The following is a 115,296-nucleotide window of genomic DNA, read 5'->3' as shown; positions in this document are numbered from 1 at the left end:
ACATTCATATGTCTGGTGACTATAGCAAGGAGGTCACACCTGTTCCCATGCCGAACACAGAAGTTAAGCTCCTTAGCGTCGATGGTAGTCGAACTTACGTTCCGCTAGAGTAGAACGTTGCCAGGCAAAAAATGGATGCGATGAGCCGCATTGAGACCGCAAGGTCTCTTTTTTTTTATGTCTAAAACGTCAAAATAAAAAGCAAACACAAAGAAAAATGGCTTGGCGAAGTGAAAACGTTTGAATCTGACGAAACGAGAAAAGAGCGCAACGAGTTTAGTAGAGCTAAATGAGTAAGCGAGAGCCGAAGGAGAGGAAAGAAGCAAGCGATTGTCACAAGTCAAGAAAGGTTCTTAGCGAGGATGGTAGCCAACTTACGTTCCGCTAGAGTAGAACGTTGCCAGGCAAAAAATGGATGCGATGAGCCGCATTGAATTTTAGAAATAATAATTTAATAATGTGCACTTTTGATTGTCTAAGTATGTACAACTTTAATTTTGTGTTTATATAAATTTAAAATGATATCATCGAAAACAAAATATTGTATAAATAGAGAAGAGCAGTAAGACGGTATCTAATTGAAAATGATCTTACTGTTCTTTTATATACTTTATTGAAATACAAAAAGGAAATTAATTATTATACAATAGACAAGCTATTGCATAAGTAACACTAACTTTTATCAAAGAAGTGTTACTTTATAATTAATGATTTTATTAGAGCGTCTACATGCGGTTTTAAAGCATCATCGTCTATACCGCCAAAGCCTAATATAAATTTAGGGGTTTTCTTATAGTCTTGATCATCATCAAAATTATAAACTTGTAATTTTAACTTTACTTTGTTTGCTCTATCAAGACACTCTTGTAATGTTAATCCATTTTTTACTGTAATTGTAAAATGCATACCCGTTTCAGCACCTTGAATATCAAGCTGCTCTTTGTAAGGTTTCAATCTTTTTAAAATATAGGTTAGTTTTCTACGATAAATTCGTCTCATTTTATTTAAATGCCTTTCAAAACCACCGGAAGATATAAACGTTGCAATAAGGTTTTGCATATGAACAGGTACAGTGTTGCCTTCAATGTGATTTTGAGAATGATATTTTTTCATTATAGAATAGGGTAACACCATATATGCAACTCGACAGCTAGGAAAAATAGACTTTGAAAATGTACTGATATAAATCACTTTTTCTCCTCTTGAATATAGACCTTGAATTGCTGGAATGGGTTTGCCGAAATATCTAAACTCGGAATCATAATCATCTTCTATAATAAATCGTTCTTCTTTTTCTTGAGCCCATTGTATTAATTGAGTTCGTTTTTTTAAGTCCATCACATATCCAGTTGGAAATTGATGGGAAGGCGTTATATATACTATATTTTTTTGTGATTTAATAACTTCATCTACGTTTATTCCATTATCTTCAACTTCAATTTGTTCATATTCAACTTGTTTTTTATCTAAAATATTTTTGATTGGTGGATAACTAGGTTTTTCGATAATAAATGTTGAAGTATAAAGTAAATCGACTAATTGATTTACTAATTGTTCGGTAGATGAGCCAATTATAATTTGATTAGGATCACAAATTACGCCACGATTAGTAAATAAATAAAATGCCAGTTGAAACCGCAAATGTAATTCTCCTTGAAAATGTCCTCTACGTAATTGATTTAAATGATTTGTATCATAAAGATCTTTGGAATACTTTCTGAAAAGTTCTATAGGGAAATGTTTCGTATCTATTTCATCCAAATTAAAAGCATAATCATAAGCTTCATCACTCGCTTTTGGTTTATATGAATCATCATCAAAAAGAGAGGGGATAGGTTGATTGTTTAAAATTGTTAAAGATTCAATTTCGGACACAAAATATCCAGAGCGAGGTCTTGAATAAATGTAACCTTCGTCTAATAGAAGTTGATATGCATGCTCTACGGTTGTTTGGCTAATAGATAAATGTTTGCTTAATTGTCTTTTAGAATAAAATTTATCGCCTTCTTTAAATTGACCTTCAATTATTTGTTTTTTTAATTTTTCATAAAGTTGATGGTATAAAGTGTTTTTCAATTTTATAACTGACCTCCTAAATTTATCTTATTTTGTACCTTTTTAAATATCAGTTTATACATTACAATGTATTTAATCAACTTGAAAAGGGGTTTTATGTATAATGAGTAAAATTATTGGATCAGACAGAGTCAAAAGAGGTATGGCTGAAATGCAAAAAGGCGGCGTTATTATGGATGTCGTTAATGCTGAGCAAGCAAGAATTGCAGAAGAAGCTGGCGCGGTAGCAGTTATGGCATTAGAACGAGTACCTTCTGATATTAGAGCTGCTGGTGGTGTTGCACGTATGGCAAACCCTAAAATTGTAGAAGAAGTAATGAATGCTGTTTCTATTCCAGTCATGGCTAAAGCACGTATTGGTCATATCACTGAAGCAAGAGTATTAGAGGCGATGGGTGTTGACTATATTGATGAATCAGAAGTGTTAACACCAGCAGATGAGGAATATCACTTAAGAAAAGATCAATTTACAGTACCATTTGTATGTGGATGTCGTAATTTAGGTGAAGCTGCGCGTAGAATTGGTGAAGGTGCTGCTATGTTACGTACTAAAGGTGAACCAGGTACAGGTAATATTGTTGAAGCTGTAAGACATATGAGACAAGTTAATTCAGAAGTTAGTCGATTGACTGTAATGAATGATGATGAGATTATGACTTTTGCGAAAGATATCGGTGCGCCTTATGAAATTTTAAAACAAATTAAAGACAATGGTCGTTTACCGGTAGTTAACTTTGCAGCTGGTGGCGTTGCGACTCCTCAAGATGCTGCTTTAATGATGGAATTAGGTGCTGACGGTGTATTCGTTGGATCAGGTATTTTTAAATCAGAAGATCCAGAAAAATTTGCTAAAGCAATTGTTCAAGCAACAACACATTACCAAGACTATGAACTAATTGGAAGATTAGCAAGTGAACTTGGCACTGCTATGAAAGGTTTAGATATCAATCAATTATCATTAGAAGAACGTATGCAAGAGCGTGGTTGGTAAGATATGAAAATAGGTGTATTAGCATTACAAGGTGCAGTACGTGAACATATTAGACATATTGAATTAAGTGGTCATGAAGGTATTGCAGTTAAAAAAGTTGAACAATTAGAAGAAATCGAGGGCTTAATATTACCTGGTGGCGAGTCTACAACGTTACGTCGATTAATGAATTTATATGGATTTAAAGAGGCTTTACAAAATTCAACTTTACCTATGTTTGGTACATGCGCAGGATTAATAGTTCTAGCGCAAGATATAGTTGGTGAAGAAGGATACCTTAACAAGTTGAATATTACTGTACAACGAAACTCATTCGGTAGACAAGTTGACAGCTTTGAAACAGAATTAGATATTAAAGGTATCGCTACAGATATTGAAGGTGTCTTTATAAGAGCCCCACATATTGAAAAAGTAGGTCAAGGCGTAGATATCCTATGTAAGGTTAATGAGAAAATTGTAGCTGTTCAGCAAGGTAAATATTTAGGCGTATCATTCCATCCTGAATTAACAGATGACTATAGAGTAACTGATTACTTTATTAATCATATTGTAAAAAAAGCATAGCTTAATGTATGCTAAATCAACGAATTATTGATATTTATAGATTTGTTGAGAAGACAATATCTCCTTCAAACTTAGCTTTGGAGGAGTTGTTTTTTATGTCAAAATTAAAAATGATAAAAAATAAAGATATACATAAGAAAAAACCCCTTCAAAGACACTGAGAATAGTCAAAATTTTGAAGGGGTTAATTCGATGTTGATGTATTTGTTAAATAAAGAATCCAGCGATTGCAGCTGAAATGAAAGATACTAGTGTTGCACCGAATAGTAATTTCAAACCAAAGCGGGCAACTGTATCTCCTTTTTTGTCATTAAGAGATTTAATCGCACCTGAAATAATACCAATAGAGCTAAAGTTAGCAAATGATACTAAGAATACAGATGTAACACCTTTTGCGTGTTCAGATAAATCACTAAGTTTACCAAGTGCTTGCATTGCTACAAATTCGTTAGATAATAGTTTTGTCGCCATAACTGAACCGGCTTGAACTGCATCTTGCCATGGCACACCGACTAAGAATGCAAATGGTGCAAAGACAAAACCAATTAATGTTTGGAAATCCCAAGAAATAGCGCCACCTGAAACTGTACTAAAGATATTGCTTACAATTCCATTTAATAGAGCGATAATGGCAATGTATCCGATTAACATTGCGCCTACAATGACAGCTACTTTAAATCCATCTAAAATATATTCTCCTAGCATTTCGAAGAATGATTGTTGTCTTTCTTCAGTTTCTTCAACTAATAATTTGTCATCTTCTTCATTAACTTTATAAGGGTTAATAATTGAAGCGATGATGAAACCACCAAATAAGTTTAAGACAACAGCCGTTACAACATATTTAGGTTCAATTAAGGTAAAGTATGCACCGATAATTGAAGCAGAAACAGTCGACATTGCTGAAGCTGTTAATGTGTATAAACGTTGCTTAGGTATGTATGGTAATTGTTTTTTAATTGAAATAAATACTTCAGATTGTCCCAAAATTGCTGCAGCAACTGCATTGTATGATTCTAAACGTCCCATACCATTAATTTTAGAAATTAAGAATCCTAAAACATTAATGATTAAAGGTAAAATCTTTGTGTATTGAAGGATACCGATAATCGCTGAAATAAATACGATAGGTAATAATACACTGAAGAAGAATGGTGGTTGCTTAGGATCGATATATTGAATACCACCGAATACAAAGTTAACACCATCTGCTGCTTTTAATAATAAGTAGTTAAAACCGTTTGAAATACCACCAATAACCTTGATTCCCATTGTAGTTTTAAGCAAGATAAATGCAAAGATAAGCTGAATTGCAAGTAAAATTCCTACATATTTCCAGCGAATATTTTTCCTGTCTGAGCTAAATAGAAACGCAAGTGCTAAAAAGAAGATAATTCCGATAATCCCAATTAGAATATGCATATATTTCTCATTCCTTTAGTTTTTTCTACAATCTATCATACAATAAAATGGAAGGGCTAACATCATAAATTTTTGAAAATATAAAAACAAATTAATTGAAAAAGGTCAAAATAGGTCATATAATATAGTCAAAGAAGGTCAAAAAGGGGTGATATACATGCACAATATGTCTGACATCATAGAACAATACATCAAACGTTTATTTGAAGAGTCGAATGAAGATGTCGTTGAAATTCAGAGAGCGAATATCGCACAGCGTTTTGATTGCGTACCATCACAATTAAATTATGTAATCAAAACACGATTCACTAATGAACATGGTTATGAAATCGAAAGTAAACGTGGTGGTGGTGGTTACATCCGAATCACTAAAATTGAAAATAAAGATGCAACGGGTTATATTAATCATTTGCTTCAGCTGATTGGACCTTCTATTTCTCAACAACAAGCTTATTATATTATTGATGGGCTTTTAGATAAAATGTTAATAAATGAACGTGAAGCTAAAATGATTCAAGCAGTTATTGATAGAGAAACGCTATCAATGGATATGGTTTCTAGAGATATTATTAGAGCAAATATTTTAAAACGTTTGTTACCAGTTATAAATTATTACTAAATGAAATGAGGTGTTGAAGTGCTTTGTGAAAATTGTCAACTTAATGAAGCGGAATTAAAAGTTAAAGTTACAAGTAAAAATAAAACAGAAGAAAAAATGGTGTGTCAAACTTGTGCTGAGGGGCACCATCCGTGGAATCAAGCTAATGAACAACCTGAATATCAAGAACATCAAGATAATTTCGAAGAAGCATTTGTTGTTAAGCAAATTTTACAACATTTAGCTACGAAACATGGCATTAATTTTCAAGAAGTAGCGTTTAAAGAAGAAAAACGTTGCCCATCATGTCATATGACTTTGAAAGATATTGCACATGTTGGTAAATTTGGGTGTGCTAATTGTTATGCAACATTTAAAGATGACATCATTGATATCGTCCGCAGAGTTCAAGGTGGACAATTTGAGCACGTTGGAAAGACACCACATTCTTCACATAAAAAGATAGCTTTAAAGCGAAAAATCGAAGAAAAGAATGAATATTTGAAAAAACTTATTGAAATCCAAGATTTTGAGGAAGCAGCCATTGTTAGAGATGAAATTAAAGCACTAAAAGCTGAGAGTGAGGTGCAACATGATGACGCATAATATTCATGATAATATCAGCCAATGGATGAAAAGTAATGAAGAAACACCAATTGTTATGTCTTCTAGAATTCGGTTAGCGCGTAATTTAGAAAATCATGTGCATCCACTAATGTATGCTACTGAAAATGATGGATTTAGAGTTATAAATGAGGTACAAGATGCCTTGCCAAACTTTGAATTAATGCGTCTTGATCAAATGGATCAACAAAGTAAAATGAAAATGGTTGCAAAGCATTTGATTAGTCCTGAACTAATAAAACAACCAGCAGCCGCAGTATTAGTGAATGACGATGAATCTTTAAGTGTCATGATAAATGAAGAGGACCATATTCGTATTCAAGCTATGGGAACTGACACGACATTACAGGCTTTATATAATCAAGCTTCATCAATTGATGATGAATTAGATCGAAGCCTTGATATAAGTTATGATGAACAACTTGGTTATTTAACTACATGTCCTACCAATATAGGTACTGGTATGAGAGCAAGCGTGATGCTACATTTGCCAGGTCTATCTATTATGAAAAGAATGACACGGATTGCTCAAACCATTAATCGTTTTGGATATACAATCAGAGGTATTTACGGTGAAGGTTCGCAAGTTTATGGACATACTTATCAAGTATCCAACCAACTTACACTTGGTAAATCTGAGTTAGAAATCATAGAAACATTAACAGAAGTTGTTAATCAAATCATTCATGAAGAAAAACAAATACGACAAAAGTTAGACACTTATAATCAATTAGAAACACAAGACCGTGTTTTTCGCTCGCTAGGTATTTTACAAAACTGTAGAATGATAACTATGGAAGAGGCTTCTTATAGATTAAGCGAAGTTAAACTTGGTATAGATTTAAATTACATTGAATTACAAAACTTTAAATTTAATGAATTGATGGTAGCTATACAGTCACCATTTTTATTAGATGAAGAAGATGACAAATCTGTAAAAGAAAAACGAGCAGATATACTAAGAGAACATATAAAGTAGGAGGTCATTATTTATGTTATTTGGTAGATTAACTGAGCGTGCACAGCGCGTATTAGCACATGCCCAAGAAGAAGCAATTCGTTTAAATCATTCAAATATAGGAACAGAACACCTATTATTGGGGTTAATGAAAGAACCTGAAGGAATTGCTGCAAAAGTATTAGAAAGTTTTAATATCACTGAAGATAAAGTAATTGAAGAAGTTGAAAAATTAATCGGACATGGTCAAGATCATGTTGGTACATTGCATTATACACCTAGAGCTAAAAAAGTCATTGAATTATCGATGGATGAAGCTAGAAAATTACATCACAATTTTGTTGGAACGGAACATATTTTATTAGGCTTGATTCGTGAAAATGAAGGTGTTGCAGCAAGAGTTTTTGCAAATCTAGATTTAAATATTACTAAAGCACGTGCACAAGTTGTGAAAGCTTTAGGAAACCCTGAAATGAGTAATAAAAATGCACAAGCTAGTAAGTCAAATAATACTCCAACTTTAGATAGTTTAGCTCGTGACTTAACAGTCATTGCCAAAGACGGTACATTAGATCCTGTTATAGGACGTGATAAAGAAATTACACGTGTAATTGAAGTATTAAGTAGACGTACGAAAAACAATCCTGTGCTTATTGGAGAGCCAGGTGTTGGTAAAACTGCTATTGCTGAAGGTTTAGCGCAAGCCATAGTGAATAATGAGGTACCAGAGACATTAAAAGATAAGCGTGTTATGTCTTTAGATATGGGAACAGTAGTTGCAGGTACTAAATATCGTGGTGAATTTGAAGAGCGTCTGAAAAAGGTTATGGAAGAAATCCAACAAGCAGGTAATGTCATCCTATTTATTGATGAGTTGCATACTTTAGTTGGTGCTGGTGGTGCTGAAGGTGCTATCGATGCTTCGAATATTTTGAAACCGGCATTAGCACGTGGTGAATTACAATGTATTGGTGCTACTACATTAGATGAATATCGCAAAAATATTGAAAAAGACGCGGCTTTAGAACGTCGTTTCCAACCTGTACAAGTTGATGAACCTTCAGTAGTAGATACAGTTGCTATTTTAAAAGGATTAAGAGATCGTTACGAAGCACACCATCGTATTAATATTTCAGACGAAGCTATTGAAGCAGCTGTTAAATTAAGTAACAGATACGTTTCAGATCGTTTCTTACCAGATAAAGCAATTGATTTAATTGATGAAGCAAGTTCTAAAGTAAGACTTAAGAGTCATACGACACCTAATAATTTAAAAGAAATTGAACAAGAAATTGAAAAAGTTAAAAATGAAAAAGATGCCGCAGTACATGCTCAAGAGTTTGAAAATGCTGCTAACCTGCGTGATAAACAAACAAAACTTGAAAAGCAATATGAAGAAGCTAAAAATGAATGGAAGAATGCACAAAATGGCATGTCAACTTCATTGTCAGAAGAAGATATTGCTGAAGTTATTGCAGGATGGACAGGTATCCCATTAACTAAAATCAATGAAACAGAATCTGAAAAACTTCTTAGTCTAGAAGATACATTACATGAGAGAGTTATTGGGCAAAAAGATGCTGTTAATTCAATCAGTAAAGCGGTTAGACGTGCCCGTGCAGGGTTAAAAGATCCTAAACGACCAATTGGTAGCTTTATCTTCCTTGGACCAACTGGTGTTGGTAAAACTGAATTAGCTAGAGCTTTAGCTGAATCAATGTTTGGCGATGATGATGCGATGATCCGTGTAGACATGAGTGAATTTATGGAAAAACACGCAGTGAGCCGATTAGTTGGTGCTCCTCCAGGATATGTTGGTCATGATGATGGTGGACAATTAACTGAAAAAGTTAGACGTAAACCATATTCTGTAATTTTATTTGATGAAATTGAAAAAGCTCATCCAGATGTATTTAATATTCTATTACAAGTTTTAGATGATGGACATTTGACAGATACAAAAGGACGTACAGTTGATTTCAGAAATACAATTATCATAATGACATCAAACGTTGGGGCACAAGAATTACAAGATCAACGATTTGCTGGATTCGGTGGTTCAAGTGATGGACAAGATTATGAAACAATTCGAAAAACGATGTTAAAAGAATTAAAAAATTCATTCCGTCCAGAATTTTTAAACCGTGTAGATGATATCATTGTATTCCATAAACTAACAAAAGAAGAATTAAAAGAAATTGTAACAATGATGGTTAATAAATTAACAAATCGATTATCTGAACAAAACATAAATATTATTGTTACTGATAAAGCGAAAGACAAAATCGCAGAAGAAGGATATGATCCAGAATATGGTGCAAGACCATTAATTAGAGCGATACAAAAAACTATCGAAGATAATTTAAGTGAATTAATATTAGATGGTAATCAAATTGAAGGTAAGAAAGTTACAGTAGATCATGATGGTAAAGAGTTTAAATATGACATTGCTGAACAAACTTCAGAAACTAAAACACCATCGCAAGCATAATTATAAAACAGTCCAAAACAAATTAAAGTTTTGGGCTGTTTTTTTAGTAGCATTGAACTATAGAAATTCGTGAAAGTATCCATCAACGAAACAATCTAATAAAATAATCATCAAAGGATAGTTAAGAATTATATGTAACAAGTTAATGAGCATACAGCGATAGCATAAAGGTATGAATTTTTATAAAGGTTTTTTGTTTGAAGATACTAGCAACTTACGTCAAAATAAAATAGGTCTATATAATATTGTGATAAATCTAGAGAAAAGAGTTTACTAAGAAATTATTAAGATTTTATCTTTGAAAGATACCGACTATCAACATGATGTAAGTTTATTTTATAATATTCATAAAAAATAAATCTGGTAAAACAGTTTGCGTTAGTAGTCATGTTAAAATACAAACAAATGTAACTCACATTTAATTTGTCATAATGGGAATGTGCGTTTAAAATAGATTTGTTCAAAGGAAAGTGGAGGTGCAATTTTGGCCAAGAAAAAAGTGATTTTTGAATGTATGGCTTGTGGTTATCAATCTCCTAAATGGATGGGGAAATGTCCTAATTGTGGCGCTTGGAATCAAATGGAGGAAATTATTGAAAAAGCAGCCAATCCTAAACATGGAGTTAAAACCAAGGAATTAGCAGGTAAAGTACAAAAATTAAATAGTATTAAACATGAAACAACGCCGAGAGTGTTAACAGATTCAGCAGAATTCAACCGTGTATTAGGTGGAGGTATTGTGAGCGGATCGTTAGTACTTATTGGTGGGGATCCAGGTATTGGTAAGTCAACGTTACTTTTACAAATTTGTGCATCGTTATCTCAAAAGAAAAAAGTACTATATATTACTGGAGAAGAATCGCTTAGTCAGACTAAATTACGTGCAGAGCGATTAGATGAAGATTCAAGTGAATTGCAAGTATTAGCTGAAACAGATCTTGAAGTTATTTATCAAACAGTAAAAGAAGAACAACCTGATTTATTAGTAGTGGATTCGATTCAAACAATATATCATCCTGAAATCAGCTCTGCGCCAGGTTCTGTTTCACAAGTTCGTGAAAGTACACAAAGTTTAATGAATATTGCTAAACAAATGAACATTGCAACTTTTATAGTGGGTCATGTAACGAAAGAAGGTCAAATTGCTGGCCCAAGATTGCTAGAACACATGGTTGATACTGTGCTTTATTTTGAAGGCGATGAACACCACGCATATCGAATTTTGCGAGCTGTTAAAAACCGTTTTGGTTCAACGAATGAAATGGGAATCTTCGAAATGAAGCAAAGTGGATTAAAAGGTGTAAATAATCCATCTGAAATGTTTTTAGAAGAACGTTCAACAAATGTTCCAGGTTCAACAATTGTTGCAACCATGGAGGGAACCAGACCACTTTTAATAGAAGTTCAAGCGCTGGTAACTCCAACGACTTTTAACAATCCGAGACGAATGGCAACAGGGATTGATCATAATCGATTAAGTTTGTTGATGGCTGTTTTGGAAAAGAAAGAAAATTATCTATTACAACAACAAGATGCTTATATCAAAGTAGCTGGCGGTGTAAAGTTAACGGAGCCAGCAGTTGATTTAAGTGTAATTGTAGCAACTGCATCTAGCTTTAAAGATAAAGCTGTCGACGGATTAGATTGCTATATTGGAGAAGTTGGTTTAACGGGTGAGGTACGTCGTGTATCTCGGATAGAACAACGCGTGCAAGAGGCTGCAAAACTAGGTTTCAAACGTGTAATTATTCCTAAAAATAATATAGGCGGATGGACATATCCTGAAGGTATACAAGTAATAGGTGTAACTACTGTACATGAAGCATTGTCATTTGCTCTTCATTCATAAAACATCAAGAAAGGAGGACATTGTGTGAATATCGTTAAACTAATGGTTATTATTATTTACTTAATTATTGGGAGCGCATTAGGAATAATTATTATTCCTGAAATTGCAAATGATCTTGGATTACAAAACTCCAGCTTTTTAAAAAATCACTATGTAGATGGCATTATCGGTAGTATTTTTATGTTCTTAATTTTTGGTGTATTTATTAGACGAGTTACTAACGCTATAAAAGGTTTAGAACATTTTATTATGCGTAGAAGTGCTGTTGAAATACTATTCGCAACAATAGGTTTAATAATCGGATTACTTATTTCTGTTATGGTGTCGTTTATATTAGAATCAATTGGCAACTCTATTTTTAATCATTTCATTCCTGTCATAATTACGATATTACTATGTTATTTCGGTTTCCAATTTGGCCTTAAAAAACGAGATGAAATGTTAATGTTTTTACCTGAGAATATAGCGCGTTCCATGTCACAACATACTAAAAGTGCTACGCCAAAAATTATCGACACAAGCGCAATTATTGATGGTCGTATTTTAGAAGTCATTCGTTGCGGTTTTATCGATGGCAATATTTTAATTCCACAAGGTGTTATTAATGAATTACAAATTGTTGCAGATTCAAATGACAGTGTTAAACGTGAAAAGGGTAAAAGAGGCTTAGATATTTTAAATGAATTGTATGATTTAGATTATCCTACAAAGGTTATACATCCAACTAAAACACATAGTGATATTGATACAATGCTATTAAAGCTAGCTAAACAATATCATGCAAGTATTATTACGACAGATTTCAACCTAAATAAAGTTTGTCATGTACATGGTATCAAAGCATTAAATGTTAATGATTTATCAGAAGCAATCAAACCTAATGTACATCAAGGTGATCAACTGCATATTTTACTGACAAAAATGGGTAAAGAGCCTGGTCAGGCAGTAGGATATCTAGATGATGGTACGATGGTAGTTGTTGATAATGCTAAAAATCTTATTGGCAGTCATGTCAATTTAGAAGTAGTCAGCTTATTGCAAACATCTTCAGGAAGAATTGTTTTTGCTAAAAAAATCGAAGATACAGTATCATTATAAAAACTGTAGTTGACGAAAACAAAATAGATATTAAAAGGTATATGAAATGGCGAAGTTTGTAATTTGAAGTATAACTATAAATAAATGCAAAACATATTAGTTATCAAAAAATACAAATAGTGCTAATATATCATTGAAACAAGTTCATTAAGTGTTAAATTTTAGATATTAATAAAGTTATTCTTATAGCAATCAAGACATACAAAATTAGAATCAATTTTAACGTATTTGAATAGTTAATTTGAAGTTTAATTTCACAGTACATAATATTCATTTTTAAGTCGTTGAAATGTTTATGTAGTGCAGTCTTGATTCTTAGGGATAGCTTTTTTAAAGTGTTGAAAAAACAACTGCTTTCTATTTAAAATTTAAGCATATTACCCAGGGAATTATGTTATGATTAAACAATGAAATTATTTTAAGGTCATGTTAAAAAGCATTGTTTCGTTTTAACAATAAGACGAGTTAGACATTTGTTATGACGGTCGAAGATAGCAAATGAACAATTTATATGAACTAACTTGAAAATCTGATATTTAATTTAGGAGTGAAAAAAATGAGCGATCGTATAAGAGTAAGATATGCACCAAGTCCAACTGGTTATCTTCATATTGGTAATGCAAGAACAGCATTATTCAATTACTTGTATGCTAAACATTACAACGGAGATTTTGTGATTCGAATTGAAGATACTGATAAAAAACGTAATTTAGAAGATGGAGAAACATCACAATTTGATAATCTTAAATGGTTAGGATTAGATTGGGATGAGTCTGGAGATAAAGACAATGGCTACGGACCATATCGTCAATCTGAACGTCAACATATCTACCAACCATTAATAGATCAGTTACTAGCAGAAGATAAAGCATATAAATGCTATATGACAGAAGAAGAATTAGAAGCTGAACGTGAAGCGCAAATCGCTCGTGGTGAAATGCCTCGCTATGGTGGTCAACATGCGCATTTGACTGAAGAACAACGTCAACAATTTGAAGCAGAAGGACGCCAACCATCAATTCGTTTCCGAGTACCTCAAAACCAAACGTATTCATTTGATGATATGGTAAAAGGAAATATTTCATTTGATTCAAATGGTATTGGTGACTGGGTTATCGTAAAAAAAGATGGCATTCCAACGTACAATTTTGCAGTAGCTATAGATGATCATTACATGCAAATTTCAGATGTAATTCGTGGTGATGATCATATTTCAAACACGCCTAAACAAATTATGATTTATGAATCATTTGGCTGGGAGCCACCTCGTTTTGGTCATATGTCATTAATTGTTAATGAAGAACGTAAAAAGTTAAGTAAACGTGATGGGCAAATTTTACAATTTATTGAGCAATATCGTGACTTAGGTTATTTACCTGAAGCGTTATTTAATTTTATTGCGTTATTAGGTTGGTCTCCTGAAGGTGAAGAAGAAATCTTTTCTAAAGAAGAATTTATCAAAATCTTTGATGAAAAGCGTTTGTCAAAATCACCAGCATTTTTCGATAAGCAAAAATTAGCATGGGTTAATAACCAATATATGAAACAAAAAGATACTGAAACAGTATTCCAATTAGCATTACCTCATTTAATTAAAGCAAATTTGATTCCTGAGGTGCCGTCAGAAGAGGATTTATCTTGGGGACGCAAATTAATTGCGCTTTATCAAAAAGAAATGAGTTATGCCGGTGAAATTGTACCTTTATCAGAAATGTTCTTTAAAGAAATGCCAGCTCTTGGTGAAGAAGAACAACAAGTGATTAATGGAGAGCAAGTACCAGAGTTAATGACGCACTTATTCAGTAAATTAGAAGCACTTGAACCATTTGAAGCGGCTGAAATTAAAAAGACAATTAAAGAAGTTCAAAAAGAAACAGGAATAAAAGGCAAGCAATTATTTATGCCTATTCGTGTTGCTGTAACAGGCCAAATGCATGGTCCTGAATTACCAAATACAATTGAAGTACTTGGTAAAGAAAAAGTGCTAAACCGTTTAAAACAATATAAGTAATGAAATAGACAAGATCAAGGTAGTATATACTTGAATTTTATAACGTAACCACATATGATAAAGTTGTATTAACAAATTACAACAATATGAATAAAGTATTTTATATAAAACGAAGGATTAGTAATTAAATTTATACGATGCAGAGAGTGTACGGTTGCTGTGAGTACAACGTAGAAATTAATGAATGCACCTTCGTAAAATGAATTAAATATATAATGAGAGTGATGAGCATTAAGTTGACTTAGTTTCCTTGATAATTTGGAAGCGCCCGCAATATTATTAATGTTATTCGCTAAATTCAGAGTGGAACCGTGCGGAAGCGCCTCTAACAATACAATTTGTATGTTAGTGGTGCTTTTTTGATATTTAATTTCGCAGGTACTTCAATTATGTATTTACGTAGTTCAATCATTGAGGAGGAAATGATCTTGTTAAAAAGAATGAGAGACGATATAAAAATGGTATTTGAGCAGGATCCAGCGGCACGTTCAACATTAGAAGTCATTACAACGTATGCAGGTTTACATGCAGTTTGGAGTCATTTGATTGCACATAAGTTATACAACCAAAAAAAATATGTTGCAGCACGCGCGATATCTCAAATTTCAAGATTTTTCACAGGTATAGAAATCCATCCAGGTGCTAAAATTGGAAAGCGTCTATTTATAGATCATGGTATGGGCGTTGTAATAGGAGAAACATGTACAATTGGTGATAATGTGACAATCTATCAAGGCGTGACACTTGGTGGGACAGGGAAAGAAAGAGGGAAAAGACACCCAGATATAGGAGACAATGTTTTAATAGCAGCGGGTGCGAAAGTTTTAGGAAATATTAAAATAAATTCAAATGTAAATATTGGTGCAAATTCAGTTGTTTTACAATCAGTTCCAAGCTATTCAACGGTTGTTGGTATACCAGGACATATTGTTAAGCAAGATGGTGTTCGAGTTGGAAAAACATTTGATCATCGCCATCTACCTGATCCAATTTATGAACAAATTAAGCATTTAGAACGACAACTTGAAAAGACTAGGAATGGAGAGATTCAAGATGATTACATTATATAATACGCTTACACGTCAAAAAGAAGTGTTCAAGCCTATAGAACCAGGAAAAGTAAAAATGTATGTATGTGGTCCTACTGTATATAACTACATTCATATTGGTAACGCAAGACCAGCAATTAATTATGACGTAGTGAGACGTTACTTTGAATACCAAGGATATAATGTAGAATATGTATCAAATTTTACAGACGTAGATGATAAATTAATTAAACGTTCTCAAGAATTAAATCAGTCTGTTCCCGAAATTGCAGAAAAATATATCGCTGCTTTTCATGAAGATGTTGGTGCGTTAAATGTTAGAAAAGCGACTTCAAATCCAAGGGTAATGGACCATATGGATGACATTATTCAATTTATTAAAGATTTGGTGGATCAAGGTTATGCATATGAAAGTGGTGGCGATGTTTACTTTAGAACACGTAAATTTGAAGGTTATGGTAAATTAAGTCATCAATCCATAGATGACTTAAAAGTGGGTGCTCGTATAGATGCAGGAGAGCATAAAGAAGATGCACTTGATTTTACATTGTGGAAAAAAGCGAAGCCTGGCGAGATTAGTTGGGATAGCCCATTTGGTGAAGGTAGACCAGGATGGCATATAGAATGTTCTGTAATGGCATTTCATGAGCTAGGACCTACAATTGATATACATGCGGGTGGTTCAGATTTACAATTTCCACATCATGAAAATGAAATAGCACAATCAGAAGCACATAATCATGCGCCATTTGCTAATTATTGGATGCATAATGGTTTCATTAATATTGATAATGAAAAAATGAGTAAATCACTAGGCAACTTTATTTTAGTTCACGATATTATTAAAGAAGTTGATCCAGATGTACTAAGATTCTTTATGATTAGCGTACATTATAGAAGCCCAATTAACTATAATCTAGAATTGGTAGAATCAGCACGTAGTGGACTAGAGCGTATTCGCAATAGTTATCAATTAATTGAAGAGCGCGCACAAATTGCTACTAATATTGAAAATCAACAGACATATATTGATCAAATTGATGCGATTTTAAATCGTTTTGAAACAGTTATGAATGATGATTTTAATACAGCTAATGCAATTACAGCTTGGTATGATTTAGCAAAACTTGCGAATAAATATGTACTAGAGAATACAACATCAACAGAAGTAATTGATAAATTTAAAGCAGTTTATCAAATTTTCAGCGATGTTTTAGGTGTACCGTTAAAATCTAAAAATGCAGATGAATTATTGGATGAAGATGTTGAAAAATTAATCGAAGAGCGTAATGAAGCAAGGAAAAACAAAGATTTTGCACGAGCAGATGAGATTCGAGACATGCTGAAATCACAAAACATTATATTAGAAGACACACCTCAAGGGGTTAGATTTAAACGTGGATAATCAACAAGATAATCACATTAAATTATTGAATCCATTGACCTTAGCATATATGGGAGACGCAGTCTTAGATCAATATGTACGTACCTATATCGTTTTAAAGCTTAAAAGTAAGCCTAATAAACTACATCAAATGTCTAAAAAATATGTATCTGCCAAAAGTCAGGCGCAAACGTTAGAATATTTAATGGAGCAAGAATGGTTTACAGACGAAGAAATGGATATTTTGAAGCGAGGGCGTAACGCGAAAAGTCATACTAAAGCTAAAAACACTGATGTTCAAACATATCGTAAAAGTTCAGCGATAGAAGCAGTGATAGGTTTTCTTTATTTAGAAAAAAGAGAAGAACGATTAGAGGCATTATTAAATAAAATAATAACAATAGTAAACGAAAGGTAGTGACGATGTGGAAGATACGGTTATTGTTGGTAGGCATGCTGTTAGAGAAGCGATTATTACTGGGCATCCGATAAATAAGATATTGATTCAAGAAGGTATTAAAAAGCAACAAATTAATGAAATTTTAAAAAATGCAAAAGATCAAAAAATCATTGTTCAAACTGTACCAAAATCTAAATTAGATTTTTTAGCAAATGCACCACATCAGGGTGTTGCAGCGCTTATTGCACCATATGAATATGCTGACTTCGATCAATTTTTAAAACAGCAAAAAGAAAAAGAAGGTTTATCGACAGTACTTATATTAGACGGCTTAGAAGACCCGCATAACTTGGGATCAATTTTAAGAACAGCCGATGCAACGGGAGTTGATGGTGTTATTATTCCTAAACGTCGTTCAGTTACACTAACGCAAACAGTTGCAAAAGCCTCAACAGGTGCAATTGAACATGTACCAGTTATTCGAGTGACAAATTTAGCTAAAACTATCGATGAACTAAAAGATAATGGCTTTTGGGTAGCTGGCACTGAAGCTAATAATGCAACAGATTATAGAAATCTAGAAGCGGACATGTCATTGGCTATTGTAATTGGTAGCGAAGGACAGGGTATGAGTCGCCTAGTAAGTGATAAATGCGATTTTTATATTAAGATTCCAATGGTTGGACATGTAAACAGTTTGAATGCTTCGGTTGCAGCAAGTTTAATGATGTACGAAGTATTTCGAAAAAGACATGATGTTGGAGAAATATAATGAAAGAACGTTACTTAATCATTGATGGATACAATATGATAGGACAATCACCAACGCTAAGCGCCATTGCAAAAGAGAATTTAGAAGAAGCTAGAATGCAATTAATAGATGCAATTGCAAATTATAATGCAGTTATTTCAGATGAAATTATTTGTGTTTTCGATGCTTATGACCAATCGGGTGTTGAAAGAGAATACATGTATCATGGCGTTAAAACGATTTTTACCAAGGAAAAAGAAACAGCTGATAGTTTCATAGAACGTTATGTTTATGAACTTTATGACAAGCATACTAAGCATATTACAGTTGTAACAAGTGATATGAGTGAGCAACATGCTATCTTTGGATCAGGTGCATATAGAATATCATCTCGCGAAATGTGGAGAGATTTAAAAGAAAATGAAATTGATGTGAGTAAATCATTAGATGATATAAGTGAAAACAAGCCAAGAACTCGAATTCCGTTATCTTCTGAAATCCTTGCAGAATTTGAAAAAATACGAAGAGGACATCATAAGAAATGACATTTCCGTCATCTTGAAATTTTGAATGTAACAATATTAAACTAACCTTAAAATTTAGATAGAAGGGGTTAGTTTAATATTTGAAATACGATTTGACAACTCAAGACAGTACAATCAAACGTAACAATGCAATAAATGATAAAGACTTCGAAAAGTTAGTAATGGATCTACAACCATTAATTATTCGACGCATCAAAACATTTGGATTTAATCATTATGATTTAGAAGACTTATATCAAGAAATACTTATACGGATGTATAGGTCGGTCCAAACATTTGATTTTAGTGGAGAGCAGCCTTTCACAAATTATGTTCAATGTTTAATTACGTCTGTAAAGTATGATTATTTGAGAAAATATTTAGCTACAAATAAAAGAATGGATAATTTGATTAATGAATATAGAGTTACGTATCCATGTGCAATAAAGCGTTTTGATGTTGAAAACAATTATTTGAATAAATTAGCAATTAAAGAGTTGATTTGTCAGTTTAAGTATTTGAGTGCATTTGAAAAAGATGTCATGTATTTAATGTGTGAACAATATAAGCCGAGAGAAATTGCTCAATTGATGCATGTAAAAGAGAAAGTGATTTATAATGCCATACAACGATGTAAAAATAAAATAAAACGTTATTTCAAAATGATTTGAAAAGCGCCTTAGGACGTGAATTGAATTATAACGTGTTACTTACTGATGGTTTGACATTTGTTATAAATTTTATGTATAGTATACTGGTATTATAATGAATAAAGGTGAATTATTGTGAGAAAAATACCTTTAAATTGTGAAGCTTGTGGCAATAGAAATTATAATGTTCCTAAGCAAGAAGGCTCGGCAACAAGATTAACCTTAAAGAAATATTGTCCAAAATGTAACGCGCACACAATTCATAAAGAATCGAAATAAATACATTCGAAATAATACTTTGATAATATGTTCAAAGGATTTGGAGGTTGAGCAGATGGCTAAAAAAGAAAGTTTCTTTAAAGGCGTTAAGTCTGAAATGGAAAAAACAAGTTGGCCGACGAAAGAAGAGCTATTTAAATATACTGTAATTGTAGTTTCTACTGTTATATTCTTCTTAGTCTTTTTCTATGCCTTAGATTTAGGAATTACAGCATTGAAAAATTTATTATTTGGTTAGAGGAGTGAAGACATGTCTGAAGAAGTTGGCGCAAAGCGTTGGTATGCAGTGCATACATATTCTGGATATGAAAATAAAGTTAAAAAGAATTTAGAAAAAAGAGTAGAATCTATGAATATGACTGAACAAATCTTTAGAGTAGTCATACCGGAAGAAGAAGAAACTCAAGTAAAAGATGGCAAAGCTAAAACGACTGTTAAAAAAACATTCCCTGGATATGTTTTAGTGGAATTAATCATGACAGATGAATCATGGTATGTGGTAAGAAATACACCAGGCGTTACTGGTTTTGTAGGTTCTGCAGGTGCAGGGTCTAAGCCAAATCCATTGTTACCAGAAGAAGTTCGCTTCATCTTAAAACAAATGGGTCTTAAAGAAAAGACTATCGATGTTGAACTCGAAGTTGGCGAGCAAGTTCGTATTAAATCAGGTCCATTTGCGAATCAAGTTGGTGAAGTTCAAGAAATTGAAACAGATAAGTTTAAGCTAACAGTATTAGTAGATATGTTTGGCCGAGAAACACCAGTAGAAGTTGAATTCGATCAAATAGAAAAGCTTTAATTAACAATTAAAGTTATTAAACTAACCAAAAGATAAAAAAGAGTATTGATTTTTTAATTAGAAAAGTGTTAAAATTATGTGGTCGCGCTTTTAGAGCGCCCATTTCGTCACGAAATGTTAAGAGTGGGAGGGCAAAACTGAGCCCTGTGACCACATCACGATATCAAGGAGGTGCACATCGTGGCTAAAAAAGTAGATAAAGTTGTTAAATTACAAATTCCTGCAGGTAAAGCGAATCCAGCACCACCAGTTGGTCCAGCATTAGGTCAAGCAGGTGTGAACATCATGGGATTCTGTAAAGAGTTCAATGCACGTACTCAAGATCAAGCAGGTTTAATTATTCCGGTAGAAATCAGTGTTTATGAAGATCGTTCATTTACATTTATTACAAAAACTCCACCGGCTCCAGTATTACTTAAAAAAGCAGCTGGTATTGAAAAAGGTTCAGGCGAACCAAACAAAACTAAAGTTGCTACAGTAACTAAAGATCAAGTACGCGAAATTGCTAACAGCAAAATGCAAGACTTAAACGCTGCTGACGAAGAAGCAGCTATGCGTATTATCGAAGGTACTGCACGTAGTATGGGTATCGTTGTAGAATAATTTTACGAATATTAAATTTGATTACATGATTTAAACGATGAAGCAGATAACAGAGATAATAATGATGAATTATAAATATAATCTGAATGACTAGATTAATGATTGATTTATTCATAAGATTAATTCTTCTGTTGTCTGCTCTTAACTTGCATATAGCAAGTAATGTGGGAGGAAATTCCGCTAAAACCACTAAAGGAGGAACTATAAATGGCTAAAAAAGGTAAAAAGTATCAAGAAGCAGCTAGTAAAGTTGACCGTACTCAGCACTACAGTGTTGAAGAAGCAATTAAATTAGCTAAAGAAACAAGCATTGCTAACTTTGACGCTTCTGTTGAAGTTGCATTCCGTTTAGGAATTGATACACGTAAAAATGACCAACAAATCCGTGGTGCAGTTGTATTACCAAACGGAACTGGTAAATCACAAAGTGTATTAGTATTCGCTAAAGGTGACAAAATTGCTGAAGCTGAAGCAGCAGGTGCTGACTATGTAGGTGAAGCAGAATACGTTCAAAAAATCCAACAAGGTTGGTTCGACTTCGATGTAGTAGTTGCTACACCAGACATGATGGGTGAAGTTGGTAAATTAGGTCGTGTATTAGGACCAAAAGGTTTAATGCCAAACCCTAAAACTGGAACTGTAACAATGGATGTTAAAAAAGCTGTTGAAGAAATCAAAGCTGGTAAAGTAGAATATCGTGCTGAAAAAGCTGGTATCGTACATGCATCAATTGGTAAAGTTTCATTTACTGATGAACAATTAATTGAAAACTTCAATACTTTACAAGATGTATTAGCTAAAGCTAAACCATCATCTGCTAAAGGTACATACTTCAAATCTGTTGCTGTAACTACAACAATGGGTCCTGGAGTTAAAATTGATACTGCAAGTTTCAAATAATAAATGATATAAACAATTACAGGCTGAAAGAAATATCTTTCAGTCTGTAAAAATATATTGACAATAAGTAATTTCCAAGTTATATTACTTATTGTGATTATTTTACCTAAGACAGTAGGAGTTATTTATAACTTAAAATTTATCCTGCCGAGGCTAAAATTGACTTGAACGTGATGATCTATGATCTTTCAAGCACTTTTTGCCGTGGGTAGAAAGTGCTTTTTTTATTAATTTTAAAAAAAGCACCAAAAATTTAAATGGAGGTGTCTGAATGTCTGCTATCATTGAAGCTAAAAAACAACTAGTTGATGAAATTGCTGAGGTACTATCAAATTCAGTTTCAACAGTAATCGTTGACTACCGTGGATTAACAGTAGCTGAAGTTACTGACTTACGTTCACAATTACGTGAAGCTGGTGTTGAGTATAAAGTATACAAAAACACTATGGTACGTCGTGCAGCTGAAAAAGCTGGTATCGAAGGCTTAGATGAATTCTTAACAGGTCCTACTGCTATTGCAACTTCAAGTGAAGATGCTGTAGCTGCAGCGAAAGTAATTTCTGGATTTGCTAAAGATCATGAAGCATTAGAAATTAAATCAGGCGTTATGGAAGGCAATGTTATTACAGCAGAAGAAGTTAAAACTGTTGGTTCATTACCTTCACACGATGGTCTTGTATCTATGCTTTTATCAGTATTACAAGCTCCTGTACGCAACTTCGCTTATGCGGTTAAAGCTATTGGAGAACAAAAAGAAGAAAACGCTGAATAATTTTTAGCGTAAAAAAATTAAAAATAATGGAGGAATTATAAAATGGCTAATCATGAACAAATCATTGAAGCGATTAAAGAAATGTCAGTATTAGAATTAAACGACTTAGTAAAAGCAATTGAAGAAGAATTTGGTGTAACTGCAGCTGCTCCAGTAGCAGTAGCAGGTGCAGCTGGTGGCGCTGACGCTGCAGCAGAAAAAACTGAATTTGACGTTGAGTTAACTTCAGCTGGTTCATCTAAAATCAAAGTTGTTAAAGCTGTTAAAGAAGCAACTGGTTTAGGATTAAAAGATGCTAAAGAATTAGTAGACGGAGCTCCTAAAGTAATCAAAGAAGCTTTACCTAAAGAAGAAGCTGAAAAACTTAAAGAACAATTAGAAGAAGTTGGAGCTACTGTAGAATTAAAATAATTCAAGTATCTTAAACTTAATAATCAAAGTTTTATAGCAAGTATTGCTATAATATAATGATTCTTTGAGAAGTTAAAACCCCGTTATTTTGATAACGGGGTTTTATTCATTTAAAGACTGAGTGAAATGTTATAATTATAATGACGAGTTACAAAGTGAAGATGAGGTGGAATAATGAGTCATTATTACGATGAAGATCCAAGTGTAATTAGCAATGAACAACGTATTCAATATCAATTAAACCATCATAAAATTGATTTAATAACTGATAACGGAGTGTTTTCGAAAGATAAAGTAGATTATGGTTCAGATGTTCTTGTTCAAACTTTTTTAAAAGCGCATCCACCTGGTCCAAGTAAGCGAATTGCCGATGTTGGTTGTGGTTACGGACCAATTGGTTTGATGATTGCTAAAGTATCACCACATCATTCAATTACAATGCTAGATGTTAATCACAGAGCGCTAGCCTTAGTTGAAAAAAACAAAAAATTAAATGGTATTGATAATGTGATCGTAAAGGAAAGTGATGCTTTGTCTGCTGTGGAAGACAAAAGTTTTGATTTTATTTTAACCAATCCACCAATAAGAGCAGGGAAAGAAACCGTGCATCGTATATTCGAGCAAGCATTACATAGATTAGACTCGAACGGTGAACTATTCGTTGTAATTCAGAAGAAGCAAGGTATGCCATCTGCAAAGAAAAGAATGAATGAACTTTTTGGAAATGTAGAAGTGGTAAATAAAGATAAAGGATATTACATTCTGAGAAGTATAAAAGCTTGAAATGAAATGGATATTCTGTTATAGTTATATAATGTAAAAATTTATGTTCAATAAGTGTGTACTTTTACGTTAAATAGATAAGTTAATTAAGAATAAATATAGAATCGAAAATGGTGTCATCATTAGTGTTGCCGTTTTCTTTTTGTCTTTTTATTAATATGCTTATGGTATTTAGCTAAAAGCGGATCACATAATTTTTGAGGGGTGAATCTGTTTGGCAGGTCAAGTTGTCCAATATGGAAGACATCGTAAACGTAGAAACTACGCGAGAATTTCAGAAGTATTAGAATTACCAAACTTAATAGAAATTCAAACTAAATCTTACGAGTGGTTCCTAAGAGAAGGTTTAATCGAAATGTTTAGAGACATTTCTCCAATTGAAGATTTTACTGGTAATTTGTCATTAGAGTTTGTGGATTACCGTTTAGGAGAACCAAAATATGATTTAGAAGAATCTAAAAACCGTGACGCTACTTATGCTGCACCTCTTCGTGTAAAAGTGCGTCTAATCATTAAAGAAACAGGAGAAGTTAAAGAACAAGAAGTCTTTATGGGTGATTTCCCATTAATGACTGATACAGGTACGTTCGTTATCAATGGTGCAGAACGTGTAATCGTATCTCAATTAGTTCGTTCACCATCCGTTTATTTCAATGAAAAAATCGACAAAAATGGTCGTGAAAACTATGATGCAACAATTATTCCAAACCGTGGTGCATGGTTAGAATATGAAACAGATGCTAAAGATGTTGTATACGTACGTATTGATAGAACACGTAAACTACCATTAACAGTATTGTTACGTGCATTAGGTTTCTCAAGCGACCAAGAAATTGTTGACCTTTTAGGTGACAATGAATATTTACGTAATACTTTAGAGAAAGACGGCACTGAAAACACTGAACAAGCGTTATTAGAAATCTATGAACGTTTACGTCCAGGTGAACCACCAACTGTTGAAAATGCTAAAAGTCTATTGTATTCACGTTTCTTTGATCCAAAACGCTATGACTTAGCAAGCGTGGGTCGTTATAAAACAAACAAAAAATTACATTTAAAACATCGTTTATTTAATCAAAAATTAGCTGAGCCAATTGTAAATACTGAAACTGGTGAAATTGTAGTTGAAGAAGGTACAGTGCTTGATCGTCGTAAAATCGACGAAATCATGGATGTACTTGAATCAAATGCAAACAGCGAAGTGTTTGAATTGCATGGTAGCGTTATAGACGAGCCAGTAGAAATTCAATCAATTAAAGTATATGTTCCTAACGATGATGAAGGTCGTACGACAACTGTAATTGGTAATGCTTTCCCTGACTCAGAAGTTAAATGCATTACACCAGCAGATATCATTGCTTCAATGAGTTACTTCTTTAACTTATTAAGCGGTATTGGATATACAGATGATATTGACCATTTAGGTAACCGTCGTTTACGTTCTGTAGGTGAATTACTACAAAACCAATTCCGTATCGGTTTATCAAGAATGGAAAGAGTTGTACGTGAAAGAATGTCAATTCAAGATACTGAGTCTATCACACCTCAACAATTAATTAATATTCGACCTGTTATTGCATCTATTAAAGAATTCTTTGGTAGCTCTCAATTATCACAATTCATGGACCAAGCAAACCCATTAGCTGAGTTAACGCATAAACGTCGTCTATCAGCATTAGGACCTGGTGGTTTAACACGTGAACGTGCTCAAATGGAAGTACGTGACGTTCACTACTCTCACTATGGCCGTATGTGTCCAATTGAAACACCTGAGGGACCAAACATTGGATTGATTAACTCATTATCAAGTTATGCACGTGTAAATGAATTCGGCTTTATTGAAACACCATATCGTAAAGTTGATTTAGATACACATGCTATCACTGATCAAATTGACTATTTAACAGCTGACGAAGAAGATAGCTATGTTGTAGCACAAGCAAACTCTAAATTAGATGAAAATGGTCGTTTCATGGATGATGAAGTTGTATGTCGTTTCCGTGGTAACAATACAGTTATGGCTAAAGAAAAAATGGATTATATGGATGTATCGCCGAAGCAAGTTGTTTCAGCAGCGACAGCATGTATTCCATTCTTAGAAAATGATGACTCAAACCGTGCATTGATGGGTGCGAACATGCAACGTCAAGCAGTGCCTTTGATGAATCCAGAAGCACCATTTGTTGGTACAGGTATGGAACACGTTGCAGCACGTGATTCTGGTGCGGCTATTACAGCTAAGCACAGAGGTCGTGTTGAACATGTTGAATCTAATGAAATTCTTGTTCGTCGTCTAGTTGAAGAGAACGGCGTTGAGCATGAAGGTGAATTAGATCGCTATCCATTAGCTAAATTTAAACGTTCAAACTCAGGTACATGTTACAACCAACGTCCAATCGTTGCAGTTGGAGATGTTGTTGAGTATAACGAGATTTTAGCAGATGGACCATCTATGGAATTAGGAGAAATGGCATTAGGTAGAAACGTAGTAGTTGGTTTCATGACTTGGGACGGTTACAACTATGAGGATGCCGTTATCATGAGTGAAAGACTTGTGAAAGATGACGTGTATACTTCTATTCATATTGAAGAGTATGAATCAGAAGCACGTGATACTAAGTTAGGACCTGAAGAAATCACAAGAGATATTCCTAATGTTTCTGAAAGTGCACTTAAGAACTTAGACGATCGTGGTATCGTTTATATTGGTGCAGAAGTAAAAGATGGAGATATTTTAGTTGGTAAAGTAACGCCTAAAGGTGTAACTGAGTTAACTGCCGAAGAAAGATTGTTACATGCAATCTTTGGTGAAAAAGCACGTGAAGTTAGAGATACTTCATTACGTGTACCTCACGGCGCTGGCGGTATCGTTCTTGATGTAAAAGTATTCAATCGTGAAGAAGGCGACGATACATTATCACCTGGTGTAAACCAATTAGTACGTGTATATATCGTTCAAAAACGTAAAATTCATGTTGGTGATAAGATGTGTGGTCGACATGGTAACAAAGGTGTCATTTCTAAGATTGTTCCTGAAGAAGATATGCCTTACTTACCAGATGGACGTCCGATCGATATCATGTTAAATCCTCTTGGTGTACCATCTCGTATGAACATCGGACAAGTATTAGAGCTACACTTAGGTATGGCTGCTAAAAATCTTGGTATTCACGTTGCATCACCAGTATTTGACGGTGCAAACGATGACGATGTATGGTCAACAATTGAAGAAGCTGGTATGGCTCGTGATGGTAAAACTGTACTTTATGATGGACGTACAGGTGAACCATTCGATAACCGTATTTCAGTAGGTGTAATGTACATGTTGAAACTTGCGCACATGGTTGATGATAAATTACATGCGCGTTCAACAGGACCATATTCACTTGTTACACAACAACCACTTGGCGGTAAAGCGCAATTCGGTGGACAACGTTTTGGTGAGATGGAGGTATGGGCACTTGAAGCATATGGTGCTGCATACACATTACAAGAAATCTTAACTTACAAATCCGATGATACAGTAGGACGTGTGAAAACATACGAGGCTATTGTTAAAGGTGAAAACATCTCTAGACCAAGTGTTCCAGAATCATTCCGAGTATTGATGAAAGAATTACAAAGTTTAGGTTTAGATGTAAAAGTTATGGATGAGCAAGATAATGAAATCGAAATGACAGACGTTGATGACGATGATGTTGTAGAACGCAAAGTAGATTTACAACAAAATGATGCTCCTGAAACACAAAAAGAAGTTACTGATTAATACGCAATTTACAAAACAGGCAAAAAGATACTAAGCTGAATTTTATTGATGATTCAGTTTAGTACTTTAAGCCATTTTAAATAAATGCAAATCAATCAAATAGCACAGCTAATCTAAATTGAAGGAGGTAGGCTCCTTGATTGATGTAAATAATTTCCATTATATGAAAATAGGATTGGCTTCACCTGAAAAAATCCGTTCTTGGTCTTTTGGTGAAGTTAAAAAACCTGAAACAATCAACTACCGTACATTAAAACCTGAAAAAGATGGTCTATTCTGTGAAAGAATTTTCGGACCTACAAAAGACTGGGAATGTAGTTGTGGTAAATACAAACGTGTTCGCTACAAAGGCATGGTCTGTGACAGATGTGGAGTTGAAGTAACTAAATCTAAAGTACGTCGTGAAAGAATGGGTCACATTGAACTTGCTGCTCCAGTTTCTCACATTTGGTATTTCAAAGGTATACCAAGTCGTATGGGATTATTACTTGACATGTCACCAAGAGCATTAGAAGAAGTTATTTACTTTGCTTCTTATGTTGTTGTAGATCCAGGTCCAACTGGTTTAGAAAAGAAAACTTTATTATCTGAAGCTGAATTCAGAGATTATTATGATAAATACCCAGGTCAATTCGTTGCAAAAATGGGTGCAGAAGGTATTAAAGATTTACTTGAAGAGATTGATCTTGACGAAGAACTTAAATTGTTACGCGATGAGTTGGAATCAGCTACTGGTCAAAGACTTACTCGTGCAATTAAACGTTTAGAAGTTGTTGAATCATTCCGTAATTCAGGTAACAAACCTTCATGGATGATTTTAGATGTACTTCCAATCATCCCACCAGAAATTCGTCCAATGGTTCAATTAGATGGTGGACGATTTGCAACAAGTGACTTAAACGACTTATACCGTCGTGTAATTAATCGAAATAATCGTTTGAAACGTTTATTAGATTTAGGTGCACCTGGTATCATCGTTCAAAACGAAAAACGTATGTTACAAGAAGCCGTTGACGCTTTAATTGATAATGGTCGTCGTGGTCGTCCAGTTACTGGCCCAGGTAACCGTCCATTAAAATCTTTATCTCATATGTTAAAAGGTAAACAAGGTCGTTTCCGTCAAAACTTACTTGGTAAACGTGTTGACTATTCAGGACGTTCAGTTATTGCAGTAGGTCCAAGCTTGAAAATGTACCAATGTGGTTTACCAAAAGAAATGGCACTTGAACTATTTAAACCATTCGTAATGAAAGAATTAGTTCAACGTGAAATTGCAACTAACATTAAAAATGCGAAGAGTAAAATCGAACGTATGGATGATGAAGTTTGGGACGTATTGGAAGAAGTAATTAGAGAACATCCTGTATTACTTAACCGTGCACCAACACTTCATAGACTTGGTATTCAAGCATTTGAACCAACTTTAGTTGAAGGTCGTGCGATTCGTCTACATCCACTTGTAACAACAGCTTATAACGCTGACTTTGACGGTGACCAAATGGCGGTTCACGTTCCTTTATCAAAAGAGGCACAAGCTGAAGCAAGAATGTTGATGTTAGCAGCACAAAACATCTTGAACCCTAAAGATGGTAAACCTGTAGTTACACCATCACAAGATATGGTACTTGGTAACTATTACCTTACTTTAGAAAGAAAAGATGCAGTAAATACAGGCGCAATCTTTAATAATACAAATGAAGTATTAAAAGCATATGCAAATGGCTTTGTACATTTACACACTAGAATTGGTGTACATGCAAGTTCGTTCAATAATCCAACATTTACTGAAGAACAAAACAAAAAGATTCTTGCTACGTCAGTAGGTAAAATTATATTCAATGAAATCATTCCAGATTCATTTGCTTATATTAATGAACCTACGCAAGAAAACTTAGAAAGAAAGACACCAAACAGATATTTCATCGATCCTACAACTTTAGGTGAAGGTGGATTAAAAGAATACTTTGAAAATGAAGAATTAATTGAACCTTTCAACAAAAAATTCTTAGGTAATATTATTGCAGAAGTATTCAACAGATTTAGCATCACTGATACATCAATGATGTTAGACCGTATGAAAGACTTAGGATTCAAATTCTCATCTAAAGCTGGTATTACAGTAGGTGTTGCTGATATCGTAGTATTACCTGATAAGCAACAAATACTTGATGAGCATGAAAAATTAGTCGACAGAATTACAAAACAATTCAACCGTGGTTTAATCACTGAAGAAGAAAGATATAATGCAGTTGTTGAAATTTGGACAGATGCAAAAGATCAAATTCAAGGTGAATTGATGCAATCACTTGATAAAACTAACCCAATCTTCATGATGAGTGATTCAGGTGCCCGTGGTAACGCATCTAACTTTACACAGTTAGCAGGTATGCGTGGATTGATGGCCGCACCATCTGGTAAGATTATCGAATTACCAATCACATCTTCATTCCGTGAAGGTTTAACAGTACTTGAATACTTCATCTCAACTCACGGTGCACGTAAAGGTCTTGCCGATACAGCACTTAAAACAGCTGACTCAGGATATCTTACTCGTCGTCTTGTTGACGTGGCACAAGATGTTATTGTTCGTGAAGAAGACTGTGGTACTGATAGAGGTTTATTAGTTTCTGATATTAAAGAAGGTACAGAAATGATTGAACCATTTATCGAACGTATTGAAGGTCGTTATTCTAAAGAAACAATTCGTCATCCTGAAACTGATGAAATAATCATTCGTCCTGATGAATTAATTACACCTGAAATTGCTAAGAAAATTACAGATGCTGGTATTGAACAAATGTATATTCGCTCAGCATTTACTTGTAACGCACGACATGGTGTTTGTGAAAAATGTTACGGTAAAAACCTTGCTACTGGTGAAAAAGTTGAAGTTGGTGAAGCAGTTGGTACAATTGCAGCCCAATCTATCGGTGAACCAGGTACACAGCTTACAATGCGTACATTCCATACAGGTGGGGTAGCAGGTAGCGATATCACACAAGGTCTTCCTCGTATTCAAGAGATTTTCGAAGCACGTAACCCTAAAGGTCAAGCGGTAATTACAGAAATCGAAGGTGTCGTAGAAGATATTAAATTAGCAAAAGATAGACAACAAGAAATTGTTGTTAAAGGTGCTAATGAAACAAGATCATACCTTGCTTCAGGTACTTCAAGAATTATTGTAGAAATCGGTCAACCAGTTCAACGTGGTGAAGTATTAACTGAAGGTTCTATTGAACCTAAGAATTACTTATCTGTTGCTGGATTAAACGCGACTGAAAGCTACTTATTAAAAGAAGTACAAAAAGTTTACCGTATGCAAGGTGTAGAAATCGACGATAAACACGTTGAGGTTATGGTTCGACAAATGTTACGTAAAGTTAGAATTATCGAAGCAGGTGATACGAAGTTATTACCAGGTTCATTAGTTGATATTCATAACTTTACAGATGCAAATAGAGAAGCATTTAAACACCGTAAGCGTCCTGCAACAGCTAAACCAGTATTACTTGGTATTACTAAAGCATCACTTGAAACAGAAAGTTTCTTATCTGCAGCATCATTCCAAGAAACAACAAGAGTTCTTACAGATGCAGCAATTAAAGGTAAGCGTGATGACTTATTAGGTCTTAAAGAAAACGTAATTATTGGTAAGTTAATTCCAGCTGGTACTGGTATGAGACGTTATAGCGACGTAAAATACGAAAAAACAGCTAAACCAGTTGCAGAAGTTGAATCTCAAACTGAAGTAACGGAATAACAAGTATATAACAGAGGCTAATGCTTTAGCCTCTTGTTATTTTTATGTAAATTATTTGATTTAATGTTGACGAATTCTCTTGTTCAATGTTAATATATTAAAGGTTGATGCAAGCAGAACTTTGGAGGATAAATTATTGTCTAAGGAAAAAGTTGCACGCTTTAACAAACAACATTTTGTAGTTGGTCTTAAAGAAACGCTTAAAGCGTTAAAGAAAGATCAAGTTACATCTTTGATTATTGCTGAAGACGTTGAAGTATATTTAATGACTCGCGTGTTAAGCCAAATCAATCAGAAAAATATACCTGTATCTTTTTTCAAAAGCAAACATGCTTTGGGTAAACATGTAGGTATTAACGTCAATGCGACAATAGTAGCATTGATTAAATGAGAATTAGTAAGTGTTTTACTTACTAAATTTTATTTAACCTAAAAATGAACCACCTGGATGTGTGGGATTAAAAAGTGAAGAGAGGAGGACATATCACATGCCAACTATTAACCAATTAGTACGTAAACCAAGACAAAGCAAAATCAAAAAATCAGATTCTCCAGCTTTAAATAAAGGTTTCAACAGTAAAAAGAAAAAATTTACTGACTTAAACTCACCACAAAAACGTGGTGTATGTACTCGTGTAGGTACAATGACACCTAAAAAACCTAACTCAGCGTTACGTAAATATGCACGTGTGCGTTTATCAAACAACATCGAAATTAACGCATACATTCCTGGTATCGGACATAACTTACAAGAACACAGTGTTGTACTTGTACGTGGTGGACGTGTAAAAGACTTACCAGGTGTGCGTTACCATATTGTACGTGGAGCACTTGATACTTCAGGTGTTGACGGACGTAGACAAGGTCGTTCATTATACGGAACTAAGAAACCTAAAAACTAAGAATTTAGTTTTTAATTAAATCTTAAACTTAAAATATTTAATATAAGGAAGGGAGGATTTACATTATGCCTCGTAAAGGATCAGTACCTAAAAGAGACGTATTACCAGATCCAATTCATAACTCTAAGTTAGTAACTAAATTAATTAACAAAATTATGTTAGATGGTAAACGTGGAACAGCACAAAGAATTCTTTATTCAGCATTCGACCTAGTTGAACAACGCAGTGGTCGTGATGCATTAGAAGTATTCGAAGAAGCAATCAACAACATTATGCCAGTATTAGAAGTTAAAGCTCGTCGCGTAGGTGGTTCTAACTATCAAGTACCAGTAGAAGTTCGTCCAGAGCGTCGTACTACTTTAGGTTTACGTTGGTTAGTTAACTATGCACGTCTTCGTGGTGAAAAAACGATGGAAGATCGTTTAGCTAACGAAATTTTAGATGCAGCAAATAATACAGGTGGTGCCGTTAAGAAACGTGAGGACACTCACAAAATGGCTGAAGCAAACAAAGCATTTGCTCACTACCGTTGGTAAGATAAAAGCTTTTACCCTGAGTGTGTTCTATATTAATGAATTTTCATTAAGCGTTCATGCTTAGGGCATCGCCATATCTATCGTATTTATTCAGTAATATAAACTGGAAGGAGAAAAAATACATGGCTAGAGAATTTTCATTAGAAAAAACTCGTAATATCGGTATCATGGCTCACATTGATGCTGGTAAAACGACTACGACTGAACGTATTCTTTATTACACTGGCCGTATCCACAAAATTGGTGAAACACACGAAGGTGCTTCACAAATGGACTGGATGGAGCAAGAACAAGACCGTGGTATTACTATCACATCTGCTGCAACAACAGCAGCTTGGGAAGGTCACCGTGTAAACATTATCGATACACCTGGACACGTAGACTTCACTGTAGAAGTTGAACGTTCATTACGTGTACTTGACGGAGCAGTTACAGTACTTGATGCACAATCAGGTGTTGAACCTCAAACTGAAACAGTTTGGCGTCAGGCTACAACTTATGGTGTTCCACGTATCGTATTTGTAAACAAAATGGACAAATTAGGTGCTAACTTCGAATACTCTGTAAGTACATTACATGATCGTTTACAAGCTAACGCTGCTCCAATCCAATTACCAATTGGTGCGGAAGACGAATTCGAAGCAATCATTGACTTAGTTGAAATGAAATGTTTCAAATATACAAATGATTTAGGTACTGAAATTGAAGAAATTGAAATTCCTGAAGACCACTTAGATAGAGCTGAAGAAGCTCGTGCTAGCTTAATCGAAGCAGTTGCAGAAACTAGCGACGAATTAATGGAAAAATATCTTGGTGACGAAGAAATTTCAGTTTCTGAATTAAAAGAAGCTATCCGCCAAGCTACTACTAACGTAGAATTCTACCCAGTACTTTGTGGTACAGCTTTCAAAAACAAAGGTGTTCAATTAATGCTTGACGCTGTAATTGATTACTTACCTTCACCACTAGACGTTAAACCAATTATTGGTCACCGTGCTAGCAACCCTGAAGAAGAAGTAATCGCGAAAGCAGACGATTCAGCTGAATTCGCTGCATTAGCGTTCAAAGTTATGACTGACCCTTATGTTGGTAAATTAACATTCTTCCGTGTGTATTCAGGTACAATGACATCTGGTTCATACGTTAAGAACTCTACTAAAGGTAAACGTGAACGTGTAGGTCGTTTATTACAAATGCACGCTAACTCACGTCAAGAAATCGATACTGTATACTCTGGAGATATCGCTGCTGCGGTAGGTCTTAAAGATACAGGTACTGGTGATACTTTATGTGGTGAGAAAAATGACATTATCTTGGAATCAATGGAATTCCCAGAGCCAGTTATTCACTTATCAGTAGAGCCAAAATCTAAAGCTGACCAAGATAAAATGACTCAAGCTTTAGTTAAATTACAAGAAGAAGACCCAACATTCCATGCACACACTGACGAAGAAACTGGACAAGTTATCATCGGTGGTATGGGTGAGCTTCACTTAGACATCTTAGTAGACCGTATGAAGAAAGAATTCAACGTTGAATGTAACGTAGGTGCTCCAATGGTTTCATATCGTGAAACATTCAAATCATCTGCACAAGTTCAAGGTAAATTCTCTCGTCAATCTGGTGGTCGTGGTCAATACGGTGATGTTCACATTGAATTCACACCAAACGAAACAGGCGCAGGTTTCGAATTCGAAAACGCTATCGTTGGTGGTGTAGTTCCTCGTGAATACATTCCATCAGTAGAAGCTGGTCTTAAAGATGCTATGGAAAATGGTGTTTTAGCAGGTTATCCTTTAATTGATGTTAAAGCTAAATTATATGATGGTTCATACCATGATGTCGATTCATCTGAAATGGCCTTCAAAATTGCTGCATCATTAGCACTTAAAGAAGCTGCTAAAAAATGTGATCCTGTAATCTTAGAACCAATGATGAAAGTAACTATTGAAATGCCTGAAGAGTACATGGGTGATATCATGGGTGACGTAACATCTCGTCGTGGACGTGTTGATGGTATGGAACCTCGTGGTAATGCACAAGTTGTTAATGCTTATGTACCACTTTCAGAAATGTTCGGTTATGCAACATCATTACGTTCAAACACTCAAGGTCGCGGTACTTACACTATGTACTTCGATCACTATGCTGAAGTTCCAAAATCAATCGCTGAAGATATTATCAAGAAAAATAAAGGTGAATAATATAACTTGTTTTGACTAGCTAGCCTAGGTTAAAATACAAGGTGAGCTTAAATGTAAGCTATCATCTTTATAGTTTGATTTTTTGGGGTGAATGCATTATAAAAGAATTGTAAAATTCTTTTTGCATCGCTATAAATAATTTCTCATGATGGTGAGAAACTATCATGAGAGATAAATTTAAATATTATTTTTAATTAGAATAGGAGAGATTTTATAATGGCAAAAGAAAAATTCGATCGTTCTAAAGAACATGCCAATATCGGTACTATCGGTCACGTTGACCATGGTAAAACAACATTAACAGCAGCAATCGCTACTGTATTAGCAAAAAATGGTGACTCAGTTGCACAATCATATGACATGATTGACAACGCTCCAGAAGAAAAAGAACGTGGTATCACAATCAATACTTCTCACATTGAGTACCAAACTGACAAACGTCACTACGCTCACGTTGACTGCCCAGGACACGCTGACTACGTTAAAAACATGATCACTGGTGCTGCTCAAATGGACGGCGGTATCTTAGTAGTATCTGCTGCTGACGGTCCAATGCCACAAACTCGTGAACACATTCTTTTATCACGTAACGTTGGTGTACCAGCATTAGTAGTATTCTTAAACAAAGTTGACATGGTTGACGATGAAGAATTATTAGAATTAGTAGAAATGGAAGTTCGTGACTTATTAAGCGAATATGACTTCCCAGGTGACGATGTACCTGTAATCGCTGGTTCAGCATTAAAAGCTTTAGAAGGCGATGCTCAATACGAAGAAAAAATCTTAGAATTAATGGAAGCTGTAGATACTTACATTCCAACTCCAGAACGTGATTCTGACAAACCATTCATGATGCCAGTTGAGGACGTATTCTCAATCACTGGTCGTGGTACTGTTGCTACAGGCCGTGTTGAACGTGGTCAAATCAAAGTTGGTGAAGAAGTTGAAATCATCGGTTTACATGACACATCTAAAACAACTGTTACAGGTGTTGAAATGTTCCGTAAATTATTAGACTACGCTGAAGCTGGTGACAACATTGGTGCATTATTACGTGGTGTTGCTCGTGAAGACGTACAACGTGGTCAAGTATTAGCTGCTCCTGGTTCAATTACACCACATACTGAATTCAAAGCAGAAGTATACGTATTATCAAAAGACGAAGGTGGACGTCACACTCCATTCTTCTCAAACTATCGTCCACAATTCTATTTCCGTACTACTGACGTAACTGGTGTTGTTCACTTACCAGAAGGTACTGAAATGGTAATGCCTGGTGATAACGTTGAAATGACAGTAGAATTAATCGCTCCAATCGCGATTGAAGACGGTACTCGTTTCTCAATCCGTGAAGGTGGACGTACTGTAGGATCAGGCGTTGTTACTGAAATCATTAAATAATTTCTAATTTCTTAGATTTTATATAAAAAGAAGATCCCTCAATCGAGGGGTCTTTTTTTAATGTGTAAATTTTGTAATGGCTATTCGATTTAGAAGAACAATAATTGATGAAAGACTGACTAATAAAACTTATAACTGATAATACTGTTTAAATAAAATTGTTGAGTCTTGGACATTGTAAAATGCTCCCTTCAAAGTTTTCATTTTTTCAATGTCTACTTTGAAGGGAGCATTTCATTAGTTTATGTCTCAGATTCATATCTTTCAATTAATTTAAATGCTTAATTTGTTTTAAATACTTGCTCTAATTCAATGATTTTTAAAAATACAGCTACAGCGTATTTTAATGATTTTTCATCAATATCAAATTTGGGATTATGGTGTGGCGCTGTAATACCTTTACTTTCATTACCACAACCAGTCAGAAAGAATGCACCTGGTCGTACTTTCAAATAATGTGAAAAATCTTCTCCAATCATCATTAAATCTGATTCATTAAAGCGAACATGTAAGTCATTTGTTGCTTCTTTAATAACTTGATATGCTTTCTCGTTATTATGGACAGGCAAATACCCTTTAATATAATTCAAATCATAGTTAATATCATTTGCTATTGCTAAACCTTGTAGAAGCTTATCCATTTTGTCCATTACATGATTCTGTATATCTGAATCGAAAGTTCTAACTGTACCTTTACAAAATGCTTGATCAGGAATAACGCTATCTGTGGTGCCTGCTTGAATCATTCCAAATGAAAGTACAGCTTGTTTAACTGGATCGATCGTACGTGAAATTATTTTTTGTGCACTTAAAATGAACTCTGCCATGATTACTATTGGGTCAATGGTTTCATGAGGTTTGGCACCATGACCGCCACGACCTTTAATTGTGACACTAAATTCATCTGGAGAGGCCATGATTGCCCCCGCACGTGAATGAATAGTTCCAGTAGGATAACCACTCCATAAATGTGTACCGTAAATTCTATCTACATTTTCCAGACATCCAGCATCTATCATTTCTTGAGAACCACCTGGCATGATTTCTTCACCGTACTGGAATATTAATACAACATTACCTTCTAATAAATGTTTATGTTCATCTAAAATCTCTGCTACAGTAAGTAAAATTGCTGTATGACCATCATGCCCACACGCATGCATACATCCTGGATTTTTAGACTTATAAGGCACATCGTTTAATTCCTCGACAGGTAACGCATCAAAGTCAGCTCTTAATGCAATGGTAGGTCCTGTGCCCAAGCCTTTAAATGTGGCTTTGATACCATTGCGGCCGATAGGAGTTTCAATATCACAAGATAACTGGCTTAATTGGTTAACAATATAATCATGTGTTTGAAATTCTTCAAAAGATAACTCAGGATATTGGTGTAAATAACGTCTGAGTTGAATTGTTTTATTTTCTTTATTATTTGCTAGTTGGAACCAATCTAACACCCTTATCACTACTTTCTAAAATAATGTTTATAGTATAACATTTTATGAAATTATCGTACTAAATGATTGCTTTGAGATATTTTATCTATGAATGATAAGGCTTTCAAGTTATGTAGAATTACTGTATGATAAAGGTATTACCAAACAATACTTAAGGGGGATTATATACTGTGGTTCAATCATTACATGAGTTTTTAGAGGAAAATATAAATTATCTAAAAGAAAATGGTTTGTATAATGAAATAGATACAATTGAAGGTGCAAACGGACCAGAAATCAAAATCAATGGGAAATCATACATTAACTTATCTTCAAATAATTATTTAGGACTAGCAACAAATGAAGATTTGAAATCAGCTGCAAAAGCAGCTATTGATACACATGGTGTAGGTGCAGGCGCTGTTCGTACAATCAATGGTACATTAGATTTACACGACGAATTAGAAGAAACACTAGCAAAATTTAAAGGAACAGAAGCTGCAATAGCTTATCAATCAGGATTTAATTGTAATATGGCTGCTATTTCAGCTGTCATGAATAAAAATGATGCTATTTTATCAGATGAGCTTAATCATGCATCAATTATTGATGGATGTCGCTTATCTAAAGCTAAAATTATTCGAGTTAACCATTCAGACATGGATGATTTACGTGCGAAAGCAAAAGAAGCAGTTGAATCAGGTCAATACAATAAAGTGATGTATATCACTGATGGCGTTTTTAGTATGGATGGTGATGTGGCTAAATTACCTGAAATTGTAGAAATTGCAGAAGAATTTGGTTTATTAACTTATGTTGACGACGCTCATGGTTCAGGTGTTATGGGTAAAGGCGCTGGTACGGTTAAACATTTTGGTTTACAAGATAAAATCGATTTCCAAATAGGTACGCTTTCTAAAGCAATTGGTGTCGTTGGCGGTTATGTAGCAGGTACAAAAGAGTTAATAGATTGGTTAAAAGCACAATCACGACCATTCTTATTCTCTACATCATTAGCACCTGGGGATACCAAAGCAATAACTGAAGCAGTTAAAAAGTTAATGGATTCAACTGAATTACATGATAAATTATGGAACAATGCACAATATTTAAAAAATGGATTGTCAAAATTAGGATATGATACAGGTGAGTCAGAAACTCCAATTACACCAGTAATTATTGGTGATGAAAAAACAACTCAAGAATTTAGTAAGCGTTTAAAAGACGAAGGTGTCTATGTGAAATCTATCGTTTTCCCAACAGTACCAAGAGGTACAGGACGTGTAAGAAATATGCCTACAGCTGCACATACAAAAGACATGTTAGATGAAGCAATTGCGGCTTATGAAAAAGTAGGAAAAGAAATGAAGTTGATTTAATATTTATTTATTCCCACGGCAAATATTGTCGTGGGCTTTTTTTAATGTTTAGTTTATTAACAGTAAGTTCTTATATCAATGTTTAGTGCTCCCCAAAATTGAAGTTTGAATTTTAAAAGCATCTTGTAGAATTTAGTTGTATTTTTTTCAAAGAAATTCATTTTGATTATTTTTGATAATGAGCATTTTAATAGTAATACATGTTTATAGTGTGTAGTATATGTCTATACTAGTAGTAACTATATAGAGAAAGTAGGAATAAACTATGTCACAAGATGTAAATGAATTAAGTAAGCAACCAACGCCAGATAAAGCAGAAGATAATGCATTTTTCCCATCACCATATTCCCTTAGTCAATATACAGCACCTAAAACAGATTTTGATGGTGTTGAACACAAAGGTGCCTATAAAGATGGTAAATGGAAAGTATTGATGATTGCTGCTGAAGAGAGATATGTATTATTGGAAAATGGAAAAATGTTCTCTACGGGTAATCATCCTGTTGAAATGTTATTACCTTTACATCATTTAATGGAAGCAGGTTTTGACGTTGATGTTGCGACATTATCTGGTTATCCAGTTAAATTAGAATTATGGGCTATGCCAACTGAAGACGAGGCAGTTATAAGTACTTATAATAAATTGAAAGAAAAATTAAAACAGCCAAAAAAATTAGCAGATGTGATTAAAAATGAATTAGGACCTGATTCAGACTATTTATCTGTCTTTATCCCAGGCGGACATGCTGCAGTTGTTGGTATTTCTGAAAGTGAGGACGTTCAACAAACATTAGATTGGGCATTAGACAATGACCGCTTTATAGTTACATTATGTCATGGACCAGCAGCACTACTTTCAGCAGGGCTTAACAGAGAAAAATCTCCATTAGAAGGATACTCTGTTTGTGTCTTCCCTGACTCATTAGATGAAGGTGCAAATATTGAAATAGGTTATTTACCTGGGCGCTTGAAATGGTTAGTTGCTGATTTACTAACTAAACAAGGATTAAAAGTAGTTAACGACGATATGACAGGAAGAACGTTAAAAGATCGTAAATTATTAACAGGTGACAGTCCTTTAGCTTCAAATGAGTTAGGAAAATTAGCAGTTAATGAAATGTTAAATGCAATACAAAATAAATAATTAAATATTAATTAGAGGAGCCTCATATGTAAATGTATGAGGACTCTTTTTTTGGCAAAATTTAAGTGATACTTGTAAAATAGAACCTATTATGAGTATGATTTAAGAAAACGCTTACAAAACTAATAACCGCAACTAGCGATATGGAGGAAACATGATGTCTTATAGCATTGGAATTGATTATGGAACAGCTTCAGGCCGTGTGTTTTTAATTAATACAACTAACGGTCAAGTAGTATCAAAATTTGTGAAACCATATACACATGGTGTCATTGAGAGTGAATTAAATGGTTTGAAAATACCACATACATATGCACTTCAAAATAGTAATGATTATTTAGAAATTATGGAAGAAGGAATATCATATATAGTACGTGAATCAAAAATAGATCCAGACAATATAGTAGGTATTGGTATAGACTTTACTTCATCTACTATTATTTTTACTGACGAAAACCTTAACCCGGTACATAACTTAAAACAATTTAAAAACAATCCACATGCGTATGTGAAACTTTGGAAACATCATGGTGCATATAAAGAGGCAGAGAAATTATATCAAACTGCTATTGAAAATAATAATAAGTGGTTAGGCCATTATGGATATAATGTTAGTAGTGAATGGATGATTCCCAAAATAATGGAAGTCATGAATCGAGCACCAGAAATTATGGAAAAAACGGCTTATATTATGGAAGCGGGCGATTGGATTGTAAATAAATTAACTAATAAAAATGTACGGTCGAATTGTGGATTAGGTTTCAAAGCATTTTGGGAAGAAGAAACAGGGTTTCATTATGATTTATTTGATAAAATAGACCCCAAATTATCAAAAGTAATTCAAGATAAAGTATCTGCACCTGTTGTTAATATTGGTGAAGCAGTAGGGAAACTGGATGATAAAATGGCACAGAAATTAGGATTATCAAAAGAGACTATGGTAAGTCCTTTTATTATTGATGCCCATGCTAGTTTATTAGGTATTGGGTCTGAAAAAGATAAAGAAATGACTATGGTGATGGGAACAAGCACATGCCATCTTATGTTAAATGAAAAGCAACATCAAGTGCCAGGTATATCAGGTTCTGTAAAAGGAGCAATTATTCCAGAATTATTTGCTTATGAAGCGGGACAATCAGCAGTAGGTGATTTGTTTGAGTATGTCGCTAAGCAAGCACCAAAGTCATATGTAGATGAAGCAGCAAATAGAAATATGACTGTATTTGAATTAATGAATGAAAAGATAAAACATCAAATGCCAGGTGAAAGTGGGCTCATTGCTCTTGATTGGCATAATGGAAATCGAAGTGTATTAAGTGATAGCAATTTAACAGGTTGTATCTTTGGATTAACTTTACAAACTAAGCATGAGGATATTTATAGAGCATATTTAGAAGCTACAGCATTTGGTACTAAGATGATTATGCAACAGTATCAAGATTGGCATATGGAAGTAGAAAAGGTATTTGCATGTGGCGGTATACCTAAAAAGAATGCTGTTATGATGGATATCTATGCGAATGTACTGAATAAAAAATTAATTGTTATGGATAGTGAGTATGCACCAGCAATAGGCGCAGCAATATTAGGTGCAGTCAGTGGTGGCGCACATAATTCAATTAATGATGCAGTTGATGCTATGAAAGAGCCAATTTTATACGAAATTAATCCAGAAGCGGAAAAAGTACAAAGGTATGAAACATTATTTAAAGCTTATAAGGCTTTACATGATATCCATGGTTATAAAAAAGCTAATATAATGAAAGATATCCAGAGTTTAAGAGTTGAGGGATAAAAAATTTAATTTGACAGTAATTAGCAATAATAAACGCTATAAATTACTAAAATCAATTAATACAACTAGAATTTCCATTTACAGAAATATCAGCAACATGTACATGTCATATATACAAGAAAGCGCTTTTATATTATAATTATTATGAAAATGAATATTATGTCCGCTTGTGATGGACTATAGCTATATAGAAGAGACAAAGGAGATATTTCTATGAAAAAAATTATGATTACTGGTGCATTAGGACAAATTGGTACAGAATTAGTTGTTAAGTGCAGAGAAATTTATGGGACAGATAATGTTCTTGCTACAGATATTAGGGAACCTGAAGCAGACTCACCTGTACAAAATGGACCATTTGAAATCTTAGACGTAACAGATCGTGACCGTATGTTTGAGTTAGTTAGGGACTTTGAAGCGGATAGTCTAATGCATATGGCAGCATTATTATCAGCAACTGCTGAGAAAAATCCAATTCTAGCTTGGGATTTAAATATGGGTGGATTAATGAATGCATTAGAAGCTGCAAGAACTTATAATTTGCACTTTTTCACACCAAGTTCAATTGGTGCATTTGGAGACTCAACTCCTAAAGTTAATACGCCACAAGTAACGATTCAGCAACCTACGACAATGTATGGTGTAAATAAAGTAGCTGGAGAATTATTGTGTCAATACTATTTCAAACGTTTTGGTGTAGATACAAGAAGTGTTAGATTCCCAGGTTTAATCTCGCATGTTAAAGAGCCAGGTGGCGGTACTACAGACTATGCTGTTGAAATATACTTCAAAGCAGTAAGAGAGGGTCATTATACAAGCTTCATAGATAAAGGCACGTATATGGATATGATGTATATGGATGATGCAATTGAAGCAATTATTAAACTTATGGAAGCAGACGACGCTAAATTAGAAACTAGAAATGGTTATAATTTGAGCGCAATGAGTTTTGATCCAGAGATGGTAAAAGAAGCAATTCAAGAATACTATCCCAATTTTACATTAGATTACGATGTTGATCCTATTAGACAAGGTATCGCTAATAGTTGGCCGGATTCTATTGATACAAGCTGTTCACGTGGCGAATGGGGATTTGATCCTAAATATGATTTAGCGAGCATGACTAAATTAATGTTAGAAGCTATTGAACAAAAAGATACTGTTAAAAATAATAACTAATCATTTCCATTCACTTTAATACACGGAATGATATTTTAAATTACTCTTTATTTTAATAAACTAGTGCATGAATTCTAATATTATTCATTATACTTATTGAATTCGCGAGCTTAGTTCATTTTAAAGTAAAGAGTTTTTTGTATGTAAAGTATATTAGTAAAACACAGATTACTTGTCTCTGTGAAATTAATACGTTTATACTAAAAGATATAGTCTTTCTAGAAAATCTGTTAATTAATTTTGAATTTTTAGAAAATTTATTGAACAGAAAAATATGGATTGTTATAATTTAAGTTAAACAAATTCTTATACAATATTATTAGGAGGCAATCACCATGTCACAAGCAGTTAAAGTTGAACGACGAGAAACATTAAAACAAAAACCAAATACATCTCAACTAGGTTTTGGTAAATATTTTACTGATTATATGTTGAGTTATGATTATGATGCAGATAAAGGATGGCATGATTTGAAGATAGTACCTTATGGTCCTATTGAAATTTCACCTGCTGCACAAGGTGTTCATTATGGTCAATCGGTATTCGAAGGATTAAAAGCATATAAAAGAGATGGGGAAGTTGCACTTTTCCGTCCTGAAGAAAATTTTAAGCGTCTTAATAACTCGTTAGCACGATTAGAAATGCCTCAAGTAGACGAAGCAGAATTGTTAGAGGGGCTAAAACAATTAGTTGATATTGAAAGAGATTGGATTCCTGAAGGGGAAGGTCAATCATTATATATTCGTCCATTTGTTTTTGCAACAGAAGGGGCACTTGGCGTTGGTGCATCACATCAGTATAAATTATTAATTATTTTATCTCCTTCAGGTGCATATTATGGTGGTGAAACTTTAAAACCAACTAAAATCTATGTAGAAGATGAATATGTGCGTGCTGTTCGTGGCGGTGTAGGCTTTGCAAAAGTTGCAGGTAACTATGCGGCAAGTTTATTAGCACAAACTAATGCAAATAAATTAGGTTATGACCAAGTATTATGGCTTGATGGTGTTGAACAGAAATATATCGAAGAAGTTGGTAGCATGAACATTTTCTTCGTTGAAAATGGCAAAGTAATTACACCAGAGTTGAATGGCAGTATTTTACCTGGTATTACACGTAAATCTATTATCGAATTAGCTAAAAACTTAGGATATGAAGTCGAAGAGCGCCGCGTTTCAATCGATGAATTATTCGAATCATATGATAAAGGTGAGTTAACAGAAGTATTTGGTAGTGGTACTGCAGCAGTTATTTCACCTGTGGGTACATTGAGATACGAAGATCGTGAAATCGTTATTAATAATAATGAGACTGGTGAAATTACTCAAAAATTATACGACGTCTATACTGGTATTCAAAATGGTACTTTAGAAGATAAAAATGGTTGGAGAGTCGTTGTACAAAATATTAATAAAAATTGAATATAATCATGAAAACAATATGCAAAAGTTAATCATGACTAAAATCCCTTTCAATAAAGCGAAGCATGGTAATAAATTAAGTTTACAATGTTTATTGTTAAGTATTGAAGGGGATTTCACTTATTATTATATTTAATTCAATATTTAAATAGAACAATACTACGAGTTCATTTTCAGGGGATAACGAATATCATAGAATCAGCATAATACGAAATAAATAAATAGGAGTATTGATATTAATGGAATGGATATTATTTGATAAAGATGGTACGTTAATTGAATTTGATAGAAGTTGGGAAAAAATAGGGGTACGATTTGTACAATCATTGCTTGAGACTTTCCCAGTACATAATAAAGAAGCTGCTTTAAGACAACTCGGTGTCATTAAAGAATCTATTGATCCAAAATCAGTGATGGGTTCAGGATCTTTACAACAAATTATCCAGGCATTTAATGATGTGACGGGACAAGATACAACCGACTGGTCCAAGTCAACAAGTCAAAAGCTGGTAGATGAACGTATTCCTGAAATTAATTGGGTAGAAGGTGTTAAAGAAGCACTTATCGATTTGAAAGCAAAAGGCTATCAACTTGGTATTGTTACGAGTGATACTAAAAAAGGTGTAGAACAATTTTTAGCACATACCAATGCTACCTCGTTGTTCGATTTGATCATTTCTACCGAAGCGGATGCCTATGAGAAGCCAAATCCTAAAGTATTATCGCCTTTATTTGAGCAATATAATGTAGATCCTCAGAAAGTAGCTATAGTAGGAGACACTGCTAATGATATGAAGACAGCAAGTAATGCAAATTTAGGTATGGCAATAGGTGTATTAACAGGTATTGCAACAAAAGAAGAATTACATGAAGCTGATATTATTTTAAATAGTGCGGCAGATATTTTAGAAGCTTTAAATTAAAAAGAAAGACATAGTGTATATGTGAATTAATGTATTCGATAGAATTGATAAAATAATCGATAATATCTATGGAATATACATTGAATATAAACATATACGCTATGTCTTTAGTCTTTTATCGTGTATCTACTTGTCGATATGTTTGAATAATTCGAGCAATTTTGTTTATCATAGGATTTAAAGATTCGGGGTCCTTATGGATATCATATTCATTAATATTGATACGTACAACTGGACATGCATTAAAGCTATTAATCCAATCGTCATAGCGTTTAAATAGCTTTTTCCAGTATTCAGGGTCTGTATTAATTTCCATTTCGCGACCACGTTCAATAATACGATCAATGACCTCATCATAGTTACATTCTAAATAAATCATTACATCAGGTTTAGGAAAATAAGGTGTCATGACCATGGCATTAAATAAGTCTGAATATGTTTTGAAATCTTCTTTACTCATTGTGCCTTCTTCTTCATGCATTTTTGCAAAAATATCAACATCTTCATAAATTGATCGATCTTGGACAAAGCCACCACCATATTCAAACATACGCTTTTGTTCTTTAAAACGTTCAGCTAAGAAGTAAATTTGCAAATGGAAACTCCATCGTTCAAAATCGCTGTAAAATTTATCTAAATATGGATTATGTTCGACATTTTCAAAAGACGTTTTAAAGTTTAATTTATCTGCAAGTGCTTGCGTTAGTGTTGATTTTCCAACACCAACTGTACCTGCAATGGTTATAATGGCATTTTGTGGAATACCGTAATTATTCATTGGTAATATCTCCTATCATAGGTAATATAATATGTAATATATCTTCGTAATCTTGTTCATTTTTAAGAAAATCAATAGAAGTTGTATCGATTAAAACTACATTTGAACCATTACTTTGTAAGGACTCATAATACTCACGATAATCTTTTTTTAACTTTAACAGATATTCATCTTCTATTTGATGCTCAAAACTACGGTTACGTTTAGCAATTCTAGATTTTAACACATCAAGGTCTGCATCTAAAAAGATAATCATATTCGGCATAATCATATCTTCAGTTAAAATATCATAAATTTTACTGAATTTCTGAAATTCAACAGAACTCAAAGTATTTTTAGCAAATATCTTATTTTTATGTATATGATAATCACTAACTACACCTTGATTTAGTTGTGTTACATCTTGAAATTGCTTATATCTATTGCATAAAAAGAACATTTCAGTTTGAAAACTCCATTTAGAGATATCTTCATAAAAGTCTGATAAAAATGGATTTTCTGTGATTATTTCTTTTTCTTCATAAAAATCTAAAGTTTGACTTAATTTGTGTGCAAGTGAAGATTTACCTACGCCAATAGGACCTTCAATTGCTATAAAAGGCTTGTTCATATTCACATCTCCAAATGTTAAAATAGACATTGAGTATTGTACCATAAGTGAGGTATCTGGACATAAATGACAAATGATATATATTTTATGACATTAGCGATTGAAGAAGCTAAAAAAGCAGCTCAACTAGGCGAAGTACCTATAGGTGCTATCATCACTAAAGATGATGAAGTTATCGCTAGAGCACATAATTTAAGAGAAACACTACAACAACCAACGGCGCATGCTGAACATATTGCAATTGAACGTGCAGCCAAAGTGTTAGGTAGTTGGCGTTTAGAAGGTTGCACATTATATGTAACCTTAGAACCATGTGTCATGTGCGCAGGAACAATTGTAATGAGTCGCATTCCAAGAGTCGTCTATGGCGCAGATGATCCTAAAGGTGGTTGTAGTGGCAGTTTAATGAATTTATTGCAACAATCTAATTTTAATCATCGTGCAATTGTTGATAAAGGTGTACTTAAAGAAGCATGTAGCACATTATTAACAACATTTTTTAAAAACTTAAGAGCCAATAAGAAATCCACCAATTAGACGATAGTACATACTAATTAAAATTTGTTAGAATTACATTATATGATAAATTAATGACAATATAAATGTTAATAGAAAAGTATGTGCGCTGAGTATATATTCTTATGTAAGAACAAGATTTTAAATTTACGAAACGAGGTAACATAATGATAAAACTAATAGCCACTGATATGGATGGCACGCTACTTAATGCAGCACATGAAATTTCTCAACCTAATATTGATGCGATTAAATACGCTCAAGAACAAGGGATAACGGTTGTTATCGCGACAGGTCGAGCATTTTATGAAGCACAAGCACCAGTTGCTGACACAGATTTAACAGTACCATATATTTGTTTGAATGGTGCTGAAGTACGTGATGAAACTTTCAATGTAATGAGCACTTCACACCTTAATAAATCGTTAGTACACAAAATTACAAATGTTTTAAAAGATGCAGGTATTTATTATCAAGTATACACGAGTCGTGCGATTTATACTGAAAATCCACAAAGAGATTTAGACATTTACATAGATATTGCTGAGCGTGCAGGTCAACATGCAAACGTTGAGCGTATTAAAAATGGTATTCAAAGACGCATAGATAATGGTACGTTGAAAGTTGTTGATAATTATGATGCTATTGAAAACATACCTGGTGAATTAATTATGAAAATATTAGCATTTGATGGAAATTTAGAAAAAATTGACAAAGCTAGTAAAATTTTAGCTGAATCTCCGAATTTAGCTATATCATCATCTTCGAGAGGAAATATAGAAATAACGCATTCAGATGCACAAAAAGGTATTGCGCTAGAAACAATTGCCGAAAGATTAGGGATTGAAATGAAAGATGTCATGGCAATAGGTGACAATTTAAATGACTTATCAATGTTAGAGAAAGTTGGTTATCCAGTTGCGATGGAAAATGGTGCAGAAGAAGTTAAAAAAATAGCGAAATATGTCACAGATACGAATGAAAATAGTGGTGTTGGAAAAGCTATTATGAAATTATTACGTGAACAACAAGTTTAATAAAAAAGAGGGGTCAAATATGAAAGGATTAATTATTATTGGCAGTGCACAAGTGAATTCACATACAAGTGCACTAGCAAGATACTTAACTGAGCATTTTAAAACACATGATATTGAAGCGGAAATATTCGATTTAGCAGAAAAGCCGTTAAATCAATTAGATTTTTCAGGAACAACACCGTCTATTGATGAAATCAAACAAAATATGAAAGATTTAAAAGAGAAAGCAATGGCGGCGGACTTTTTAATATTAGGAACGCCAAACTATCATGGTTCATATTCTGGAATATTGAAAAATGCATTAGATCATCTAAATATGGATTATTTTAAAATGAAACCTGTAGGCTTAATAGGAAATAGTGGTGGTATTGTTAGTTCAGAGCCATTGTCACATTTAAGAGTAATCGTCAGAAGTTTACTAGGCATTGCTGTACCAACTCAAATTGCAACACATGATTCTGATTTTGCTAAAAATGAAGATGGTTCATATTACTTAAATGATAGTGAATTCCAATTACGAGCAAGATTATTTGTCGATCAAATTGTATCTTTTGTGAATAATAGTCCATATGAACATTTAAAATAATATTAAAAAAATGTAAATATACATTAAAAATAGGTATGTAGCTTAAGGTATTTCATTGAGAATGCTTTTAAGTCACATGCCTATTTTTTGTTCTAATGCACCAATAGTAAGCCTTTGAGATTACTGTTGCGAGCAATGTTATTAATTAAAATAAGATGTAATAGCGAATTGAAAACAAGCTTAGATTAAAAGTGAGTTTTAAAAATATAGATAAATAATTTAAAACAATTAAAGAAAAAAAGTATTAAAAATTGCAATTCTTAAACTGTGATTCATATTAATATTTGTGGCAAATAACATTGTAAAATAAAGAAAAATAATTAAAGTATTGCACTTTATTGAAATTTATATTACGATAGTAATGCAGAAATTTATATATGCAAAATATTATATTTATCAAATTTTGATATTTTAAAGGAGTATTATTAAATGAATAATAAAAAGACAGCAACAAATAGAAAAGGCATGATATCAAATCGATTAAACAAATTTTCGATAAGAAAGTATTCTGTAGGTACTGCTTCAATTTTAGTAGGGACAACATTGATTTTTGGGTTAAGTGGTCATGAAGCTAAAGCGGCAGAACATACGAATGGAGAATTAAATCAATCAAAAAATGAAACGACAGCTCCAAGTGAGAATAAAACAACTGAAAAAGTTGATAGTCGTCAACTAAAAGATAATACGCAAACTGCAACTGCAGATCAGCCTAAAGTGACAATGAGTGATAGTGCAACAGTTAAAGAAACTAGTAGTAACATGCAATCACCACAAAACACTACAGCTAATCAATCTACTACACAAACTAGCAATGTAACAACAAATGATAAATCAGCAACTACATATAGTAACGATACTAGTAAAAGCAATTTAACGCAGGCAAAAGACGTTTCAACTAAGCCTAAAACAACAACTATTAAACCAAGAACATTAAACCGTATGGCAGTGAATACTGTTGCAGCACCACAACAAGGTACAAATGTTAATGATAAAGTACATTTTAAGAATATTGATATTGCGATTGATAAAGGACATGTTAATAAAGATACTGGTAAAACTGAATTTTGGGCAACTTCAAGTGATGTTTTAAAATTAAAAGCAAATTATACAATCGATGATTCTGTTAAAGAGGGCGATACATTTACTTTTAAATATGGTCAATATTTCCGTCCAGGATCAGTAAGATTACCATCGAAAACACAAAATTTATATAATGCTCAAGGTAACATTATTGCTAAAGGTATTTATGATAGTGCAACAAATTCAACAACATATACATTTACAAACTATGTTGATCAATATACAAATATTAGTGGTAGTATTGAACAAGTTTCATTTGCCAAACGTGAAAATGCAACAACTGATAAAACTGCTTATAAAATGGAAGTTACATTAGGAAACGACTCTTATAGTAAAGAAGTTATTGTCGATTATGGTAATAAAAAAGCACAACCGCTTATTTCAAGTACAAATTATATCAACAATGAAGATTTGTCACGAAATATGACTGCATATGTAAATCAACCTAAAAATACATATACTAAACAAACGTTTGTTACTAATTTAACTGGATATAAATTTAATCCAAATGCAAAAAACTTCAAAATATACGAAGTGACTAACCAAAATCAGTTTGTGGATAGTTTCACACCAGATACTTCAAAACTTACAGATGTTACTGATCAATTCGATATTAATTATAGTAATGATAATAAAACAGCTACAGTCGATTTAATGAAAGGCCAAAAAAGTAGTAATAAACAATACATCATTCAACAAGTTGCTTATCCAGATAATAGTTCAACAGATAATGGGAAAATTGATTATACTTTAGACACTGACAAAACTAAATATAGTTGGTCAAATAGTTATTCAAATGTGAATGGCTCATCAACTGCAAATGGCGATCAAAAAAAATACAATCTTGGTGATTATGTTTGGGAAGATACAAATAAAGATGGTAAACAAGATGCTAACGAAAAGGGTATTAAAGGCGTGTATGTCATTCTTAAAGATAGCAATGGTAAAGAATTAGATCGTACGACAACAGATGAAAATGGTAAATATCAGTTCACAGGTTTAAGCAATGGAACATATAGTGTAGAATTTTCAACACCAGCCGGTTATACACCAACAACTGCAAATGCAGGTACAGATGACGCAATAGATTCTGATGGACTAACTACAACAGGTGTCATTAAAGATGCTGACAACATGACATTAGACAGTGGATTCTATAAAACACCAAAATACAGTTTAGGTGATTATGTTTGGTATGACAGTAATAAAGATGGTAAACAAGATTCGACTGAAAAAGGAATTAAAGGTGTTAAAGTTACATTGCAAAATGAAAAAGGCGAAGTAATTGGTACAACTGAAACAGATTCAAATGGTAAATATCGTTTTGATAATTTAGATAGTGGTAAATACAAAGTTATCTTTGAAAAGCCTGCTGGCTTAACTCAAACAGGTACAAATACAACTGAAGATGATAAAGATGCTGATGGTGGCGAAGTTGACGTAACAATTACGGATCATGATGATTTCACACTAGATAATGGCTACTACGAAGAAGAAACATCAGATAGCGACTCAGATTCAGACAGCGATTCAGATTCAGACAGCGATTCAGATTCAGACAGCGACTCAGACTCAGATAGCGATTCGGACTCAGATAGCGATTCAGACTCAGACAGCGATTCAGATTCAGATAGCGATTCAGATTCAGATAGTGACTCAGACTCAGATAGCGACTCAGATTCAGACAGTGATTCAGACTCAGATAGTGACTCAGACTCAGACAGCGACTCAGATTCAGATAGCGACTCAGACTCAGACAGCGACTCAGATTCAGATAGTGACTCAGACTCAGATAGCGACTCAGATTCAGACAGCGATTCAGATTCAGATAGTGACTCAGACTCAGATAGCGATTCAGATTCAGACAGCGACTCAGATTCAGATAGTGACTCAGACTCAGATAGCGATTCAGATTCAGACAGCGACTCAGACTCAGACAGTGATTCAGATTCAGATAGCGATTCAGATTCAGATAGTGACTCAGACTCAGATAGCGACTCAGACTCAGATAGCGACTCAGACTCAGACAGCGATTCAGATTCAGATAGTGACTCAGACTCAGACAGTGACTCAGACTCAGATAGTGATTCCGACTCAGATAGCGACTCAGATTCAGACAGCGATTCAGACAGTGACTCAGATAGCGACTCAGATGCAGGTAAACATATACCGGCTAAACCAATGAGTACGGTTAAAGATCATCACAACAAAGCTAAAGCATTACCAGAAACAGGTAGTGAAAATAATAATTCAAATAATGGCACATTATTCGGTGGATTATTTGCGGCATTAGGTTCATTATTACTATTCGGTCGTCGTAAAAAACAAAATAAATAATATGATTAACTTAACCAGGTCCTTGTGACCTGGTTTTTCTGTTTAGAAATTACCAGATATAAATCAAAAAGATTTAAAAAATTAGATACAATTTAATTCGTTATATCAGTGTAATTGTTTATGAATTAGAAAAGCCAAAATATTAATTTCAAGGGTAGATAATGCTATTTTTTATGATAATTAAATAAAGATTACAAAACTCATAAAAATTTTTATTTAAACACAAATATTAAATAACGTTTTAAGATAAAGAAAAATAATTAAAGTATTGTACTTTATCTAAAAATGTAATACTATATTGATATACATTTTTGTATTTAAAACAATTGTATTATTTAAAAATTTGATGAATTAGGAGTAATCTAATGCTAAACAGAGAAAATAAAACGGCAATAACAAGAAAAGGCATGGTATCCAATCGATTAAATAAATTTTCGATTAGAAAGTACACAGTGGGAACAGCATCAATTTTAGTAGGTACAACATTAATTTTTGGTCTGGGGAACCAAGAAGCAAAGGCTGCAGAAAGTACTAATAAAGAATTGAACGAAGCGACAACTTCAGCAAGTGATAATCAATCGAGTGGTAAAGTTGATATGCAGCAACTAAATCAAGAAGACAATACTAAAAATGATAATCAAAAAGAAATGGTATCATCTCAAGGTAATGAAACGACTTCAAATGGGAATAAATCAATAGAAAAAGAAAGTGTACAATCTACCACTGGAAATAAAGTTGAAGTTTCAACTGCCAAATCAGATGAGCAAGCTTCACCAAAATCTACGAATGAAGATTTAAACACTAAACAAACTATAAGTAATCAAGAAGCGTTACAACCTGATTTGCAAGAGAATAAATCAGTGGTAAATGCTCAACCAACTAATGAGGAAAACAAAAAGGTAGATGCCAAAACTGAATCAACTACATTAAATGTTAAAAGTGATGCTATCAAGAGTAATGCTGAAACTCTTGTTGATAACAATAGTAATTCAAATAATGAAAATAATGCAGATATCATTTTGCCAAAAAGTACAGCACCTAAACGTTTGAATACAAGAATGCGTATGGCAGCAATACAACCAAACTCAACAGATTCTAAAAATGTTAATGATTTAATCACATCAAATACAACATTAACTGTCGTTGATGCAGATAATAGCAAAACGATTGTACCAGCCCAAGATTATTTATCATTAAAATCACAAATTACAGTTGATGACAAAGTTAAATCAGGTGATTATTTCACAATTAAATACTCAGATACAGTACAAGTATATGGATTGAATCCGGAAGATATTAAAAATATTGGTGATATTAAAGATCCAAATAATGGTGAAACAATTGCGACTGCAAAACATGATACTGCAAATAATTTAATTACATATACATTTACAGATTATGTTGATCGATTTAATTCAGTAAAAATGGGTATTAATTACTCAATTTATATGGATGCAGATACAATTCCTGTTGACAAGAAAGATGTTCCTTTTAGTGTAACTATTGGAAATCAAATTACAACTACAACAGCAGATATCACTTATCCGGCTTATAAAGAAGCTGACAATAATTCAATAGGATCAGCTTTTACAGAGACAGTTTCTCATGTAGGAAATGTTGAAGACCCTGGTTACTATAACCAGGTAGTATATGTTAATCCTATGGATAAGGATTTAAAAGGTGCTAAGTTAAAAGTTGAAGCGTACCATCCGAAATATCCAACTAATATTGGTCAAATTAATCAAAATGTTACAAATATAAAAATATATCGTGTTCCTGAAGGATATACATTGAATAAAGGATATGACGTTAATACTAATGATTTGGTAGACGTAACTGATGAATTTAAAAATAAAATGACGTATGGATCAAATCAAAGTGTTAATCTTGATTTTGGTGATATTACATCAGCATATGTTGTAATGGTTAATACAAAATTCCAATATACAAATAGCGAAAGCCCAACACTTGTTCAAATGGCTACTTTATCTTCAACAGGTAATAAATCCGTTTCTACTGGCAATGCTTTAGGATTTACTAATAACCAAAGTGGCGGAGCTGGTCAAGAAGTATATAAAATTGGTAACTACGTATGGGAAGATACTAATAAAAACGGTGTTCAAGAATTAGGAGAAAAAGGCGTTGGCAATGTAACTGTAACTGTATTTGATAATAATACAAATACAAAAGTAGGAGAAGCAGTTACTAAAGAAGATGGGTCATACTTGATTCCAAACTTACCTAATGGAGATTACCGTGTAGAATTTTCAAACTTACCAAAAGGTTATGAAGTAACCCCTTCAAAACAAGGTAATAACGAAGAATTAGATTCAAACGGCTTATCTTCAGTTATTACAGTTAATGGCAAAGATAACTTATCTGCAGACTTAGGTATTTACAAACCTAAATACAACTTAGGTGACTATGTCTGGGAAGATACAAATAAAAATGGTATCCAAGACCAAGATGAAAAAGGTATATCTGGCGTAACGGTAACATTAAAAGATGAAAACGGTAACGTGTTAAAAACAGTTACAACAGACGCAGATGGCAAATATAAATTTACTGATTTAGATAATGGTAATTATAAAGTTGTATTTACTACACCAGAAGGCTATACACCGACTACAGTAACATCTGGTAGCGACATTGAAAAAGACTCTAATGGTTTAACAACAACAGGTGTTATTAATGGTGCTGATAACATGACATTAGATAGTGGATTCTACAAAACACCAAAATATAATTTAGGTAATTATGTATGGGAAGATACAAATAAAGATGGTAAGCAGGATTCAACTGAAAAAGGTATTTCAGGCGTAACAGTTACATTGAAAAATGAAAACGGTGAAGTTTTACAAACAACTAAAACAGATAAAGATGGTAAATATCAATTTACTGGATTAGAAAATGGAACTTATAAAGTTGAATTCGAAACACCATCAGGTTACACACCAACACAAGTAGGTTCAGGAACTGATGAAGGTATAGATTCAAATGGTACATCAACAACAGGTGTCATTAAAGATAAAGATAACGATACTATTGACTCTGGTTTCTACAAACCGACTTACAACTTAGGTGACTATGTATGGGAAGATACAAATAAAAACGGTGTTCAAGATAAAGATGAAAAGGGTATTTCAGGTGTAACAGTTACGTTAAAAGATGAAAACGACAAAGTTTTAAAAACAGTTACAACAGATGAAAATGGTAAATATCAATTCACTGATTTAAACAATGGAACTTATAAAGTTGAATTCGAGACACCATCAGGTTATACACCAACTTCAGTAACTTCTGGAAATGATACTGAAAAAGATTCTAATGGTTTAACAACAACAGGTGTCATTAAAGATGCAGATAACATGACATTAGACAGTGGTTTCTATAAAACACCAAAATATAGTTTAGGTGATTATGTTTGGTACGACAGTAATAAAGACGGCAAACAAGATTCAACTGAAAAAGGTATCAAAGATGTTAAAGTTACTTTATTAAATGAAAAAGGCGAAGTAATTGGAACAACTAAAACAGATGAAAATGGTAAATATCGTTTCGATAATTTAGATAGCGGTAAATACAAAGTTATTTTTGAAAAGCCTGCTGGCTTAACACAAACAGGTACAAATACAACTGAAGATGATAAAGATGCAGATGGTGGCGAAGTTGACGTAACAATTACGGATCATGATGATTTCACACTTGATAACGGATACTTCGAAGAAGATACATCAGATAGCGACTCAGATTCAGATAGCGATTCAGATTCAGATAGCGACTCAGACTCAGACAGCGACTCAGATTCAGACAGCGACTCAGACTCGGATAGCGATTCAGATTCAGACAGTGATTCAGATTCAGACAGCGATTCGGATTCAGACAGCGACTCAGACTCGGATAGCGACTCAGACTCAGATAGCGACTCAGATTCGGATAGCGACTCAGACTCAGACAGCGACTCAGATTCAGACAGCGACTCAGACTCAGATAGCGACTCAGACTCAGACAGCGACTCAGACAGTGATTCAGACTCAGATAGCGATTCAGATTCAGACAGCGACTCAGACTCAGATAGTGACTCAGATTCAGATAGTGACTCAGACTCAGACAGTGATTCAGACTCAGATAGCGACTCAGACTCAGACAGCGACTCAGACTCAGATAGTGACTCAGATTCAGATAGCGATTCGGACTCAGACAGTGATTCAGATTCGGACAGCGACTCAGACTCAGACAGTGATTCAGATTCAGATAGCGACTCAGACTCAGATAGCGACTCAGATTCAGACAGCGATTCAGACTCAGATAGTGACTCAGATTCGGACAGCGATTCAGACTCAGATAGCGACTCAGATTCAGACAGTGATTCAGACTCAGATGCAGGTAAGCACACACCTGTTAAACCAATGAGTACTACTAAAGACCATCACAATAAAGCAAAAGCATTACCAGAAACAGGTAATGAAAATAGCGGCTCAAATAACGCAACGTTATTTGGCGGATTATTCGCAGCATTAGGATCATTATTGTTATTCGGTCGTCGTAAAAAACAAAATAAATAATACAGCTTATACCAGGTCCGTGAGGCCTGGTTTTTTATTTCAAAATTTATGAAATGTATCTTATGTTTGAGATTAAATAGTGCAATTTTTTAAAAAATATAACATAAATCAACATAAATTTAATTCATCTTTACATTAAAAGTACAAACGAATAAGAAAAGCAATTAAACACAGTATCAAACCATTTAAAACAATTGATATAAAAGACAAACGAATAATTAAAAATTACTAGAATTAATTTATTCAAACCAAAGTGTAAAATAACAGTCTTAGATAAATGAATTTATTTAAAGTATTGTGCTTTATCTAAAAATGTATTACGATGGGAATACAAATTTTTATATGTAAAAATATTAATTTTTTGCAAATATTGATATTTTAAAGGAGATTTATATGATTAACAGGGATAATAAAAAGGCAATAACAAAAAAGGGTATGATTTCAAATCGCTTAAACAAATTTTCGATTAGAAAGTATACTGTAGGAACTGCATCGATTTTAGTAGGTACGACATTGATTTTTGGTCTAGGGAACCAAGAAGCTAAAGCTGCTGAAAACACTAGTACAGAAAATGCAAAACAAGATGATGCAACGACTAGTGATAATAAAGAAGTAGTGTCGGAAACTGAAAATAATTCGACAACAGAAAATAATTCAACAAATCCAATTAAGAAAGAAACAAATACTGATTCACAACCAGAAGCTAAAAAAGAATCAACTTCATCAAGTACTCAAAAACAGCAAAATAACGTTACAGCTACAACTGAAACTAAGCCTCAAAACATTGAAAAAGAAAATGTTAAACCTTCAACTGATAAAACTGCGACAGAAGATACATCTGTTATTTTAGAAGAGAAGAAAGCACCAAATAATACAAATAACGATGTAACTACAAAACCATCTACAAGTGAAATTCAAACAAAACCAACTACACCTCAAGAATCTACAAATATTGAAAATTCACAACCGCAACCAACGCCTTCAAAAGTAGACAATCAAGTTACAGATGCAACTAATCCAAAACAAACGGTAAATGTATCAAAAGAAGATCTTAAAAATGATCCTGAAAAATTAAAAGAATTAGTTAGAAGTGAAAATAACACTAATCATTCAACTAAACCAGTTGCTACAGCACCAACAAGTGTTGCACCAAAACGATTAAATGCGAAAATGCGTTTTGCAGTTGCACAACCAGCAGCAGTTGCGTCAAATAATGTAAATGATTTAATTACAGTGACGAAACAGACGATCAAAGTTGGCGATGGTAAAGATAATGTGGCAGCAGCGCATGACGGTAAAGATATTGAATATGATACAGAGTTTACAATTGACAATAAAGTCAAAAAAGGCGATACAATGACGATTAATTATGATAAGAATGTAATTCCTTCGGATTTAACAGATAAAAATGATCCTATCGATATTACTGATCCATCAGGAGAGGTTATTGCCAAAGGAACATTTGATAAAGCGACTAAGCAAATCACATATACATTTACAGATTATGTAGATAAATATGAAGATATAAAAGCACGTTTAACTTTATACTCATATATTGATAAGCAAGCAGTACCTAATGAAACTAGTTTGAATTTAACGTTTGCAACAGCAGGTAAAGAAACTAGCCAAAACGTTTCTGTTGATTATCAAGACCCAATGGTTCATGGTGATTCAAACATTCAATCTATCTTTACAAAGTTAGATGAAAACAAACAAACTATTGAACAACAAATTTATGTTAATCCTTTGAAAAAAACAGCAACTAACACTAAAGTTGATATAGCTGGTAGTCAAGTAGATGATTATGGAAATATTAAACTAGGAAATGGTAGTACCATTATTGACCAAAATACAGAAATAAAAGTTTATAAAGTTAACCCTAATCAACAATTGCCTCAAAGTAATAGAATCTATGATTTTAGTCAATACGAAGATGTAACAAGTCAATTTGATAATAAAAAATCATTTAGTAATAATGTAGCAACATTGGATTTTGGTGATATTAATTCAGCCTATATTATCAAAGTTGTTAGTAAATATACACCTACATCAGATGGCGAACTAGATATTGCTCAAGGTACTAGTATGAGAACAACTGATAAATATGGTTATTATAATTATGCAGGATATTCAAACTTCATCGTAACTTCTAATGACTCTGGCGGTGGTGACGGTACTGTTAAACCTGAAGAAAAGTTATACAAAATTGGTGACTATGTATGGGAAGACGTTGATAAAGACGGTGTCCAAGGTACAGATTCGAAAGAAAAGCCAATGGCAAACGTTTTAGTTACATTAACTTACCCAGACGGTACTACAAAATCAGTAAGAACAGATGCTAACGGTCATTATGAATTCGGTGGTTTGAAAGACGGAGAAACTTATACAGTTAAATTCGAAACGCCAGCTGGATATCTTCCAACAAAAGTAAATGGAACAACTGATGGTGAAAAAGACTCAAATGGTAGTTCTGTAACTGTTAAAATTAATGGTAAAGATGATATGTCTTTAGACACTGGTTTTTATAAAGAACCTAAATATAATCTTGGTGACTATGTATGGGAAGATACAAATAAAGATGGTATCCAAGATGCTAATGAACCTGGTATCAAAGATGTTAAGGTTACATTAAAAGATAGTACTGGAAAAGTTATTGGTACAACTACTACTGATGCCTCGGGTAAATATAAATTTACAGATTTAGATAATGGTAACTATACAGTAGAATTTGAAACACCAGCAGGTTACACGCCAACGGTTAAAAATACTACAGCTGAAGATAAAGATTCTAATGGTTTAACAACAACAGGTGTCATTAAAGATGCAGATAATATGACATTAGACAGTGGTTTCTATAAAACACCAAAATACAGTTTAGGTGATTATGTTTGGTACGACAGTAATAAAGACGGCAAACAAGACTCAACTGAAAAAGGTATTAAAGATGTGACAGTTACATTGCAAAACGAAAAAGGCGAAGTAATTGGAACAACTAAAACAGATGAAAATGGTAAATATCGTTTCGATAATTTAGATAGCGGTAAATACAAAGTTATTTTTGAAAAGCCTGCTGGCTTAACACAAACAGGTACAAATACAACTGAAGATGATAAAGATGCAGATGGTGGCGAAGTTGACGTAACAATTACGGATCATGATGATTTCACACTTGATAACGGATACTTCGAAGAAGATACATCAGATAGCGACTCAGATTCAGATAGCGATTCAGATTCAGATAGCGACTCAGACTCAGACAGCGACTCAGATTCAGACAGCGACTCAGACTCGGATAGCGATTCAGATTCAGACAGTGATTCAGATTCAGACAGCGATTCGGATTCAGACAGCGACTCAGACTCGGATAGCGACTCAGACTCAGATAGCGACTCAGATTCGGATAGCGACTCAGACTCAGACAGCGACTCAGATTCAGACAGCGACTCAGACTCAGATAGCGACTCAGACTCAGACAGCGACTCAGACAGTGATTCAGACTCAGATAGCGATTCAGATTCAGACAGCGACTCAGACTCAGATAGTGACTCAGATTCAGATAGTGACTCAGACTCAGACAGTGATTCAGACTCAGATAGCGACTCAGACTCAGACAGCGACTCAGACTCAGATAGTGACTCAGATTCAGATAGCGATTCGGACTCAGACAGTGATTCAGATTCGGACAGCGACTCAGACTCAGACAGTGATTCAGATTCAGATAGCGACTCAGACTCAGATAGCGACTCAGATTCAGACAGCGATTCAGACTCAGATAGTGACTCAGATTCGGACAGCGATTCAGACTCAGATAGCGACTCAGATTCAGACAGTGATTCAGACTCAGATGCAGGTAAGCACACACCTGTTAAACCAATGAGTACTACTAAAGACCATCACAATAAAGCAAAAGCATTACCAGAAACAGGTAATGAAAATAGCGGCTCAAATAACGCAACGTTATTTGGCGGATTATTCGCAGCATTAGGATCATTATTGTTATTCGGTCGTCGTAAAAAACAAAATAAATAATACAGCTTATACCAGGTCCGTGAGGCCTGGTTTTTTATTTCAAAATTTATGAAATGTATCTTATGTTTGAGATTAAATAGTGCAATTTTTTAAAAAATATAACATAAATCAACATAAATTTAATTCATCTTTACATTAAAAGTACAAACGAATAAGAAAAGCAATTAAACACAGTATCAAACCATTTAAAACAATTGATATAAAAGACAAACGAATAATTAAAAATTACTAGAATTAATTTATTCAAACCAAAGTGTAAAATAACAGTCTTAGATAAATGAATTTATTTAAAGTATTGTGCTTTATCTAAAAATGTATTACGATGGGAATACAAATTTTTATATGTAAAAATATTAATTTTTTGCAAATATTGATATTTTAAAGGAGATTTATATGATTAACAGGGATAATAAAAAGGCAATAACAAAAAAGGGTATGATTTCAAATCGCTTAAACAAATTTTCGATTAGAAAGTATACTGTAGGAACTGCATCGATTTTAGTAGGTACGACATTGATTTTTGGTCTAGGGAACCAAGAAGCTAAAGCTGCTGAAAACACTAGTACAGAAAATGCAAAACAAGATGATGCAACGACTAGTGATAATAAAGAAGTAGTGTCGGAAACTGAAAATAATTCGACAACAGAAAATAATTCAACAAATCCAATTAAGAAAGAAACAAATACTGATTCACAACCAGAAGCTAAAAAAGAATCAACTTCATCAAGTACTCAAAAACAGCAAAATAACGTTACAGCTACAACTGAAACTAAGCCTCAAAACATTGAAAAAGAAAATGTTAAACCTTCAACTGATAAAACTGCGACAGAAGATACATCTGTTATTTTAGAAGAGAAGAAAGCACCAAATAATACAAATAACGATGTAACTACAAAACCATCTACAAGTGAAATTCAAACAAAACCAACTACACCTCAAGAATCTACAAATATTGAAAATTCACAACCGCAACCAACGCCTTCAAAAGTAGACAATCAAGTTACAGATGCAACTAATCCAAAACAAACGGTAAATGTATCAAAAGAAGATCTTAAAAATGATCCTGAAAAATTAAAAGAATTAGTTAGAAGTGAAAATAACACTAATCATTCAACTAAACCAGTTGCTACAGCACCAACAAGTGTTGCACCAAAACGATTAAATGCGAAAATGCGTTTTGCAGTTGCACAACCAGCAGCAGTTGCGTCAAATAATGTAAATGATTTAATTACAGTGACGAAACAGACGATCAAAGTTGGCGATGGTAAAGATAATGTGGCAGCAGCGCATGACGGTAAAGATATTGAATATGATACAGAGTTTACAATTGACAATAAAGTCAAAAAAGGCGATACAATGACGATTAATTATGATAAGAATGTAATTCCTTCGGATTTAACAGATAAAAATGATCCTATCGATATTACTGATCCATCAGGAGAGGTTATTGCCAAAGGAACATTTGATAAAGCGACTAAGCAAATCACATATACATTTACAGATTATGTAGATAAATATGAAGATATAAAAGCACGTTTAACTTTATACTCATATATTGATAAGCAAGCAGTACCTAATGAAACTAGTTTGAATTTAACGTTTGCAACAGCAGGTAAAGAAACTAGCCAAAACGTTTCTGTTGATTATCAAGACCCAATGGTTCATGGTGATTCAAACATTCAATCTATCTTTACAAAGTTAGATGAAAACAAACAAACTATTGAACAACAAATTTATGTTAATCCTTTGAAAAAAACAGCAACTAACACTAAAGTTGATATAGCTGGTAGTCAAGTAGATGATTATGGAAATATTAAACTAGGAAATGGTAGTACCATTATTGACCAAAATACAGAAATAAAAGTTTATAAAGTTAACCCTAATCAACAATTGCCTCAAAGTAATAGAATCTATGATTTTAGTCAATACGAAGATGTAACAAGTCAATTTGATAATAAAAAATCATTTAGTAATAATGTAGCAACATTGGATTTTGGTGATATTAATTCAGCCTATATTATCAAAGTTGTTAGTAAATATACACCTACATCAGATGGCGAACTAGATATTGCTCAAGGTACTAGTATGAGAACAACTGATAAATATGGTTATTATAATTATGCAGGATATTCAAACTTCATCGTAACTTCTAATGACTCTGGCGGTGGTGACGGTACTGTTAAACCTGAAGAAAAGTTATACAAAATTGGTGACTATGTATGGGAAGACGTTGATAAAGACGGTGTCCAAGGTACAGATTCGAAAGAAAAGCCAATGGCAAACGTTTTAGTTACATTAACTTACCCAGACGGTACTACAAAATCAGTAAGAACAGATGCTAACGGTCATTATGAATTCGGTGGTTTGAAAGACGGAGAAACTTATACAGTTAAATTCGAAACGCCAGCTGGATATCTTCCAACAAAAGTAAATGGAACAACTGATGGTGAAAAAGACTCAAATGGTAGTTCTGTAACTGTTAAAATTAATGGTAAAGATGATATGTCTTTAGACACTGGTTTTTATAAAGAACCTAAATATAATCTTGGTGACTATGTATGGGAAGATACAAATAAAGATGGTATCCAAGATGCTAATGAACCTGGTATCAAAGATGTTAAGGTTACATTAAAAGATAGTACTGGAAAAGTTATTGGTACAACTACTACTGATGCCTCGGGTAAATATAAATTTACAGATTTAGATAATGGTAACTATACAGTAGAATTTGAAACACCAGCAGGTTACACGCCAACGGTTAAAAATACTACAGCTGAAGATAAAGATTCTAATGGTTTAACAACAACAGGTGTCATTAAAGATGCAGATAATATGACATTAGACAGTGGTTTCTATAAAACACCAAAATACAGTTTAGGTGATTATGTTTGGTACGACAGTAATAAAGACGGCAAACAAGACTCAACTGAAAAAGGTATTAAAGATGTGACAGTTACATTGCAAAACGAAAAAGGCGAAGTAATTGGAACAACTAAAACAGATGAAAATGGTAAATATCGTTTCGATAATTTAGATAGCGGTAAATACAAAGTTATTTTTGAAAAGCCTGCTGGCTTAACACAAACAGTTACAAATACAACTGAAGATGATAAAGATGCAGATGGTGGCGAAGTTGACGTAACAATTACGGATCATGATGATTTCACACTTGATAACGGATACTTCGAAGAAGATACATCAGACAGTGATTCAGACTCAGATAGCGATTCAGATTCAGATAGTGACTCAGACTCAGATAGCGACTCAGATTCAGACAGTGATTCAGACTCAGATAGTGATTCAGACTCAGATAGCGATTCAGATTCAGACAGTGATTCAGACTCAGATAGTGACTCAGACTCAGACAGCGACTCAGATTCAGATAGCGACTCAGACTCAGATAGCGACTCAGACTCAGACAGTGATTCAGATTCAGACAGCGACTCAGATGCAGGAAAACATACACCTGTTAAACCAATGAGTACTACTAAAGACCATCACAATAAAGCAAAAGCATTACCAGAAACAGGTAGTGAAAATAACGGCTCAAATAACGCAACGTTATTTGGTGGATTATTCGCAGCATTAGGTTCATTATTGTTATTCGGTCGTCGCAAAAAACAAAACAAATAATACAATATGACCCAGGTCCTTGTGGCCTGGTTTTTTTATAATTACACATGCAATAGATGTATTTTTCATATAAAATAAACAATAAAGATACGGAATAAAACTTATATGAGGCGATAATATGAATTACATTTTAGGAACAATTTTAGAAAGTAAAATTACAGGTGTAGAAAAAGCGCAAATAAATAGATTGAAGTTGTTCAAACAACACGGCATATCTTCAAAATGTGTATATGTTAAATGGAATCCTTATTCATACACATATGCGAAGCAACATCAGATTGAAAATGATGTATTTACAATGTATGACTATTTTCAAAAAGCAATCAATTATAAAAAGACAAAGCAAGTTAACTGGATACAGTATTGGGAAAAGTCATGTAGGTACACATTGAAATTTGTGGAAAATTCAAATGATGTCAGAATATATGATGAAGAGCAATTTGTAATGTATGCTCATTTTTTAGATAAACAGTATCATCAATTAAACTATGTGAATTATTTTGATCATAAAAGAAGAAAAGTAAAACGCGAATTGTATGATGGAAGAGGCTTTTTAAGTTGTTCTCGAATTTTAGGTGAAGGACAACGGATTGTACTCGAAAATTACTATACACCTAATGGGGAAATCGTCATCCAAAAATATTTCGACGATATAAAAGGAAAAAACACGCTCACAAAGGTTATCTTAAATGAAGACCAGCAGCAACAATTTTTTGATACAGAAGATGAATTAGTTCAATATTTTCTCCATCAATTATGTAAAAATAATGATCAAATCATATTAGATCGTCCTCATGAATTAGGAAATGTTATAGCGGGATTAAATCAAAGTATTCCAGTTGTTGTTGTGCTCCATAGTACACATTTATCCGGTACCGGTAATGGTATAAAAAGTTTTTATAAAACAGTATTTAATAATTTAACACGTTATAAAGCGATTGTTGTATCAACAGAAAAGCAATGCCAAGATATTTCACAATATATTGAAAATAAAATACCAGTTATCAATATTCCGGTTGGCTACGTGGCAAATTTAAAGTATCAATTTGACATCAATCAAAAGGAGAAAAATCATATCATATCAATTGCTCGCCTCGTTGAAAATAAACAAATTAAACATCAAGTTGAAGTGATCAAGCAATTAGTAACAAAACATCCCAATATTCAATTGAATATTTATGGACATGGAAATGGTTTGTCAGAATATCGACAACTTGTAGAAGATTATCATTTATCGGAACATGTTAAATTTCATGGTTTTAAGACGCATATTAATGAAGAGATTGCTAAAGCAGAACTGATGTTATCGACAAGTAAAATGGAAGGTTTTGGCTTAGCAATTTTAGAGTCGCTTTCAGTAGGTACACCAGTGATCAGTTATGATGTAGATTATGGTCCATCAGAACTGATTCAAGATGGATTTAATGGCTATTTAGTACCTCAAGGTGACATCAATCAAATGGTTGAAAAGGTCGACCAATTACTAAATAATACTCAAAAATTGCAACAGTTTTCAATTAATAGCATAGAATCTGCACAACAGTACAATGCAACTACTATCAGTACAAAGTGGCAAAATATTTTAAACTAAGTCAAAAGAAAAAAGCATTTTCCTAGAATCATCTATTTAACAAACCTCGTTCATACGAACTTACATGTTTAGTTAAATGACATAGGAAAACGCTTTTTTTTATAAAAATAAAGGTGAAGTACATTTATATAAGACGAACAAATTGGTCCCATTGTTTAATTAACGACGCTTTACTATATTGTTGCGCTTTTGCCAAACTACCTTTTGACAGTCGTTGTTGTACTTCAGGATGATCAATCACATATTTTACTTTATCAAATAGGGCATCTTCATCATTTTTAGTAATTAAATAACCATTGAAATCAGGCGTAATTAATTCGTTAGGTCCATATTTAATATCATAACTAATAACTGGAACACCATGTGCTAAAGATTCAAGTAGCGCTAAAGAGAAACCTTCCATGTTACTTGTTATTAAACTCAAATAGGCATCGCTATATTCTTGGTCTAGATTGCTTAAAAAGCCGCGTAAGTAAACATGATTTTCCAATCCATATTTTTGTATCAATTCATTTAATTTTTTACTTTCAGAACCAAAACCATACATATGAAGCTCTATTTTTGGGACATACGATACTAAGCGTTTAATTAATTCAATTTGTTGATGTAATTGTTTTTCAGGTGAATAACGAGCAACGGAAATTAATTTAACACTGCGCTGATCTAATGTTTGGACTGGTGTATCAATTGTTTCACTATAGCCGACAGGAATATTAACAACTGGAATAGTATGGTTAATACGTTTTTCAACATCTAATTTTTGCTGCTCAGTAGAAACGATAATTGCACGATATCGAGATAAATTTTCAAACATCGCTTTATATACATTTTTAAATGGCGATGAATCTAATGCATCAATATTTTTAATGTGTGTACTGTGAAGCACAGCTACTACTGGGATTGACTCAGGCGTTAAGTTGAAAATAGGTGCTGTGTACACATTACGATCACTGAAAAATAAATCCCCATGTTGATATAGTTGTTTAATGAAAAATGCGCCTAATTCCGTTTCATTATTAAAGAAATATTGTTTGTTAGCATAGTAAACAATAATTTTTTGTACTTCTGGTTTGCCATCCTTGTAAGAAAAATACTTTTCTAATTTTGTGTCACCTTCTGGATTATAGAAAAATTCACATAATGTTTGTTGTTTATCAACAAGAATCCTACTACAACTTAAAAAGCCACGCACATCATAAAAATCACGTTTTACTTTTCGTCTTTGACTATCAAAATGATTCACATAATCTAATATACGATATTTAGGATCTTGAAAATGGGCATACATTAAGAAACGCTCTTGATCATATATTCTAAAGTCATGACTATTTTCAACATGTTTTAAAGTATAATGACATTCATCAGTCCAATACGACAACCAGTCAAATGGTTCATTGCGTTCTAAATATGTTGCTTCTTGGAAGAAATCATACATATTAATATAGTCAGAACTAGTAATATAATTTTGGGCATTTCTATATAAATATCTATTCCATGACAGAAATACACATTGCGCTGGTCTTCCCATTTCTTTAAATAAATTTAAACGATTAATAATTGCTTTCTCTATCCCAGTTAAATTAACACCTAAACTATTACCTACAAAATAATTCATTTACAACACCACTTATATCTATTTTTTATAATTATATCACATAATATTTAATTACTTCTTTTAACTGGAAGATGTGTTTATTTATAAAACAACAAATTTTGATATTTATAATGATAGTAGTTATTCAATCAACTACGACCAATATATCATTGTAGAGCTTAGGATATTGATTTATGACTCAAGCACATCAAATGAGAAGATTTATAAAAGAGATATACAACTCTAGAAGGTATAATAAAAACGCGCAACTAATGTTACGCGTTTGAATTAATCATATGATATTATTTGCGATACTTTAATTTAGCGAAAGCATCATGTTGATGGATAGACTCTTCATTACGACATTCGATATCGAAACCGTCTAACCAATCAAATTCAACTAAGTCCGCGGCAATTAAACGAATTAAGTCTTCGACAAAACGTGGATTTTCATATGCACGCTCTGTCACACGTTTTTCATCAGGACGTTTTAAAATAGGGTATAGAATTGAACTTGCATTAGCTTCCATTGCATCTAAAATTTTATTTTTATAGTCATCAACTATGTCTTGATCTTTATTAATATATGTTTTAACAGTGACAACACCACGTTGGTTGTGCGCTGAATACTCACTTATTTCTTTTGAACAAGGGCATAGCGTTGTGACAGTTGCTTCAATAGTAAGTTCTTTACGTGTAACTTTATCACCGTCAATTGCTAATCCATAAGTGACATCGGCATTGCCAACTGCTTTAATATTTGTGGTTGGACTATAGCGATCAAAGAACCATTTCCCAGAAACATCAACGCCTGCCGCATTTTGTTTCATATTCGTTTGTAAAGTGCGTAACACCTGATAAAGTGTATTAAATTCAAGTTCAATACCATTATCATAGTGCTTTTCAACACTTTCAATTATACGGCTCATATTAATACCTTTTTCGTCTTTTGTTAAACTTGTTGAAAAACTAAATGTGCCAGCTGTTTGATACTGGTCAACAAGTACAGGGTACACTAAGTTTTTAATACCAACTTCTTCTATTTCAAATAAAAAATCTTTATGTGTACTTTGTAAATCTGTCATTTCGTTCTTAGTAGTAGGTTTCGTGCCTTCAATAGGATCTACGGAACCAAAGTGTTTCCAACGACCTTCTCGTGTCGATAAATCAAATTCAGTCATTTTTTTCCTCCGTTAAGATTTAAAGTGATATGTCCAATATGGTTCGACTGTTAAAAAGCTGTGTTGTTTACCATCGATTTCAGGACTTGCTAATTGTTTTAAAAATGGACCTGTTTGAGAAGCATGTGCTTCAAATGCCTTAATTTTAAGTTCTTTAAAATCTGTAATATCATTTTGAATATCAGGTTCTCCAAGAGCTTCGGTTGCATCATTACTGAACGCAACTAAAGTTAAACGAGGGCGTTCTTCTTTAGGCATGCGTTCAACCGTTCGAATTACAGCGTCTGCTGTTGCTTCGTGATCAGGATGTACTGCATATCCAGGATAAAATGAAATAATCAATGATGGATTTGTATCATCGATTAAAGATTTAATCATACCATCTATATGTTCATAGGGTTCAAATTCGACAGTTTTGTCACGTAAACCCATTTTTCTTAAATCAGTAATACCGATAACTTTACAAGCTTCTTCTAGTTCACGATCACGAATACTTGGTAATGATTCGCGTGTTGCAAATGGGGGATTACCTAAATTTCTGCCCATTTGTCCTAGGGTTAAACATGCATATGTTACAGGTATGCCTTTTTGGATATAATTTGCTAATGTGCCTGCAGATGAGAAGGTTTCATCATCAGGATGTGGAAATATTACTAATACATGTCTTTCGTCAGTCATGTTGATGCCTCCTCTATAAATTAAATGGTCGCTCACTAATTTGAAGTGCTGCAGCGAGTTGACCTTCGTAATTAAAACCTGCAATTAAAAATTCATCATGCTCATTGACCTCAAAATGCGTTAGACCTTGTACATAAACCCAACCACCATTTGATAGTTTAAGACCAATGCGATAAGGTTCTTTATTACCACCTTTTAGTTGTGCATGCGTATATGTTATTTGTATGTTTCTTAAAAAAGTACCAGCATTAAAAACACGTTGATCGAAATGGTTCGCATAGGCCCCATTTGTCGTTTCAACATGCAGATACACAGGTTTATGTTCAAAAGAAGCAAGTAAATCTATAACTTCTTGTTCTTTAATTGGTTCCAACACGTTCACTCCTTACACTATCAATGTGTTTATCTTTCTATTTTACTAAAAACTATTCGATAATTGTATACGATTGCTCAATTATTTATAAATTAATTTTCATGAAGGGTAATTACTCAGGATTACGTAATCATACAGCATTAGTTTTTTACTTTTAAAAATCAAAAATTTGTTGGAATTTGAAAAGTGTTAAACATTAAAAATGATGCTATATTAATGGTGTATGAATGAATTCATAAGTTTTTAAAATGTATTAAATTTGTGGAGGCATGTAAACAATGAAAGTATTAAACTTAGGATCGAAAAAACAAGCATCATTCTATGTTGCATGTGAGTTATATAAAGAGATGGCATTTAATCAGCACTGTAAACTAGGTTTAGCAACTGGTGGTACAATGACAGATTTGTATGAACAACTTGTTAAGTTATTAAATAAAAATCAGTTAAACGTAGACAATGTATCCACGTTTAATTTAGACGAATATGTAGGTTTAACCGCATCACATCCGCAAAGTTATCACTATTATATGGATGACATGCTTTTCAAACAATATCCTTATTTTAATAGAAAGAACATTCATATTCCAAATGGAGATGCCGATGATATGAATGCGGAAGCGTCAAAATATAATGACGTTTTAGAACAACAAGGTCAACGTGATATTCAAATTTTAGGTATTGGTGAAAATGGTCATATTGGATTTAATGAACCTGGTACGCCGTTTGATAGCGTTACTCATATCGTTGATTTGACTGAAAGTACTATTAAGGCTAATAGTCGATATTTTAAAAACGAAGATGATGTTCCAAAGCAAGCCATTTCGATGGGACTTGCTAATATTCTTCAAGCCAAACGTATCATTTTACTCGCATTTGGTGAAAAGAAACGTGCTGCTATTACACATTTATTAAATCAGGAAATTTCTGTTGATGTTCCAGCCACATTACTTCACAAACACCCGAATGTTGAGATATATTTAGACGACGAAGCTTGCCCGAAAAATGTTGCGAAAATTCATGTCGATGAAATGGATTGATTGCAATGTTTAATTAAGAAATGCCTCGGGAAAGGTTCCAATAGAAAGATAAAAAGCATTGGAAGGATGATTTTTAGTGGAATTACAATTAGCAATTGATTTATTAAACAAAGAAGACGCGGCTGAGTTAGCAAATAAAGTAAAAGATTATGTAGATATCGTAGAAATCGGTACGCCAATCATTTACAACGAAGGTTTACCAGCAGTTAAACATATGGCAGACAACATTAGTAATGTAAAAGTATTAGCAGACATGAAAATTATGGATGCAGCTGATTATGAAGTTAGCCAAGCAATTAAATTTGGCGCGGATGTAATTACAATACTAGGTGTTGCAGAAGATGCATCAATTAAAGCAGCTATTGAAGAAGCTCATAAAAATAATAAACAATTACTAGTTGATATGATTGCTGTTCAAGATTTAGAAAAACGTGCAAAAGAACTAGATGAAATGGGTGCTGATTATATTGCAGTACACACTGGTTATGATTTACAAGCAGAAGGGCAATCACCATTAGAAAGTTTAAGAACCGTTAAATCTGTTATTAAAAATTCTAAAGTTGCAGTAGCAGGTGGAATTAAACCAGATACAATTAAAGATATTGTCGCTGAAAGTCCTGATCTTGTTATTGTTGGTGGCGGAATCGCAAATGCAGATGATCCAGTAGAAGCTGCAAAACAATGTCGCGCTGCAATCGAAGGTAAGTAATATGGCTAAATTTAGTGACTATCAATTAATTCTAGATGAATTAAAGATGACTTTGTCACATGTTGAAGCGGATGAGTTTTCAACTTTTGCATCCAAAATACTACATGCTGAACATATATTTGTAGCTGGCAAAGGACGTTCAGGATTCGTGGCGAATAGTTTTGCAATGCGCTTAAATCAGCTCGGCAAACAGGCACATGTTGTTGGAGAATCAACGACACCTGCGATTAAGTCGAATGATGTATTTGTAATTATCTCTGGTTCAGGTTCCACGGAACATTTAAGATTATTAGCAGACAAAGCAAAATCAGTAGGTGCTGACATCGTATTAATTACTACAAATAAAGATTCTGCAATAGGCAATCTAGCTGGGACGAACATCGTTTTGCCTGCAGGTACAAAATATGATGAACAAGGCTCGGCACAACCATTAGGAAGTTTGTTTGAACAAGCATCTCAATTATTTTTAGATAGTGTTGTAATGGGATTGATGACTGAAATGAATGTTACGGAACAAACGATGCAACAAAATCATGCTAATTTAGAATAAAATAAAGATAGTCGATAATATGATGCCTAGGCAGAAATATTATCGATTATTTTTTTATTTAAATAATAAATTATAGTATAATATCAATAATAAACGAATAGGGGTGTTAATATTGAAGTTTGACAATTATATTTTTGATTTTGATGGTACGTTGGCAGACACGAAAAAATGTGGTGAAGTAGCAACACAAAGTGCATTTAAAGCATGTGGCTTAACGGAACCATCATCTAAAGAAATAACGCATTATATGGGAATACCTATTGAAGAATCATTTTTAAAATTAGCAGACCGACCATTAGATGAAGCAGCATTAGCAAAGTTAATCGATACATTTAGACATACATATCAATCTATTGAAAAGGACTATATTTATGAATTTGCGGGTATAACTGAAGCCATTACAAGTTTGTATAACCAAGGGAAAAAACTTTTCGTGGTGTCTAGTAAGAAGAGTGATGTATTAGAAAGAAATTTATCGGCTATTGGATTAAATCACTTGATTACCGAAGCTGTTGGATCCGATCAAGTAAGTGCATATAAACCAAATCCTGAAGGCATACACACAATTGTGCAACGCTACAATTTAAATAGCCAACAAACGGTGTATATTGGTGATTCAACGTTTGATGTTGAGATGGCACAACGTGCTGGTATGCAATCTGCAGCTGTCACTTGGGGTGCACATGATGCAAGGTCATTACTTCATTCAAATCCGGATTTTATTATTAATGATCCATCAGAAATTAATACCGTATTATAAAACTTGTTAAAACAGAGAATACCATGGTTAAAATGCATATTCATAAATATTAGATTATACTTAGAAATATTTCGCTTTAGATTAGGAATTTAAAATAAATATTTATTAAACATTATGAATTTTTAAAGAGTAATGTCTGACTCGTTGATAATTTATTTTTGTAAAAATAAATTAAAGTAATGACAAAGTTATTGAAGTAAATTGAGTATAAACATTTAAATACGATGTCGAAAATGGCGATAGCATATCACTTACATGAAGTTGTGTGCTATCGCTATTTTTAGTTATAATTCCAAAAAGTTAATCGTTCGATGATTTAAGAATTATTATTGTTTAATTCAAATGTATGAGGGTATAAAATCATTGAATTTAATTCGATAAAGCGAAATTTTTGAACAAACATACTTTTGTATTTATATAAAAGTTTAAATTCTTATAAATTTGACAAAACTAATTAACTCCGTATAATTATGAAACATACAAGAGGGAGTGTATGAATTCATGGATTTTAATAAAGAGAATATTAACATGGTGGATGCAAAGAAAGCTAAAAAAACCGTTGTTGCAACCGGTATCGGTAATGCAATGGAATGGTTCGATTTTGGTGTCTATGCATATACAACTGCGTACATTGGAGCGAACTTCTTCTCTCCAGTAGAGAATGCAGACATTCGACAAATGTTGACTTTCGCAGCATTAGCCATTGCGTTTTTATTAAGACCAATTGGTGGTGTCGTATTTGGTATTATTGGTGACAAATATGGACGTAAAGTTGTATTAACATCTACAATTATTTTAATGGCATTTTCAACATTAACCATTGGATTATTGCCAAGCTATGATCAAATTGGACTTTGGGCACCAATACTATTATTGCTTGCAAGAGTACTACAAGGGTTTTCAACAGGTGGAGAGTATGCGGGGGCAATGACATATGTTGCCGAATCATCTCCAGATAAGCGTCGTAACTCATTAGGTAGTGGACTAGAAATTGGGACATTATCAGGTTACATAGCTGCTTCAATTATGATTGCTGTATTAACATTCTTTTTAACAGATGAACAAATGGCATCATTTGGTTGGAGAATCCCATTCTTACTCGGTTTATTCCTAGGATTATTCGGCTTATATTTACGTCGTAAGCTGGAAGAATCACCAGTTTTCGAAAATGATGTTGCAACACAACCAGAAAGAGATAACATTAACTTTTTACAAATCATCAGATTTTATTACAAAGATATATTTGTATGTTTTGTAGCTGTTGTATTCTTCAATGTTACAAACTATATGGTAACTGCATATTTACCAACCTATTTAGAACAAGTTATTAAATTAGATGCAACGACAACAAGTGTATTAATTACTTGTGTCATGGCAATAATGATTCCATTAGCATTAATGTTTGGTAAGTTAGCGGATAAAATAGGTGAAAAGAAAGTATTTCTAATTGGTACTGGTGGGCTAACATTATTCAGTATCATCGCATTTATGTTATTACATTCACAATCATTTGTTGTAATAGTAATCGGTATATTTATATTAGGATTTTTCTTATCAACTTACGAAGCGACAATGCCAGGGTCGTTACCAACGATGTTTTACAGTCATATAAGATATCGAACTTTATCAGTAACATTTAATATCTCTGTTTCGATATTTGGTGGTACGACGCCATTAGTTGCAACATGGTTAGTTACGAAAACTGGAGATCCATTAGCACCTGCGTATTATTTAACAGCAATCAGTGTTATTGGCTTTTTAGTTATTACATTCTTACATTTAAGTACAGCAGGAAAATCTCTAAAAGGTTCGTATCCAAATGTAGATAACGAGCAAGATAGAGCTTATTATGCAGAACATCCAAAAGAAGCATTATGGTGGGTTAAAGAACGTAAGAATTAGAGATTTTAATAAAAAGTATAAATCAATCGTATATAAGCACTTTAAAGCTAGTAGGTTCTGCTAACTTTAAAGTGCTTTTTAAATTGAGAACTGTAATTAGCCGTAATAAAGTTTTTGTATATACATAAACCCCCACTGCAATGATTATCGCAATGGGGGAAAGAGGGGACTTAAAGCATATGTTTAGCTTTGAATACTTAAAATTCTCTTGCTATTGAAATGTTAGGATGTAAATATGTCTTAGAGTATTTTGTCCAACGCAATTAATATTGAGACTCTAACCTTCAATATTATTATAGAGAACACAAACTTAAATAGATTGGGTGACTTATTTGTGTCAGTTATTGCGATTGCGATAACTTCTTTTCTCTATATACATATAGTAACGTCTTATCTAATAAAAAACATGGTACTACAGTATCAAATTTATCTAGGGCTTAAGTTTGATTTTTATAATAGGCAGGTTTACCTGATAAAAATACTTATTCATTATATAATGTTAACAATATGTATTTTAAAGTTTACATTGAGTGAGGGATATTGATGAACGTAATTTTAGAACAGTTGAAAACACATACTCAAAATAAACCTAATGACATAGCATTACATATCGATGATGAAACAATTACATATAGTCAACTAAATGCCCGCATCACTAGCGCAGTTGAATCTTTGCAGAAATATTCACTTAACCCTGTCGTTGCTATTAATATGAAATCACCGGTGCAAAGTATTATTTGTTATTTAGCTTTGCATCGTTTACATAAAGTGCCTATGATGATGGAAGGTAAATGGCAAAGTACTATACATCGTCAATTGATTGAAAAATATGGTATTAAAGATGTAATTGGAGATACAGGTCTCATGCAGAATATAGACTCACCGATGTTTATTGATTCAACGCAATTACAGCACTACCCCAATTTATTACATATTGGTTTTACTTCAGGGACAACTGGACTGCCAAAAGCATATTATCGTGATGAAGATTCATGGTTGGCTTCTTTTGAAGTTAATGAAATGTTGATGTTAAAAAATGAAAATGCAATAGCAGCCCCTGGACCACTATCGCACTCGTTAACATTATATGCGTTATTGTTTGCTTTAAGTTCCGGTCGTACTTTTATAGGACAGACCACTTTTCATCCTGAAAAGTTACTTAATCAATGTCATAAAATATCATCATACAAAGTTGCTATGTTTCTTGTTCCAACGATGATTAAATCATTATTGTTAGTTTACAACAATGAACATACAATCCAATCATTTTTTAGCAGTGAAGATAAGCTGCATTCTTCTATTTTTAAAAAGATAAAAAATCAAGCAAATGACATAAATTTGATTGAATTTTTTGGTACATCGGAAACCAGTTTTATCAGCTATAACTTGAATCAGCAAGCACCAGTTGAATCAGTAGGTGTGCTATTTCCAAATGTGGAATTGAAAACAACGAATCACGATCACAATGGTATAGGAACTATTTGTATAAAAAGTAATATGATGTTTAGTGGCTATGTAAGTGAACAATGTATAAATAATGATGAATGGTTTGTTACTAATGATAATGGCTATGTAAAAGAGCAGTATTTATATTTAACGGGACGTCAACAGGATATGTTAATTATTGGTGGTCAAAATATATATCCAGCACATGTTGAACGCCTTTTAACGCAATCTTCGAGCATTGATGAAGCAATTATCATCGGTATTCCAAATGAGCGTTTTGGTCAAATAGGCGTATTGCTTTATTCTGGTGATGTGACACTTACACATAAAAATGTAAAACAATTTTTAAAAAAGAAAGTGAAACGCTATGAAATTCCATCGATGATTCATCATGTAGAAAAGATGTATTACACTGCAAGTGGTAAAATTGCTAGAGAAAAAATGATGTCGATGTATTTGAGAGGTGAATTATAATATGAATCAAGCAGTCATAGTTGCAGCTAAACGAACTGCATTTGGGAAATATGGTGGCACTTTAAAACATTTAGAGCCAGAACAATTGCTTAAACCTTTATTCCAACATTTTAAAGAGAAGTATCCAGAGGTAATATCTAAAATAGATGATGTAGTTTTAGGTAATGTTGTTGGGAATGGTGGCAATATTGCAAGAAAAGCATTGCTTGAAGCGGGGCTTAAAGATTCAATACCTGGCGTCACAATCGATCGGCAATGTGGGTCTGGACTTGAAAGTGTTCAATATGCATGTCGCATGATCCAAGCCGGAGCTGGCAAGGTATATATTGCAGGTGGTGTTGAAAGTACAAGTCGAGCACCTTGGAAAATCAAACGACCGCATTCTGTGTACGAAACAGCATTACCTGAGTTTTATGAGCGTGCATCATTTGCACCTGAAATGAGCGACCCATCAATGATTCAAGGTGCTGAAAATGTGGCCAAGATGTATGATGTTTCAAGAGAATTACAAGATGAATTTGCTTATCGAAGTCATCAATTGACAGCGGAAAATGTAAAGAATGGAAATATTTCTCAGGAAATATTACCTATAACCGTTAAAGGAGAAATATTCAACACTGATGAAAGTCTAAAATCACATATTCCGAAAGATAACTTTGGCCGATTTAAGCCCGTGATCAAAGGTGGGACCGTTACCGCTGCGAATAGTTGTATGAAAAATGATGGTGCAGTTTTATTGCTTATTATGGAAAAAGATATGGCATACGAATTAGGTTTCGAGCATGGTTTATTATTTAAAGATGGTGTTACGGTAGGTGTTGATTCTAATTTTCCTGGCATTGGTCCAGTACCAGCCATTTCCAACTTACTAAAAAGAAATCAATTAACGATAGAAAATATTGAAGTCATTGAAATTAACGAAGCGTTCAGTGCACAGGTAGTTGCCTGCCAACAAGCTTTAAATATTTCAAATACGCAATTAAATATATGGGGTGGTGCATTAGCATCAGGTCATCCATACGGTGCAAGCGGTGCCCAATTAGTGACTCGATTATTTTATATGTTTGACAAAGAGACTATGATTGCATCTATGGGGATAGGGGGAGGTCTAGGAAATGCAGCATTATTTACTCGATTCTAACCAGCGATTAAATGTGTCATTTTCTAAGGATAGTGTGGCTGCATATTATCAGTGTTTTAACCAACCTTATAGAAAAGAAGTACCACCATTAATGTGTGCGTCATTATGGCCAAAATTTGATTTATTTAAAAAATATGCAAATAGCGAACTGATTTTAACAAAATCAGCAATTAATCAAACTCAAAAGATAGAAGTAGACACAATATATGTAGGGCATTTAGAAGATATTGAATGCCGACAGACTCGCAATATCACACGTTATACAATGGCTTTAACATTAACTAAAAATGATCAACATGTCATAACGGTTACACAAACTTTTATTAAGGCGATGAAGTAGAGATGAAGTTTAATGAGATATGGATAAATGAATATTTGGCGCTCGTAAATGATGATAATCCAATACATAATGAGATTGTGCCAGGACAATTAGTGAGTCAAATGATGCTGATGGCTATGTCATTAGAGACAAACCAGTGTCAAATTAACTACGTTAAACCTATTTTAATAAATGAAAATATCGAATTCATTGAACAACACGAACACGAAATTATAGCAATTAATGACGATGGAGAGATTAAAATAAAAATTTCTTTGAGCACAAAAAAATAACCGATATTAGCTGCATGAACGCATATTAATTAGGAGATGAAAGGACAGCTAATATCAGTTATGTATTGTTATTATTATTGGGAACAGAGATGAATATAGGTTACGTTTCTTTCTTTGCACGGGGATGCATTAATCTAAAATAATAATAACAACTATATCAATGTTTAATAAATTCTGGATTATTGGAACGATTAGTCAATTTAACTAACTTTCATATGATCTATATCGTCTTGTAATAAAGAGAGCAATTTGAATATTTCAGTATCACTAAATGAATCGTCACATTTAATTGAAACATGCTGAAACGTTTTGGTTATAATTTCATAAACTGGTGCGCCTTCATGGTGATACTGTCGATAAATAATCATAACCTATATTACCTCCTTTGCTACTCTATGGTTATATTATAAATAACATTTTTATGTGTGACATCAACCTTAAGTATCAACTTTTTATCAGACATAGAACGTATGATTTACTAAGACTATTTATGTATAAAAGTTCTAAATAAATATATATTTATAGAGTCGCCTGGCAGTCATTTGGGAAATATAACATATATGATTAGAGAGGCATCTATCGCAAAAGAATGATAATGATAGAGGTATTGAGCATATAGATGAGTTTAAGTTCATCTTGAAAATAAAGGGTTATTTAGTCATAGATGTAGATGTATAGGAAATATTTGTATGTATTGTTCGATATGTATGAAATTTTCAATAAAAGCTAATAACGCTTATATGTAACTTTCAAATTTAAATTATATACAGAGCATGATGATTATAAAAAAATAACCACATCACATAAATTGAGTTCATACCCAATTTAAGTGGTGTGGCTAATAATGTTGATTTATAGATGAACCGCCTAATCGTTAAACCTCTGTTACTTCAACATCGATATGTTCAATACGGTTGTATGCACCGTGATCCACAGGACCAACAAAATCATTCATTTTCCAACCGTTTTTAATAGCAGAAGCGACGAAAGCTTTCGCGCTAATCACAGCTTCTTTCGGTGACTTACCGTTAGCTAAATATGCAGTTGTTGCCGCAGCAAATGTACAACCAGCACCATGGTTATAACTTTGTTGGAACATGTCTGTTGTTAGTTGATAAAATGTTTGACCATCATAGTATAAGTCATACGATTTATCTTGATCTAAAGCTTTGCCACCTTTAATGATGACATGCTGTGCGCCTTTATCAAAGATAATTGTTGCAGCCTTTTTCATATCTTCAATTGAATTTAATTTACCTAATCCTGATAATTGACCCGCTTCAAATAAGTTTGGTGTCACTACCGTTGCTTTAGGTAGTAAATATTTAATCATCGCCTCAGTATTTCCAGGATTAAGCACTTCATCTTCGCCTTTACAAACCATGACAGGATCTACTACAAAATATTGTGCATTAGATGCCTCATATACTTCTCCAGCACGTTTGATTATCTCCTCAGTACCTAACATACCTGTTTTAATAGCATCAGGTCCGATTGATAAAGCCGTTTCAAGTTGCTTTTCAAATACGTCCATAGGTAATGGTGTGACATCGTGTGACCATGTATCTTTATCCATAGTAACGATGGCAGTTAAAGCGACCATGCCATACGTATCTAATTCTTGGAACGTTTTCAAATCTGCTTGCATACCTGCGCCAGCACTTGTGTCAGAACCGGCAATTGTTAAAACTTTCTTTAAAGCCATTGAGCTTCACTCCTACATAATAATATTGTATTCATCATATCATTTTTAACCTAATTGAAAAATATTAAGCATTCAATATTTGATGATTGTTGAAATGAATCATTCATACTATTGTAACTTTTGAAAATGTCATTCACTTTAGATAAGTGTGATATGTTAAAATATGTCCTGAGGTGAGATTGAATGGAATGGTCGCAAATTTTTCATGACATAACAACGAAACATGACTTTAAAGCTATGCATGATTTTTTAGAAAAAGAATATTCGACTGCAATCGTATACCCTGATAGGGAAAATATATATCAAGCGTTTGATTTAACACCGTTTGAAAATATCAAAGTTGTTATATTAGGACAAGACCCGTATCATGGTCCAAACCAAGCACATGGATTAGCATTTTCAGTGCAACCTAACGCAAAATTCCCTCCATCTTTACGTAATATGTATAAAGAATTAGCAGATGATATTGGATGCGTTAGACAAACACCGCATTTACAAGATTGGGCAAGAGAAGGCGTCTTGTTATTGAATACAGTTTTAACCGTAAGACAGGGTGAAGCAAATTCTCATCGTGATATTGGTTGGGAAACATTTACTGATGAAATTATTAAAGCAGTGTCTGATTATAAAGAACATGTTGTCTTTATTTTGTGGGGGAAACCTGCACAGCAAAAAATAAAGCTTATCGATACATCTAAACATTGTATTATAAAATCAGTGCATCCTAGTCCACTGTCTGCATATAGAGGATTCTTTGGATCAAAACCGTATTCCAAAGCGAATGCCTATTTAGAGTCAGTAGGAAAATCACCAATTAATTGGTGTGAAAGTGAGGCGTAGATGTTGAATAGAGAAACTTTAATAGCACGAATTGAGCAAGAATTAGTACAAGCAGAGCAGGCACAGCATGACCATGACTTTGAAAAACATATGTATGCCATACATATATTAACATCTTTATATGCTTCAACATCAAATACACCACATATTGGTGAACAACAAATGAATCGTCGTATTGCTAACCATAATCAAATGCCACAATCACAAATAACGCAGCCAACTCATCAAGTGACAGCTGCTGAAATTGAAGCGATGGGTGGTAAAGTAAATACGCATTCAGCACATCATCATAAGTCATATTCACAACCTTCAAACCAACAACAAAGATTAGCGACAGATGATGACATTGGCAATGGTGAATCCATATTTGATTTTTAAAAAGCAACAATGAAACATAATTACTTAATAGCTTGTTAAGTATGTAGGTTAATAATCAAGACGCATATACTTTTATTCGAGTGTTCGGATTTAAACATTTATTAATACTGAATTATATAAGGAGAGGTAGCAATGAAATTATTTATTATTTTAGGTGCATTAAACGCGATGATGGCTGTCGGTACAGGTGCATTTGGTGCGCATGGTTTACAAGGAAAAATAAGTGATCACTATTTATCAGTATGGGAAAAAGCAACGACGTATCAAATGTACCATGGCTTAGCATTATTAATTATAGGTGTAATTAGTGGTACAACTTCAATCAATGTTAACTGGGCTGGCTGGTTAATATTTGCTGGTATTATTTTCTTTAGTGGATCATTATATATTTTAGTATTAACTCAAATTAAAGTTTTAGGTGCGATTACGCCAATTGGTGGCGTATTGTTCATCATTGGATGGATAATGTTAATCATTGCGACATTCAAATTTGCTGGTTAAATTTTAAAACTTTAGATTACCTATGTAACTAAACATTAAATTTTTAATAAAAATAATCAAGAAAAAGAGTTACAAACTCATCTTTTGGGTATAGAATACCTTCGAGGTGAGTTTTTATTTATGGAAAAAAAGAATAAGCAAATAGATAGAGGCGATTTAAAACAAAACCTATCTGAAAAGTTTGTATGGGCGATTGCATATGGTTCATGTATCGGATGGGGCGCATTCATCTTACCAGGAGACTGGATTAAGCAGTCAGGTCCGATTGCAGCATCAATTGGTATAGTTATTGGTGCATTATTAATGATATTAATTGCGGTTAGTTATGGCGCATTAGTAGAGAGATTTCCAGTATCAGGGGGCGCGTTTGCCTTTAGTTTCTTAAGTTTCGGCAGATATGTGAGTTTCTTCTCATCATGGTTTTTAACTTTTGGTTATGTCTGTGTCGTTGCTTTAAATGCGACCGCATTCAGTTTACTAGTTAAATTCTTATTGCCAGATGTCTTAAATAATGGGAAACTATACACCATTGCGGGCTGGGACGTTTATATTACGGAAATCATTATTGCGACCGTATTACTACTTGTATTCATGCTAGTAACGATTCGTGGCGCAAGTGTATCTGGATCATTACAATATTATTTCTGTGTGGCGATGGTAATCGTCGTATTATTGATGTTCTTTGGTTCATTCTTTGGTAATAATTTTGCACTTGAAAATTTACAACCGTTAGCTGAACCTAGCAAAGGATGGTTAGTGTCTATTGTGGTTATTGTATCCGTGGCACCATGGGCATATGTTGGATTTGATAATATTCCACAAACAGCAGAAGAGTTTAACTTTGCACCAAACAAGACATTTAAGCTTATCGTGTACAGTTTATTAGCAGCATCATTAACTTATGTTGTCATGATTTTATACACTGGTTGGTTATCAACAAGTCATCAAAGTTTAAATGGGCAGTTGTGGTTAACAGGTGCTGTTACACAAACAGCATTTGGTTATATTGGATTAGGTGTATTAGCAATTGCAATTATGATGGGTATATTTACTGGTTTAAATGGATTCTTGATGAGTTCAAGTCGCTTGTTATTTTCTATGGGACGTTCAGGTATTATGCCAACAATGTTTAGTAAATTACATAGTAAATACAAAACACCATATGTCGCAATCATATTCCTAGTAGGTGTGTCGTTAATTGCACCTTGGCTAGGAAGAACTGCATTGACTTGGATTGTAGATATGTCATCTACAGGTGTATCCATTGCCTACTTTATTACATGTTTGTCTGCAGCGAAATTATTCAGTTATAACAAACAAAGTAATACGTATGCACCGGTTTACAAAACGTTTGCTATTATCGGCTCATTTGTATCATTCATTTTCTTAGCGTTGTTATTAGTGCCAGGTTCTCCTGCAGCACTGACTGCACCGTCTTATATTGCATTACTTGGATGGTTAATCATCGGTTTAATATTCTTTGTGATTCGATATCCTAAATTGAAAAATATGGATAATGATGAATTAAGTCGCTTGATTTTAAATAGAAGTGAAAATGAAGTTGATGATATGATTGAAGAACCTGAAAAAGAAAAAACTAAATAATAAAAGAATCGCACAATATACCTTCTTCATTCGGAGGCGTATCGTGCGATTTTTTGTATTATAAATTGACATTTAAGACGAGGCAGCTGAACCTTATATATAATTGCTAATAGTTTGGGCTGAGCCAATTCTAACAATATTTATAATCGTTTAAAAGATTTCACGAACCCAGAAACAATTAATTTAGAAATTTGGTCGGCGAATAATAAACCTAATGCGATGGCTCCTGCAATAAGTGTTACTTCTAACATTGTATTTATTGCTGTGCTGAAATTTAATAAGACTAAATTTTTTGTAGCATCGTATGCTAAGCCACCAGGTACTAATGGAATGATACCCGTTACCATAAAAATGATGGCAGGTTCTTTTTGTTTACGAGCCATATAATGACTTAACAAGCCTAATGCTAAACTACCAAAGAAACTAGAGTATATAGTGTGCACATTAAAGCCGTTGAAGAATAAGGTGTAAACCATCCATCCACATGTACCAACGAAACCACATGATAGATATAATTTTCTAGGTGCATCAAAAATGACGCAGAAGAACATTGAAGCTAAAAAGCTAAAGATAAAGTTTAAGATCCAAAACATAGTCTGATACTCCTATACTAAAATTAATACGCTACCAACGCCAGCACCGATGCCAAACGCAGTAACCAATGCTTCTAATGATTTCGTTGTGAACATCAACATGTGTCCACCAAATAAATCTTGTATTGCGTTTGTTATTAATACACCAGGAACAATAGGCATGACTGCCGCAATGATAATAGTTGCCAAGTCACCTGTTGGGATAAGTGTATGTCCAATAACGGCGATAATCCCAATAACTAATGAACCAATGAATTCTGGGATAAACTGTGCATGTAACTTGCGATCTAAAATCTCAGTGACTAGGTATCCTAGACTACCTGCTAATATCGCAGTTAAAACATCAATCAATCTACCACCTTGTAAATATAAGAAACTCATTGCAATCATTGCTGCAGCAAAACCTTTAAAGGGAAGACTGCTGTCACGCTTAGCAACATATATTTTTTCAAGTTGTGTTTTTGCTTCGGCTAAAGAAATTTCATTATTTGTAATTTGACGCGAAATTTTATTAGCTTGCGAAATTTTTATTAAGTTTGTATCTCGAGAGGTAATTCTAAATATTCTAGGAAACGATTCCGAATGTAACGTAAACTGGATGACAGTGTTTGTAACAAAGCTGTTACTTTCACTGTAACCAAGTTTTTTTGCAATACGTGTCATGGTATCTTCTACACGCGTACCTTCTGCACCAGATTCTAATAGTATGCGAGCAGCAAGCATGACAACGTCTTTGATAAGTACCTCTTGTTTGTATTCTTCTGAATTTATGTCCATTTCATCACCATTGTTTATAAGAATTTAATACTCATTATAGTTTATACACTATAAAATAACCACATGAGCTTTTTGATAAGTTGTTATTGATTTTAAAAAACTAATATTTGATACTATTGTAATAATAATCATTGGAATTTTTAGTAGTTAAAATTCTCTTGAAGTATAAAAAGGAAAAATTATTGAAAAAAATTCGACAAAAATATGTTTCAAATATTTCAAATAGGTTAAAATAATATTAGTTAACCATTACAAAAATTGTATAGAGTAGCGACTGTATAATTTCTATTGAGGTTAACGTTTATATGTAGTGATAGTAGTTAAAGTTCTCCCAAGGAAGACTACTCGGGTACACTTTGCTATGAGCAAAGTGTACTTTGTTATTGATAATACATTAGCACATATATATAAGTTTAAACATACAGATTTCAACTATTTACCAAATCACGTCTTATGTATACGGGAATATACTGAAGATAAACGAAAAATTCCAAGCTTAAACCGATAAGCTTGGAATTTTTTTATTAATTTATAAACGTACCAATGTATTAAGAAATCGCAAAGAATTGATCGAATTCGTTTGTGTTAATAAGATGTCCTACAAAGAAACTACCGAATTCACCGTATCGTGCTGTTGTTTCATCAAAGCGCATTTCGTATACAATTTTTTTGAATTGTAATACGTCATCTGAGAACAATGTTACGCCCCATTCGAAATCATCAAACCCTACAGAACCAGTAATAAATTGTTTGATTTTGCCAGCATATTTTCTACCAATCATACCATGGTCATACATTAATTTTTGGCGTTCTTCCATAGTTAACATGTACCAGTTATAAGTTTCATTACGACGTTTGTTCATTGGATAGAAACAAATATAATCAGAATGTGGTAATTCTGGGTATAATCTTGCTTTGATATGAGGGTTCTCATAAGGATCTTCATCAGATTTACCAGCTAAATAATTGCTCAATTCAATGACTGATACATATGAATATGTAGGGATTAAGAAGTCAGCAATGCGCAATTTGTTAAATTCATTTTCAATATGATTTAAAGACTTCATTTCAGGACGTAAGAACCATAATAACAAATCTGCTTTTTGACCAGTTATATTATAAATAGCTTGATCACCAGATTTTGATGATCTTACAGTTGCTGTATTTTCTAAAAATGATTGAAATTCAGTGACAAGTGCATCGCGTTCGTCCTTTGGAACTAGACGTAATGATGCCCAATCAACTGCATAAAATAAATGTAGACTATACCAACCATCTAATGTTTCGGCTGCTTGACTCATGTTTATCGCTCCTTTTCAAAAATCATCAGTTCTTTATAAATTTTATCATAAAGCAAAGGGGTAACGATAAAATTATGATTACAAATTGGTGACGTGGTATTATGAAATAAAATGGCGTATAATTATACCGTGAATGATTAATAAGATTTATATTACAGGAGGACATTATGGCTGATTTATTAAATGTATTAAAAGACAAACTTTCTGGTAAAAACGTTAAAATCGTATTACCTGAAGGAGAGGACGAACGTGTTCTAACAGCTGCAACACAATTACAAGCAACAGATTATGTTACACCAATCGTGTTAGGTGATGAGACTAAGGTTCAATCTTTAGCGCAAAAACTTGATCTTGATATTTCTAATATTGAATTAATTAATCCTGCGACAAGTGAATTGAAAGCTGAATTAGTTCAATCATTTGTTGAACGACGTAAAGGTAAAGCGACTGAAGAACAAGCACAAGAATTATTAAACAATGTGAACTACTTCGGTACAATGCTTGTTTATGCTGGTAAAGCAGATGGTTTAGTTAGTGGTGCAGCACATTCAACAGGAGACACTGTGCGTCCAGCTTTACAAATCATCAAAACGAAACCAGGTGTATCAAGAACATCAGGTATCTTCTTTATGATTAAAGGTGATGAACAATACATCTTTGGTGATTGTGCAATCAATCCAGAACTTGATTCACAAGGGCTTGCAGAAATTGCAGTAGAAAGTGCAAAATCAGCATTAAGCTTTGGCATGGATCCAAAAGTTGCAATGTTAAGCTTTTCAACAAAAGGGTCTGCTAAATCAGACGACGTGACAAAAGTTCAAGAAGCTGTCAAATTAGCACAACAAAAAGCTGAAGAAGAAAAATTAGAAGCAATCATTGATGGCGAATTCCAATTTGATGCTGCGATTGTACCAGGTGTTGCTGAGAAAAAAGCGCCAGGTGCTAAATTACAAGGTGATGCAAATGTCTTTGTATTCCCAAGTTTAGAAGCTGGTAATATTGGTTACAAAATTGCACAACGTTTAGGTGGATATGATGCAGTTGGTCCAGTATTACAAGGTTTAAATTCTCCAGTAAATGACTTATCACGTGGCTGCTCAATTGAAGATGTATACAATCTTTCAATTATTACAGCAGCGCAAGCCTTACAATAACGATGGATTTAGCGAGTAAATATTTTAATGGCGTCAACTGGCGATATATCGATCATTCTTCTGGATTAGAACCTATGCAATCTTTCGCATTCGATGATACATTTTGCGAAAGTGTGGGCAAAGATATATCAGATAATGTTGTGCGTACTTGGATTCATCAACATACTGTTATTCTTGGTATTCATGATTCAAGATTGCCGTTTTTAAAAGATGGCATTGATTATTTAACGAATGAGATTGGTTATAATGCCATTGTTAGAAATTCTGGTGGCTTAGGTGTCGTTCTAGATCAAGGTGTATTAAATATATCGCTGATGTTCAAAGGACAAACAGAAACAACGATTGATGAAGCGTTTACTGTGATGTATCTCTTAATTAGCAAAATGTTCGAAGATGAGAATGTTGATATTGATACGATGGAAATTGAACATTCTTATTGCCCAGGAAAATTTGACTTAAGTATCGATGGTAAGAAATTTGCAGGCATATCGCAACGAAGAGTTAGAGGCGGTATTGCTGTACAAATTTATCTTTGTGTTGAAGGCTCTGGTTCAGAACGTGCATTGATGATGCAAACATTTTATGAACATGCTTTAAAAGGTGAAGTGACTAAATTTAAATATCCTGAAATTGAACCATCTTGTATGGCCTCATTAGAGACATTGCTTAACAAAACGATTACTGTTCAAGATGTAATGTTTTTACTATTATATGCAATCAAAGATCTTGGCGGTGTATTAAATATGACGCCCATTACTCAAGAAGAATGGCAAAGATACGATACGTATTTTGATAAAATGATTGAAAGAAACAAGAAAATGATAGATCAAATGCAATAGTTAAATATTTAACAGCCCCTTTCAAGTTATCGTTTGGGGCTGTTATTTTTGAAAGTATCCATAAAAAGCATAAATATGTTATTGACCTAATATTTAAATTGAACATCATTAAATTAAAAGTAATGATATGATGGAAATAATAAATTTAATAAGAAAATTTCATGTTTTACGTATTAAATAGATTGAGAATAGGGTATATATAATGCGTATGACTATGAAAGAAACGACCTTCTATTGAAATGTTCTAATACTTTAGTAGTAAATCTATATATTCCAATTATTATTTGTAGTATTATAGTTAGGGTGGAAAATTATAAATTGTAGGGCTATTTTATAAAAAGATAAAGAATCTGAAATATCACTCGATAAGATTTAAACTTTGAAGTAAACGAAAGTTAGTTTTATACTAATCAAGTTAAGTCAAATATAAATTCAAAATAAAGATTATACATAATATGAATAATGTGAGATAAAGACTGCAATGAAATTTAACGCGAATGCGTATGCAACTTAGAATATGATGTCTTTTACTAATAAATAAAAATAATGAATCAAGTATAGGATAAATATAAAAGGTGATATTGACATGACAAGAAAAGGATATGGGGAATCGACAGGTAAGATTATTTTAATAGGAGAACATGCTGTTACATTTGGAGAGCCTGCTATTGCAGTACCGTTTAACGCAGGTAAAATCAAAGTTTTAATAGAAGCCTTAGAGAGCGGGAACTATTCGTCTATTAAAAGCGATGTTTACGATGGTATGTTATATGATGCGCCTGACCATCTTAAGTCTTTGGTGAACCGTTTTGTAGAATTAAATAATATTACAGAGCCGCTAGCAGTAACGATCCAAACGAATTTACCACCATCACGTGGATTAGGATCGAGTGCAGCTGTCGCGGTTGCTTTTGTTCGTGCAAGTTATGATTTTTTAGGGAAATCATTAACGAAAGAAGAACTCATTGAAAAGGCTAATTGGGCAGAGCAAATTGCACATGGTAAACCAAGTGGTATTGATACGCAAACGATTGTATCAGGCAAACCAGTTTGGTTCCAAAAAGGTCATGCTGAAACGTTGAAAACGTTAAGTTTAGACGGCTATATGGTTGTTATAGATACTGGTGTGAAAGGTTCAACAAGACAAGCAGTAGAAGATGTTCATAAACTTTGTGAGGACCCTCAGTACATGTCACATGTAAAACATATCGGTAAGTTAGTTTTACGTGCGAGTGATGTGATTGAACATCATAACTTTGAAGCCTTAGCGGATATTTTTAATGAATGTCATGCGGATTTAAAGGCGTTGACAGTTAGTCATGATAAAATAGAACAATTAATGAAAATTGGTAAAGAAAATGGTGCGATTGCTGGAAAACTTACTGGCGCTGGTCGTGGTGGAAGTATGTTATTGCTTGCCAAAGATTTACCAACAGCGAAAAATATTGTAAAAGCTGTAGAAAAAGCTGGTGCAGCACATACTTGGATTGAGAATTTAGGAGGTTAATGCGTTGATTAAAAGTGGCAAAGCACGTGCACATACGAATATTGCACTTATAAAATATTGGGGTAAAAAAGATGAAGCACTAATCATTCCAATGAATAATAGCATATCTGTTACATTAGAAAAATTTTACACTGAAACGAAAGTCACTTTTAACGACCAGTTAACACAGGATCAATTTTGGTTGAATGGTGAAAAGGTTAGTGGCAAAGAATTAGAGAAAATTTCAAAATATATGGATATTGTCAGAAATAGAGCTGGCATCGATTGGTATGCAGAAATTGAAAGCGACAATTTTGTACCAACAGCAGCAGGGTTGGCTTCATCGGCAAGCGCATATGCAGCTTTAGCAGCAGCTTGTAATCAAGCGCTAGACATGCAGCTGTCAGATAAGGATTTATCGAGATTGGCGCGAATTGGTTCGGGTTCTGCGTCGCGTAGTATTTATGGTGGATTTGCAGAATGGGAAAAAGGGTATAGTGATGAGACGTCATATGCCGTTCCACTTGAATCGAATCATTTTGAAGATGACCTTGCCATGATATTTGTTGTGATTAATCAACATTCTAAAAAGGTACCTAGTCGATATGGTATGTCATTGACACGAAACACATCAAGGTTTTATCAATATTGGTTAGATCATATTGATGAAGATTTAGCTGAAGCAAAAGCAGCGATTCAAGACAAAGATTTTAAACGCCTTGGTGAAGTAATTGAAGAAAATGGTTTGCGTATGCATGCCACGAATCTAGGATCAACACCGCCGTTCACATATCTTGTGCAAGAAAGTTATGATGTCATGGCGCTTGTTCACGAATGCCGAGAAGCGGGGTATCCGTGTTATTTTACAATGGATGCGGGACCTAATGTGAAAATACTTGTAGAAAAGAAAAACAAGCAACAGATTATAGATAAATTATTAACACAGTTTGATAATAACCAAATTATTGATAGTGACATTATTGCCACAGGAATTGAAATAATTGAGTAAGGAAGAGATAAAATGATTCAGGTCAAAGCACCCGGAAAACTTTATATTGCTGGAGAATATGCTGTAACAGAACCAGGATATAAATCTGTACTTATTGCGTTAGATCGTTTTGTAACTGCTACTATTGAAGAAGCAGACCAATATAAAGGTACCATTCATTCAAAAGCATTACATCATAACCCAGTTACATTTAGTAGAGATGAAGATAGTATTGTCATTTCAGATCCACATGCAGCAAAACAATTAAATTATGTGGTCACAGCTATTGAAATATTTGAACAATACGCGAAAAGTTGCGATATAGCGATGAAGCATTTTCATCTGACTATTGATAGTAATTTAGATGATTCAAATGGTCATAAATATGGATTAGGTTCAAGTGCAGCAGTACTTGTGTCAGTTATAAAAGTATTAAATGAATTTTATGATATGAAGTTATCTAATTTATACATTTATAAACTAGCAGTGATTGCAAATATGAAGTTACAAAGTTTAAGTTCATGCGGAGATATTGCTGTGAGTGTATATAGTGGATGGTTAGCGTATAGTACTTTTGATCATGAATGGGTTAAGCATCAAATTGAAGATACTACGGTTGAAGAAGTTTTAATCAAAAACTGGCCTGGATTGCACATCGAACCATTGCAAGCACCTGAAAATATGGAAGTACTTATCGGTTGGACTGGCTCACCGGCGTCATCACCACACTTTGTTAGCGAAGTGAAACGTTTGAAATCAGATCCTTCATTTTACGGTGACTTCTTAGAAGATTCACATCATTGTGTTGAAAAACTTATTCATGCTTTTAAAACAAATAACATTAAAGGTGTGCAAAAGATGGTGCGTCAGAATCGTACAATTATTCAACGTATGGATAAAGAAGCTACAGTTGATATAGAAACTGAAAAGCTAAAATATTTGTGTGATATTGCTGAAAAGTATCACGGCGCATCTAAAACATCAGGCGCTGGTGGTGGAGACTGTGGTATTACAATTATCAATAAAGATGTAGATAAAGAAAAAATTTATGATGAATGGACAAAACATGGTATTAAACCATTAAAATTTAATATTTATCATGGGCAATAAATGATTTGATAGGGGAGCAATCATCTAATTTAATTAGAAGATAAATGCTCCATTTTTTATTGCCAGCCGTGTTACGTATCTTGAAAAAAATATTAAAAAGAGTAAAATAGATAGAGTTAACGAAAAAATTAATGAAATCGACGATATAGATATGATAAAGAAAGGTGGGTAGCAATATGAAAAATACATTCCTTATTTGTGATGAATGTCAGGCAGTCAATATAAGAACGTTACAAAAGAAGTTGGAAAAATTAGATCCCGATGCTGAAATCGTGATAGGTTGTCAATCTTATTGTGGACCTGGACGCCGAAAAACATTCACTTTTGTTAATAACCGCCCACTGGCTGCGCTTACTGAAGAAGAATTAATCGAAAAAGTTTCTCAACAATTAAAGAAACCACGTGATCCTGAAGAAGAAGAGCGTTTAAGAAAACGACATGAAGAACGTAAACGTCGTAAAGAAGAACAAGATAGAAAGCTTAAAGAAAAATTAGAAAAGCGAAAAGCACAACAATAAAGCCTGATGGCAGCATCATTCAATGCGTGCCACCAGGTTTTTATGTTTTGTCTAGAAATTAAATAAATCATTAAATGATTCGGCCATCGTAGGATGCGTATAAATATTATCTCGTAATACGGTATATGGAATGTTTTGATCAATCGCAAGTTTAATTATATTAATTAATTCTTCAGATTGCTTACCATATAATGTAGCACCTAAAATCATATTATTTTCATTATTAATGACTACTTTAAATAAACCTCTTGGATCATTGTTAATTTTGTGACGAGGTATAGCACTTACTAAAAGTTGATGTTCAGTGTAATCATAATGTTGAGCGGCAGCTTCTTTACTAGTTAATCCAACACGTGATAATGGTGGATCTATAAATACTGTATAAGGCACGCTACCTCTATTGTCAGTCGTACGTGACTGATTACCATATAACGCTGATTTGATAATTCGATAATCGTCTAAAGATATATACGTAAATTGAAGTCCGCCTTTAACATCACCTGCAGCATAAATATGCGGTACAGTTGTTTGAAGATGAGCATTGACTTTAATTTCGCCTCTGTCGCCTAATTCGATATCAGTATTTTCTAAAGCTAAATCCGTATTCGGTTTGCGACCGATAGCCAAAAGTACTGCATCAGCCTCAAAGTTACCAACGTTAGTATGGACTGTTGTATGATGATTGTCAGATGACAATTCAGTCGTTTCAACATTTGTATACAATGCAATGCCTTTATTTTCTAAGTCAGTAATAGCATGTGCAACGACATCTTGATCTTCACGTGGCATAAATGATTCACCACGTTCTAATACTGTAACCTTACTACCTAAATTCGCAAACATTGAAGCAAATTCTAAGGCGATATAACCGCCACCTACAATAACGAGGTGCTTAGGTTGATAGTTAATGTTTAATAAACCTGTTGAATCGAAGACGTGTTTAGCTTGATCAAGGCCTTTAATGTTAGGAATGACAGAGGTAGCACCAGTATTAATAATGATATGAGGTGCAGTAATACTATCGGCGATATCGTCATGCTGATCTAATAAATTCACTTCAGTATTAGATTTAAACTGCGCTTTAAAATCCAGTACATCAATGTTGTTATCGTCTGCTAATAAATGGTAATTTTTATTGTTTAGCGCATTGACAACATCGTTTTTACGGTTATAACTTGCTTCAAAAGATTTGCCTTCTAATCCATCATGTACAAGTGTCTTTGAAGCAATACATCCTATGTTTATACAAGTGCCTCCATACATTTTCGGAGATTGTTCGATAACTGCGACGTGTTGACCTGTTGATGCAGCATATTTGGCTAAAGTTTTACCAGCTTTCCCAAATCCTATTACAATTAAATCATATGTTTTCATGACATAAATCCTCCTTTTGAATGTCTTCAATGACATCTTTGATTGTTTTTCCTTTATAAAAATTAATAATGATATTCTGTTCGTCTTGCTGATAATGTGACATAGTAGTTGCAATATTACGAGCAATTTGACAGTGACTGCCTTCGTCGCCAGTAAATAGTCGTGTGTGATGTTCTTTCTCTAAGACAAAATGTTTATATAATGTTGCTAGAGAGACATCAGCGCTACGATCATTTGCTAAATAACCACCATCTTTACCCCGTATTGTGTTAATCATTTTTAAATCGACAAGTTGAGTCGTCACGCGTCGTAATTGAACAGGATTTAAACAAGTTAATTCTGCTAATGAACTACTATTGAATTTTTCTGAATGATGCTTAGTTAAAAAAGCTAATACATGCACGGCAATGTTAAATTCTAAATTCAATGTTTCTCACCTCATAATTGTAACTGTATTAGTTACAATTAAAAATCATTTTGCTCAATGTGTCAATACTTATGTTTGAAAAGTGTTGAATTAGGTGTGGTTATTGTGATGATTTATTGTTTGAAAGTTGATGCATTAACGGTGAGATTGCACAATTGAAATTTTAATTATGTATGAACTGATAGATATGAAATGAATATTGAAAATGAGAGCAATAAAATTTTGAATGATGATGTTGTGTGATTGTATAAACTTATTCGTATTTTAGATACGTTTTGATATTTCGCATGATGAGGAAATACTTTTAACAACTGATGACATATTTTAATAGTGAATATATTTTGAGATATTAATATATTTAATGTTAAGGATGTTGTCGCAATAAAATTAAAATATTGAAAGATAATTTTTATTGATTAATTGCGAATATACAAAGACACCATTATATCCATATGCTAAAATAAGAAAAAAGGCGACATGTTATCTCAATTTACCTGCATCTAGACTCCTTTACATAAGAAATAATCATCGCCGAGTTTTAAAATTTTACAACTTTGTAGATGTAAAAAGCATTTGATTTTAAATAGTTTGAAAATCATATATTTTTGAAAAAGGAGCATGCCGATGAGTATTGACATGTATTTAGACAGATCTCGAAACCAAGCTTCAAGTGTGGGGAATTTGAGTCAAACAATGAATTCAAATTATGATGCGTTGGAAAAAGCAATTACTCAATTTATCAATGATGATGCGCTTAAAGGGAAAGCGTATACGTCAGCTAAGCAATTTTTTAGTACGGTGTTAATTCCATTATCAACAAGTATGAAAACATTGAGTGATTTAACGAAGCAAGCTTGCGATAATTTTGTGTCACGTTATACGAGTGAGGTTGATAGCATATCTTTAAAAGAATCAGAGCTTGAAGAAGATATCAGATCATTAAGTCAACAAATTACGCGATATGAAAATTTGAATAACAATTTGAAAAAGCATGCTTCCGATAATCAGCAAGCCATTTCATCGAACCAACAAATAATACAAACATTAGGTCAACAAAAACATGAATTAGAAGAGAAGCTACGCAAATTGCGTGAGTTTAATCAAAAATCACCAGAAATATTTAAAGAAGTTGAAGAATTTCAAAAAATTGTACAACAAGGACTTACTCAAGCGCAAAATTTTTGGAACTTTTCAACAAATCAATTTAATATTCCTTCAGCTAAAGAACTTGATTGGGCCAAAGCAAGTCATGAAAAATATTTGAAAGTTGCTATGGGGAAAATTGAACAAAAAGCAGAGAAAGAAACTTTAAATAAAGCAGACTTTGCTGTTATAAAGGCATATGCCAAAGAGCATCCAGAAGAAGATATCCCGAAAAGTATAATGAAATATATAAATGACAATAAAGACAGTATTAAAAGAGATATAGGATTAGATATCACATCAACACTTTTAGAGCAAGGCGGTATAAATGCAAGTAAATTCGGTGTATTTATAAATACAGTAGGTGGAGTGAAAGGCCCAGCCGGTCCAAATTCATTTGTGGAAGTCAAACGTACATCAGGTAATGTGTTTATAGAAAATGGTAGTAAATTTGCAAAAGGCGGAAAATACCTAGGTAAAGGTGTTGCAGGTGTAGGATTTGGTATAGGTATGTATGATGATATGGCAAACGATGATAAAACATTTGGGGAGGCGTTGTCGCATAATGGTATGACGCTTGCAGCTGGATCAGGAGCAGGAGCTGTTGTAACAGTTGGTGCATCGATATTATTAGGTAGTAATCCAGTTGGGTGGGCTGTTATAGGTGGCTTTGTGGCTGGAACATTAGTATCAAAAGCAGCGGATTGGGCATATCAAAGCAATTGGAATGGTATAAAAGATAAAACAGACTGGGTAGGACATAAAATAGACGATAGTATTGATGTTGTTAAAAAATCTACAGAAAAAGCCGTAGATAGTGTTGGTGAAGCTACAAAAAGTATCTCTAATCATTTAAACCCTATGAAATGGAGCTGGTAAATTTTGCTTTACGAATCTAATATTATTAACAAAAATCCCAGATATAGAATTATTAAATATAAAAACGACTATCTGATGATTGATTTAGTAAGCACCTGGTTAGTTTTGTTCTTTCCGTTTATTAATTGGTTAATACCAAAAAAATATGTCCAAATCAGCAGAGAAGAGTTTGATAATTTAAATATTGTTAAACCAGTTAAAAATAAAGCTTTATGGCCAGTTATAGGTAGCATACTTTTATTTGGCACTATGTTTAGAGATAAAATATATATACCTGATTCTCATTTAGAAAAAAATTGCGTTATTATCATTTGTTCGGTTTTATTATTAAGTATTCTAGTGTTTTATATATATTTAAATCAGAAAGTAAAGTTATCTATCTATAATAATCGGAGTAGCAATGGAAAAATTATGATTTTTCCATCATTCAAGAATCTTTGCTTTGTGCTATTTTCTTATTTTTTCTGTGGTGGATTATCAATCATGTTCTTAGATGTTTTGATTAGTTTATCTATCCAAAATATTATAGTATTTATTGCTTGGGTTATTATGACAATGCTATTTTTCTTTATAAATATGTCTTCAATAATAGACAAAAAGATTCATGTTATATATTTAAGGTCATATAAATATTAATTTTGATACAAAAGGGCACAAGTTTTTTGAGAAACAGAAACGATAATATAGTTGTGTGAATTTGTTGTTAATAGGAAGTGATAATTATTGCTTTGCGAATCTAGAATTATAGATAAAAAATGCAAAATATAGAATTATAAAATACAATGATGAATATTTCATGATAGATTTATCGAGTAATTACATATCTTATCTATTGCCAATGATCAATTGGTTTATACCCAAAAAAGGAGTTAAGTTAAGTGTTAAAGAGGTAGAAAAACTAGATACTATAAAGCCTCAAAAAAATTCAGCTTTAAATTGGTATATAGGATTCTCTGTATTATTGACTGTGATTTTTAGAAAGTATATTAGTTTATTAGATTTACAAATTGAAAGGTATATAAACATTAGTATAAGTCTTTTGATAATTCTTTTTATCATTTTGTTTAGATTGTATATAAATAAAAAGTTAACAATTAAGAATTTTCATCAAAATGAGTACAGGACTTTAATGCTAATCCCGACATGGAAAAGCTTTATATTTACGTCGTTTGCTTTTGTCTTTATAGGATTAATATCAATATTTACAATCATTGTCACCTTTTATTATGAAAATCAAAACATCATAGTATTTCTAACTGAAGTTGCTATGATTCTAATATTCTCTTTTTTAAATGTTTTATCAATTTCTGACTCGAAAGTCCATGTCATAATAAAAGAAAATGGCAAATGAAATATATAAACAAAACTTTACTTATTCATTTAGAAGGTATCAAAAAAACGCTAACAATCAAAACAACAACACCTATTAACGTAGGAGTGGGGTTTTTAAGGGAAAAAAGGACATAATTTAAAATCTGAGTGAAATTACTAAATTCAGATTATAAATATGCAAATAACAATGAATAAAATTTTTAATGGCAGTAAATTAGTAATATTTAAAAGTCTTCTGAAGTATCGAAAAAATGTATTACACATAAAATCAAATGGAAGTGAAGACATTGCTTTGCGACGTTGAAGTGGTTAATAAGAATCCTAAATATAGAATTATTAAATATAATGATGAATATTTGATGATCGATTTAGTAAGTACCTGGTTAACTTTATTTCTTCCAATGATGAATTGGTTAATCCCTAAAAAATACGTGAAGATTAGTAAAGAAGAATTTGAAAATTTAAAGATTGTAAAACCTGTTAAAAATAATGCTTTTTGGCCAGCTGCAGGTGGCTCAGTTTTATTTGGAGTTACATTCAGGAAATATACTCAATTTCTTAATATTCAATTAGAAAAAAACTTGGTTATTGCCATATGTTGCATGATATTTCTAGCTGTTTTTACATTATTTTTATATTTAAATAAAAAACTAAAGCTGCATATGTTTGAGGACAATAAAAATGATAACGATAAAATCATATTAATCCCTACATTTAAAAATATTTGCTTATCCCTAATTGCCTATGTGTTTTTCGGTGGCTTTTCAATAATGCTTTTAAGTATGTTGATGACCTTAAATCCTCAAAATATAATAGGATTCTTAGCTTTGTTTGGTATGATTGCTGCTTTCTTTATAGCAAACAGGTCTTCAATTATCGATAAAAATGTATACGCAATACTAAGGTCAAAAGAGGTTGAGAAGTGATTAAATTAGCTAGAATTGCATATTTAAAAGGTGGTTCAAAAAAGCACTAGTTCAATTTTAAAATAGCAATTTAGAGCGTGTTATTTTGTCTGATAGCTCTCATAATATTGCTTGCTAGCAATCCAATTGGATGGGCGGTTGTTGGTGTATTAGCTTTTCCCTCTCTTGCTGACATGTTTGCAGATTGAGCTTATCAAACAAATAAACTTGGATTACAGGATAAAACAGATTGGGTAGGTCACAAAATAGACGATGGCATAGACGTTGTAAAAGAATCCGCAGAAGTTACCATAGATAGTGTAGAAAATACAGTGGGTGAAGCTACAAAAAGTATCGGTAAACATATTAATCCAGTGAAATGGATGTGGTAAACATTGCTTTGTGAATCTCGAGTCATTAATAAAAACCCAAAATACAGGATTATTAAATATAACGAGGAGTATTTGATTGTTGACTTAGCAAATAACTGGCTAACATTACTCCTTCCAATGATGAATTGGTTAATCCCAAAAAAATACGTAAAGATTAGTAAGGAAGAATTTGATGTCTTAAACATTGTTAAACCTACTAAAAATAGAGCTTTTTGGCCAGCTGCAGGTGGCTCAATTTTATTTGGAGTTACGTTCAGAAAGTATACTCATTTGCTCGATATCCAACTAGAAAAAAGTTTAGTTATTACCATATGTTTTATAACATTCTTAAGTATTTTAATCTTTTTTATGAAATTAAATCAAAAATTAAAATTAAAAGTTTTTAATAAAAATAAAGAACATAAAGAAAAAATTATGCTACTACCTACTTTCAAACATTTTTGTTTTGTACTATTTTCTTATTTATTTTCGGGATTTTTTTCAATAATGAGTCTATGCATGTTAATAACTTTAGATTCCCAGAATATAATAGTATTTATTGCTTGGATTATAATGACAATGCTTTTCTTTCTAGTGAATATGGCTTCGATAGGTAACAAAAATGTTCATGTCATATTTAAAAAATAATGAGGTGAAAAATAATCGCAATTGGTAGCATTGTATATTTAAAAAGTGATTCACAAAAATGATGATTTTAAATCGTGAACTTATCTTAGAACAAGAAAACCAAAAATAATGTTTGATTATATTGCATTTCAATGTCCTTTTCAATTGATAAAGGTAGCCCTGTTTTATTTTAATAATTAAATTTAGAGCGTGTTATTTTGTATGATAGCTCTTATAATATTGCTCGCTAGTAATCCAGTAGGATGGGGAGTTTTACCAAGATATACTGCAGGTTCTGTTTCGGCAATACTTGTAAATTGGGATCATCAAACAAATAAATTTGGATTAAGAGATAAAACTGAATGGATATGTTATAAAACGGATGACAATATAGATGTAATAGAAAAATTCGCAGATGAAATTGTAGAAGGTATTGAAAGTACCATTGGTGAAGCTACAAACAACATTAGTAATCATATAAATCCAATGAAATGGGCGTGGTGAGTTTTGCTTTGCGAATTTAAAATTATCAACAAAAATCCAAAATATAGAATTATTAAGTATAATGATGAATATTTGATGGTTGATTTAGCAAGTAGTTGGATAGTATTTTTTCTTCCAATGATCAATTGGTTTATCCCTAAAAATTACGTCAAAATTAGCAAGGAAGAATTTATGTCTTAAACATTTTTAAACCAGTTAGAAATAATGCTTTTTGGCCTGTTACAGGCGCTTTAGTTTTACTTGTAACCTTGTCGAAAAAATATATTTATTTGCTCAATACCCATTTAGACAAAAAAACAGTAATAATCATATGTTTTGTCATATTTCTATGTGTAATAACATGCTTTTTATACTTGAACCAAAAACTAAAACTACATATTTGGGACAAAAATAAAGGTGAAAACGAAAAAATCATATTAATACCTACGTTAAAAAATATATTTATATCTTTGTTTGCTTATATATTTTTTGGCAGCTTTTCAATTTTATCTCTAAATATATTATTAACAATGGATTCTCAAAATATAATAGGATTTCTTGGTTGGATTGTAACGACGTCATGTTTCTTTTTTGTTAACAGGTCATCAATAATCGGTGGAAATGTTCGTGTCATACTTAAAAAGCATTAGCAATCGCTAAATTTAAAGTCAATTGAGAGCATTAAAGTTTTAGCATGGAAGTTATAAAAATCCGCATATTATAAAGGATATCAAACAATAATATTTTAACTTAGCAATATATTCAATATTCTAAAATCATGAGAATAGCTGATTAATTGTTTGAACTTAAAAAGATATGAAGTGGGCGAGATAAAAATGTTATGTGAGTCCTGGAATATAAATAAGAACCCGAGATATAAAATTATAAAATATAAGAACGAGTATTTAATGATTGATGTAACTAGTTCTTGGATTTTCTTTTTCATTCCAATGCTTAATTGGGGTGTACCTAAGAAATTTGCGAAGATTAGTCAAAGTGAGTTTGAAGAATTAAATACATTTACACCGAAAAATAGTAGTTCAGCTGGATGGATAGCAGGTGGGGGATCAGTTTTATTGGCAGTATTGACGAGAAAATATATACAGTTGTTAAATATACAAATTAATCAAATTGCTGTGAATATTTTATGCTCTCTCGTACTTTTGGGGGTTTTCCTTTCGGCTTTATATATTAATTCGAAATCTAAGTTAAACGTTTATGATAGAAATAACTGTGATGAAAAGATAATTTTAATACCAACTTTTAAAAATTTATGCTTAATGCTCCTTTCGTATATTATTTTTGGTAGTTTAAGCATACTTGCTTTTTATATGTTTATCACAGAAGGTATTCAAAACATCATTTTATTTATTACTTGGATTATGCTTGTAATAATGTTCTTACTTAGTAATGTAGCTTTGGTAGTCAATAAAAAAGTAAATGTTATAAAAAGGTAGAAAAATGACTAACAATATTATGTTAGCCGTTCTTCAAATAAAGATTACTAAGTAAAAGTAGGAAGTGATAAACAATGCTATGTGATATTAAGGTTATTAATAAAAATCCGAGATATAAAGTCGTTCAATATAATGATGAGTATTTGTTAATTGATTTAGTAAGCACTTGGCTTGTATACTTTTTTCCTTTTATTAATTGGTTCATTCCCAAAAGGTATGCAAAACTTAGTGAGAAGGAACTTGAAAATTTAAATGTTGATAAACAAAATAAAAATAATATTTTCTGGCCAGTTACTGGTAGTTCGTTTTTATTTGTAGTTATTTTACGGAAATATGTACATACGTTTGAAGTTCAATTAGATAATAAGATTTTAATATCTTTATGTTTTATAGGATTTATAGGTATTGCAGCATTTTACATTTACTTAAATAAAAAGCTTAAACTAAAGATATATGATGATAATCTAGATAATGAAAATAAGGTTATATTAGTGCCTACTTTTAAAGATGGAAGTTTTATAGTTTTCACATATCTATTATTAGAAGGTTGTTCTATATTATTTTTAATATGGCTAATGACTATAAAACCTCAAAATCTACTGGTATTTATTATGTGGATTATTATTACAATTTTTTTCTTTCTAATAAGCATGGGCTCAATTAGTAATAAAAAGGTTTATGCCAAACTTAAAAAGCAATAGTAATTACTAAACTTAGATTGTAGTTCGTAAGTTAAGTAATAAACAGGAAAATAGTATGTTACTAAAATACAAAACACTTATAAAGTATCTGAAAGTGTATTAGATATAAAACCAACGAGACGGAAGTGGTAAATTTTGCTTTACGAATCTAATATTATTAACAAAAATCCCAGATATAGAATTATTAAATATAAAAACGACTATCTGATGATTGATTTAGTAAGCACATGGTTAGTTTTGTTCTTTCCGTTTATTAATTGGTTAATCCCAAAAAAATATGTCCAAATCAGCAGAGAAGATTTTGATAATTTAAATATTGTCAAACCAGTTAAAAATAAAGCTTTATGGCCAGCTATAGGTAGCATACTTTTATTTGGCACTATGTTTAGAGATAAAATATATATACCTGATTCTCATTTAGAAAAAAATTGCGTTATTATCATATGTTCGGTTTTATTATTAAGTATTCTAGTGTTTTATATATATTTAAATCAGAAAGTAAAGTTATCTATCTATAATAATCGGAGTAGCAATGGAAAAATTATGATTTTCCCTTCATTCAAGAATCTTTGTTTTGTACTATTTTCTTATTTTTTCTGTGGTGGATTATCAATCATGTTCTTAGATGTTTTGATTAGTTTATCTATCCAAAATATTATAGTATTTATTGCTTGGGTTATTATGACAATGCTATTTTTCTTTTTAAATATGTCTTCAATAATAGACAAAAAGATTCATGTTATATATTTAAGGCCATATAAACATTAATTTTGATACAAAAGGGCACAAGTGTTTTGAGAAACAGAAACGATAATATAGCTGTGTGAATTTGTTGTTAATAGGAAGTGATAATTATTGCTTTGTGAAACCGAAATTATCAATAAAAATCCGAAATACAGAGTTATTAAGTATGATGATGAGTATTTAATGGTCGATGTAATAAGCACTTGGCTTGTATACTTTTTTCCATTTATTAATTGGTTCATTCCAAAAAGGTGCGCCAAAATTAGTAGAGAAGAGTATGAAAAACTGAACACTGTTAAGCCAGTTAAAAATAAAAATTTTTGGCCTGTTGTAGGAGGAACAATCCTACTAGGTGCTACTTCCAGAAAGTACATACACTTACTTAATATTCAATTAGAAAAAAGATCGGTTATATTTATATGCTTCGTTGTATTTCTATGTATTTTAATCTTTTTTGTGCTTCTGAATCGAAAATTAAAATTGAAAGTTTTCGATAATAAAAAAGAAGAACAAAAAATAATTTTAGTACCAACATTAAAAAATGCTGTTCTTATATTATATGGCTATTTGTTGATTGGAGGCATGTCAATATTAGCTTTAAGCATGTTGCTGACATTAGAAAACCAGAATTTAATAACTTTTATAGCTTGGGGTATGGGGTTAATGTTGTTTTTCTTGATGAATATAACACTCATTGTCAATAAAACAGTCAAAGTTATAAAAAGGTGAATAAATAACTAATTATATTGTATTGGCCGTTCTTCAAATAAAAAATAATTTGAATAAGGTGGAAGTGATAAACAGTGCTTTGCGAATCTAGAGTCATTAATCAAAACCCTAAATATAGAATTATTAAATACAATAATGAATATTTCATGGTTGATTTAGTAAGTACTTGGATTGCTTATTTTTTGCCCATGATTAATTGGTTTATTCCCAAAAAGTACGCGAAAATTAGTAGAGAAGAATTTGAAAGTTTAAATATTGTCAAACCCGCTAAAAATAATACTTTCTGGCCTGTTGCAGGATTTGCAGTGTTATTAACAACCTTAACAAGAAAATATATCTATTTGCTTAACATCCATTTAGAAAAAGAAATAGTTATATTAACATGCTGTATGATACTTCTAGGTGTTTTCGCATTGTTTATATATATAAATACAAAATTGAAGTTACATATTTTTGATAAAAATAAAAGTAATAACGAAAAGATCATATTAATACCTACATTTAAAAATATTTGTTTATCCTTATTTGCTTATATATTATTTGGTGGATTGTCAACAATGGCTCTGAGTATGTTAGTAACTTCATCCCCTCAAAATATAATAGAATTTCTTGCTTTAATTGGCATGACTGCATGCTTCTTTCTACTGAATATGTCATCGGTTTTAGATAAAAATATTCATGTTATTTTAAAAACAAATAAGTAGTAAAATTGATTAACTTAGGTAGTATCGGATACTTAAATGTTGGTTCATAAAAAGCAATGATTTTAAATCGAGGAGCTATCTTAGAACAGGGAAATAAAACAGCTAAAGTTATAAAAAGCGAATTAATAACTAATTATATTATGTTAGCCACTCTTCAAATAAAAAATAATTAGAATAAGGTGGAATTGATAATCAATGCTATGCGAATCTAAAATCATCAATAAAAACCCAAAATATAGAATTATTAAATATAATGATGAGTACTTAATGATCGATATAATAAGCACTTGGATTAGTTTGTTTTTTCCTTTTATTAATTGGTTCATCACCAAAAGATACGTCAAAATTAGTAGAGAAGAGTTTGAAAATTTAAATATTGTGAAACCTGCTAAAAAGAATGTTTTTTGGCCAGTTGCAGGTATCTCTACTTTATTCGCAGTTACATTAAGAAAGTATACACATTTACTTGACACTCAACTTGATAGAAAATTAGTTATTGCTATATGTTGTATCACATTTATAGGGATTTTAACATTTTATGTACGCCTAATTAAAAAATCATCTTTAAATATTTATAATACTAAAAATAAAAGGTCAAAAATTATCTTAATACCAACACTAAAAAATTTTTGTTTAACATTGTTTAGATATGCTTTTTTTATTTTATGGACAGTGATTTTCTCATATGCTCTATTATCAATGAGTTATCAAAACATAATAGTATATTTTGCTTGGATTACAGCAATAATGGGTTTTTTTCTAGTGAATATAGCTTTAATTATAGATAAAAACATTCATGTCATACTTAAAAATTAAGTGAAAGTACTAAATTCAGATTAAAAATATGAAAATATCAGTTAATAAAACCTTTGATGACAGTAACTTGATAGTATTTGAATGTCTTTTGAAGTATCGAAAAATGTATTACACATAAAATTAAAGGGATGTGGAGACATTGCTTTGCGAATCTAAAGTTATTAATAAAAACCCTAAATATCGAATAATCAAATACGATAGTGAATATTTAATGATTGATTTGGCAAGTAATTGGATTGTCTTCTTCTTTCCATTTATTAACTGGCTCATACCGAAAACATATGTCAAAATCACTAAGAATGATTATGAAAAATTAAATATTGTCAAACCAGTTAAAAATAAATCGATAGGATGGACCATATTCGCGGGTATTGTGTTACTTGGTGGTACTGTAAGAAGAAATACTTATTTATTTGATTTTCAATTAGAAGAACTAATTGTTTGGAGCAGCTGTTTCATTGGGTTTTTAGAGATTATATTTTTTTATTGTTATCTAAATAAGAAATTAACATTAAATATTTATAATGAAAGTAAAAATAATGAACTTAAATTAAGATTATTACCCTCCTTTAAAAATATTTGTTTCACAATTTTTTATTACCTATTTACTGGTTTCATGTCTTATGGGGCATTTTACTTGTTGGTATTTGAAAATGTGCAAAATTTAATCTTATATGTTTCTTGGCTTTTCATGACTATGCTATTTATGTTTATGAATATGCATTCAATTATAGATAAAAAAGTACATATATTCTTAAAGTCTAATAAATAGTTACAAATTTAGTTAGTTTTCAATTGTTAATTAGGGGTGGTAAACAGTGCTTTGTGAATCTAGACAAATTTATAAAAATCCTAAATATCGAGTTATTAGATATAATAATGAATATTTCATGGTCGATTTAGTAAGTACTTGGATTACTTATTTTTTCCCTATGATTAATTGGTTTTTGCCCAAAAAATACGCAAAAATTAGCGAAAATGAATTTGAAAGGTTAAATATAGTCGAGCCTGTTAAAAATAATGTTTTTTGGCCGGTTGCAGGAAGTTCAGTTCTATTTGGAATTATATTGAGAAAGTACGGTAACTTCTTTAATGTTCAGTTTGAAAAACAACTAGCAATCACTGTATTTTTTATCATGTTAATAGGGATGTTAATTTTTTATTTTTATCTAAATAAAAAATTAACATTAAAAATTTTTAATACCAACGTGGTTAATAAGAATAGAGTTGTATTAATACCGACTTTCAAACAAGGATTGTTAATAGTTTTTGCGTACTTTTTTTAGGAAGCGCTTCAATATTTACTTTAACCATTCTTTTGACGACAGAGTCACAAAATATAATAATATTTTTAACTTGGGTTATTATCACGATGTTTTTCTTTTTAGTGAATATGGCTTCGATAGGTAATAAAAATGTTCATGTTATTTTAAGAATAAACGAGTAGTAAAAATGATCGAAATTGGTAGTATCGCATATTTAAACGGTGGTTCAAAAAAATATAATCATATCTTAAATCAGGAAAATAGATAGTAATGTTTGAATATACCAAGTGAAAATGCCCATTGTGATTGATAAAGGAAAAAACTGTTTTAATTTAAAAATGAAATATAGAGCGTGTTATTTTGTATGATAGCTCTTATAACATTGGCGTTTTTAATCCAATAGTATGGACGGTTTTAGCTGGTTTTGTTGCGGAATCTGTTTAGACAATTCTTAAAAATTGGACTTTTCATACTAATAAATTTGGATTAAGAGATAAAACTAATTGGATAAGACATTAAATAGACGCTGTTTAAAAATACCACAGAAAAAGCTGTAGATAGTGTTGGAACGATAGTTGGTGAAGGTACAAAAAGTATTGGGGATCATTTAAAACTAATGAAACGGGAGTGGTAAATGTTGCTTTGCGATGTCAGAGTCATTTATAAAAATCCGAAATACAAAGTCATTCAACATAACGGTGAATACTTATTAGTCGATTTAGTAAGCACTTGGTTCGTGTACTTTTTTCCTTTCATTAATTGGTTCATTCCAAAAAAGTACGCGATAATTAGCGAAGAAGAATTTGAAAATTTAAATGTTGTTAAACCAAATAAAAATAATGTTTTCTGGTCAGTTATAGGAAGTTCGGTTTTGTTTGGAGTTACTTTAAGGAAATACATACATGTTTTTGATGTTCAATTAGATAAGCTAGTTGTAATGATATTGTGTGCTCTCGCTTTAATTTGTGTTATAGTTTTTTATTTTAACTTAAATAGAAAGCTTAAGTTAAAAGTGTTTGATACAAATATTGAAAAAAATAAGAGAGTTATATTAATACCAACGTTTAAACTTGGCTGTTTTTTAGTTTTCGGATATATTTTCGCTGGAAGTTTTTCAATATTTTCATTAATTGCCCTTATGACAATCGAACCTCAAAATATAATAATATTTATTTATTGGATTATGATGACAATGCTTTTCTTTTTGTTAAATATGACTTCGATAGGTAATGAAAAAGTTCGCGTTATAATGAAAAATAATTGATTACATTTAAAATATTCTAAATGTTGTCGACACAATCCTTTTAAGACGCTAGTAGAATTTAAATGACTTCTAATGTATATGAAAGTGTATCAATATAAAACCAATTGAAAAGAAGTGGAGACATTGCTTTGTGAAACTGAAAATATTAATAAGAATCCCAAATATAGAATTATCAAATACAAAGATGAATATTTGATGATTGATTTAGTAAGTACATGGTTAGCACTCTTTTTCCCAATGATTAATTGGCTGATTCCAAAAAAGTACGTCAAAATCAGCGAAAAAGATTTTGACGATTTAAACATTGTCAAACCTGTTAAAAATAAAGCTTTTTGGCCAGTTGCAGGTAGTACTATTTTGTTCGGAGTTACGTTTAGAAAATATATTCCTTCACTTAATATTCAATTAGAGAAAAACATGGTGATTGTAATATGTTGTGCAATATTTCTGGGTGTTTTAATACTTTTTTTATTTCTGAATCGTAAGCTAAGGTTGGAAATTTATAATAATAACTCTAGTAAAGGGAAAATAATTTTATTTCCTTCATTAAAAAACTTTTGTTTCACAATATTTTATTATTTTTTATTTGGCGGTCTTTCAATAATGGCTCTAAGTATGTTATTAACTTTAAATCCTCAAAATATAATAGGCTTTATTGGTTGGTTGGTAATGACTGCAGGTTTCTTTCTGTTAAACATGTCATCGATTATTGACAAAAAAATTTATGTATTATCTAAAACTAACACGGTGGAAAAATGATGGTTTAGCTGGATTTACTGCAGGTTCTATTTCGGCAATACTTGTATATTGGACCAATCAAAAAAATGAATTTGGAATAAAAGATAAAAACGATTGGATAGGACATAAACTAGACGTTGGTATAGATGCTGTAGAAAAATCTGCAGAAAAAACAGTAGATGGTGTTGAAAATGTCATGGTGAAGCTTCAAAAAGTATTTCTAATCATATAAGCCCTAAGAAATGGAGCTGGTAAATGTTGCTATGCGAATCTAAAATCATCAATAAAAATCCTAAATACAGAATTATTAAATATAATGATGAGTACTTAATGATCGATATAATAAGCACTTGGATTAGTTTATTTTTTCCATTTATCAATTGGTTCATCCCAAAAAGATATGTCAAAATCAGTAAAAAAGAATTTGACGATTTAAATATTGTTAAACCTGCTAAAAAAATGTTTTTTGGCCAGTTGCAGGTAGCTCTGCTTTGCTGGGAGTTACATTAAGAAAGTATACACATTTACTTGATATTCAACTAGATAAGAAATTAGTTATTGCCATATGTTGCATCACATTTATAGGGATTTTAATATTTTATGTACGCCTAATTAAAAAATCATCTTTAAATATTTATAATACTAAAAATAAAAGGTCAAAAATTTTTTTAATACCTACACTAAAAAATGTTTGTTTCACATTATTTGGATATATTTTATTTGGCGGATTGACTATGCTATTCCTAGATGCACTATTATCAATGAGTTATCAAAACATAATAGTATATTTTGTTTGGATTGCAGTTATAATGGTTTTTTTTCTAGTTAATATAGCTTTAATTATAGATAAAAACATTCATGTCATACTTAAAAACCAATAGAAATTACCAAATTAAATTTGTAATGGCTTTAATATTGTCGTTCTTAAATGTTTTTCAATTTCTGATTCAAAAGTACATGTAATTTAAAGGTCAACGAGCAATAGCGCTATATGCATATCAATTTAAGCAATACTTATTTTAACTGAGTTTTATATAACGTTTTCCTATTACACCGCTTAAATTCAAGCTCTAATTCTAACATTTGGAAGTTGTATTAAATCATGGTAGTGTGATAGTGGAAAAGTTATAAAGATAAGGAGCTGGGTCTAATGAAGCAATTTGTAAACTTAGGTAAATCTGATGTTGAAGTGTTTCCAATCGCACTTGGGACGAACGCAGTAGGTGGGCATAATTTATATCCGAACTTAGATGAAGAACAAGGAAAAGATGTTGTTCGTCAAGCCATTAATCATGGTATTAATTTATTAGATACGGCATATATTTATGGGCCAGAACGATCAGAAGAATTGGTTGGAGAAGTTGTTAAGGAATATCCGCGAGAGCAAATTAAAATTGCTACGAAAGGGTCTCATGAATTTGATGAAAATCAAGAAGTACATCAGAACAATCAACCGGAATATTTAAAACAACAAGTTGAGAATAGTTTGAAACGTCTACAAACTGATTATATCGATTTATATTATATTCATTTTCCTGATGACAACACTCCGAAAGATCAAGCAGTTGCAGCATTACAAGAGCTTAAGGAACAAGGGAAGATTAAAGCCATTGGTGTATCAAATTTCACATTAGATCAACTTAAAGAAGCAAATAAAGATGGTTACGTTGATGTTGTACAGTTAGAATATAATTTATTGCATCGCGAAAATGAGGCAGTATTACAATATTGTGTTGATCACCAAATCACATTTATTCCATATTTCCCATTAGCATCCGGTATTTTAGCTGGAAAATATGATGAGAACACTAAATTTAGTGACCATCGTACTACACGTCGTGATTTTAAACCAGGTGTATTTGAAGAAAATGTGCGTCGCGTAAAAGCTTTGGAAAGCATAGCTGCAGCACATCAAACTTCAATTGCGAACATTGTATTAGCATTTTATTTAACGAGACCAGCTATCGATGTGATTATTCCTGGTGCAAAACGTGCAGAACAAGTCATTGAAAATATTAAAACTGCAGATATCGTTTTATCAGATGATGAGATTCAATATATCGATGAACTGTTTCCAATTGAAGACTAAATGAATTGTATTTAATGGTGACATATGTATCTAATTTCATCATGAATTAGCCCCGTATCACAAACGACGTTATATAAATTTGTAAGCGTTTTACTATTCGGTAGGTAAAGCTTATGATAGTATAATTAGGTAACGAAAAACACAGATATTTATTAATCAAAAGTGAGGTTAGGCTAAAATGATTACTGTTTTGTTTGGTGGGAGTAGACCAAACGGTAATACTGCACAATTAACAAAATTCGCTTTGCAAGATTTAGAGTATCAATGGATTGACGTGACACAACATCAGTTTAAACCGATACGTGACGTGAGACATACAGTAGAGACTATTACTTCATATGACGATGACTATTTGCCAATTCTAGATAAAATATTGGCTAGTGATACAATTATTTTTGCATCACCAGTGTATTGGTATAGCATTTCAGCACCATTGAAAGCATTTATCGAACATTGGTCAGAAACATTACAAGATAAACGATATCCTAATTTTAAGGCACAAATGGCCGAAAAGGATTTTAGAGTTATTTTAGTTGGTGGAGATTGTCCAAAAATAAAAGCGAAGCCAGCAATTACGCAAATGAAATATAGTTTAGACTTTTTAGGTGCCACTTTAAATGGTTATATTATTGGAACTGCTGAAAAGCCTGGTGACATCATGAAAGACAACTATGCCTTAGCACGTGCAACTGAGTGGAATAGTATATTGCAATAAGACATACCTCATACTAAACGAAGTGATTTTTTGCTTCGTTATTTTTTATTTTTAATTTTAACGTAAAATATAAATATATAAATTGAATAGACAATCATTGTTTATTAAGTATTGAGCAAGTTGTGGTATAATGCCGTTATTAAAACTTGTTAATAAGGGGAGAAAGTCATGTTCAAGGTAAGACAAGCAACTGAAAAAGATGTTGTTCAAATTAGAGATGTCGCAACTAAAGCTTGGTTTAATACATACTTAAATATATACGCTGCGACAACGGTTAATCACTTGTTAGAAGCTTCATATAATGAACATCATTTAAAGAAAAGACTTCAAGAACAATTATTCTTAGTCGTTGAAGAAGGTAATGACATTGTTGGCTTTGCTAACTTTATTTACGGTGAAGAATTATATTTATCAGCTCATTATGTTAAACCAGAATCGCAACATACAGGTTATGGTACAGCATTGTTAAATGGAGGATTATCACGTTTTGAAGATAAATTTGAAGGTGTTTATTTAGAAGTAGATAATAAAAATGAAGAAGCAGTAGCTTACTATAAAGAGCAAGGTTTTACAATCTTACGCTCTTATCAGCCAGAAATGTATGGCGAAAAGTTAGACTTAGCACTTATGTACAAAGCATTTTAAGTAAATTAAATATTATATTAAACGAAAAGGAGGGGAATAATGACTAACGCATATGTAGATTTAAAATTAGTAGAAGAAAAAGTTTTTAAAGACCCGATACATCGATATATTCATGTTGAAGATCAATTGATATGGGATTTAATTAAAACTAAGGAATTCCAAAGGTTACGTCGAATTAGACAACTAGGAACACTGTACCTATCTTTTCACACAGCAGAACATAGTCGTTTTGGACATTCTTTAGGTGTGTATGAAATAGTTAGACGATTAATTGATGAGTCATTTATTGGTCATGATGCATGGGACAATAAAGATAGACCGTTGGCATTATGTGCTGCATTATTACATGATTTAGGACATGGTCCATTTTCACATAGTTTTGAAAAAATATTTAATACAGACCATGAAGCATACACACAAGCGATTATTACTGGAGATACTGAGGTGAATGCTGTATTACGTAAAGTGGCGCCTGAGTTTCCAAGAGAAGTTGCGGAAGTAATTAATAAAACGCATCATAATAAATTGGTCATTTCGATGATTTCGTCACAAATCGATGCGGATAGAATGGATTATTTACAACGTGATGCGTATTTCACAGGTGTATCATATGGTGCTTTTGATATGGAACGTATTTTAAGATTAATGCGACCTTCTAAAGATGAAGTACTAATCAAAGAAAGTGGTATGCATGCAGTTGAAAACTTTATTATGAGTCGTTATCAAATGTATTGGCAGATTTATTTCCACCCAGTTAGTCGTGGTGGAGAAGTGCTGCTTAATAATTGTTTGAAACGCGCAAAACAGCTTTATAATGAAGGCTATGAATTTAAGTTGCATCCACATGATTTTATTCCATTTTTTGAAGAGACAGTTACGATTGAACAATATGTTGAACTCGATGAAGCGGTAGTTACGTATTATTTGGAAAAATGGACAAAAGAAGATGATGCCATTTTAAGTGATTTAGCAAGTCGATTTATTAATCGAGACTTATTTAAATATATTCCATTTGATGGCTCAATTATTACAATATCAGAACTGCAAGAACTGTTTGAAGCAGGTGGTATTAATCCAGATTATTATTTTGTGAGTGAAGCATTTTCGGATTTGCCATATGACTATGATCGACCTGGGTCAAATCGCAAACCGATTCATTTATTAAGACAAGATGGTACGATTAGAGAAATAAGCAATCAATCATTAGTCATTCATAGTATTACAGGCATTAATCGCCAAGACTATAAATTATATTATCCTAGAGAAATGGTTGCAAAGATTAAAGATAAGACAATTAGAGAAGCTATTGAAAATTTGATTAATGAGCTTAATTAAACAGGACTAAAATTGTTATCGTTAAATATGGAGGTTATATCATTGTCTGAGAAAAAAGGCTTTAATTTTAATATCATAAAAAATGACCCTCTAGATGGTCATAAAGGTACAAATATTGGTTCAATTAGCTTAGACAATATTGCACCAGTTTTTATCGATGTTGCTAACAAAGAAGCATTTATTGATATTGGAGGCATGCATGCTCGCGCCAAAGTTGAAAAAGGCGTGAAATGGATTACTGATAAAGCTGCTGTTGAAGGCGATGAAGCTAAAGAATATTGGTTGTGTTGGGTAACAACAGAACGTAATGAACAAGGACCATATTATGCTGGTTTAACAGCGTGCTATTTATTAGTGAATAAAGCAATTCGTCGTGGTTATAAAAGTATGCCTGAACATGTTAATATGATGGATAAATCAATGAAACATCATATTATCATTGATCAAATTGGTGACGAGAATAAAGCTATTTTAAAAGACTTTTTAATGAACCATGATGAAGGTATGTGGAAGCATTCTTCTGATGCTTTACATCAAGCATTTAATTAAATATTAGAAACTAAAATTTCCCAATTAATCTATAAAGATATGATTCATTTCTCAATGACGACGTAAATCTTGAGGTGAAAATAAAGTCTTAGATTGGTTGGGAGTTTTTTTAATTTTTTTGAAATTAAATTAATCTGTAGTTAATAAAAAATTTGAATAACTGACACATTTTTTTGATCATAGCTATATACTTTGTGAATTAATTCACATTATAATAAGAGTGAAGATAAGAGTATTATAAATTATCTTTAAATAAATATATGTGAAGTAAAAATTACACGTTAGCATATCGATTATGTCATTTCTTTTAACATATTAACTAGGGAAACGTTAAAAGTTAACGGTTGATATCTAACTAAAATCAAGGTCACAGTAGTATGTTTTAATCTGGCGTCTATTACAAATAAAAATTACATCTATAATTATTCGTTTTCTTTTTTGAAAGTAATCGCCAATTAATATCATACATACTGGAGTGACTATAAGGAGGACATTATTATGAGAGCAGCAGTTGTAACGAAAGATCACAAAGTAAGTATTGAGGACAAAAAGTTAAGAGCTTTAAAACCTGGTGAAGCGTTGGTACAAACGGAATATTGTGGCGTTTGTCATACCGATTTACATGTTAAGAATGCTGATTTTGGTGATGTTACAGGCGTTACTTTAGGTCATGAAGGTATTGGTAAAGTCATCGAAGTTGCGGAAGATGTAGAATCATTAAAAATTGGAGACCGTGTGTCTATCGCTTGGATGTTCGAAAGCTGTGGAAGATGTGAATATTGTACAACAGGTCGTGAAACACTTTGCCGTAGTGTGAAAAATGCTGGTTATACAGTAGATGGTGCAATGGCTGAACAAGTTATTGTTACTGCAGACTATGCTGTGAAAGTACCTGAAAAATTAGATCCAGCAGCAGCGTCTTCTATTACATGCGCAGGTGTGACAACTTATAAAGCTGTAAAAGTAAGTAATGTAAAACCTGGACAATGGTTAGGTGTTTTTGGTATAGGTGGTTTAGGTAACCTAGCTTTACAATATGCTAAAAACGTTATGGGGGCTAAAATTGTTGCCTTCGACATCAATGATGATAAATTAGCATTCGCGAAAGAATTAGGTGCTGATGCTATTATTAATTCTAAAGATGTTGATCCAGTTGC

102 protein-coding genes, 1 rRNA gene, 5 pseudogenes and 1 other annotated feature are annotated in these 115,296 nt (G+C 32.6%); of the genes and pseudogenes, 92 read left to right on the top strand and 16 right to left on the bottom strand.

All coding sequences use genetic code 11. The annotated features are described in order from the left end of the window. The first annotated feature begins 11 nt into the window (after positions 1-11). Positions 12-126 (top strand): 5S ribosomal RNA (gene rrf / locus IDG63_RS06010). A 567-nt stretch (positions 127-693) separates the two neighbouring features. Here the strand turns inward: rrf and pdxR are convergent. Continuing rightward, entirely contained in the window at positions 694-2,076 is a 1,383-nt protein-coding gene (pdxR, locus tag IDG63_RS06005; protein ID WP_000799248.1) for a MocR-like pyridoxine biosynthesis transcription factor PdxR, read from the bottom strand. Positions 2,077-2,179: 103 nt separating this feature from the next. On the opposite strand from pdxR, the gene pdxS reads away from it, so the two are divergent. Further along, positions 2,180-3,067 carry a pyridoxal 5'-phosphate synthase lyase subunit PdxS gene (gene pdxS / locus IDG63_RS06000; RefSeq protein WP_000034728.1) on the top strand — a complete coding sequence of 296 codons (888 nt, stop codon included), beginning with the start codon at positions 2,180-2,182 and terminating at the stop codon, positions 3,065-3,067. Positions 3,068-3,070: 3 nt separating this feature from the next. Further along, the gene (pdxT, locus tag IDG63_RS05995) at positions 3,071-3,631 is read left to right on the top strand and encodes a pyridoxal 5'-phosphate synthase glutaminase subunit PdxT (protein ID WP_000690439.1); all 561 of its coding nucleotides are present in this window, start codon (positions 3,071-3,073) and stop codon (positions 3,629-3,631) included. A 207-nt stretch (positions 3,632-3,838) separates the two neighbouring features. Here the strand turns inward: pdxT and IDG63_RS05990 are convergent, their stop codons facing one another. After that, positions 3,839-5,053 (bottom strand): NupC/NupG family nucleoside CNT transporter, encoded by a 1,215-nt coding sequence (locus IDG63_RS05990; RefSeq protein ID WP_000547794.1) that lies wholly within the window; start codon positions 5,051-5,053, stop codon positions 3,839-3,841. Between the two features lie 157 nt (positions 5,054-5,210). Between IDG63_RS05990 and IDG63_RS05985 the strand changes: the two genes are divergently transcribed. The 28 genes from IDG63_RS05985 to tuf all read left to right on the top strand — a co-directional run bounded on the left by IDG63_RS05985 (position 5,211) and on the right by tuf (position 36,556). Next, positions 5,211-5,672, top strand: coding sequence for a CtsR family transcriptional regulator (locus IDG63_RS05985; protein WP_000551762.1), 462 nt, complete (start codon positions 5,211-5,213; stop codon positions 5,670-5,672). Positions 5,673-5,690: 18 nt separating this feature from the next. Next, positions 5,691-6,257: a UvrB/UvrC motif-containing protein gene (locus tag IDG63_RS05980; RefSeq protein ID WP_000882069.1), complete on the top strand. Its 567-nt coding sequence runs from the start codon at positions 5,691-5,693 to the stop codon at positions 6,255-6,257. Beyond that, positions 6,247-7,254: a protein arginine kinase gene (locus IDG63_RS05975; RefSeq protein WP_000149503.1), complete on the top strand. Its 1,008-nt coding sequence runs from the start codon at positions 6,247-6,249 to the stop codon at positions 7,252-7,254. Before IDG63_RS05980 ends, IDG63_RS05975 begins: the two co-directional genes overlap by 11 nt. A gap of 13 nt (positions 7,255-7,267) precedes the next feature. Further along, complete coding sequence (locus IDG63_RS05970) at positions 7,268-9,724, top strand: ATP-dependent Clp protease ATP-binding subunit (RefSeq protein ID WP_000897132.1); 2,457 nt, start codon at positions 7,268-7,270, stop codon at positions 9,722-9,724. Between the two features lie 484 nt (positions 9,725-10,208). Further along, the gene (radA, locus tag IDG63_RS05965) at positions 10,209-11,573 is read left to right on the top strand and encodes a DNA repair protein RadA (RefSeq protein ID WP_001085213.1); all 1,365 of its coding nucleotides are present in this window, start codon (positions 10,209-10,211) and stop codon (positions 11,571-11,573) included. 24 nt (positions 11,574-11,597) lie between these two features. After that, a complete protein-coding gene (locus tag IDG63_RS05960; RefSeq protein WP_001028376.1) occupies positions 11,598-12,671 on the top strand; it encodes a PIN/TRAM domain-containing protein in 1,074 nt (357 codons plus the stop codon). A gap of 556 nt (positions 12,672-13,227) precedes the next feature. Next, positions 13,228-14,682, top strand: coding sequence for a glutamate--tRNA ligase (gene gltX, locus IDG63_RS05955; RefSeq protein WP_100127023.1), 1,455 nt, complete (start codon positions 13,228-13,230; stop codon positions 14,680-14,682). Positions 14,683-15,104: 422 nt separating this feature from the next. Continuing rightward, positions 15,105-15,752 (top strand): serine O-acetyltransferase, encoded by a 648-nt coding sequence (cysE, locus tag IDG63_RS05950; RefSeq protein WP_001805237.1) that lies wholly within the window; start codon positions 15,105-15,107, stop codon positions 15,750-15,752. After that, a complete protein-coding gene (gene cysS / locus IDG63_RS05945) occupies positions 15,736-17,136 on the top strand; it encodes a cysteine--tRNA ligase (protein ID WP_000631963.1) in 1,401 nt (466 codons plus the stop codon). The genes cysE and cysS overlap by 17 nt, the downstream gene beginning before the upstream one ends. Then, a complete protein-coding gene (locus tag IDG63_RS05940; protein ID WP_000370182.1) occupies positions 17,129-17,533 on the top strand; it encodes a Mini-ribonuclease 3 in 405 nt (134 codons plus the stop codon). Before cysS ends, IDG63_RS05940 begins: the two co-directional genes overlap by 8 nt. Before the next feature lie 7 nt (positions 17,534-17,540). After that, positions 17,541-18,287, top strand: a complete 747-nt coding sequence (gene rlmB / locus IDG63_RS05935) for a 23S rRNA (guanosine(2251)-2'-O)-methyltransferase RlmB (protein ID WP_000390332.1) — start codon at positions 17,541-17,543, stop codon at positions 18,285-18,287. Beyond that, a complete protein-coding gene (locus IDG63_RS05930; protein ID WP_000664738.1) occupies positions 18,287-18,811 on the top strand; it encodes an NYN domain-containing protein in 525 nt (174 codons plus the stop codon). The genes rlmB and IDG63_RS05930 overlap by 1 nt, the downstream gene beginning before the upstream one ends. An 80-nt stretch (positions 18,812-18,891) precedes the next feature. Further along, entirely contained in the window at positions 18,892-19,461 is a 570-nt protein-coding gene (locus IDG63_RS05925; protein ID WP_000872873.1) for a sigma-70 family RNA polymerase sigma factor, read from the top strand. A gap of 114 nt (positions 19,462-19,575) precedes the next feature. Continuing rightward, positions 19,576-19,719 carry a 50S ribosomal protein L33 gene (gene rpmG, locus IDG63_RS05920; RefSeq protein WP_001788193.1) on the top strand — a complete coding sequence of 48 codons (144 nt, stop codon included), beginning with the start codon at positions 19,576-19,578 and terminating at the stop codon, positions 19,717-19,719. Between the two features lie 55 nt (positions 19,720-19,774). Next, on the top strand, positions 19,775-19,957 hold the full coding sequence (gene secE / locus IDG63_RS05915) for a preprotein translocase subunit SecE (protein WP_001074473.1): 183 nt from the start codon (positions 19,775-19,777) through the stop codon (positions 19,955-19,957). Positions 19,958-19,969: 12 nt separating this feature from the next. After that, positions 19,970-20,518, top strand: coding sequence for a transcription termination/antitermination protein NusG (gene nusG / locus IDG63_RS05910; RefSeq protein ID WP_001288302.1), 549 nt, complete (start codon positions 19,970-19,972; stop codon positions 20,516-20,518). Between the two features lie 180 nt (positions 20,519-20,698). Continuing rightward, positions 20,699-21,121, top strand: coding sequence for a 50S ribosomal protein L11 (gene rplK / locus IDG63_RS05905; RefSeq protein ID WP_001085792.1), 423 nt, complete (start codon positions 20,699-20,701; stop codon positions 21,119-21,121). A gap of 207 nt (positions 21,122-21,328) precedes the next feature. Further along, positions 21,329-22,021, top strand: coding sequence for a 50S ribosomal protein L1 (gene rplA, locus IDG63_RS05900; protein ID WP_001074619.1), 693 nt, complete (start codon positions 21,329-21,331; stop codon positions 22,019-22,021). Positions 22,022-22,108: 87 nt separating this feature from the next. After that, positions 22,109-22,255 (top strand) — a sequence feature (ribosomal protein L10 leader region). 37 nt (positions 22,256-22,292) lie between these two features. Next, positions 22,293-22,793: a 50S ribosomal protein L10 gene (gene rplJ, locus IDG63_RS05895; RefSeq protein ID WP_001273085.1), complete on the top strand. Its 501-nt coding sequence runs from the start codon at positions 22,293-22,295 to the stop codon at positions 22,791-22,793. 42 nt (positions 22,794-22,835) lie between these two features. Beyond that, on the top strand, positions 22,836-23,204 hold the full coding sequence (rplL, locus tag IDG63_RS05890; protein ID WP_001273586.1) for a 50S ribosomal protein L7/L12: 369 nt from the start codon (positions 22,836-22,838) through the stop codon (positions 23,202-23,204). Positions 23,205-23,378: 174 nt separating this feature from the next. Then, the gene (locus IDG63_RS05885) at positions 23,379-23,987 is read left to right on the top strand and encodes a class I SAM-dependent methyltransferase (protein WP_000020304.1); all 609 of its coding nucleotides are present in this window, start codon (positions 23,379-23,381) and stop codon (positions 23,985-23,987) included. A gap of 214 nt (positions 23,988-24,201) precedes the next feature. Further along, positions 24,202-27,753: a DNA-directed RNA polymerase subunit beta gene (rpoB, locus tag IDG63_RS05880; protein WP_000918667.1), complete on the top strand. Its 3,552-nt coding sequence runs from the start codon at positions 24,202-24,204 to the stop codon at positions 27,751-27,753. Between the two features lie 163 nt (positions 27,754-27,916). Next, positions 27,917-31,513, top strand: coding sequence for a DNA-directed RNA polymerase subunit beta' (rpoC, locus tag IDG63_RS05875; protein ID WP_001788197.1), 3,597 nt, complete (start codon positions 27,917-27,919; stop codon positions 31,511-31,513). A gap of 136 nt (positions 31,514-31,649) precedes the next feature. Next, positions 31,650-31,904 (top strand): ribosomal L7Ae/L30e/S12e/Gadd45 family protein, encoded by a 255-nt coding sequence (locus IDG63_RS05870; RefSeq protein WP_000031892.1) that lies wholly within the window; start codon positions 31,650-31,652, stop codon positions 31,902-31,904. Between the two features lie 97 nt (positions 31,905-32,001). Continuing rightward, entirely contained in the window at positions 32,002-32,415 is a 414-nt protein-coding gene (gene rpsL, locus IDG63_RS05865; protein WP_001142337.1) for a 30S ribosomal protein S12, read from the top strand. 65 nt (positions 32,416-32,480) lie between these two features. Then, the gene (rpsG, locus tag IDG63_RS05860) at positions 32,481-32,951 is read left to right on the top strand and encodes a 30S ribosomal protein S7 (RefSeq protein ID WP_001137495.1); all 471 of its coding nucleotides are present in this window, start codon (positions 32,481-32,483) and stop codon (positions 32,949-32,951) included. Between the two features lie 122 nt (positions 32,952-33,073). Further along, positions 33,074-35,155, top strand: coding sequence for an elongation factor G (gene fusA, locus IDG63_RS05855; protein WP_000090315.1), 2,082 nt, complete (start codon positions 33,074-33,076; stop codon positions 35,153-35,155). Between the two features lie 216 nt (positions 35,156-35,371). Then, on the top strand, positions 35,372-36,556 hold the full coding sequence (gene tuf / locus IDG63_RS05850; RefSeq protein ID WP_001040568.1) for an elongation factor Tu: 1,185 nt from the start codon (positions 35,372-35,374) through the stop codon (positions 36,554-36,556). 281 nt (positions 36,557-36,837) lie between these two features. On the opposite strand, the gene IDG63_RS05845 is transcribed toward tuf, so the two are convergent. Next, on the bottom strand, positions 36,838-38,013 hold the full coding sequence (locus tag IDG63_RS05845; protein WP_000887920.1) for a M20 family metallopeptidase: 1,176 nt from the start codon (positions 38,011-38,013) through the stop codon (positions 36,838-36,840). Positions 38,014-38,183: 170 nt separating this feature from the next. Here IDG63_RS05845 and IDG63_RS05840 point away from each other — a divergent pair, with 170 nt between their 5' ends. The 6 genes from IDG63_RS05840 (at position 38,184) to IDG63_RS05815 (ending at position 45,833) form a co-directional block, all read left to right on the top strand. After that, the gene (locus IDG63_RS05840; protein ID WP_000250824.1) at positions 38,184-39,371 is read left to right on the top strand and encodes a glycine C-acetyltransferase; all 1,188 of its coding nucleotides are present in this window, start codon (positions 38,184-38,186) and stop codon (positions 39,369-39,371) included. Positions 39,372-39,636: 265 nt separating this feature from the next. Beyond that, positions 39,637-40,515, top strand: coding sequence for a glyoxalase III HchA (hchA, locus tag IDG63_RS05835; RefSeq protein WP_000076404.1), 879 nt, complete (start codon positions 39,637-39,639; stop codon positions 40,513-40,515). 157 nt (positions 40,516-40,672) lie between these two features. Then, a complete protein-coding gene (locus IDG63_RS05830) occupies positions 40,673-42,310 on the top strand; it encodes a ribulokinase (protein WP_000122339.1) in 1,638 nt (545 codons plus the stop codon). A gap of 213 nt (positions 42,311-42,523) precedes the next feature. After that, a complete protein-coding gene (locus IDG63_RS05825) occupies positions 42,524-43,489 on the top strand; it encodes an NAD-dependent epimerase/dehydratase family protein (RefSeq protein ID WP_000723301.1) in 966 nt (321 codons plus the stop codon). Between the two features lie 335 nt (positions 43,490-43,824). Further along, on the top strand, positions 43,825-44,910 hold the full coding sequence (locus tag IDG63_RS05820; protein WP_000076037.1) for a branched-chain amino acid aminotransferase: 1,086 nt from the start codon (positions 43,825-43,827) through the stop codon (positions 44,908-44,910). A 239-nt stretch (positions 44,911-45,149) separates the two neighbouring features. After that, entirely contained in the window at positions 45,150-45,833 is a 684-nt protein-coding gene (locus IDG63_RS05815) for an HAD family hydrolase (protein WP_000454784.1), read from the top strand. 115 nt (positions 45,834-45,948) lie between these two features. Here the strand turns inward: IDG63_RS05815 and IDG63_RS05810 are convergent, their stop codons facing one another. Further along, the gene (locus IDG63_RS05810) at positions 45,949-46,611 is read right to left on the bottom strand and encodes a deoxynucleoside kinase (protein WP_001067262.1); all 663 of its coding nucleotides are present in this window, start codon (positions 46,609-46,611) and stop codon (positions 45,949-45,951) included. Then, positions 46,604-47,221: a deoxynucleoside kinase gene (locus IDG63_RS05805; protein WP_001039519.1), complete on the bottom strand. Its 618-nt coding sequence runs from the start codon at positions 47,219-47,221 to the stop codon at positions 46,604-46,606. The genes IDG63_RS05810 and IDG63_RS05805 overlap by 8 nt, the downstream gene beginning before the upstream one ends. A 66-nt stretch (positions 47,222-47,287) precedes the next feature. Here IDG63_RS05805 and tadA point away from each other — a divergent pair, with 66 nt between their 5' ends. The 8 genes from tadA (at position 47,288) to sdgA (ending at position 66,595) form a co-directional block, all read left to right on the top strand. After that, entirely contained in the window at positions 47,288-47,758 is a 471-nt protein-coding gene (gene tadA, locus IDG63_RS05800) for a tRNA adenosine(34) deaminase TadA (RefSeq protein WP_000180281.1), read from the top strand. A 146-nt stretch (positions 47,759-47,904) separates the two neighbouring features. Then, positions 47,905-48,774 (top strand): Cof-type HAD-IIB family hydrolase, encoded by an 870-nt coding sequence (locus tag IDG63_RS05795; protein ID WP_000593372.1) that lies wholly within the window; start codon positions 47,905-47,907, stop codon positions 48,772-48,774. A 19-nt stretch (positions 48,775-48,793) separates the two neighbouring features. Then, a complete protein-coding gene (locus IDG63_RS05790; RefSeq protein WP_000677261.1) occupies positions 48,794-49,360 on the top strand; it encodes an NADPH-dependent FMN reductase in 567 nt (188 codons plus the stop codon). A gap of 429 nt (positions 49,361-49,789) precedes the next feature. Further along, on the top strand, positions 49,790-52,777 hold the full coding sequence (gene sdrC / locus IDG63_RS05785) for an MSCRAMM family adhesin SdrC (protein WP_001060519.1): 2,988 nt from the start codon (positions 49,790-49,792) through the stop codon (positions 52,775-52,777). Between the two features lie 365 nt (positions 52,778-53,142). After that, positions 53,143-57,342 (top strand): MSCRAMM family adhesin SdrD, encoded by a 4,200-nt coding sequence (gene sdrD, locus IDG63_RS05780; RefSeq protein ID WP_000934475.1) that lies wholly within the window; start codon positions 53,143-53,145, stop codon positions 57,340-57,342. A gap of 393 nt (positions 57,343-57,735) precedes the next feature. Continuing rightward, entirely contained in the window at positions 57,736-61,371 is a 3,636-nt protein-coding gene (gene sdrE, locus IDG63_RS05775) for an MSCRAMM family adhesin SdrE (protein ID WP_206176383.1), read from the top strand. Between the two features lie 393 nt (positions 61,372-61,764). After that, complete coding sequence (locus IDG63_RS05770; protein ID WP_000610299.1) at positions 61,765-65,004, top strand: MSCRAMM family adhesin SdrE; 3,240 nt, start codon at positions 61,765-61,767, stop codon at positions 65,002-65,004. A 118-nt stretch (positions 65,005-65,122) separates the two neighbouring features. Further along, positions 65,123-66,595, top strand: a complete 1,473-nt coding sequence (gene sdgA, locus IDG63_RS05765) for a serine-aspartate repeat adhesin O-glycosyltransferase SdgA (protein WP_001106739.1) — start codon at positions 65,123-65,125, stop codon at positions 66,593-66,595. A gap of 124 nt (positions 66,596-66,719) precedes the next feature. Here sdgA and sdgB read toward each other — a convergent pair whose 3' ends face one another. The 4 genes from sdgB to IDG63_RS05745 form a co-directional block, all read right to left on the bottom strand. Then, positions 66,720-68,210 carry a serine-aspartate repeat adhesin O-glycosyltransferase SdgB gene (gene sdgB, locus IDG63_RS05760; RefSeq protein WP_001106110.1) on the bottom strand — a complete coding sequence of 497 codons (1,491 nt, stop codon included), beginning with the start codon at positions 68,208-68,210 and terminating at the stop codon, positions 66,720-66,722. Between the two features lie 281 nt (positions 68,211-68,491). After that, positions 68,492-69,370 (bottom strand): GTP cyclohydrolase FolE2, encoded by an 879-nt coding sequence (gene folE2, locus IDG63_RS05755; protein WP_000134232.1) that lies wholly within the window; start codon positions 69,368-69,370, stop codon positions 68,492-68,494. 12 nt (positions 69,371-69,382) lie between these two features. Next, the gene (gene bshB2 / locus IDG63_RS05750; protein ID WP_000129062.1) at positions 69,383-70,048 is read right to left on the bottom strand and encodes a bacillithiol biosynthesis deacetylase BshB2; all 666 of its coding nucleotides are present in this window, start codon (positions 70,046-70,048) and stop codon (positions 69,383-69,385) included. Between the two features lie 13 nt (positions 70,049-70,061). After that, on the bottom strand, positions 70,062-70,424 hold the full coding sequence (locus tag IDG63_RS05745; RefSeq protein ID WP_001547756.1) for a YojF family protein: 363 nt from the start codon (positions 70,422-70,424) through the stop codon (positions 70,062-70,064). 275 nt (positions 70,425-70,699) lie between these two features. Here IDG63_RS05745 and nagB point away from each other — a divergent pair, with 275 nt between their 5' ends. From nagB to IDG63_RS05700, 9 genes are all read left to right on the top strand, one after another. After that, a complete protein-coding gene (gene nagB / locus IDG63_RS05740; protein WP_000866415.1) occupies positions 70,700-71,458 on the top strand; it encodes a glucosamine-6-phosphate deaminase in 759 nt (252 codons plus the stop codon). 76 nt (positions 71,459-71,534) lie between these two features. Beyond that, a complete protein-coding gene (hxlA, locus tag IDG63_RS05735; RefSeq protein ID WP_000422861.1) occupies positions 71,535-72,167 on the top strand; it encodes a 3-hexulose-6-phosphate synthase in 633 nt (210 codons plus the stop codon). Between the two features lies 1 nt (position 72,168). After that, complete coding sequence (hxlB, locus tag IDG63_RS05730; protein WP_001051594.1) at positions 72,169-72,717, top strand: 6-phospho-3-hexuloisomerase; 549 nt, start codon at positions 72,169-72,171, stop codon at positions 72,715-72,717. A 112-nt stretch (positions 72,718-72,829) separates the two neighbouring features. Further along, positions 72,830-73,477, top strand: a complete 648-nt coding sequence (locus IDG63_RS05725; RefSeq protein WP_000667097.1) for an HAD family hydrolase — start codon at positions 72,830-72,832, stop codon at positions 73,475-73,477. A gap of 501 nt (positions 73,478-73,978) precedes the next feature. Further along, positions 73,979-75,379, top strand: coding sequence for an MFS transporter (locus IDG63_RS05720; protein WP_000347061.1), 1,401 nt, complete (start codon positions 73,979-73,981; stop codon positions 75,377-75,379). 543 nt (positions 75,380-75,922) lie between these two features. After that, positions 75,923-77,299 carry a long-chain fatty acid--CoA ligase gene (locus tag IDG63_RS05715; RefSeq protein ID WP_001100833.1) on the top strand — a complete coding sequence of 459 codons (1,377 nt, stop codon included), beginning with the start codon at positions 75,923-75,925 and terminating at the stop codon, positions 77,297-77,299. A 1-nt stretch (position 77,300) separates the two neighbouring features. Then, positions 77,301-78,440 (top strand): thiolase family protein, encoded by a 1,140-nt coding sequence (locus IDG63_RS05710; protein ID WP_001070676.1) that lies wholly within the window; start codon positions 77,301-77,303, stop codon positions 78,438-78,440. Next, positions 78,415-78,780 (top strand): protein VraC, encoded by a 366-nt coding sequence (locus IDG63_RS05705; RefSeq protein WP_001165058.1) that lies wholly within the window; start codon positions 78,415-78,417, stop codon positions 78,778-78,780. The genes IDG63_RS05710 and IDG63_RS05705 overlap by 26 nt, the downstream gene beginning before the upstream one ends. Before the next feature lie 2 nt (positions 78,781-78,782). After that, complete coding sequence (locus tag IDG63_RS05700) at positions 78,783-79,052, top strand: hypothetical protein (RefSeq protein ID WP_000671099.1); 270 nt, start codon at positions 78,783-78,785, stop codon at positions 79,050-79,052. A gap of 200 nt (positions 79,053-79,252) precedes the next feature. On the opposite strand, the gene vraX is transcribed toward IDG63_RS05700, so the two are convergent. Both vraX and thiD read right to left on the bottom strand, forming a co-directional pair. After that, positions 79,253-79,420 (bottom strand): C1q-binding complement inhibitor VraX, encoded by a 168-nt coding sequence (gene vraX, locus IDG63_RS05695; RefSeq protein ID WP_000587958.1) that lies wholly within the window; start codon positions 79,418-79,420, stop codon positions 79,253-79,255. A 506-nt stretch (positions 79,421-79,926) separates the two neighbouring features. Next, complete coding sequence (thiD, locus tag IDG63_RS05690) at positions 79,927-80,757, bottom strand: bifunctional hydroxymethylpyrimidine kinase/phosphomethylpyrimidine kinase (protein WP_001185462.1); 831 nt, start codon at positions 80,755-80,757, stop codon at positions 79,927-79,929. A 183-nt stretch (positions 80,758-80,940) separates the two neighbouring features. Between thiD and IDG63_RS05685 the strand changes: the two genes are divergently transcribed. The 4 genes from IDG63_RS05685 to IDG63_RS05670 all read left to right on the top strand — a co-directional run bounded on the left by IDG63_RS05685 (position 80,941) and on the right by IDG63_RS05670 (position 84,081). Further along, positions 80,941-81,597 (top strand): uracil-DNA glycosylase, encoded by a 657-nt coding sequence (locus IDG63_RS05685; protein ID WP_000455256.1) that lies wholly within the window; start codon positions 80,941-80,943, stop codon positions 81,595-81,597. Further along, positions 81,598-81,975: a DUF5327 family protein gene (locus tag IDG63_RS05680; protein WP_000934515.1), complete on the top strand. Its 378-nt coding sequence runs from the start codon at positions 81,598-81,600 to the stop codon at positions 81,973-81,975. 132 nt (positions 81,976-82,107) lie between these two features. Beyond that, on the top strand, positions 82,108-82,476 hold the full coding sequence (locus IDG63_RS05675; RefSeq protein WP_000765183.1) for a DUF423 domain-containing protein: 369 nt from the start codon (positions 82,108-82,110) through the stop codon (positions 82,474-82,476). Positions 82,477-82,596: 120 nt separating this feature from the next. Next, complete coding sequence (locus tag IDG63_RS05670; RefSeq protein WP_000412514.1) at positions 82,597-84,081, top strand: APC family permease; 1,485 nt, start codon at positions 82,597-82,599, stop codon at positions 84,079-84,081. A 140-nt stretch (positions 84,082-84,221) separates the two neighbouring features. On the opposite strand, the gene IDG63_RS05665 is transcribed toward IDG63_RS05670, so the two are convergent. From IDG63_RS05665 to hemQ, 3 genes are all read right to left on the bottom strand, one after another. After that, entirely contained in the window at positions 84,222-84,674 is a 453-nt protein-coding gene (locus IDG63_RS05665; RefSeq protein WP_000498572.1) for a threonine/serine exporter family protein, read from the bottom strand. Between the two features lie 12 nt (positions 84,675-84,686). Next, positions 84,687-85,451 carry a threonine/serine exporter family protein gene (locus tag IDG63_RS05660; protein WP_000354088.1) on the bottom strand — a complete coding sequence of 255 codons (765 nt, stop codon included), beginning with the start codon at positions 85,449-85,451 and terminating at the stop codon, positions 84,687-84,689. Between the two features lie 548 nt (positions 85,452-85,999). Continuing rightward, entirely contained in the window at positions 86,000-86,752 is a 753-nt protein-coding gene (hemQ, locus tag IDG63_RS05655; RefSeq protein WP_000075714.1) for a hydrogen peroxide-dependent heme synthase, read from the bottom strand. A 167-nt stretch (positions 86,753-86,919) separates the two neighbouring features. On the opposite strand from hemQ, the gene pta reads away from it, so the two are divergent. The 6 genes from pta to IDG63_RS05625 all read left to right on the top strand — a co-directional run bounded on the left by pta (position 86,920) and on the right by IDG63_RS05625 (position 92,847). Next, on the top strand, positions 86,920-87,906 hold the full coding sequence (gene pta / locus IDG63_RS05650) for a phosphate acetyltransferase (RefSeq protein WP_000774281.1): 987 nt from the start codon (positions 86,920-86,922) through the stop codon (positions 87,904-87,906). A 2-nt stretch (positions 87,907-87,908) separates the two neighbouring features. Beyond that, a complete protein-coding gene (locus IDG63_RS05645; RefSeq protein ID WP_000362356.1) occupies positions 87,909-88,745 on the top strand; it encodes a lipoate--protein ligase family protein in 837 nt (278 codons plus the stop codon). Positions 88,746-89,331: 586 nt separating this feature from the next. Next, on the top strand, positions 89,332-90,252 hold the full coding sequence (gene mvk, locus IDG63_RS05640) for a mevalonate kinase (protein WP_000197034.1): 921 nt from the start codon (positions 89,332-89,334) through the stop codon (positions 90,250-90,252). Between the two features lie 4 nt (positions 90,253-90,256). Further along, entirely contained in the window at positions 90,257-91,240 is a 984-nt protein-coding gene (mvaD, locus tag IDG63_RS05635; RefSeq protein ID WP_000597335.1) for a diphosphomevalonate decarboxylase, read from the top strand. A 12-nt stretch (positions 91,241-91,252) separates the two neighbouring features. Further along, the gene (locus IDG63_RS05630; protein WP_000616883.1) at positions 91,253-92,329 is read left to right on the top strand and encodes a phosphomevalonate kinase; all 1,077 of its coding nucleotides are present in this window, start codon (positions 91,253-91,255) and stop codon (positions 92,327-92,329) included. A 176-nt stretch (positions 92,330-92,505) separates the two neighbouring features. Continuing rightward, positions 92,506-92,847, top strand: coding sequence for a YuzB family protein (locus IDG63_RS05625; protein WP_000798967.1), 342 nt, complete (start codon positions 92,506-92,508; stop codon positions 92,845-92,847). A gap of 51 nt (positions 92,848-92,898) precedes the next feature. Here the strand turns inward: IDG63_RS05625 and merA are convergent, their stop codons facing one another. Next, positions 92,899-94,221: a hypothiocyanous acid reductase MerA gene (merA, locus tag IDG63_RS05620; protein WP_000860576.1), complete on the bottom strand. Its 1,323-nt coding sequence runs from the start codon at positions 94,219-94,221 to the stop codon at positions 92,899-92,901. Beyond that, positions 94,208-94,648 (bottom strand): redox-sensitive transcriptional regulator HypR, encoded by a 441-nt coding sequence (gene hypR, locus IDG63_RS05615; RefSeq protein ID WP_001047249.1) that lies wholly within the window; start codon positions 94,646-94,648, stop codon positions 94,208-94,210. Before hypR ends, merA begins: the two co-directional genes overlap by 14 nt. 57 nt (positions 94,649-94,705) lie before the next feature. Between hypR and IDG63_RS05610 the strand changes: the two genes are divergently transcribed. The 28 genes and pseudogenes from IDG63_RS05610 to adhP form a co-directional block, all read left to right on the top strand. After that, positions 94,706-94,807 carry a hypothetical protein gene (locus tag IDG63_RS05610; protein ID WP_001788276.1) on the top strand — a complete coding sequence of 34 codons (102 nt, stop codon included), beginning with the start codon at positions 94,706-94,708 and terminating at the stop codon, positions 94,805-94,807. Between the two features lie 465 nt (positions 94,808-95,272). Continuing rightward, positions 95,273-96,670, top strand: coding sequence for a T7SS effector LXG polymorphic toxin (locus tag IDG63_RS05605; protein ID WP_000020792.1), 1,398 nt, complete (start codon positions 95,273-95,275; stop codon positions 96,668-96,670). A gap of 3 nt (positions 96,671-96,673) precedes the next feature. Further along, positions 96,674-97,306 (top strand): DUF443 family protein, encoded by a 633-nt coding sequence (locus IDG63_RS05600; protein ID WP_000965161.1) that lies wholly within the window; start codon positions 96,674-96,676, stop codon positions 97,304-97,306. 160 nt (positions 97,307-97,466) lie between these two features. Next, entirely contained in the window at positions 97,467-98,021 is a 555-nt protein-coding gene (locus IDG63_RS05595; RefSeq protein ID WP_001641346.1) for a DUF443 family protein, read from the top strand. A gap of 268 nt (positions 98,022-98,289) precedes the next feature. Continuing rightward, positions 98,290-98,928 carry a DUF443 domain-containing protein gene (locus IDG63_RS05590; RefSeq protein ID WP_000881996.1) on the top strand — a complete coding sequence of 213 codons (639 nt, stop codon included), beginning with the start codon at positions 98,290-98,292 and terminating at the stop codon, positions 98,926-98,928. A 95-nt stretch (positions 98,929-99,023) separates the two neighbouring features. After that, positions 99,024-99,299 (top strand): annotated as a pseudogene (locus IDG63_RS14675) (T7SS effector LXG polymorphic toxin); the annotation flags it as partial. Positions 99,300-99,302: 3 nt separating this feature from the next. Then, complete coding sequence (locus IDG63_RS05585; RefSeq protein ID WP_001808156.1) at positions 99,303-99,926, top strand: DUF443 domain-containing protein; 624 nt, start codon at positions 99,303-99,305, stop codon at positions 99,924-99,926. A gap of 201 nt (positions 99,927-100,127) precedes the next feature. Further along, positions 100,128-100,409, top strand: a complete 282-nt coding sequence (locus IDG63_RS05580) for a hypothetical protein (protein WP_000560951.1) — start codon at positions 100,128-100,130, stop codon at positions 100,407-100,409. Positions 100,410-100,412: 3 nt separating this feature from the next. Further along, positions 100,413-101,038 (top strand): annotated as a pseudogene (locus IDG63_RS05575) (DUF443 family protein). A gap of 186 nt (positions 101,039-101,224) precedes the next feature. Beyond that, positions 101,225-101,845, top strand: a complete 621-nt coding sequence (locus tag IDG63_RS05570; RefSeq protein WP_000882161.1) for a DUF443 domain-containing protein — start codon at positions 101,225-101,227, stop codon at positions 101,843-101,845. Positions 101,846-101,919: 74 nt separating this feature from the next. Next, positions 101,920-102,546, top strand: coding sequence for a DUF443 family protein (locus IDG63_RS05565; protein ID WP_000881985.1), 627 nt, complete (start codon positions 101,920-101,922; stop codon positions 102,544-102,546). Positions 102,547-102,681: 135 nt separating this feature from the next. After that, on the top strand, positions 102,682-103,314 hold the full coding sequence (locus IDG63_RS05560) for a DUF443 domain-containing protein (RefSeq protein ID WP_023915719.1): 633 nt from the start codon (positions 102,682-102,684) through the stop codon (positions 103,312-103,314). 87 nt (positions 103,315-103,401) lie between these two features. Beyond that, positions 103,402-104,019 (top strand): DUF443 family protein, encoded by a 618-nt coding sequence (locus tag IDG63_RS05555; RefSeq protein WP_000882168.1) that lies wholly within the window; start codon positions 103,402-103,404, stop codon positions 104,017-104,019. A gap of 74 nt (positions 104,020-104,093) precedes the next feature. Further along, positions 104,094-104,723: a DUF443 domain-containing protein gene (locus tag IDG63_RS05550; protein ID WP_000882147.1), complete on the top strand. Its 630-nt coding sequence runs from the start codon at positions 104,094-104,096 to the stop codon at positions 104,721-104,723. A gap of 56 nt (positions 104,724-104,779) precedes the next feature. Continuing rightward, entirely contained in the window at positions 104,780-104,896 is a 117-nt protein-coding gene (locus tag IDG63_RS05545) for a hypothetical protein (protein WP_001788281.1), read from the top strand. Between the two features lie 22 nt (positions 104,897-104,918). Next, complete coding sequence (locus IDG63_RS05540) at positions 104,919-105,539, top strand: DUF443 family protein (protein ID WP_000882093.1); 621 nt, start codon at positions 104,919-104,921, stop codon at positions 105,537-105,539. A gap of 130 nt (positions 105,540-105,669) precedes the next feature. Further along, positions 105,670-106,311, top strand: a complete 642-nt coding sequence (locus IDG63_RS05535) for a DUF443 domain-containing protein (RefSeq protein ID WP_001793603.1) — start codon at positions 105,670-105,672, stop codon at positions 106,309-106,311. Between the two features lie 46 nt (positions 106,312-106,357). Further along, positions 106,358-106,986: pseudogene (locus IDG63_RS05530) on the top strand (DUF443 family protein). 452 nt (positions 106,987-107,438) lie between these two features. Beyond that, positions 107,439-108,068 carry a DUF443 domain-containing protein gene (locus tag IDG63_RS05525; RefSeq protein ID WP_000923036.1) on the top strand — a complete coding sequence of 210 codons (630 nt, stop codon included), beginning with the start codon at positions 107,439-107,441 and terminating at the stop codon, positions 108,066-108,068. A gap of 123 nt (positions 108,069-108,191) precedes the next feature. Next, positions 108,192-108,827 (top strand): DUF443 domain-containing protein, encoded by a 636-nt coding sequence (locus tag IDG63_RS05520; RefSeq protein WP_000882175.1) that lies wholly within the window; start codon positions 108,192-108,194, stop codon positions 108,825-108,827. A gap of 16 nt (positions 108,828-108,843) precedes the next feature. Beyond that, positions 108,844-109,061: pseudogene (locus tag IDG63_RS05515) on the top strand (T7SS effector LXG polymorphic toxin); the annotation flags it as partial. Then, a pseudogene (locus IDG63_RS05510) lies at positions 109,062-109,687 on the top strand (DUF443 family protein). Between the two features lie 269 nt (positions 109,688-109,956). Next, positions 109,957-110,895: an aldo/keto reductase gene (locus IDG63_RS05505; RefSeq protein ID WP_000808895.1), complete on the top strand. Its 939-nt coding sequence runs from the start codon at positions 109,957-109,959 to the stop codon at positions 110,893-110,895. Between the two features lie 178 nt (positions 110,896-111,073). Next, entirely contained in the window at positions 111,074-111,610 is a 537-nt protein-coding gene (locus IDG63_RS05500) for a flavodoxin family protein (RefSeq protein WP_000633788.1), read from the top strand. Between the two features lie 168 nt (positions 111,611-111,778). Beyond that, positions 111,779-112,255, top strand: a complete 477-nt coding sequence (locus IDG63_RS05495; protein WP_000477507.1) for a GNAT family N-acetyltransferase — start codon at positions 111,779-111,781, stop codon at positions 112,253-112,255. A gap of 39 nt (positions 112,256-112,294) precedes the next feature. After that, entirely contained in the window at positions 112,295-113,590 is a 1,296-nt protein-coding gene (locus tag IDG63_RS05490; RefSeq protein ID WP_000180230.1) for an HD domain-containing protein, read from the top strand. Positions 113,591-113,617: 27 nt separating this feature from the next. Next, positions 113,618-114,139: a YwhD family protein gene (locus IDG63_RS05485; RefSeq protein ID WP_001788287.1), complete on the top strand. Its 522-nt coding sequence runs from the start codon at positions 113,618-113,620 to the stop codon at positions 114,137-114,139. Between the two features lie 498 nt (positions 114,140-114,637). Continuing rightward, the coding region (adhP, locus tag IDG63_RS05480) for an alcohol dehydrogenase AdhP (RefSeq protein WP_206176371.1) at positions 114,638-115,296 on the top strand (659 nt) is incomplete at its 3' end.

Origin of the sequence: Staphylococcus sp. EG-SA-14, assembly GCF_017151935.1 — a bacterium.
GTDB lineage: Bacteria > Bacillota > Bacilli > Staphylococcales > Staphylococcaceae > Staphylococcus > Staphylococcus aureus.
The sequence above is the reverse complement of the archived record's forward strand: the minus strand, read 5'-3'. Positions and strand labels throughout refer to the sequence as shown.

Excerpts from the sequence above, each read along its gene's own strand:
- IDG63_RS05665 (WP_000498572.1), bottom strand. The coding sequence starts at position 84,674 with ATGTTTTGGATCTTAAACTTTATCTTTAGCTTTTTAGCTTCAATGTTC.
- IDG63_RS05540 (WP_000882093.1), top strand. The coding sequence starts at position 104,919 with ATGCTATGCGAATCTAAAATCATCAATAAAAACCCAAAATATAGAATT.
- nusG (WP_001288302.1), top strand. The coding sequence starts at position 19,970 with ATGTCTGAAGAAGTTGGCGCAAAGCGTTGGTATGCAGTGCATACATAT.
- IDG63_RS05580 (WP_000560951.1), top strand. The coding sequence starts at position 100,128 with ATGATAGCTCTTATAATATTGCTCGCTAGTAATCCAGTAGGATGGGGA.
- IDG63_RS05930 (WP_000664738.1), top strand. The coding sequence starts at position 18,287 with ATGAAAGAACGTTACTTAATCATTGATGGATACAATATGATAGGACAA.
- IDG63_RS05990 (WP_000547794.1), bottom strand. The coding sequence starts at position 5,053 with ATGCATATTCTAATTGGGATTATCGGAATTATCTTCTTTTTAGCACTT.
- sdgB (WP_001106110.1), bottom strand. The coding sequence starts at position 68,210 with ATGAATTATTTTGTAGGTAATAGTTTAGGTGTTAATTTAACTGGGATA.
- IDG63_RS05685 (WP_000455256.1), top strand. The coding sequence starts at position 80,941 with ATGGAATGGTCGCAAATTTTTCATGACATAACAACGAAACATGACTTT.
- cysE (WP_001805237.1), top strand. The coding sequence starts at position 15,105 with ATGATCTTGTTAAAAAGAATGAGAGACGATATAAAAATGGTATTTGAG.
- rplA (WP_001074619.1), top strand. The coding sequence starts at position 21,329 with ATGGCTAAAAAAGGTAAAAAGTATCAAGAAGCAGCTAGTAAAGTTGAC.
- IDG63_RS05885 (WP_000020304.1), top strand. The coding sequence starts at position 23,379 with ATGAGTCATTATTACGATGAAGATCCAAGTGTAATTAGCAATGAACAA.
- IDG63_RS05795 (WP_000593372.1), top strand. The coding sequence starts at position 47,905 with ATGATAAAACTAATAGCCACTGATATGGATGGCACGCTACTTAATGCA.
- cysS (WP_000631963.1), top strand. The coding sequence starts at position 15,736 with ATGATTACATTATATAATACGCTTACACGTCAAAAAGAAGTGTTCAAG.
- rpsL (WP_001142337.1), top strand. The coding sequence starts at position 32,002 with ATGCCAACTATTAACCAATTAGTACGTAAACCAAGACAAAGCAAAATC.
- folE2 (WP_000134232.1), bottom strand. The coding sequence starts at position 69,370 with ATGACTGAATTTGATTTATCGACACGAGAAGGTCGTTGGAAACACTTT.
- IDG63_RS05715 (WP_001100833.1), top strand. The coding sequence starts at position 75,923 with ATGAACGTAATTTTAGAACAGTTGAAAACACATACTCAAAATAAACCT.
- bshB2 (WP_000129062.1), bottom strand. The coding sequence starts at position 70,048 with ATGACTGACGAAAGACATGTATTAGTAATATTTCCACATCCTGATGAT.
- fusA (WP_000090315.1), top strand. The coding sequence starts at position 33,074 with ATGGCTAGAGAATTTTCATTAGAAAAAACTCGTAATATCGGTATCATG.
- sdrE (WP_206176383.1), top strand. The coding sequence starts at position 57,736 with ATGATTAACAGGGATAATAAAAAGGCAATAACAAAAAAGGGTATGATT.
- rpoC (WP_001788197.1), top strand. The coding sequence starts at position 27,917 with ATGAAAATAGGATTGGCTTCACCTGAAAAAATCCGTTCTTGGTCTTTT.
- vraX (WP_000587958.1), bottom strand. The coding sequence starts at position 79,420 with ATGATTATTTATCGACAGTATCACCATGAAGGCGCACCAGTTTATGAA.
- pdxT (WP_000690439.1), top strand. The coding sequence starts at position 3,071 with ATGAAAATAGGTGTATTAGCATTACAAGGTGCAGTACGTGAACATATT.
- sdrD (WP_000934475.1), top strand. The coding sequence starts at position 53,143 with ATGCTAAACAGAGAAAATAAAACGGCAATAACAAGAAAAGGCATGGTA.
- IDG63_RS05525 (WP_000923036.1), top strand. The coding sequence starts at position 107,439 with ATGTTGCTTTGCGATGTCAGAGTCATTTATAAAAATCCGAAATACAAA.
- mvk (WP_000197034.1), top strand. The coding sequence starts at position 89,332 with ATGACAAGAAAAGGATATGGGGAATCGACAGGTAAGATTATTTTAATA.
- IDG63_RS05565 (WP_000881985.1), top strand. The coding sequence starts at position 101,920 with ATGCTATGTGATATTAAGGTTATTAATAAAAATCCGAGATATAAAGTC.
- IDG63_RS05500 (WP_000633788.1), top strand. The coding sequence starts at position 111,074 with ATGATTACTGTTTTGTTTGGTGGGAGTAGACCAAACGGTAATACTGCA.
- IDG63_RS05810 (WP_001067262.1), bottom strand. The coding sequence starts at position 46,611 with ATGAATAATTACGGTATTCCACAAAATGCCATTATAACCATTGCAGGT.
- IDG63_RS05825 (WP_000723301.1), top strand. The coding sequence starts at position 42,524 with ATGAAAAAAATTATGATTACTGGTGCATTAGGACAAATTGGTACAGAA.
- rplJ (WP_001273085.1), top strand. The coding sequence starts at position 22,293 with ATGTCTGCTATCATTGAAGCTAAAAAACAACTAGTTGATGAAATTGCT.
- IDG63_RS05770 (WP_000610299.1), top strand. The coding sequence starts at position 61,765 with ATGATTAACAGGGATAATAAAAAGGCAATAACAAAAAAGGGTATGATT.
- rpsG (WP_001137495.1), top strand. The coding sequence starts at position 32,481 with ATGCCTCGTAAAGGATCAGTACCTAAAAGAGACGTATTACCAGATCCA.
- IDG63_RS05570 (WP_000882161.1), top strand. The coding sequence starts at position 101,225 with ATGTTATGTGAGTCCTGGAATATAAATAAGAACCCGAGATATAAAATT.
- IDG63_RS05680 (WP_000934515.1), top strand. The coding sequence starts at position 81,598 with ATGTTGAATAGAGAAACTTTAATAGCACGAATTGAGCAAGAATTAGTA.
- IDG63_RS05970 (WP_000897132.1), top strand. The coding sequence starts at position 7,268 with ATGTTATTTGGTAGATTAACTGAGCGTGCACAGCGCGTATTAGCACAT.
- IDG63_RS05815 (WP_000454784.1), top strand. The coding sequence starts at position 45,150 with ATGGAATGGATATTATTTGATAAAGATGGTACGTTAATTGAATTTGAT.
- pta (WP_000774281.1), top strand. The coding sequence starts at position 86,920 with ATGGCTGATTTATTAAATGTATTAAAAGACAAACTTTCTGGTAAAAAC.
- pdxS (WP_000034728.1), top strand. The coding sequence starts at position 2,180 with ATGAGTAAAATTATTGGATCAGACAGAGTCAAAAGAGGTATGGCTGAA.
- hchA (WP_000076404.1), top strand. The coding sequence starts at position 39,637 with ATGTCACAAGATGTAAATGAATTAAGTAAGCAACCAACGCCAGATAAA.
- IDG63_RS05545 (WP_001788281.1), top strand. The coding sequence starts at position 104,780 with ATGATTTTAAATCGAGGAGCTATCTTAGAACAGGGAAATAAAACAGCT.
- thiD (WP_001185462.1), bottom strand. The coding sequence starts at position 80,757 with ATGGCTTTAAAGAAAGTTTTAACAATTGCCGGTTCTGACACAAGTGCT.
- IDG63_RS05505 (WP_000808895.1), top strand. The coding sequence starts at position 109,957 with ATGAAGCAATTTGTAAACTTAGGTAAATCTGATGTTGAAGTGTTTCCA.
- IDG63_RS05820 (WP_000076037.1), top strand. The coding sequence starts at position 43,825 with ATGTCACAAGCAGTTAAAGTTGAACGACGAGAAACATTAAAACAAAAA.
- sdgA (WP_001106739.1), top strand. The coding sequence starts at position 65,123 with ATGAATTACATTTTAGGAACAATTTTAGAAAGTAAAATTACAGGTGTA.
- gltX (WP_100127023.1), top strand. The coding sequence starts at position 13,228 with ATGAGCGATCGTATAAGAGTAAGATATGCACCAAGTCCAACTGGTTAT.
- IDG63_RS05630 (WP_000616883.1), top strand. The coding sequence starts at position 91,253 with ATGATTCAGGTCAAAGCACCCGGAAAACTTTATATTGCTGGAGAATAT.
- rplL (WP_001273586.1), top strand. The coding sequence starts at position 22,836 with ATGGCTAATCATGAACAAATCATTGAAGCGATTAAAGAAATGTCAGTA.
- nagB (WP_000866415.1), top strand. The coding sequence starts at position 70,700 with ATGAAAGTATTAAACTTAGGATCGAAAAAACAAGCATCATTCTATGTT.
- IDG63_RS05705 (WP_001165058.1), top strand. The coding sequence starts at position 78,415 with ATGCAGCATTATTTACTCGATTCTAACCAGCGATTAAATGTGTCATTT.
- IDG63_RS05610 (WP_001788276.1), top strand. The coding sequence starts at position 94,706 with ATGTGTCAATACTTATGTTTGAAAAGTGTTGAATTAGGTGTGGTTATT.
- IDG63_RS05720 (WP_000347061.1), top strand. The coding sequence starts at position 73,979 with ATGGATTTTAATAAAGAGAATATTAACATGGTGGATGCAAAGAAAGCT.
- IDG63_RS05710 (WP_001070676.1), top strand. The coding sequence starts at position 77,301 with ATGAATCAAGCAGTCATAGTTGCAGCTAAACGAACTGCATTTGGGAAA.
- IDG63_RS05625 (WP_000798967.1), top strand. The coding sequence starts at position 92,506 with ATGAAAAATACATTCCTTATTTGTGATGAATGTCAGGCAGTCAATATA.
- IDG63_RS05675 (WP_000765183.1), top strand. The coding sequence starts at position 82,108 with ATGAAATTATTTATTATTTTAGGTGCATTAAACGCGATGATGGCTGTC.
- tadA (WP_000180281.1), top strand. The coding sequence starts at position 47,288 with ATGACAAATGATATATATTTTATGACATTAGCGATTGAAGAAGCTAAA.
- sdrC (WP_001060519.1), top strand. The coding sequence starts at position 49,790 with ATGAATAATAAAAAGACAGCAACAAATAGAAAAGGCATGATATCAAAT.
- IDG63_RS05490 (WP_000180230.1), top strand. The coding sequence starts at position 112,295 with ATGACTAACGCATATGTAGATTTAAAATTAGTAGAAGAAAAAGTTTTT.
- IDG63_RS05485 (WP_001788287.1), top strand. The coding sequence starts at position 113,618 with ATGGAGGTTATATCATTGTCTGAGAAAAAAGGCTTTAATTTTAATATC.
- IDG63_RS05495 (WP_000477507.1), top strand. The coding sequence starts at position 111,779 with ATGTTCAAGGTAAGACAAGCAACTGAAAAAGATGTTGTTCAAATTAGA.
- IDG63_RS05975 (WP_000149503.1), top strand. The coding sequence starts at position 6,247 with ATGACGCATAATATTCATGATAATATCAGCCAATGGATGAAAAGTAAT.
- IDG63_RS05985 (WP_000551762.1), top strand. The coding sequence starts at position 5,211 with ATGCACAATATGTCTGACATCATAGAACAATACATCAAACGTTTATTT.
- IDG63_RS05830 (WP_000122339.1), top strand. The coding sequence starts at position 40,673 with ATGTCTTATAGCATTGGAATTGATTATGGAACAGCTTCAGGCCGTGTG.
- hemQ (WP_000075714.1), bottom strand. The coding sequence starts at position 86,752 with ATGAGTCAAGCAGCCGAAACATTAGATGGTTGGTATAGTCTACATTTA.
- IDG63_RS05670 (WP_000412514.1), top strand. The coding sequence starts at position 82,597 with ATGGAAAAAAAGAATAAGCAAATAGATAGAGGCGATTTAAAACAAAAC.
- merA (WP_000860576.1), bottom strand. The coding sequence starts at position 94,221 with ATGAAAACATATGATTTAATTGTAATAGGATTTGGGAAAGCTGGTAAA.
- IDG63_RS05805 (WP_001039519.1), bottom strand. The coding sequence starts at position 47,221 with ATGAACAAGCCTTTTATAGCAATTGAAGGTCCTATTGGCGTAGGTAAA.
- hxlB (WP_001051594.1), top strand. The coding sequence starts at position 72,169 with ATGGCTAAATTTAGTGACTATCAATTAATTCTAGATGAATTAAAGATG.
- secE (WP_001074473.1), top strand. The coding sequence starts at position 19,775 with ATGGCTAAAAAAGAAAGTTTCTTTAAAGGCGTTAAGTCTGAAATGGAA.
- IDG63_RS05605 (WP_000020792.1), top strand. The coding sequence starts at position 95,273 with ATGAGTATTGACATGTATTTAGACAGATCTCGAAACCAAGCTTCAAGT.
- IDG63_RS05645 (WP_000362356.1), top strand. The coding sequence starts at position 87,909 with ATGGATTTAGCGAGTAAATATTTTAATGGCGTCAACTGGCGATATATC.
- IDG63_RS05595 (WP_001641346.1), top strand. The coding sequence starts at position 97,467 with ATGATAGATTTATCGAGTAATTACATATCTTATCTATTGCCAATGATC.
- IDG63_RS05660 (WP_000354088.1), bottom strand. The coding sequence starts at position 85,451 with ATGGACATAAATTCAGAAGAATACAAACAAGAGGTACTTATCAAAGAC.
- IDG63_RS05790 (WP_000677261.1), top strand. The coding sequence starts at position 48,794 with ATGAAAGGATTAATTATTATTGGCAGTGCACAAGTGAATTCACATACA.
- tuf (WP_001040568.1), top strand. The coding sequence starts at position 35,372 with ATGGCAAAAGAAAAATTCGATCGTTCTAAAGAACATGCCAATATCGGT.
- IDG63_RS05700 (WP_000671099.1), top strand. The coding sequence starts at position 78,783 with ATGAAGTTTAATGAGATATGGATAAATGAATATTTGGCGCTCGTAAAT.